The organism is Streptomyces sp. NPDC003016, assembly GCF_053591455.1.
Window position 1 is genome coordinate 1 of the sequence record NZ_JBSFTV010000032.1, and the last position, 99014, is coordinate 99014.

Consider the following 99014-nt stretch of genomic DNA (forward strand, 5'->3'; position numbering starts at 1 on the left):
TCGACGACTTCAACTACACCTCCCACACCGACCCGGCGATCGGTGCCCACGGCTGGAACGTGCGCTCCAACAGCGGAGGCCCCGGGGTTCCCGGCACCCGCCGACCGGGCCGGCGTACCGCCCGGCATCCGGACCGGCCGCCGGCCTCCCGACGCACGGACCGTACCCGCCTGCTGCGGCTCTTCTCGGTGATCGTGGCACTGATCGCGGTGGCGCTGGCCGGCCGCGCCCAGGACAGCGCCGGCTCACCGGCCGGCGACGGACAGGTGCCCGGGACGAACGCCACGGCGACGCAGGCCGCCCGCTCGGCCGCACAGACCCACCTCGGACTGCTCTCGGGCGGTGACTGGTCCACGGCCTGGGACGGATGGAGCAGCGGCGCCCAGCGTGACGTGCCACGGGACACCTACGTCCGTACGCACCGGATCTGCCGTCCCCTGCTCGCCGTCCCGCTGGAGACGGTACGGGCGGTCCCGCTGGACCGGCGCACCGTCGAGGTCGACTGGCGGGGCGGAGGCACCTCGGGCACCCTGCGCATGGTGTCCGAGGGCGGCGGATGGCGCGTCGCACCGACCCGCGCGCAGCTGAGCCCCTACGCGGACGGACCCGGCGAAGCGGTCGCCGCACTGCGCCGCCGAGGCGAATGCCCACGCCAGGAGGCGGCCGGCCGGGCGCCGGGCCCCTCCTCAGCCGGTGCGTAGGCCGAGCCCGTAGAACTTCACCTCGTACGGGTCCGGTCCACTCGCCCTCACCGCCGAGGACCAGGGAAAGGGGGGCGCCGAGGCCCGCCGCCCGAGCCGTCCTCACGAGCAGCTCCGCGGCGGCGGACGCGTCGGCCTCTCCGGGGCCGCCGGCATCGATGTGCCACGGTGGGGCACCGCCGTCCGGCAGGAAGCCGTGCGTGTGCGGCAGCGCGGCGGCGGGCTGCCGGCCGAGCGCGGCGGCGTCCACGCTGTCCGGTGCGTAACACCTGATGTACAGCCGCCCGTCACACTCCACGTCGAACAGCATGGGGTGACCGGTGGTGCCCTTCACCGGCCCGTACAGGGGCATCGAGAAGCGCAGGCCGAGCGCGGCCGATTCGGCGGCCGGCGTGCCCGGGAAACCGGCCGGCACATCGCTGAGCGCCTCCCAGGACCACACCACCCAGGTCTCGGGGAGGTCCTCCTGGTCCACGTCCGCGAGGCGGTCCCGGACGCCGAAGAAGCCGGGGGATCCCCGGTCGCGGTAGGTCAGCCATGCGAACCGGGAAGTGACAAGGGTGATGCGCCCGAGCACCCATTCCGGTCCGGCCGCGCCGGCGCGCAGCTCGAGTGCGGCCGGACCGTTCTGCCGGCGGAGGTACGGCGTCCCCCAGGACTGCTCCACCACGTCGGTGAACGGAAGCAGCCCGCCGTAGGAGCCCGCGACGGTCGCGGCGCCGAGCACTTCGGTGACCGCGTCGGCCACCCGCCGGAACGCTGTCGCCTGGGCGAGCGCGTCGGGGGCGGCGCGGGCCACGGGCACCGCGAGTCCGGCGTACTCCTGCCCCCGCTTCTCGTCCGGCTCCCTGTCGGCCGGGACCGCGCGGGCGTCCCCGGCCCGCAGTCCGGTGAGCGCGCGGGGCCCCTCGGCCGTGTTCAGCCACGTCCACCCGGGCTCCCTCGGCCAGAGCCCGGAGGTCGCTCTCGTAGCAGCGCCCGCCCCACTCCACGCCCTCACCCGGGGCGAGGAGGCGCCGGGCCAGTGCCCCGGTCCCGGTAGCGCTCATGTGCGCGTCGAGCCCGGCAGTCACGACGTCTCCCCACTGATCATCACTGATCGTCCCCCGGCCGGACATCGTGCCCCACGGCTCTGACATCGCCGCGGACTCCCGCTCAGGCCGATGCGCGCCGCACCAGCTTGGTGCGCAGGATGACGTGGCGCCAGGCCGCGCTCGGCGCCTCGATGTCCTCCAGCAGCACCCGTGCCATGGCGCGGCCCATCTCCTCCACCGGCTGGCGCACGGTGGTCAGTTGCGGATCGGTGTGCTGGGCGAGGGGGGAGTCGTCGAACCCCACGACGGCCACGTCCTCGGGCACCCGGCGGCCCGCCGCGCGCAGGGTGTGCAGGGCGCCCGCGGCCATGATGTCGGAGGCGGCGAACACCGCGTCGAGATCCGGATGGCGGTGCAGGAGCTCGGCCATCGCCCGGCGTCCGCTCTCCTCGGTGAAGTCGCCCTGCGCGATCCACGACGGGTCCGCCTCCCCGAAGGACTGGCGCATCGCCTCCTGATAGCCGCGGAGCCGGCACTGCGCGACGTACATGTCCGGCGGGCCGGTGACCGTGGCGATGGCGCGCCGTCCCGAGTCCGCCAGGTAGCGCACCGCCGACCGGGCGCCGCCGACGTTGTCGGAGTCGACGTACGACACCGACTCGTCGCCGGAGCGCCGGCCGCTGAGCACGGTCGGCAGTTCCAGTTCGGCGAGCATGTCGGGGAGCGGGTCGCTGCCGTGCACGGACACCAGCAGCACCCCGTCCACCCGGCCGGCCCGCGCGTACTGCACGAATCGCTGCCGTTCCTTCTCGGTGCGCACCAGCGTGAGGAGCAACTGGATCTCGGTGTCGGCCAGCCCGGCGCCGACCGCGTGGACGATCTCGGAGAAGAACGGCTCCGCGAAGAAGCGCCGCTCTGTCTCCGTGATCACCAGCGCCACCGCGTCCGTACGGCTGCCGGCCAGCGCACGGGCGGCGTGGTTGGGGACGTAGCCCAGCTCGGCTATCGCCTGCTCGACCATCAGCCGTGTCTCGGTCCTCACGCCGGGCGCGTTGTTGATGACACGGGACACCGTGCCCCGCCCGACGCCCGCGAACGCGGCCACTTCCTCGAGCGTGGGCGGACCCGTGCGTCCTTTCGCCACCATCGCGTGCGACCTCCAGGAGCGATATTCCGGTCCCCGGATCACCTGTTGGCAGGGGGACAGTCACATCGAATCACCGGAAGCGCTCCCTCCCCAACCCGTTGATCGCATTCGTCGGCGCGTTCCTCGCGCTGTGGCGGGTTTCTGCCCCGATCTCGGGGCAGGGCCCTGTCGAGAGGGGGGCGGTCAGGAGATATCTTGATGTCAAGCAATGTTGCAGACGTGGAGCGGAGCACCCGGTGACTGACTCGACCATCATCTACACCCACACCGACGAGGCCCCGGCCCTGGCGACGTATTCGTTCTTGCCTGTGGTCGAGGCCTACGCCTCGACGGCCGGGGTCACGGTGGAGAGCCGCGACATCTCGCTGGCGGGGCGCATCATCGCCAGTTTCCCCGAGCACCTCAAGGAGAGCCAGCGCATCGAGGACGCGCTCGCCGAGCTCGGTGAACTGGCCAGGACGCCCGGCGCGAACATCATCAAGCTTCCGAACATCTCGGCCTCGATCCCGCAGCTGAAGGCCGCTGTCGCCGAGCTCCAGGAGCAGGGCTACGCGCTGCCGGACTACCCGGACGACCCGAAGACCGACGAGGACAGGGACGTCCGCGCGCGTTACGACAAGGTCAAGGGCAGCGCCGTCAACCCCGTGCTGCGCGAGGGAAACTCCGACCGCCGCGCCCCCGCTTCGGTCAAGAACTACGCCAGGAAGCACCCGCACCGCATGGGCGCCTGGACCGCCGACTCGAAGACGAACGTCGCGCACATGGACGCCGACGACTTCCGCTCCACCGAGAAGTCCGCCGTCATCTCCGAGGAGGGCTCCCTGCGCATCGAGCTCGTGGGTGACGACGGCGCCACGACCGTCCTGCGCGAGTCGGTGCCCGTCCAGGCCGGCGAGGTCGTCGACGCTGCCGTCATGCGCGTCGCGGCCCTGCGCGAGTTCTTCACGGCGCAGGTCGCCCGCGCCAAGGCCGAGGGCATCCTGTTCTCCGTGCACCTGAAGGCCACGATGATGAAGGTCTCCGACCCGATCATCTTCGGCCACGTGGTGCGCGCCTTCTTCCCGAAGACCTTCGCGAAGTACGGCGAGGCGCTCGTCGCCGCCGGTCTGTCGCCCAACGACGGCCTCGGCGGCATCCTCAAGGGCCTGGACTCGGTGCCGCACATCGGTGCCGAGATCAAGGCGTCCTTCGAGGCCGAGCTCGCCGAGGGCCCGGCCCTCGCCATGGTCGACTCCGACAAGGGCATCACCAACCTGCACGTACCGAGCGATGTCATCGTCGACGCCTCCATGCCGGCGATGATCCGCACCTCCGGCCACATGTGGGGCCCGGACGGCCAGGAGGCCGACACCCTCGCGGTCCTCCCGGACAGCAGCTACGCCGGCATCTACCAGGTCGTCATCGACGACTGCCGCGCGAACGGCGCGTTCGACCCGGCCACGATGGGCTCGGTGCCGAACGTCGGCCTGATGGCCCAGAAGGCCGAGGAGTACGGCAGCCACGACAAGACCTTCGAGATCCCGGCCACGGGCACCGTCCGGGTCGTCGACGCGGCCGGCAACGCCGTGCTGGAGCAGGCCGTCGGCGCGGGCGACATCTTCCGCATGTGCCAGACCAAGGACCTGCCGATCCAGGACTGGGTCAAGCTGGCCGTCACCCGCGCCCGCGCGACCGGCGTCCCGGCCGTCTTCTGGCTCGACGAGACCCGCGCGCACGACGCGCAGCTGATCGCCAAGGTCAGGACGTACCTCGCCGAGCACGACACCGAGGGCCTCCGGATCGAGATCATGTCGCCGGTCGAGGCGACCGCCTTCTCGCTGGAGCGCATCCGCCGCGGCGAGGACACGATCTCGGTCACCGGCAACGTCCTGCGTGACTACCTCACCGACCTGTTCCCGATCCTCGAGCTCGGCACGAGCGCGAAGATGCTGTCGGTCGTCCCGCTCATGAACGGCGGCGGCCTGTTCGAGACCGGCGCCGGCGGCTCCGCGCCCAAGCACGTCCAGCAGCTCGTCAAGGAGAACTACCTGCGCTGGGACAGCCTGGGCGAGTTCCTCGCGCTCGCGGTCAGCTTCGAGCACCTCGCGCAGACCACGGGCAACGCGCGCGCCCAGGTGCTCGCCGACACCCTCGACCGCGCGACGGCGACCTTCCTGGAGGAGGACAAGTCGCCGAGCCGCCGCCTCGGTGGCATCGACAACCGCGGCAGCCACTTCTACCTGTCGCTGTACTGGGCGCAGGAGCTGGCGAAGCAGACCGAGGACGCGCAGCTCGCCGAGGCGTTCGCCGCTCTCGCCGCGACGCTGGCCGAGCAGGAGCGGACCATCGTCGACGAGCTGATCGCGGTGCAGGGCTCGCCGGCCGACATCGGCGGCTACTACCGGCCCGACGCGGCCAAGGCCGAGGCCGTGATGCGCCCGTCGAAGACCTTCAACCAGGCCATCGCGACCCTCGCCTGACGCGACGGCGCCGCTTCGGACCGTTCTTGGTCCTGTTCCGCCCCGGCCGACGTCCCACGTCGGCCGGGGCGGTCTTGTCCTCAGAGGACTCAGAGGACTCAGAGGACTCAGAGGACTCAGGGGCCTCGGGCGGACTCGGGCGGGCTCAGGCAGGTGAGCCGCCGGGCCCGAGCTGCTGGATACGGCTGCCGAGTTCGCGCTGGTAGAAGTCGATGAAGCCGTCGGGGTCGGGCCCGGCGTTCTGCATGACCAGCCGGTCGAAGCCCGCGTCGACGAACTGCTGCGCCACCTCGACGTACCGGGCGGGGTCCGTACCGCACGCGAACTTCCCGAGGATGTCCTCCTCGCGCACGGTCGTGGTCGCCGCGTCGAAGTTGACCGGGTTGGGCAGTTCGCTCATGACCTTCCACCCGGTCACGGCCCAGCGCGACGTCTCCAGGGCGGCCTTCGCCGCGGTGCGCTCGTCGGGTGCCCAGGCCATCGGGACCTCCGCGTAGCGCGGGCCGCTGCCGCCCGCCTCCCGGTACTGCCGGACGATCTCGGGTTTGTCCTCGGTGGCGAACAGGCCGTCGCCCAGCTCCGCGGCGATCCGCGTCGACTCCCGCCCGCTCGCGGCGACCGCGATCAGCGGCAGTTCCTCCGGCAGGTCGAACACCCGGGCGTCCTCGAGCCGCAGGTGCTTTCCGTCGTACGACCGGTAACCGCCGCGCCACAGCAGCCGGATGATCTCCAGGGCCTCCCTGAGCATCTCGTGCCGCGTGCTGACGGCGTCCGGGAAGCCCCGGCCGACGACGTGCTCGTTCAGCCGCTCGCCCGAGCCGACGCCGAGAACGAAGCGGCCGTCCGACACCAGGGCGAGGGTCGCGGCGGCCTGGGCGATGATCGCCGGGTGGTAGCGCACGGTCGGGCACGTCACGCCGGTCGCCAGCCCGATCCGCGACGTCTTCGCCGCGATGCTGCCCAGTACGGTCCAGGCGAACGGCGAGTGGCCCTGGTTGTCGAGCCAGGGGTGGTAGTGGTCGCTGATCTCGACGAAGTCGAAGCCCGCCTGCTCCGCCAGCACGGCCTGCCGCACCAGTTCCGCCGGGCCGAACGCCTCGGCGGCGAGCTTGTAGCCAACTTTCATGTACTCCCTCATTTCCGCACGTAACCAACCCTTTGTCCGCGCAGAGGTACCCCCTCGGTCGGCGGCGGTAACGGTTCCGGTGTTTTGAGAGGGCCCTCCGGGTGTTACGCGTAACAGGGCGACGAAAACGACGAAGGCGACGGCGAACCGGCCAAGTGCGTCCGCACCGAGCTGGACTGTGCCGTCATCTGCCAGACCGCCGGCCGCGTGCTCTCCCGCCACACCGGCATGCGCGAGCACTGCCGCGTGGCCGGCGCCAGGAACCGGGCAATCGGATGATGCCGGTGCGGCGACGCCGTGGCGCTTTGGCGGCCGCCCGGGGCGGGCGTAGGAAGGGTGAGGGAGCCGGCCCGGGGTGGCGAAGCCCCGGGCGGCCCCCTTCGCGACGAGGACAGGAAGACGACACGTGACCACTGCCAGAGACATCATGACCGCCGGTACCGAGTGCATCGGCGCGGACGAGACGGTGCTGACCGCGGCCCGGAAGATGACCGAGCTGGGCGTGGGCGCCCTGCCGATCTGCGGGACCGACAACAAGCTCAAGGGCATGCTGACCGACCGCGACATCGTGGTGAAGGTCCTGGGGGCCGGCAAGGACCCCGCCAGGACCAACGCGGGGGAACTCGCGCAGGGGGAGGCGGTGACGATCGGCGCCGACGACGACGCCGGTGAGATCCTGCGCACGATGACCTCGCACAAGGTCCGGCGGCTGCCCGTGATCGACGGCCACGACCTCGTCGGCATCGTCGCCCAGGCCGATGTCGCCCGTGCCCTGCCCGACCCGCAGGTCGGCGACCTCCTCGAAGCCCTCTCCACGGACTGACCCCGACGGCCGCCGAAAGAGTCCACTTGTGCAAGATTGGACTTGGTGGGGCTTCGATTGGCCTCGCCACGGTTCGGGCATGCGCATTTGCGTCGTCGACGCCTTCACCGCTCGTCCGTTCGCCGGGAACCCGGCGGGTGTGTGTCTCCTGCCCGCCGGGGAGTGGCCCGAGGACGCGTGGATGCAGCAGGTCGCAGCCGAACTGAACCACTCGGAGACCGCCTTCGCCCTCCCGCTGCCCGACGGGGCCGAGACCGGCTGGGCGATCCGCTGGTCCGCCCCGCTCGTCGAGACCAACCTGTGCGGGCATGCCACACCGGCCACCGCACACGTGCTGCGCACCCGGCGGGGACTGACCGGTACCGTGCGCTTCAGCAGCCGCGAGAGCGGTGTCCTCCTCGCGCACACCGCCGCGGAAGGCGGCATCACGCTGGACTTCCCGGCCGCGCCGGGCTCCGAAGTGCCCGTACCCCGAGGACTGGCGCAGGCGCTCGGGGCCGAGCCCGAGGCCGCTTTCCGTACGGGCGCGCAGAGCGACCTGCTGACGGTCCTGCCCGACGAGGCCGCTGTCCGGGCCGTGGCCCCCGGCCTGGACGCGGTGGCCGCCCTGACGTGCCGCGAGGGCCTGCGGGGCGCCGCCGTCACCGTACCCCCGGCCGGGACCGGCCGGGGGTACGACTTCGTCTCCCGCTTCTTCTCGCCGGCGGAGGGCATCCTGGAGGATCCCGTCACGGGCAGCGCCCACACCGCGCTCGCCCCGTACTGGTCCGCGCGTCTCGGCCGCGACGGGCTCACCGGCCCGCAGGTCTCTGCGCGCGGCGGCCTGGTCCGTACGTCCGTGCGCGGGAACCGTGTTCATCTCAGCGGGAACGCCGCCACGGTGCTGGACGGCACGCTGCACGCCTGGGCCGGACGCCTCGTCCGCCGGCGTCCGGCCCGGGTGCGGGTGCAGGCGCTTCGGCGAAAGCGCCGGGTGCGGTCTTCAGGACTCCTTGCCCCGGCCGGACAGCGCGTCGCGCATCCGGTCCACGAGACCGACTCCGGGGGCGAGCAGCTTGTTCGCCGGCGGCTTGTCGGGAGCGGAGGGGTGCGGACGGGTCGGCGCCGACTTCTTGGCCTGCCGGACCTTGTCGCCCAGGTCGTTCAGCGCCTCGGCGGAGCAGGCTTCGCGCAGCCGGGGGAAGAGGTTGTTCTCCTCGTCCATGATGTGCGTTCTGATCTCCGTCATCAGCTTGCCGACCAGAATGTCGAACTGCGGGTCTTCCGCCTCGCAGCTCTCCAGGTCCTTCATGGTGCGCTCCGCGGCGGCGTGGTCCTCCAGCTCCCGGTCCGCGAGTGCGTCACCGTTCGGAACGTGCTTGCGGACCGCCGGGTAGAGGTACGCCTCCTCCGCGACCGAGTGCCGGACCAGTTCCATGGTGGCCTGGTCGGCGTACGTCTTCCGCCGGCTGTCGCCGGACGGCAGTTCCTCGATATTGGCGAACAGCTCCTCCACTTCCTGATGGTCGGTCATCAATTCCGCGATGACGTCTCCGCCGTGTCCCATGCTGTTGCTCCTCTGTGCGGTTTCGGTGGTTTCCCGGTCTTCCGGAATCCCGTGGTGATGTGACCCAGGCCACTGCCTCGTCGTGACCCGCATCATTTCCCCGGGGAAATTCGGCCGGTAGCGTTCCGGACTTCTCCCCCTCGCGAATTCGGACGGCCCGGCAGTGCCCGCAGATCTCTCCCCGCTGATAGCGGCGACCGCTCAGTGGCTGACCCGTGCCTATCCGCCGGGCGGCGGAGTGATGGACTCCGCTCTCTGCGAGGTGCAGGCGCGGCAGGCCGTGACGGTCGCGGCCTGGCTCCGCTACCCGACGCCGATGGACGCCGCGCTGGTCTCGGTCGCGGGGCCCGGAGGCTCTGCCCGGCTCGACTGGGTCACGGGTGCGGACGGCGCCGCGGCCGACGATCCGGACGGCTACGCGTGGCGTACGTGGGTCGACGAGGTCGTGGCGAGCTGGGCGGCCTGCCTGCTCAGCGCCCCGGGACTGGCCGGGGCCGCGGTGACCGCGCTTGCCGGGTCCCGGTACACGGAGGGCTCGCCCGTCGAGTTCCGGCGCCTGGTCGCGCCCGACGTACGGGACCGGCGGGCCGCCGCGCTCCTGCGCCACCCGGATCTCCTCGCGCCCGTGGCCGGGCTCCACCACGGCCTGCTCCTCGACCGTCTGAAGCCGGGACCGGCCCTGACGGTCTGAAGCCGGCGGGGCCGATGCCGGCGGCCTGAAGCCGGGACCGGCCCCTGATGGTCCGAGGCCCGGGCCGGCGCCACCGCCTGAGGCCCGGGCCGCATGGGCCGGCCGAAACGTCCGGACACCCGGTCCGGCGAGGTCAGGATTTCTTGCCGACTTCCCTGTTGACGGCCGCGGGGGAGTCGTACTCCTTCTCCGGCAGGGCGTCGAGCGCTTTCTCGATCTCCTCGCCGGCGCCGCTCTTCTTCGCCGTTTCGACGATGTCCTTCTTGGAGGCGGGATAACTCACGCCACCGAGGGACTTCTGCATTTCGATCGGGTTCACCTTCATGGGCCGATACATGCCCCGGCCCCCGGGTGTGAATACTCCGTGCCGAAGCTGTCACCGCGATGGAGCACAGCGCGCGGTCTTCGCTAGGCCTCGCGCCGGAGAGGGCCCCAGACGCCCTCCTGCCGGGCGACTTCCGCGGCGGCCTCCTCGATCACGCGTGTGTCGATCCAGCCGACCGGCTCGACGTCCCGGACCAGCGGCTCGTTGTCCGGCCCCCGGCCCGTCTCCTTCCCGCGCAGCGCCCAGGGACGTACGCCCGGCCCCTTCTCGCGGGGCAGGTGCGAGTAGTCGAACAGCCGGCGGGCCACCCACACCCGCACCGGCCGGTCCCCCCACCACGGCTCGACGCCCAGGGAGTTCGCGGACAGTCCCGGCATGGGAACGCCCGTGAGGTCGTCCCGGCTCGACGCCGACTTCAGGTCGGTCGCGGGGCCGCGTGACCAGCGTACGTACAGCCGGTCGTGCCGCCCGACGAGATCGGTCAGGTCATCGAGCGTGCGCAGAACGGGCAGCTCATCCGGGGTATCCATGCCAGCACTCACTCCTCGGCGCGTGTCTTTTGTCATCCATTGAGAACCGTAGGCATTCATGTGCTCAAAGGGGTAACCGGTAATCCATGGCAGCAAGCACGCGATACGCAGTTGCGGCTTCCGGGCAGTGGGTGGACGAGGAGGACGGCCGCAGGCTGCCCGCCGGTGAGGTGCACGCCTGGGAGCACGGCATGAACCAGACCGTGTGCGGCTTGTCCCTCAGCCGCTCGCAGCTGGGGCGCTTCGCACATGTCGTCTGGTCCGACATCCTCCCCGAATCCGGGGGCGCCGCGGACCGCGTCCAGCGGGTGTGTCCGCGCTGCGCGTCCGTCGCCGGGCGGCGGGGGAGCGACGCCCGCCCCACATGGCACCGGACCAACCCGCGGCCCTGAAGAACCGCCGGCCGCGGCCCCTCACTGTCCGTACATCACCCGAATGCCCTACATCACCGTGCCGCTCGCTCCGCCGGGACCGACTCTGATCGGAGGCCCGATCGCTCAGTCCGGAGGAGATGGACATGAACACCGCTTTCTCGCGCCGCTGGGAACACGCCGTCGTCACCGGCGGCGCGGGTTTCGTCGGCTCGCACCTGTGCACCGCGCTTCTGGACGCGGGCACCGCCGTCACCTGCGTGGACGACTTCAGTACCGGCCGGCCCGAGAACATAGCCGCGCTGCGCGACCGCCCCGGATTCACGCTGGTGCGGGCCAACGTCTCGGACCCGTTCACCGTCGACCGGCCGCCCGACCTCGTACTGCACTTCGCGTCCCCGGCGTCCCCGGCCGACTACCTGCGGCTGCCCCTGCACACGTTGGAGGCCGGCAGCCTCGGTACGCGCAACGCCCTGGCACTCGCCCACGGCGCCGGAGCCCGCTTCCTGCTCGCCTCCACCTCCGAGGTCTACGGCGACCCGCAGCAGCACCCGCAGAACGAGCGGTACTGGGGCAACGTGAACCCGGTCGGGCCGCGCAGCGTGTACGACGAGGCGAAGCGCTTCGGCGAGGCGCTGACCACCGCCCAGGCCGACGCCCACGGCACCGACACCGGCATCGTGCGGCTGTTCAACACCTACGGTCCCCGGATGCGCGGCTACGACGGCCGCGCCGTGCCGACCTTCATCCGCCAGGCCCTGGCCGGCGAGCCGCTCACCGTCACCGGTGACGGACTCCAGACGCGGTCGCTGTGCTACGTCGACGACACCGTGCGCGGCATCCTCGCGGCGGCGGCCCACGGGATGCGCGGCCCGGTCAACATCGGCAACCCCGCCGAGCTCACCATGCTCGAACTGGCACGGCTCGTCATCGGGTTCACCGGTTCCGCCTCCGAGATCCGCTTCATCGAACGGCCGACGGACGACCCCGCCGTGCGCTGCCCCGACATCACGCTGGCCCAGGACAAGCTCGAATGGGAACCGCGCGTGACCGCCGAAGAGGGCCTGCGGCGCACCATCGCCTGGTATCGCGCCCACACGGACAGCTGATCCGGCCGAACGCCCTCCCGGCCGCGCCCTCCCGCGGCCCGGCTTCGCCCCGATTCGCCGAAAGGCCTGGGACCCCATGCGCATCCTCGGAATCAACGCCCTCTTCCACGACCCCGCCGCCGCCCTCGTCGTCGACGGCCGGACCGTCGCCGCGGCGGAGGAGGAGCGGTTCTCCCGTCGCAAGCACGGAAAGCGGCCGGTGCCCTTCTCCGCCTGGGAACTGCCCGAGCAGGCCGCCGCCTGGTGCCTGAAGCGGGCGAACCTGCGCCCGCAGGACCTCGACGCGGTGGCGTACTCCTTCGACCCGGAGCTCGCCAGGCCCGCCGAGGAGATGGGCCTGGACGACCCCTGGGACCACCTGCGGCTGACGTACGCCCGCGAGGTTCCCGGCTTCCTCACGACCGCCCTGCCGGGCCTGGATCCGGGCATCGTCCGCTTCGTACCGCACCACATGGCACACGCCGCTTCGAGCGCGTTCGCCGCGTCCGGCGCGGAGACGTCGTCGGTACTGGTCCTCGACGGCCGCGGCGAACGCGCCTCGCACCTGGCCGCGCGCCGGATCCAGGGCAGGCTGGAGGCGCTGTACGCACAGGACCTGCCGCACTCGCTGGGCCTGGTCTACGAGGAGCTCACCGAGCACCTCGGATTCCTGCGCTCCAGCGACGAGTTCAAGGTCATGGCCCTCGCCTCGCACGGCACCCCGCGCATGCTCCCCGAACTGCGCCGCCACGTGTACCCCACCGGTGACGGCGGCTTCCGTGCCACGGCGGTGCCCTGGCACGAACTCTGCGCGCCCCGGGGCCCCGACGAGGCGTGGACCCAGGACCACGCGGACGTGGCGGCCAGCGCCCAGGCCGCCCTGGAGGAGACCCTGCTGGACCTCGCGCGCTGGCTGCACGGGCAGACGCACGACAGCGTCCTCACCCTCGCCGGCGGCGTCGCGCTCAACTGCGTCGCCAACTCCCGCATCGCCCGCGAAGGCCCCTTCTCGCGCGTGTGGGTGCAGCCCGCCGCCGGCGACGCGGGCACCGCGCTGGGCAGCGCCCTGCTGCTCGCCGCGGGCGGCGGGGACGAGCCGGAGCCCATGGCCGGCGCGGACCTCGGCCGGGACTGGTCGGAGGCCGAGCTCGGGGCCTGGCTGAAGACGGCGGCCGTGCCGTTCGACCGGCCGGCGGACATCGCCGCGACCGTGGCCCGGGCCCTGGCGGACAACCAGATCGTGGCCTGGTTCCAGGGGCGCTCGGAGTACGGACCCAGGGCGCTCGGCCACCGCTCGCTGCTGGCCCACCCCGGTCACGCGGGCAACCTGGAACGGCTCAACGACGTCAAGGGCCGCGAGCAGTTCCGGCCGGTCGCGCCCATGGTGCTGGCCGACCGCGCCCCGGAGATCTTCGACGGTCCGATGCCCAGCCCGTACATGCTGTTCGTCCACGACGTCGCCGAGGCGTGGCGCGGCCGCATCCCGGCCGTCGTCCACGTCGACGGGACCGCCCGCATCCAGACCGTGGACCCGGCGCGCGAACCGCTGGTCGCCCGGATGCTCGGCGAGTTCGAGCGGCTCACCGGCCTGCCCGTGGTCGTCAACACCAGCCTCAACACGGCGGGCCGGCCCATGGTGGACGACCCGCGCGACGCGCTGGAGTGCTTCGGGTCCTCGCCCGTCGACCTGCTGGCCATCGGCCCGTACGCGATCCGGCGCGGTGCTTTCTTCCACTCGTCGGACACCTACGACGACGGGGCGGCGCGATGACACCCCACGGACAGGAGACAGCGGCCGGACAGCAGGGCGCGGCGCCCGAGTACGCCGTGGTGATCCCGACGCTCGGACGCCCCAGCCTGAGCGTGTGCCTGCGGGCACTGGCCGACGCCGCCGGCCCCCGGCCGACGCGGGTGGTACTCGTCGACGACCGTCCCGAGCCCGGCGGCACCCCCCTGCCGGCCGACATCCCGGAGGCCCTGCGGCCCGTGACCACCGTGGTGGCCGGCCGCGCGCGGGGACCGGCCGCGGCGCGCAACCGGGGCTGGCGCGAAGCCGGCCCGGTGCCGTGGGCGGTCTTCCTCGACGACGACGTCGTGCCGGGGCCCACCTGGGCCGACGACCTCGCCATGGACCTCGCCGCGGCGACGTACCGGACCGCCGCCGTCACCGCCCGCATCGTGGTGCCGCTCCCCGTGGACCGCCGGCCCACGGACTGGGAGCGCAACACCGCCGGACTGGCCACCGCCCGGTGGATCACCGCGGACATGGCGTACCGCCGGGAGGCGCTCGAAGCCGTCGGCGGGTTCGACGAGCGGTTCCGCCGCGCCTTCCGGGAGGACGCCGACCTCGCCCTGCGGGTACTGGCGGCGGGCTGGGCGGTGAGCGCCGGAAGCCGTGTCACCACGCACCCGGTACGGCCGGCCGGCCGCTGGATCTCCGTACGCCTCCAGGCGGGCAACGCCGACGACGTGCTGATGACCCGGCGGCACGGCCGGGACTGGTGGAACCGGGCGGACGCGCCACGGGGGCGCCTGCCCCGCCACCTCGTGGTGACCGCGGCCGCGGCGGCGGCCCTGGCCTGTGCCGCTCTGGGACGGCGCGGGGCGGCCTCGGCCTGCGCCGCCGGGTGGCTGGCGGGCACCGCCGAATTCGCCCGGGCGAGGATCGCGCCGGGACCCCGGACCCGGGACGAGATCGTCTCCATGGCGCTGACCAGCGTGCTCATTCCACCCGCCGCCACCTGGCACTGGCTGCGCGGCCGGGTCGTCCACCGCCGGGTGCCGCCGTTCGGCCCGTACGAGGCCGCGGCGCCGCCCGGCGCACCGCGCGAGCCGGTCCGGGAGCGGGTGCGGCCATGACCCGCCATCCCGCGGCCCGGCCCGTGACGGGCCCTTCGGACCCCGCGACCGGCCCCTGGCTGTTCGAGGGGCCCGCGGAGGACAGCCGGGACGCGCCGTCGGCACGGAAGGACGCGGGCGGCGCCCTCCCGGAGGCCGTCCTCTTCGACCGCGACGGCACGCTCGTGGCCGACGTGCCCTACAACGGCGACCCGGCCCGGGTCGAGCTCATGCCGTCGGCACGGGAAGCCGTCGCCGCCGTACGCTCCCTGGGGATCCCGGTGGGCGTGGTCAGCAACCAGTCGGGTGTGGCACGCGGCCTGCTGACGCGTCGTCAGGTCGAGGCCGTGCGGCAGAGGATGGAGGACCTGCTCGGCCCGTTCGCGCTCTGGGCGGTCTGCCCGCACGGGCCGGACGACGGCTGCGGCTGCCGCAAACCCGCGCCGGGTCTGGTGCTGGCCGCCTGCGAACGGCTCCGGGTCCGCGCCGCGCGCACCGTCGTCATCGGGGACATCGGGGCCGATGTGGAAGCCGCCCGCGCGGCCGGCGCGCGCGGGGTGCTGGTGCCGACCCCGGTCACCCGGCCGGAGGAGACCGGGGCGGCCGGCGAGACGGCCGCCGACCTGCTCCAGGCGGTACGGCTGGTGCTGTGCGACGAAGCCGCCGACCGGACGCCGGGAGGCCCGCGATGACTTCTTCCGCTCCCCGCACGCTCGTCGTCCGCCTGGACAGCGCCGGCGACGTCCTGCTGGCCGGGCCCGCCGTCCGGGCCGTGGCGGCCGGCTCCTCGCACACCGCCCTGCTGTGCGGACCGCTGGGCGTCCGGGCGGCGGGTCTCCTCCCCGGGGTGGACGAGGTGCTGGTGTACGACGCCCCCTGGGTGGGGCTGGAACCGGCACCGGTGACGCGCGGGGCGACCCGCGCACTGCTGAACACCCTGTCCGCCGGCCGGTTCGACCGCGCCCTGGTGCTCGTCTCGTACCACCAGAGCCCCCTCCCGGCCGCGCTGCTGCTGAAACTCGCCGGCGTCGGCTGGACGGCGGCCGACAGCGAGGACTACCCGGGGGCCCTCCTCGACCTGCGCCACCACCGGCTGCCCCACCGTCACGAGGCCCAGGCCGCGCTCGACCTGGCGCGAGACGCCGGCTTCGCGCTGCCGCCCGGCGACGACGGGTCGCTGCGCATCTCCCCGCCGCCCGACACCACGCACCTCACCGGCCCCGGGCCGTACGTCGTGCTCCACCCCGGCGCCGCCGTACCGGCCCGTGCCTGGAGCCCGGCACGGGCGGCGCGGGCCGCCGCCGCGCTCTGTGCCGAGGGGTACCGGGTCGTGGTGACCGGCGGCCGGGCGGAGCGGGACCTGACCGCCGAAGTCGCCGGAAACCACGCCCTCGACCTCGGCGGGGCCACCGACCTGCGCCAGCTGGCCGGTGTCCTGGCCGGGGCGCGGGTCGCGGTGGTCGGCAACACCGGGCCCGCGCACCTCGCCGCCGCGGTGGGGACGCCGGTCGTCTCGCTGTTCGCCCCGGTGGTGCCGGCCGAACGCTGGGGCCCGTACGGCGTACCGCACGTACTGCTCGGCGACCAGCGCGCGCCCTGCGCCGGAAGCAGGGCCCGGCGCTGCCCGTCCCCGGGGCACCCCTGCCTCGACGGGGTCGGCGACGCCGAGGTGATCGCCGCCGTGGCCGCGCTCGGTGACCGTACGGGGGCCGGCACGGGAGCAGGAGCGGGGGCCGGCGCGGAACGCCCGGCCGTACCGGGCGGCGGATCCGAAACGGAACGAGGAGCGAGGGCATGAACATCCTGCTGTGGCACGTACACGGCTCCTGGACCACGGCGTTCGTCCAGGGACCCCACACCTATCTCGTTCCGGTGACACCCGGCCGCGGTCCCGACGGGCTCGGCCGGGCCCGTACGTTCTCCTGGCCCGACTCGGTGCGGGAGACGACGCCCGAGGAGCTGCGCGAGACGCAGGTCGACCTCGTCGTCCTCCAGCGGCCGCACGAACTCGAACTCGCCGAACGCTGGCTGGGCGGACGCCGGCCCGGCCGGGACGTGCCCGCCGTCTACCTGGAGCACAACGCGCCGGACGGCGACGTCCCGGACACCCGGCACCCGTTCGCGGACCGCGACGACCTGACGCTCGTCCACGTCACCCACTTCAACCGGCTGTTCTGGGACAACGGCTCCACCCGCACCGAGGTGATCGAGCACGGCATCGTCGACCCGGGGCACCAGTACACCGGCTGGCTCCCGCGCGCGGCCGTCGTGGTCAACGACCCGGTCCGGCGCGGCCGTCACACCGGTACGGACCTGCTGCCCGCCCTGTCCGAGGCGGCGCCGCTGGACGTCTTCGGGATGCGCACCGAGGGACTGGCGGAGCACCTCGGCATACCCGACGACCGGTGCCACACCGCCGACCTGCCCCAGAGCGAACTGCACGCCGCCCTGGCCGAGCGCCGGATGTACCTGCACCCGGTGCGCTGGACGTCGCTGGGCCTGTCCCTGCTGGAGGCCATGCACCTGGGCATGCCGGTGGTGGCGCTCGCCACCACCGAAGCGGTCGAGGCGGTCCCGCCCGGCTCCGGAACACTGTCCACCCGGCCCGACGTACTGGCGCGGGCCGCCCGGCGCTACCTGGAGGAGCCCGAGGCCGCCGCCGAGGACGGCGCGCGCGGCCGCCAGGCGGCCCTCGAACGGTACGGGCTCAAGCGCTTCCTCAACGACTGGGAGCGCGTGATGACGGAGGTGCGCTCATGACATCCCTCGGTCCCCTCGGCATCGGCGCCGGCGACCCCGCCGCCCTGTCGATCGCCCTCGTGTCGGAGCACGCGAGCCCGCTCGCCGCTCTGGGCGGGGTGGACGCGGGCGGGCAGAACGTCCATGTCGCGCGCCTTGCGGGCGCACTCGCCGACCGCGGTCACAGCGTCACCGTCTACACCCGGCGGGACGCGCGCGACCTGCCGGACCGGGTGCCGCTGCGAGCGGGCGTCGAGGTGCACCACGTGCCCGCGGGCCCGCCCGAGCAACTCCCCAAGGACGAACTCCTCCCGCACATGCTGGCGTTCGGCCGCTACCTGGCCAGGGAGTGGCAGATACGGCCGCCCGACCTCGTCCACTCGCACTTCTGGATGTCGGGACTGGCCTCGCTCCACGCGACGCGCGAACTGCGACTGCCGCTCCTGCACACGTACCACGCGCTCGGAACGGTGAAGCGACGCCATCAGAAGAGTGCCGACACCAGCCCGCCGGCGCGGATCGGCTGCGAGCGGGAGGTGGGCCTGGGCTGCGACCGGATCGTCGCCACCTGCCGTGACGAGGTCCTCGAACTGACCAGGATGGGGATCCCCGTCGGCAAGGTCGGTGTCGTGCCGTGCGGCGTCGACACCGACCGGTTCACCCCGTACGGACCGGCCGCCGACCGGGACGGTGCCTACCGGCACCGGCTGATCCAGGTGGGCCGCCTGGTTCCCCGCAAGGGCGCCGCGGTCTCCGTCACCGCGCTGACCGCGCTGCCCGGCACGGAACTCCTGGTGGTCGGCGGCCCGGCGGCGGCCCGGATCGACGACGACCCCGAGGTGCGCCGGCTGCGCGGCATCGCACGCGAGGCCGGGGTGGCCGACCGGGTCCGCTTCACGGGCGGCGTCCCCGGCGAGGACGTGGCGCCGCTGTTGCGAAGCGCCGACGTGGTGCTGTGCCCGGCGGACTACGAGCCGTTCGGCATCGCGCCGCTGGAGGCGATGGCCTGCGGCAGACCGGTCGTCGCCAGCGCGGTGGGCGGACAGCTGGACACCGTCGCCGACCCGGCCACCGGACGGCTGGTGCCGCCCGGCGACCCCGGGGCCCTCGCCCGCGCCGTCGGCGAGCTCCTCGCCGACCCCGCGACGCGCCGGGCGTGCGGGGAGGCCGGGCGCCGCCGTGTCCTGAGCCGTTACGGCTGGCCGCGAGTCGCGGCGGCCACCGAGTCCGTGTACGCCGAGGTGCTCGCCCCGCAGCCCGCCGTGACGGGGGTGATCTGACGCACCCGCACCACAGCATTCCCGACCGTCAACCGCGCAGCACCGATGTCCGAAGGAGGTGCGGGTCCGGCCGTCGTCCCCCGGACGCGGTACGCCCGGCCAGCATGAACGAATCCCAGGTACTCGACGCCGCGCACCGGCACTGCCAGTCGCTGCAGGACGCCCTCGGCCGGTTCCGCCGGCAGAGCCTCGACCGGCTCGCCGCATGGGGAGGCGAGCTCGCCGCCGTCCTCCCCGTCGGCGGCCGCCTGCTGGCCGCGGGCAACGGCGGCAGCGCCGCCCAGGCCCAGCACCTGACCGCGGAGCTGGTGGGCCGGTACCGGAAGGAGCGGCCCGCCTACTCGGCCATCGCCCTGCACGCGGAGACCTCCAGCGTGACCGCCATCGGCAACGACTACGGGTTCGACCAGGTGTACGCCCGGCAGGTGTCCGCCCACGGCCGTCCCGGGGACGTCCTCGTCCTCCTGTCCACCTCCGGCCGCAGCGCCAACCTCATCACGGCGGCGGTGACGGGCCGGGCGGCCGGACTGCGCGTATGGGCGCTGACGGGCCCGGGGCCCAACCCGCTGGCCGAGGCGGCCGACGAGGCGCTGTGCGTCGACGCCGCCACCACGGCGACCGTGCAGGAGGCCCACCTCGTCGCCGTGCACCTGCTGTGCGCGTGCTTCGACGCGGCGGGCGGGGCGCCTGCTCCTGCTCCCGCCAAGACCGGGACCCGGCCCGTCGCGGCCCGCCGGAGGATGTCATGAGCGCGCGCAAGCCGCTGGTGGTCGTCGGAGACGTCCTGCTGGACGAGGACATCGAAGGCGTCTCCACCCGGCTGGCCCCGGACGCACCGGCCCCCGTCGTCGACGTCACCGGCGACCAGAGCCGTCCCGGCGGCGCCGGACTGGCCGCCGTACTGGCGGCCCGGTGCGGGCGCGACGTGACCCTGGTGACCGCGCTCGGCGACGACCCGGCCAGCGAAGCCGTGCGCCGCGCCCTGCGGGACCGGGTCCGGCTGGTGGAGATCCCGCTGGACGGCACCCTGCCGGTGAAGACGCGGGTGCTGGCCGGTGGCCGTCCGCTGGTGCGCATCGACCGCGGCGGCGGCACGCCCGGTGAGCCGGACGAGGCGGTGCGCGAGGCGCTGGCGCAGGCCCACGCCGTGCTCGTCGCCGACTACGGGCGGCACACGGTGAGCGCCGTACGGCCGCACCTGGCGGCCGTGGCCCGCCGCACGCCCCTGGTGTGGGACCCCCACCTCAAGGGCGACGATCCGGTGCCGGGAGCCAGGATCGTCACTCCGAACGGGGCGGAGGCCTGCGCCCTCAGTCCCGCCGACGGCCACTCCCTGCGCGCGTACGCACGGCGCGGGGCCGACCTGGCGGAGCGCTGGCGGGCGGCGGCCGTCGCCGTGACGCTCGGGGAGCGCGGCGTCCTGCTGACCCGCCCGGGCGCCGGTACGCCGATGCTCGTCCCGGCGCCGTACCGCGCCCAGGGCGACCCGTGCGGCGCGGGCGACTGCTTCGCGGCCGCGACGGCGGCGGCGCTGGCGGACGGCGCCCTGCCGGAGGAGGCCGTGCAGCGGGCCGTCGCGGAGGCCGCCGCGTTCGTGGGCGCCGGCGGTGCGGGCAACCCGGAGCTGTGGCGGACGCAGACCGCGTCCGGCCCCGAGGAGGAGGCCCCCGAGACGGACCCGTTCGCCCTCGCCGAGCGGGTCAGGGCGCGCGGCGGCACGGTGGTCGCGACCGGCGGCTGCTTCGACCTGCTGCACGCCGGTCACGTCGGGCTGCTGGAGAGCGCCCGGCGGATCGGCGACTGCCTCATCGTGTGCGTCAACTCCGACGCGTCGCTCACCCGCCGCAAGGGCCCGGGGCGCCCGCTCAACCCGGTGGCGGACCGGCTCCGGGTCCTCGCGGCGCTCGGCAGCGTCGACGCCGTCGCGGTCTTCGAGGAGGACACACCGGCGGCGCTGCTCAGCCGGCTGCGGCCCGACGTCTGGGTGAAGGGCGGCGACTACTCCGTCGAGGACCTTCCCGAGGCGGAGGTCCTGCGCGCGTGGGGCGGCCAGGCGGTCGTACTCCCTTACCTGGTCGGCCGTTCCACCACGGAGCTGGCCCACCGGGCGGCGCGGGCCGCCGTACGGCTGCGGCCGTCGTCGCCCTGACGGGACGGAGCCGGCCGAAGGACCGAAGGACCGAAGCGTCGTGAACCGCGAACGAGGAGAGGCGTCCCCGGAGATGAGTGGTGAGAAGGGAAAACGGCCCGCCGCCCGCGTCCGCCGGGCCGGCCCGGAGTCCGGGCCCCGGGTGCTGGTGCTGCGGGCCCTCGGGCTGGGTGATCTGCTGACCGCGGTGCCCGCCCTGCGGGCGCTGCGGCGCGAGCTGCCCGGACACGAACTGGTCCTGGCGGCGCCCGGGCGGCTGGCCGCCGCGGCTACCGCGACCGGACTGGTCGACCGTCTGCTGCCCGCGTACGCCCCCGGACGCGCGGTCCCCGCCGAACTGGCCTGGGACGGGCCGCCGCCCGACCTCGCCGTGGACCTGCACGGAAACGGCCCGCCGAGCCATCTGCTGCTCCAGCGGCTGGACCCCGGGCGGCTCTTCGCGTACGCCCACCCCGACACGCCCGGCATCCCCGGCCCCCAGTGGCGGGCCGACGAACACGAGCGGGACCGGTGGTGCCGGCTGGTCGGCTGGTACGGCGTCGCGGCGGACCCCGAGGACCTGCGGATCCCGCCGCCCGCGGCCCCCTCCCCGGCGCCGGGCGCGGTCGTGGTGCACCCCGGCGCGGACGCGGCGGCCCGCCGCTGGCCCGCGGAGAGGTTCGCGGCCGTGGCGGGCGCGCTGCGCCGCGCGGGCCACGAGGTCGTGATCACCGCGGGTGCGGGGGAGGGGGCCCTGGCCCGCCACGTGGCGGCGGGGGCGGGGCTGGCGCCGGACGCGGTACTGGGCGGCGCGGGCGACGTGCCGTTCGACCGGCTCGCCGCGCTCGTCGCGCACGCCCGCTGCGTGGTGGTGGGCGACACCGGGCTCGGCCACCTGGCGACGGCGCTCGGCACACCGTCCGTCGTCCTCTTCGGTCCGGTCGCCCCGCGCCTGTGGGGACCGCCGGCCCGCGCACGGCACCGGGTGCTGTGGCACCCCGGCGCCGACGGCTCGCCGCGCCCCGGCGACGCCCACGGGCACCTGCCGGACGAACGGCTGCTCCGCATCACCGTCGACGAGGTCGTCGACGCGGTACGCGCACTGCCGGAGCCGGACCGTGGCACGGGGACGGACCGGTCGCTGGTCCCGGAGGGGTCGCGGTGAGCGGCAGGGGGCGCAGCGGACGCAGAGGGCGGACCACCCGCGCACCGGCGCCGTCGTGATCAGGGGAGGCGCCGGTACTCAGGCGGCGGTGCCCAGGCGCGGCTGCGCGGCCGCCACGCCTTCCTCCGTACGCAGGACCACGGCCGGCGCGGACCGGCGGTCGCGGAGTACGAAGCCCGCCCCCACCGCACCGGCGATGATCAGGCCACCGGCCACGAGGGCGCCCCGCGCTCCGGCCAGCTCCATCAGCAGGCCCAGCGCCGGTGGTCCCGCGAGGCTCCACACGGTACGGATGGTGCCCCAGACGCCGAGGACGCGGCCCCGCATGTGGGCGGGCGGGTCGGTCTGGAGAACGGTCGTCCCGGCGGTGTCGGAGACCGACTCCACCACGGCCATGGGCAGGACGAGCACCAGCAGCACGGCGAGCGACGGCGAGAACCCCGCCACCACCTGCAGCAGGGCCCCGGCGGCCGCGAGCGTGCCCACGAGCCGTACGGAGGGCCTGCGCAGCCGGGCCCCGAGAACCGCCCCGATGATGCCTCCGACGGCGAGCACGGTGGAGACGGTGCCGAACGCTCCGGCGCCGCCGGCCAGCGGGCCGGTGACGAGTACGGCCAGGGTGAGCCCGTAGTTCCGTCCGAAGACCGCGCTGAGGCCGGTGATGCCGGCGAGCGCGACGAGCCGGGGCCGGCGCATGAAGTAGGCGATGCCCTGGCGCACGGTCATGCCGTCGTCCGCGTGGTCCGTGCGGTCGGCGGGGTCGGCGTTCCGCCTGCCGTTCCCGGCGCGCCGGACCACCTTGTGCACCGGACGGAGGAAGGGGACGACCGAGGCGACGAAGAGGAAGGACAGACCGTTGGCGGCGTATGCGGCGGCCGTGCCGAGGAAGCCCACCGTCACTCCCGCCAGAGCGGCGCCGGCGAGGCGGCCCGCGTTGTGCACGAGTGAACCCACGCCGATGGCGGAGGGAACGTCCTCCGTACGGACGAGGTCGTTGCCCAGCAGCGAACAGGCCGGTCCGTCGACGGTGGCGATGAGGCCGGTGACGGCGGCCAGCGCCATCAGGACCCCGAGACCGAGCTGATCCGTCGCCACCAGGACGGCCGTCAGGAAGGCGACGGCACCGAGGAGCGCCTGACTGACCGCGGCGGTCAGCTTGCGCGGCCAGCGGTCGACGACGGCGCCGCCCGCGAGGCTCATGAGGAGGCCGGGCGCCGCCTGGACCGACATGGACAGCCCGGTCGCGGCGGCCGACCCGGTGATCTGGAGCACCAGCAGGTTCTGGACCGTGAGCTGCATCCAGGTTCCGGCGTTGGAGACGAAGTTCGCGACGGACCACCAGCGCATGCTGCGGTACTTCAGGGACCGCCACGGCGAGTGGTCGCCGCCGCCGGGTTTCGCGGTACGGCCGAAGCGCCGCCGGCCGGCGGGCGGCGCGGAAGCGGGGCCCGTAACCGTGCCCGTCATGACGGGCACGGGCACGGGGGCGGCGGGGACAGGGACAGGGGCGGGCACGGAGCCGGCGGGAGAAGAAGACACAGTGAGGTATTCGCAGACGAGCCGGGGCTCAGGTGGCGGAACGGCGGAAGCTCGGGCACCGGCTGCGCTGCGCGGCCGCTCCACCGGATCTGTCTGGTGCTGTGCCGTTCGTGGGGGCGGACCCGACGCCTCCTGGGGCGGGGTCCTTCCGGGGCACGGCCCGGACCATGGTGGCAGACGGGGCCGGCCGCCGGGGGCGGGAGCGTTGGGCAACAGGGGTCCCCGGGGCGGGAATTCCTTGTGCCGTCAGGGATGCGGTGCCGCTGGTGTGCTTGCTCACAGGGCGTCGAGGACCGGGGAGCGGCGCGGCCCCGGGCTCCGGGAGCGTGACCGCGGCCACACGGGAGGTGGGGGCGGCGGCGTAGTCCGGCGTGCCGGAGGCGTCCGTGGAGCTCACAGTGGGATACGGGGCGGTTGCCGAGCGCAGACCGGGCCGCCCGGCACGACGAAGGTGTAGGGCGACGGAGAGGCAGAAGCATGGACAGCGGAGTGCGGGTCGACCTTCACGGCAAGCGGGCACTGGTGACCGGCGGGGCACGGGGCCTGGGGGCCTCGATCTCCCGGCGGCTGGCCGGGGCCGGCGCGTCCGTACTGGTGGCGGACCTGCGCAAGGACCTGGCGCGGGACCTCTGCAACGAGCTGGGCGAAAGGGGGGGCGACGCGCGCTTCGTGGAGATGGACGTCCGCGACTCCGAGGCGGTCGCGGAGGTCTTCAGGGACCTGGACGGAGAAGGGCAGTCGGTGGACATCCTGGTCAACAACGCGGCCGTGGACGTCTCCAAGCCCATCGAGCACCTGACGGCCGACGAGGTGACGCGGGTCGTCACGACCAACCTGCTGGGGCCGGTGTACCTGTGCCTGGAGACCTACCGCCGCATGGTCGCGCGCGGCGGCGGCCACATCGTCAACATCCTCTCCACGGCGGCGAACCGCACCTGGACCGAGGCCGGCCCGTACGCGGCGGGCAAGTCGGGCCTGCGCGCGTTCACCCACACCCTGTTCAAGGAGGCCCAGCGGGACTGTCCGGGGATCGGCATCACCGGGATCATCGCGGGCGGCATGGAGACGCCGTTCATCCTCGAACGGTTTCCGGACGCCGACGTGTCCATGCTGCAGAGCCCGGACATCGTGGCCGACACGGTGCTGTACGCCCTGTCGGTCCCGGTCGGCAGCGCGGTGTCCGAGCTGGTCGTCGTACCGCGCAGGGAGCCGTCCTGGCCCTGACCCGCCCCCACCCCCGCTTCCGCCCCCGCCCCGCCCCCGTCTTTGCCCGCACTTCCGTCCGACCGTCCGTCCGGCACACGAGAAGGACCTCCATGCGCAGCTCCCAGAACGCACACCCGCCCGTCGCCGTCGTCACCGGCGCGGACTCCGGTATCGGGCGCGCCACGGCCGTCCGCCTCGCCGCACAGGGGATGGATGTCGGCATCACCTTCCACAGCGACCGGGAAGGCGCCGAAGCCACGGCGGAAGAGGTGCGCGGCCACGGCCGCCGCGCGGCCGTCGCGGCCATGGACCTCACCCGGCTGCCCGACGCCGCCGACGTGGTCGACCAGCTGGCCCAGGACCTGGGCCGTATCGACGTTCTGGTCAACAACGCGGGGACCGGCACGGCGACCCCGTTCCTCGAACTCGATCTCGCCACGGTCCGCCAGGTCGTCGACGTCGACATGATCGGCCCGTTCCTGTGCAGCCAGCGGGCCGCGCGCCGCATGATCCGGCAGGGCGGCGGTGGCCGGATCGTCAACGTCACCTCGGTCCACGAGACCCAGCCCCGCGTCGGCGCCGCGCCGTACTGCGCGGCCAAAGGCGGTCTCGGCCTGCTGACGCAGGTGATGGCCCTCGAACTCGCCGAGTACGGCATCACCGTCAACGCCGTCGCTCCCGGCGAGATCGCCACGCCCATGACCGGCCAGGAGGACCAGGACGTACGGACCGAGGTACGCCGTGGCATTCCCCTGGGGCGTCCCGGCGACGCGCGGGAAGTCGCCTCCGTCATCGCCTTCCTGGCCGGCCCGGACGCGTCCTACGTCACCGGAGCGTCATGGCCGGTCGACGGAGGAATGCTGCGCATGGGCCCCATGGCGGGCTCCCACCTCGACGACGACTCCTGGCGCCGTCCGTGAGACGCCGTCCGTGAGGCACCGTCCATGAGGCACCGCCCGGCCGGGTGCCGGGCCGGCTGGAGCCCGGCTAGATGAGCACCGCGTACACCAGGAAGAAGGCTGCGAAAAGCAGCACGACCACTCCGATGGCGATCAGCGGGCCCTTGGCCCAGCCACGTGGAGGTTCGACGCGCGGGCCGGTCTCCGAACCGGTACTCGACTCACCGGGAGGGGTTTCGCCGGGAGGCACCGAGCCGCCCGGTTCGAGGCCGGTGGTCCGGTCCGGCTCGGGATCGGGGTTGTGTGGTGTGTTCATGCGGAGCGGGTGCCCGAAATGACCCGGATTAACTACGACCGGGCTTCACGGGTCTTCGCGCGGTTCGCCTTGCGGACGGCCTCCAGCAGATCCGACCCGCTCATCCGCGAGTGCCCCTCGGCGCCGAGCCGCTCGGCCAGGTCGTACAGATGCTGTTTCGACGCCTGCTCGTCGACCCCCTCGCCACTGCGTCCGCCCTGCTGCCGCGGTCCCGCCGCCTTCGGATCGGACGGGCCCTTGCGCTGGTTCTCCTTGCGTTCCCAGTGGTCACCGGCCTTCTCGTGCGTGTGCTTGAGAGCGCTGTACGCCACCCGGTGCGCCCGCCCTCCATTCCGGGGGAACGGCAGCGTGCACTCGGTGCACTCGGTGCACTGGAAGCAGACCTTCCGATTACGTCGCTCCCGTCGGGGCACCCAGGAACCGGGAGGGACACGAGGGCGCGTGTACCCCCGAGGGAGACTTGAACGGAGACGTGAACGCCGACCGGAGGCGGCCCGGCACCTGGCCGTGGCCTCTGTCCGGCCGTCCGCGGGAAGGCGCTGCGGACGCTGCGGGGGAACGACGCGCCGGACCGCACCGCCGACACGGTGGCGAAGCCGCCGGCCGATGGGCAGTACGAGAACGCCCAGGACATCCTCCGCGCGCTTGGGCGCGGTGCCGACACCGGGTGAAACGGAACGGGGCGGCCACGCTCGCGCCGCCCGGTCATGGGAGGCATGGGAGAGATCGATGGCTCAGCAAGTACGTGAAATCATGACAAGCGACCTCGTTGCCGTCGGCGCGCTCACCGCGGTCAGCGAGGTCGCGCACCGGATGCGCGAGGAGAACATCGGCGCCGTTCTGGTCACCGAGGGAGACCGGCTGCGCGGGCTGGTCACGGACCGGGACCTCGTGGTGCGCGTGCTCGCCGAAGGCAAGGACCCCGGCGACACGACCGTGCAGGAGGCATGCAGTCCCGACCTCGTCACCGTCACACCCGACGACGAAGTCGACCGCGCCATTCAACTGATGCGGGAACATTCCCTGCGGAGGCTGCCCGTGGTCGAAGGCGCCACCGCGGTGGGCATCGTCTCCCTGGGCGACCTGGCGATCGAACGTGACCCCGATTCGGCCCTGGGCGACGTGAGCGCCGCCCAGCCCAACCAGTAACCCGCCTCAGTGACCCGCCCGGCGAAGGCAGGGTGGGCCTGTCAACCCCAAGCGCCCCCGAAGCGGAGTCGCTGAGCCAGAGCCTCCGGTCACCACCGGAGGCTCTGGCTTGTCCGCGGCCCGCAGTCCGCAGCCCGCAGTCCGCAGCCCGCGGCTCCCGGCCCGCCGGGCGCCGGTACCGGTCCGGGCGCGGGCCCTGGAGCCGGCCCGGGACCCGGCGCGGGTCAGGTGGCGGAGGCGGAGCCGGGCGGCAGGTGGACGGTCATGATCAGGTGGCAGGTGGCAGGTGCCGGTGCCGGTGCCGCGGTAGGTGTGGGGGGCGTCGCCGTCGAAGGTGGCGGTCTGTCCGGCTTCGACGGGGTGCTCGGTGCCGTCGACGACCAGGGTCATCCGTCCGGCGGTGACGCTGACGGTTTCGACGACTCCGGCCTGGTGGGGGTGGCTGGGGTACTCCTCGCCCGGTACGAGTTCCCAGCGCCAGACCTCGACCGGGGCCGGGCCCGAGGTCGTCAGCATGAGCCGGGCCTCGCTGCCCCGCTCCCCGGCCCACAGCGGCATCACGGCGTCGGCGGCCACGACTACCCGGTGTCGGCCGCCGCGGGCGTCCTGGACTCGGTCGTCGACGACCCGGAGGGCAGGGCCGAGCTGCTGCGCCGCCGGCTCGCCCCCTTCCGGCCCGCGGCGACCACGCGCCCCCGTCACCGTCGGCCAGCCGCCCTACGGCCGGATGCTGCCCGGCATCCGCGGTCTGCGCCTTCAGGTCACCGAGGTGCGGGCGAAGTTCAGGTACGACGACCACAAGCCCGTCGAACAGCGCGCCGACATCGCCGGCCGCCCCACCGGACGCGGCCAGGGCCTCGATGTGCCCACCGCACGGCAGCAACGCCGCCGCCTGGACCGCATCGGCCCCTGGAAACCCCGACCCCCATCACCCGGTACGCGCCAAGGAGCGGATTCTGATCCGTTGACAGGTGCTGGTCGACTTGGTCATGATCCTGGGAGAGCGCTCTCCCAACGGGCGTCGAGGAGGCGGACAGGTGAAAGAGGAAGAGCTCGCCCGGCTGCTGGACAAGCTGGATCTCCGGCAGAAGGTGCGCATGCTCACCGGTGCCACCACGTGGCGCACGCGCCCCGAACCGGCGGTCGGTCTGGGGCCGATGACGACATCCGACGGGCCCGCCGGTGTGCGGGGCGAAGCCTGGGACGAGCGGGACACCTCCGTGCTGATCCCCTCCGCCTCCGCGCTCGGCGCGATGTGGGACGAGGGGCTCGTCGAGCGGCTCGGCGGCCTGCTCGCTGCCGAGGCCCGCCGCAAGGGAGTCGACGTGGTGCTCGCGCCCACGCTCAACCTGCACCGCTCACCCCTGGGCGGCCGGCACTTCGAGTGCTTCTCCGAGGATCCGGAACTCACCGGCCGCACCGGAGCCGCGCTGATCCGGGGCATCCAGGCGCACGGCGTCGCCGCCACGGCCAAGCACTACGTGGCGAACGACGCGGAGACCGAACGGCTGACCGTCGACGTCCGGGTCGGCGAACGTGTCCTGCGGGAGGTCTACCTCGCCCCCTTCGAGGCCGCGGTGGAGGCGGGCGTCCGGCTCGTCATGGCCGGGTACAACGGGGTCAACGGCGCCACCATGACGGAGAGCCCGCTCCTGACCGAGCCGCTGAAGGGGGAGTGGGGCTTCGACGGTGTGGTCATCTCCGACTGGGGCGCGGTGCGGTCCACCGGGGCGTCCGCCCTGTCCGGCCTGGACCTGGTCATGCCGGGGCCCGGGAGCACGTGGGCGGACGCCCTGGTCGCGGCGGTGCGCGCGGGCGCGGTCCCGGTGGAAGCCGTGGACGACAAGGTCCGGCGCCTGCTGCGGCTCGCCGCCCGGGTCGGTGCGCTCGATCCGCTCGGCGCACCCCTGCCGCAACCCGCACCCCTGCCGCAACCCGCACCCCTGCCGCAACCCGCACCCCTGCCGCAACCCGCACCCCTGCCGCAACCCGCACCCCCGCCGCACCCCGGCGGCGTACGTCCGCTGCTGCGGCGTACGGTCGCCGCGAGCGCGGTCCTGCTCCGCAACGACAGCCTGCTGCCGCTGGACCCCGACGCCGTGCGCACCGTCGCGGTGATCGGCGCACACGCCGCCGGACCGAGGACGCAGGGCGGCGGCAGCGCCGGTGTCTTCCCCGACACCGTCACAACGCCCCTGGAGGGCATCCGGGCGGCCCTCGCCGGCCGCGCGCACGTCGTCCACGCACCCGGCCCCGCCCTCGGGGAGCCGCCGCCGCTCGGGACCGCCGCGGAATGCCGCGACCCCCGCAGCGGGCTGCCCGGGGTGCTGCTGCGTACGCTCGACGCGCAGGGACGCGAGCTGTACGCCGAACACCGCTTCTCGGGACGGCAGTTGGAGCCGCCCGTGGACGCGGGCGCGCACACCGTCGAGATCAGCGCCCTGCTGCTGCCCGCCGCCGGGGGCGAATGGACGCTCGGTGTCGGCGGATTCGGCCGCATGACCCTGACCGTGGACGACCGGGTCCTGGTGGACGGCGTGTTCCCGCGCGAGAGCGACGATCCGGCCGTCGTCCACGTCAACCCGCCGTGCCACTACGGGAGCGTGCGGATGACGGCCGGGCGCGCGGTGCGCGTCGTGGCGCGGCGCGAACTCGTGCCCGGCAGCGGCCGCGCCACCCTGGTGACCGCGGGGCCGCCCGTGCCGGACCCCGCCTCGGCCGTCGCCGAAGCGGCACGGGTGGCGCGTGGCGCGGACACGGCTGTCGTGTTCGTCGGCACCACCGAGGACAGCGAGTCCGAAGGACAGGACCGCACCGGCCTCGCGCTGCCCGGCCACCAGGACGACCTGGTGCGGGCGGTGGCGGCGGCCAACCCGCGCACCGTGGTCGTCGTCAACGCCGGAGGACCGGTGGAGATGGAGTGGCGGGAGGAGGTCGCGGCGGTGCTCCTGACGTGGTTCCCCGGGCAGGAAGGGGGCACGGGCATCGCGGACGTGCTGCTCGGGCGTGCCGAGCCCGGCGGGCGGCTGCCGACCACCTGGGGGGCGGTGCTCGACGACGTACCCGTCACCGGGACACGGCCCGAGAACGGCGTGCTCGGCTACACCGAGGGGCTCCACATCGGCTACCGCGCCTGGTTGCGCGAGGGGCGCGAGCCCGCGTACTGGTTCGGGCACGGCCTGGGCTACACGACCTGGGCGTACGAGGAGATGACCGTCTCCGGCGCAGGGCCCGGCGAGGTCTCCGGCACGGTGTCCGGCGCGGTGCCCGGCGACGGATCCGACGGCTCCTTCACGGTCGCCGTCCGGGTCCGCAACACGGGAGGGCGGCGCGGCCGCGAGGTGGTCCAGGTGTATCTCGCGCGCCCCGGCTCGTCGGTGGAGCGTCCGCACCGGTGGTTCGCCGGGTACGCCGCGGTCGAAGCGGGCCCGGGGGAGCCGGTCACCGCGCGGGTACGGGTGCCGGGGCGGGCGCTGCGGCACTGGTCCGCCGCGGACCACGGCTGGCGGGTGGAGCCGGGAGCGTACCGGGTGCTCGTGGGACCGTCGGCGGGAGAACTGCCGCTGGCCGCCGCCGTCGAGGCCGGGCGGCCCCGTACCGTACGCCTCTGACCTGGGAGACCGGCTCCGGAGAGCGCTCCCGCAGGGGCGCGGCCCGGCGGTAGGGTGCGGGCATGACCAGAAAGGCGCCCACTCTTGAGGACGTGGCCCGGGAAGCGGGGGTCTCCCGCGCGACCGTCTCCCGGGTCGTCAACGGCATCCGCAACGTGGACCCCGCCATCCGCGAAGCGGTGCGGGAGGCGATCGCGCGGACCGGGTACGCCCCGAACCGCGCCGCCCGGTCGTTGGTGACCCGGCGCGCGGAGACCATCGCCCTGGTGGTCTCCGGCGCGGGCGACGACTCGGAGAGCGAACAGAACGCGTTCGCGGCCCGGGCGCTCGCGGACCCCTTCTTCGGGCGGGTGGTCAGCGGCGTCGTCGGTTTCCTGCGCCCGCGCTCCATGTACCCGGTGCTGATGTTCGCCGAGACCGAGGCGGCCAGGCAGCAGGTACTGGCGTACCTGCGGCAGGGCAGCGCGGACGGCGCGCTGGTCTTCTCCACCCACGCCGAGGACCCGCTGCCGGCGCTGCTCGCGGCCGAGAGCCTGCCCTGCGTCCTGTTCGCCCGTCCGGCGCTGCCCGCCCCCCTCACGTACGTCGACGTCGATCACCGGCAGGGCGGACGGCTGGCCGCCGAGCATCTGCTGGCGCGCGGCTGCCGGCGGGCCGCCACGGTGACGGGCCCGCTGGACCTGCCCGCGGCCCAGGACCGCCTCTCCGGTTTCCAGGACGCGATGGCCCGCCACGGCCACCCCTACGTCCCGATAGCCGAGGGAGGCTTCACCTTCGACAGCGGGGCGTCGGCCATGACCCGGCTGCTGGCCGAGCACCCCGGGATCGACGGGGTGTTCGCGGCCAACGACCTGATGGCGCAAGGTGTCTGCCAGGCGCTGCGCGAAGGTGGGAAACGCGTACCGGAGGACGTGGCGGTGGTCGGCTTCGACGACTCCAGCGCGGCCGTCGCCTGCCGGCCACCGCTGACCACCGTCCGGCAGCCGGTGGAGGAGATGGCGGCCACGATGGCGCGCCTCCTCCAGGAACAGATCGAGGGAACGCTGACCGAACCCACCTCGGTGATCTTCGAACCGGAGCTCGTGCGCCGCGCGTCGGCCTAGCGGCGGTCCGGCGCGGACGGACGCCCGGCCCGTGCCGTCGGGGAGGACGGTACGGGCCGGGCGCGGTGAACGGGGAAGCAGGGGCGGGGAAGGCGGTACGGGTCAGGGCAGCTGGTGGTCCGCGTTCAGCACCGCGCCGCGTTCGGGGCGGTACAGGTCAAAGCCCCGTGTGTCGCACTGCAGGCCGCCGACGATGCAGTGGTCGACCATGGCCTTGAGGGTGCGCTCCTCCCACGCGTTGAAGAAGTCGTAGTGGAAGGAGTAGCCGCGGCCGCTGGCCAGGCGGACCTGGCTCATGTCGCCGTTGACCGGCCATGCCATCTTGAACTCGATCATCGGCAGGGCGACCGGGTGGGAGGCCGGGCACATGTTGTCGTTGGTGCCGGGCTTGACGACCGGGTAGGCCATGTGGCTCTGGTGGTTCGGGGTGTCGAGGTACTTTCCGTCCCAGCAACTGGGGGCCTGCATGCGCAGGTTGAGCTGTACGTCGGGCCGGTTCGGACAGCTCGTCGGGATGTCGGTGTTGAAGAAGCTGTCACCGCATTCCCAGCCCTCGACGAAGCCCTTGTGGTTGCGGAACTCCTGAGCGGTCTGCATCGGGTTGCCGACGACGAACCGCAGTCCCTTGGGGAAGGGCCGCACGCTCCGGTAGTCGGTGACACCCGCCTTGTAGTAGATGACCTGCGGGCCGACGGGCAGGATCTTCTGGTCGCCCTTGTACAGCGAGGGCATCCAGTAGGCGGAGGCGTCCGCGGGCGCCTTGCAGGTGGTGTTGCCTCCGTAGAGCGAGCCGGTGGTGCTGGCGGCGTTGGTGGAGGTGTTGCCCATGAACGTGTGGTCGTGGGACTTGCCGAACTGGCCCGGGTAGACGATCGGGTCGTCCGGGGCGGTGTGGGTTACGGAGCAGCCGGCCTGGAACTCGTGATGGTAGGCCGGGGGCGGGGTGGCCGTGGACGGGGTGACGCCGGTGACCTGCGGGACGGCGGGGATGTAGCCGTCGCCATCGGCGTCGTCGCCCGACGCCTGGGTGGAGGCGGCCATGGTGTGCCCGGTGTGGTCGACGACCGCAGCGGTGGCGAGCGGGGCGTCACCGCCCGTGTCCGCGGCGGAGGCGAAGGTGCCGATCCCGAGAACGCCGGCGATGAGGGCCGTACCGAGGAGGAGTGCGGAGAGTCGCTTCGGACTCGATCTCATGGGGATCTCCTGCCCATGGGGGTGGTTTCGCGTGTCCGTGAAGGCGCCACGCGACTGGTGGGGTGGACCTGTGCGGTGATGCCGGGGTGGCGGAGCCCTTGCGGCGGGCCCCGCCACCCGTCATGGGGTTCGGCGTGGTCAGCTGTAGACGCCGAACTCGTGGAGGGAATAGCCCCACCCGGTGCCCCTGGCCGTCAGCTGGAGGCGGACGTGGCGGGCGGTGGCGGAGACGTCGAGGGTGTCGATGTCTCCGTTGGCCGTGGTCGTGGAGTAGACCGAGCGCCAGTTGGTGCCGTCGTCGGACACCTGGACCTCGTAGGACTTGGCGTAGGCCGGGTCCCAGACGAGCTGGAGCTGACGGATGGGGGTGGGGGCGCCGAGGTCGACGCGGATCCACTGCGGGTCGCTCCAGTCGCTGGCCCAGCGGGTGTCGGTCTTCCCGTCGGTGGCGTTCGAGGCGGGGCACGGGCAGTCGCCGTAGGACGCCTGCGCGCTGGACGCGGTGGTCGGCTTGTTCAGCGCCACGTTGGTCCCGGAGACCGGCGGGGCGACGACCTTGACCGACTTGGTCTCGATGCCGGCGTTCCCACGCCCGTCCTCAGCCTGGATGTAGACCTTCCACACGCCGAGCTTCTCGGGTGCGGTGACCGCGAAGGTGCCCGCGCCGGTCGACCTGAACTGCGCCGGGACGAGCCGCTTGTCGCCGTTGGCGTAGTTGCCGCTGAGGAAGATCTTGTTCGTCACCGCGTCGCCCTCGGGGTCGCGGATGTCGGCGCGGACGGTGAATTCCTTGCCCGCCGCGGCGGACCCGGCGGGCGTGACGGTCATGCCGCTGATGACCGGCGGCAGGTTGTCACCGGCGTTGGAGCCGGTGAACGCCTTCTTGACCGAGTAGTACGACAGCCGCTTGAGGCCGTCGGGGATCAGGTTGAACCAGACGCCGCCGAAGTCGTGCTCCAGGCCGTAGTGGAAGAGGGTCGCACCCAACGCCACGCCGCGGTGGCCGGTCGTGCACTCCCATGCCTTGGTGTAGCCGTCGCGCTTCTGCACGTCGGTGGGCTCGTCCGGGACGCCGTTGGCGTCGTCCGGGACCTCCCACTCGCCGGCCGGTCCGGTCTCGGTGATGATGTAGGGCTTGGTGTAGCCGCCCTCCACCCAGTCCTGCTGGACGCCGCAGATGTCGCCGTAGGCGTTCATCGAGTACAGGTCGAGGTCGGGGGCGTTGCGCTTGTAGTACGGCCAGGCGCCCGTCCAGGCGTCGGTCGAGGTGACGGGGTGATCGGCGTCGATCGAGTGGATCTTCTTCGCGACGTCATTGACGAAGGTGGTGTACGCGTTGCGCTGGGCCTCCAGTTCCGTGCCGCTGTAGCAGTTCTGGAGTCCGAGCACCGATTCGTTGCCGACGTTCCACATGAGGGTCGCGGGGTGGCTCTTGTAGGTCTCGACCCATGTGGCGATCTCGGTGAGCATGGTGTTCTTGTACGTGGTGTCGGTGACGTAGTCGGCGCAGCCGCCGCTGCCGGGGCCGCCGCCGGGCTGGAGCCAGAAGCCGTTCATGACGCGCAGGCCGTTCGCGGCGGCCGCGTCGAGGAGGGGTTTGGAGCTCGCGTCCGTGCCCCAGGTGCGGACGGTGTTGACGCCCATCGACTTCAGGTCGGGCATGTACTTCGGGGCGTCCGCCATGGAGGGGCCCCAGGTCAGTCCCTTGACGGTGTAGGGCTGTCCGCCGACGGTGAGCTGCCACGCGCCCTGCGTGCCGGTCACCTTGACCGCGCCGCCGGGCGGGGGCTGCGTCGTGCCGTCGGAGCCGTAGACCTGGAACTCCCACAGGGAGTAGCCGTAGCCGCCGGGGCGGGCGGTGCCGAGCATCCGGACGTAGCGGCCGGCGCCGGTGAGGGCGAGGTCGTCGGTGCCGCCGTCGCCGTCGGTCACCTTCTTCAGGGTGGTCCAGTCGGTGCCGTTGTCCGACGCCTGGATCTCGTACCCCTTGCCGTAGGCGCCCTCCCAGGTGAGCACGGCCCGGCTGAGGTTCGCCCTCTTGCCCAGGTCGACCTGGATCCACTGCGGGTCGGACCACTGGCTGGCCCAGCGGGTGCCGGTGAGGTCGCCGTCGAAGGCCTGTCCGGCGGAGAGCCCGTCGCCTTCCTTGGAGGAGGCGGTGGCGGGCTTGCCCTGGGAGAGCAGGGTGTCGGCGGCCGCGGCCGCTTCGGCGGCTGTGGCGGCCGGCGCTGTCGCGACCGCGAGCGACGGAGCGAGCAGGGCGCCGAGGGTGAGGAGCAGGGTCGCGGCCCGGGGGCGGCCCGGCATGAGTGCGGGGGGTCTGAACACGTGGGCTCCTGGCGGAGTTGGGGGCGGGGTGGCACCGGCATCCCGTGGCCAGTACCGGGAGAACTCTCTCGGAGAGCGCTCTCCGAGCGTGTCGCGCGGACGTGTTCCTGTCAACGTTCGCGATACATTCCTTACTGAGCGCCCGCGTTGTGCTACGTGGCGCATGCGTGAGGCCCGCCCGGGGCCCGGCCTCCACGAGGGAGAGCCGGGCCCCGGACGGGTGGGTGGGGCGGGCCGGCCGTCACGCGGGCCGGTCCGTCAGGGTCCGCAAGTGGCCGTGAGGAGCCGCAAGCGGCCGCCGGTCAGGGGAAGGAGACCACCGTGGAGGGGACGGTCGAGCTGCCGGAGGGGGCGGTGGACGCTCCGGTGTTGTTGATCACGTGGTTGTAGTGCCCCATGCCGCCGAGCGAGACCACCAGCAGGCTGTGGAACTTCACGCCCGGCTTGACCGGTGCCTTGAAGCCGTGGTCCTGGACGATCGTCGGATCGACGTTGTAGTTGCAGTAGCTGCCCAGGCCCCATGCCTCGTGGGTGTTCACCGAGTCGTCCACCCGGTAGGCGGCGTAGCCCTTGGTGGTGCCGTTCTGGATGGCGGCCTGGTTGGGGGCGTCGTACGCCTTCTCGTTCTGGTAGAAGATGGTCTTCCCCCGCTCGCCGTACCACTCCACGTCGTACTTGTTGAAGTGCTCGACGAAGAGTCCGGTGGCCAGCACGTCGTCACCGTTGACGCGGACGCCGTAGTCGGCCCGGTTGGTCTCCCAGCCCACGCCGTCGCCGTGGTCGGCGCGCCAGACCCAGGTGTGGTCGATGATCGCGTCGTCGCTGTTGACGACCATGCTGGTGGTGGCCTTGCCGGGGCCGGCCCCACCGATCCGGATGTAGACGTCCTGGACGGTCGTGGGGTTGGCGGAGTGGTCGGCGGACGCGCCCTGCGGGCCGATCTCCAGCAGTGTCGGGGAGTTGACGGGGCCGGCGTCGATGAGGAACCCGGCGAGCTTCACGCCGTCGACGTCGGCGACCTTCATCGCGGTCACGCCGTTGTCGGGAATGATCGTGGCGAGCCCGAGGCCCAGCACGACCGTGTCCGCCCGGTTCACGTTGACGGTCTGGTCGACGTGGTAGATGCCCGGCGTGAAGAGCAGGTGCAGGCCCTGGGCGAGGGCGGCGTTGATGGTGGCGGCGGTGGCGCCCGGCTTGACGACGTAGAACTTGCTCAGCGGCAGCGAACTGCCCTGTGGGGTGCCGTTCGCCCAGGTGGTGCCGCGCGCGTTGGTGCGCTTGGCCGGGACGAACACCTTGTACTCGCTGCCGTCGAGGTAGAGGAAGGGCTTCTCGCGGGAGATCGGGGTGGTGTTCAGGGTGGTGTAGCGGGGCTCGGGGAAGCTGTTCGCCGGGGCGCCCTCCACACCGGAGAAGGTCTGGTTCCACACGGAGTTGGACCAGCCGCCGATCGAGCTGTCCCGGGTGTACCACTGCTGCTGCGAGTAGTTGCCGATCTGGCCGTCGACCTTGGTGTCGGCGATATAGCCGCCACTGGCCCAGCCGTACCCGTTCGGTGCGAGATTCAGTCCGCCCTTGACGTGCATACGGCGGAAGGAGGCAGCCTGGGAGACCGCCCAGCGGTTGGTGCCGCTGGCCGGGTTCAGTGCCAGGTTCTCGGCCGAGCGCCAGAAGTTCTGCGTCGCGTTGCCGTTGAACCAGCCGGCGTCCACCGTCACGTCGCCGTTGAACGTCGTGTCGTCGGGCGACAGGCCCAGACCCGCGATCGAGGTGTAGAAGCCGATCTGCGCGTTGATGTTGTTGTACGTGCCGGGCTTGAACAGGAAGGCGTGGCGGTCGGTGCCGAACTGCGCCGACTCCTGCTTCTTGAACACCTCGTCCAGCTTGCCCTGGATGTCGGGCGTCGACGGGTCGAAGACGTGCACGTTGGGACCGAGGTCACCGCCGCCGGGGAGCTGCGGGCCGCCCCCGCCGTCACCGGTGGTGCCGTACACCTGGAACTCCCAGAGCGAGTAGCCGTAGCCGGTGGCGCGGGCCGTGCCGTACATGCGGACGTAGCGCGCGGTGCCGGAGACGCTCAGCGTCTCGGTGCCACCGGGGCCCGTGGTGGTCGAGTGCGCCGTCGACCAGGTCTTGGCGTCGGTGGAGAACTCGATGCGGTACGCCTTCGCGTACGCGCCCTCCCAGCGCAGGACGACCTGGCTCACGCTCGCCGGGGCGCCCAGGTCGACCTGGATCCACTGAGGGTCGGCGGCGGCGCTCGACCAGCGGGTGCCGTTGTCGCCGTCGACCGCCGCGGTCGCCGGAGTGCCGTAGTGCTCCTGGCTCGAAGCCGTCACCGGCTTGCCCTGCGAGAGCAGTGCGGGCGCGGCCTGGGCGGTGGTCTGGGGGACGAACAGCAGGAGGGTGGCGACGAGCGCGGTGACCACGGCACCGGCGACGCCCTGACGTGCGGAAACAGGGGATCTGAGGGGCGGCGGGGCCGCGTAGGCGGGGACAGGGTGCATGAGCTGTGCTCCTAGGTCGGAGGGGGAGGCAACTTGGAGAGCGCTCTCCAAGCAGGAGATGCTTGCCCGCTCACGCTGCTGTGGTCAAGAGGTGTGCACTGGCTATTTCTGTACCGCCTCCTTCGGTGCGGCGGTCAGCCTGCGCGTCTCCATCGTGGCTCGCCACCCCGCCTGCTCGACGGGGGCGTCCCCTTCCGCCGCCTGCTCGTGAAGGCGGCCGCCGCGCGAGAAGAAGTCGGCGAGGGGCAGGGTCGCCGCACCGACGGTGACGGCGTCGGGCCCGAGTTGCCCCAGGCCGATGGTGACCCGCCCGGCCGGATGCCGCAGTGCGTACGCCTTCGCGTGACGGCGTACGTCGTCCAGGATGTACGGCGCCAGCTGGAGCCCCGCCCAGCCGCACAGGAGTACGCGCTCGGGGCCGTAGAGGTTGATCAGATCGGAGATCCCGGCGCCCAGGTACTCCGCCGTCTCGGCCAGCACACCCAGGGCCACGGGGTCGGCCGGGCCCTCCTCGGGGTAGGCGGCGGCGAGCATGGCGGTGACCGCCGTCTCCTCGTCGGTGTCGGCGGGCAGCGTCGCGCCCGCCTCCTGCCAGCGCTCGATCAGCGCTTCGGCGCCGGCGTACGCCTCCAGGCAGCCGAGCGCCCCGCAGCGGCACCGCCGGCCGCGTACCTGCAAGGTGGTGTGGCCCCACTCGGCGGCGCTGCCGCGCGCTCCGCCGAAGACGGCGCCGTCGGTGACGAGGCACGCACCGACACCGGAGCCGAACAGCACGATCGCCGCGTCCCGTACGCCGCGGCCGCCGCCGAACCACATCTCGGCCTGGCCGAGGGTCTTGGCGCCGTTCTCGATGAAGAAGCGCGTACCGGGCGGCAGAACGGCGCAGTCGCGCAGCAGGGATTCCAGCGGCACCGCGTCCCAGCCGATGGTCTGGCCGTGCACCACGGCGTCGGCGTCGGCGTCGTCGGGGCCGTGGTCGACGATGCCGGGGATGCCGACACCGACGCCGAGCAGCAGGTCGGCCGTGATGCCCGCCTCGCTCATCACCTCCCTCACGCCTTCGCTGATGTGCCGGACGACCGATGTGACGTCATAGCCGTTGCGCCGCAACGGCCGCTCCCACCGCGCCAGTTCGCTCAGCACGAGGTCGAACAGCTCGACGCGCACCCGTGTTTCGCCCACATCGACCCCTATCAGGCAGGCGCCGGAGGGGGCCACCCGCAGAAGGGTGCGCGGGCGGCCGCCGTCGGAGTCGACCGTGCCCGCCTCCTCGACGAGCCCCTCGCCGACGAGCTCCGCGACGATGGTGCTGATGGAACCTGAACTGAGTGACGTGGCGCCGCCGAGAGCCTGACGGCTCATCGGGCCGTCGAAATACAGTCGTTGCAATACCGCTTTGCGGCTACTTCGCCGCAGGTCACGGACGGTTCGTCTGCTCCGCATGGCCATATGGCTCCTTCCCTCCGTGCAACATACCGTCGCTTCATCTCTTGACGCGACCCTCTCTTGGGTCTTAACTCACGTTCTAAATTAAGTCATGAGGTTGTTCAGGGACTGAACGCGACCCAGGCACCCACACCTTCGAAGGGCCGACTCCGCCATGCGCAGAATCCGAGCCGCGGCAGCCATAGCCGTCGTCACCTCCCTCGCGACCGTCGCCACCGGGTGCGGTGGCGGGGAGAGCGGGACGGGCGGCAACTCCTCGCCCAGGACGCTGACCTACTGGGCGACGAACCAGGGCGCCAACATCGAGGCCGACAAGAAGATCCTCACTCCCGAGCTGGAGAAGTTCGAGAAGGAGACCGGCATCAAGGTCAAGCTGGAGGTGGTCCCCTGGGCCAGCCTGCTCGACCGCATCCTGGCCGCCACCACCTCGGGCCAGGGCCCGGACGTGCTGAACATCGGCAACACCTGGACCGCCTCCCTCCAGTCCACCGGCGCGCTGATGCCGTGGGACGAGGCCGCCTTCGACAGGATCGGCGGACGGGACCGCTTCACCGAGGCCGCGGTCGCCTCGGCGGGCGCCGAGGGCCAGGACCCGGCGGCCGTACCGCTGTACTCGATGTCGTACGCCCTCTACTACAACAAGAAGATGTTCGAGGACGCCGGTGTCGAGAAGCCGCCGGCCACCTGGGACGAGATGGTCGCGACGGGCAAGAAGCTGTCCAAGGACGGCAAGTGGGCGCTCGGCGCCGAGGGCTCGAACCTGTCCAACAACATCCACCAGGTCTTCGCGCTCAGCCAGCAGCACGGCGGGAACTTCTTCGACGCCTCCGGCAAGCCGGACTTCACCTCGGACGCCAACGTCGCGGCCGTGAAGCAGTACGTCGACCTCATGGGCAAGAACAAGATCATCGCTCCGGGCAACGCCGAGTACGCCCAGAACCAGTCCCTCCAGGACTTCGCCAGGGGCAAGACGGCCATGGTGCTGTGGCAGTCCGCCGCCAGCACGTTCAAGGCCCACGGCATGAAGAACGAGGACTGGGGCGTCGCCCCGGCGCCCGTCCAGTCCGGCACCCCGGGCCAGGGCCGCCAGGTCAACTCCATGGTCTCCGGCATCAACATCGCCGTCTTCAAGAACACCAAGAACCTCGACGGCGCCACGGAGTTCGTGAAGTTCATGACCAGCCACGAGGAGCAGAAGATCCTCAACGGGACGTACGGGTCCATTCCGTCGGTCAAGTCCGCCCAGCAGGACGGCACCTTCGACACCCCCGACGGCACCGTGCTGCGCGAGACGCTCACCAGGAGCGCCGCCCCGCTGCCGCAGGTCGCCAACGAGTCCCAGTTCGAGACCGCGGTCGGTACGGCCGTCAAGGGCCTCTTCGCCGACGCCGCCAACGGGCGTCCGGTGACCACCGAGTCCGTCGAGGCCGCCCTGTCCAAGGCCCAGCAGCAGATGCCGAAGTAGGTCCCACTGTGACACCCGCCGCCACCGCCGCTCACCGGCAGGCACAGGCGCCGACGGGCCGCTCGACCGAGCGGCCCGCCACCGGGAAGGGACGGCCGCGCCGGCCGCGCCTCCCCGGGCGGCTCCGCCGCGTCGGCCTGCCCTACCTGCTCCTCCTGCCCGCCGTGCTCGTGGAGCTCCTCGTCCACCTGCTGCCCATGGTCATGGGCATCATGATGAGCTTCAAGGAACTCACCCAGTTCACCATCCGGGACTGGTCCGTCGCGCCGTGGAACGGGCTCGCCAACTTCTCCGCGACCGTCGACTTCGACGCACCCGTGGGCGAGGCCCTGCTCGACTCGTTCCTGGTGACCTGCGCGTTCACCGTGCTCTCCGTCGGCCTGTGCTGGCTGATCGGCACCGCCGCCGCGATCTTCCTCCAGGACACCTTCCGCGGCCGCGGCCTGCTGCGCACCCTCTTCCTGGTGCCGTACGCGCTGCCGGCCTACGCCGCCGTCATCACCTGGGCGTTCATGTTCCAGCGGGACAACGGTCTGGTGAACCACGTCCTGCACGACCAGCTCGGCCTCACCGACGGCTCCTCCTTCTGGCTGATCGGCGACAACAGCTTCGTCGCGCTGCTCGTCGTCTCCGTCTGGAAGGGCTGGCCGTTCGCCTTCCTGATCATCATGGCCGGCCTGCAGAACATCCCCAGGGAGCTGTACGAGGCCGCCGCCCTGGACGGCGCGGGCGTCTGGCAGCAGATCCGCAAGATCACGCTGCCCTCGCTCCGGCCGGTCAACCAGGTCCTCGTGCTCGTCCTGTTCCTGTGGACGTTCAACGACTTCAACACGCCGTTCGTGCTGTTCGGCAAGTCGGCCCCCGAAGCCGCCAACCTCATCTCCCTCCACATCTACCAGTCGTCGTTCGTCACCTGGAACTTCGGCACCGGATCGGCCATGTCCGCCCTGCTGCTGCTGTTCCTGCTGGCGGTGACCGGCGTCTACCTCCTGGTCACCTCGCGCGGAAGGAAGCCGGCCGATGTCTAGCGCGACGACGGGGGCCCCCGCGGCGGCGCCCCGCCGCTCACCGACCGCGCCCCCGCGGTCCTTCCTGTGGACCCGCAGGATCTTCCTCACCGTGCTGACCGCCTTCGTGGCGGTGCCCGTCTACGTCATGGTCAGCAGCTCGCTGAAGCCGCTCCAGGACGTCTCGGGCGAGTTCCGCTGGCTGCCCAGCGAGCTCACCGTCCGCCCGTACATCGACATCTGGTCCACCGTCCCGCTGGCGGACTACTTCGTGAACTCGCTGATCGTGGCCAGTGCGGCGACCGTCTGCTCGGTGATCATCGCGATCTTCGCGGCGTACGCCGTCAGCCGCTACCGCTTCCGCGGCAAGCGGCTGTTCACCGTCACGGTGCTGTCGACGCAGATGCTTCCCGGCATCCTCTTCCTGCTGCCCCTGTTCCTCATCTACGTCAACATCGGCAACGCCACCGGGATCGCCCTCTTCGGCTCGCGCGGCGGCCTCGTCCTCACCTACCTCACCTTCTCCCTGCCGTTCTCCATCTGGATGCTGATCGGCTACCTGGACTCGGTCCCCCGCGACCTCGACGAGGCCGCGATGGTAGACGGCTGCGGCCCCCTGGGCGCGCTGTTCCGGGTGATCGTGCCCGCGGCCGTCCCGGGCATCGTCGCCGTGGCGGTCTACTCCTTCATGACCGCCTGGAGCGAGGTGCTGTTCGCCTCCGTCATGACCAACGAGACGACCCGCACCCTCTCCATCGGCCTCCAGGGCTACGCCACCCAGAACGACGTCTACTGGAACCAGGTCATGGCGGCCTCCCTCGTCGTCAGCGCCCCCGTCGTCGCCGGCTTCCTCTTCCTCCAGCGCTACCTGGTCTCCGGGCTCACCGCCGGAGCCGTCAAGTGACCCGCCCCGAAAGGACTCCCGTGACCCAGCTCAACGACCCCGCGGCCCGCGCCGCCCTCCCCGGGGACTTCGCGTGGGGGGTGGCCACCTCGGCGTACCAGATCGAGGGAGCCGTGGCGGAGGGAGGCCGCGCCCCGTCGATCTGGGACACCTTCTCGCACACCCCGGGCAGGATCGACAACAACGACCACGGTGACGTCGCCTGCGACCACTACCACCGCTGGCGCGAGGACATCGCGCTCATGAAGGAGCTGGGCGTCGACTCCTACCGGCTCTCGGTCGCCTGGCCGCGGATCGTGCCCGGCGGCGACGGGGCGGTCAACCAGGAGGGCCTCGACTTCTACTCCCGGCTCGTCGACGCCCTGCTGGAAGCGGGCATCACCCCGAACGTCACGCTCTACCACTGGGACCTGCCGCAGGCCCTCCAGGACCGCGGCGGCTGGCCCGACCGCCGGACCGCCGAGCACTTCGCCGCGTACGCCTCCGTGGTCGCGGGCGCCCTCGGCGACCGCGTGAAGCTGTGGGCCACCCTCAACGAGCCGCTCTGCTCGGCCTGGATCGGCCACCTCGAAGGCAGGATGGCTCCGGGAGCCACCGACATCACCGCCGCCGTCCGTGCCTCGTACCACCTGCTGCTGGGCCACGGCCTCGCCACCCAGGCGGTACGCGCCGCCGCGCCCGGCGCCGAGATCGGCATCGTCAACAACCTCTCCACCGTCGAACCCGCCTCGCGGTCCGAGGCCGACCTCGCCGCCGCCCGCCGCATGGACGGCCACACCAACCGCTGGTGGCTCGACCCGGTCCACGGCCGGGGCTTCCCCGCCGACATGACCGAGGTGTACGGCGTGGACCTCCCCGAGCGCGCCGGCGACCTCGCCACCATCGCGCAGCCGCTGGACTGGCTGGGCCTGAACTACTACTTCCCGGCCGTGGTGACCGACGACCCGCACGGTCCGTACCCTTTCGCACGCCAGATCCGCCGTCCCGGCGTACCGCGCACGGGCATGGACTGGGAGATCGACGCGAGCGGCATCGAGACCCTGCTGATGCGTCTCACCGACGACTACGGTGCACGCAAGCTCTACGTCACGGAGAACGGCTCCGCCTACCCCGACGCGGTCCTCGCCGACGGCACGGTCGACGACCGCGAGCGCGCCCAGTACCTCCAGGAACACCTGGCCGCCTGCGCCCGCGCCGCGCGGCGGGGCGCGCCGCTGGCCGGCTACTACGCCTGGTCGCTGCTGGACAACTTCGAGTGGGCGTACGGCTACGACAAGCGCTTCGGCCTCGTCCACGTCGACTACAAGACCCAGCGCCGCACCATCAAGGGCAGCGGTCACCACTACGCCGGCATCATCCGCGAGCACCGCGCGCGCGGCGCCCGCGCGGCCTGACGGACCGGGACCGGGAACCGCCCGGGGCGGGGCCGGGGCCCCGCTCCGGGCGGTCGTGAACCGACTCCCTCCCTGTCAGCGCCGAGCACCCCGGCCGGACCACCCGGAGCCCACACCGGCCACATGCAGGGCGAGGAGGGCGAGTCCGAGGAGCATGAGGCTCGTCGGACCGAAGACCGCGGCTGTCGACGCCTCGGTCGCGTGAATGATGAAGGCGATGACGAACACCACCGCCGCCGCGAATGCCAGCATGTTCTTCTCCCACCAGTGGACGGCGAACCACGCGTCATCCCGGTGGCTGCGCCGTTGTCAGCCCTATTCCCTGTCACACGCCGGTCATTCCTTGCCGGCGCCGCGGCGGGCGCGGCGCCCCGGCGGCGACGAGCACGGTGCTCGCGAGGCCGAGGCTGCTGCGGGAGACGTGGAGGTCCACCTCGATCGACGGGGCGAGCGCTCCGACGGTGAAGCCGGGCATCACCGTCACGGTCGCGGTGAGCGCGACCGCGAGGATGCCCGGCCCGTGCCCGGTGGACCCGGCGTGCCCGGCGGATGCTCGCGCGGGCGTCTTCGCGGAGGCCACAGGCGTGAGGACCGTAGCCGCGGTCATGCCCTCCCGGCCGCTCACGCCGAGACGGGGTGCCGGGCGGCGGGCCCGTCCGCGCCTTGGCGGCGTACCTCTGCGAACACCACGTCGGCGAAGTGACCGCCGAAGCCTGGGATGCCGGGCTCCGTCAGCTCGGCGACGAGACGGCGGCGGAAGGCGGTCGACTGCCGCGTGTCGTGGTCGGGAGCGGCCCACCATTGCGGGTGGGCGATCCGGACCGGCGAGTGCGGGGCGTCGCCGAAGGCGATCAGGCGCCGGCCGCCCCCCCGGTGATGACGTACGACGTGTGCCCGGCGGTGTGGCCGGGGGTGAGCAGCACCCGTACGCCGGGAGATGTCTCCTCCCCGCCGGCCACGGTGCGCACCTGGGGCTCCAGGGCCGCGAGGATCTCCTTGCTCGTACCGTGCGCTTCCGCGAGGTGGCGCTGCGACCACTCGGGCTCGGCCGGCAGACAGCCGCCGCCGGTGAACGCGGGCCGGTCGCTGCCCGGGGCGGGGTGCCACGCCCACCCGAGGTGGTCGATGCGCAGGTGCGTGATGGCCACCGCCTCGATCTCCCCGGATGCGCGGCCGAGCGTCCTCAGGCTGTCCAGCAGGGCGCCGCCGTGGATGGCGCCGTGCGCGTTGCCCGGCTCGGCCGGAAGGGACCGGGGGCCGAAGCCCGCGTGGATCAGGAGGGCGGGGACGTCCCGCCGACCCCGCCGACCCCGCCGAGCGACGCGCCGGCCGCGCCGCCGGCCGGCGCTCGCCTCACCTCATCGGATTCAGATGCGGCAGCACCTTGTCCGGCGTCAGGGGCAGCTCCCGCAGCCGCGCCCCCGTGGCGTGGTGGACGGCGTTGGCGAGGGCCGCCGCCGTGCCGACCACACCGATCTCACCGATGCCCTTGCCGCCCACCGGGTTGAGGTGCGGATCGTCCTCGTCGATCCAGTGCGCCTCGATCGCCGGCACGTCCGCGCAGGCGGGCACGTGGTACGAGGCCAGGTCCTTCTCCGTGTACTCCCCGAAGGCGGCGTCCATGGTGCTTCCCTCCGTCAGCGCCATGCCCAGACCCATGGTCATGCCGCCGATGAACTGGGAGCGCGCGGTAAGGGGGTTGAGGATGCGGCCGGCGGCGTAGACGCCGAGGAGGCGGCGTACGCGGATCTCCCCCGTCACGGTGTCGGCCTGCACCTCGGCGAAGTGGGCGCCGAACGCGTGCCGCGCGTACGGCGATTCCTTCCCCACTTCCTCCTCGGTGTCCGCGGCGGTGATCACGCCCTCGGCCGGCAGGCCGCCGGAGTGATCGCCGAGGCGCTCGGCCAGAGCCGTGCATGCCTTGTGCACGGCCCAGCCCCACGACGCCGTGCCCGACGAGCCTCCCGCGAGCGGCGCCGCCGGCAGATCGCTGCTGCCGATGTCGACGCGCACCGACTCCAGGGGCGCGGCCAGCACATCGGCGGCGATCTGCGCGAGCACGGTGCGGGCCCCGGTGCCGATGTCCGTGGCGTTGACCCGGATCAGATACGTGCCGTCGGGGGCGGCGTGCGCGGTGGCGGAGGACGGACTGACCATGACCGGGTAGGTGCTCGCGGCCACCCCGGTGCCCAGCAGCAGGTCCCCTTCGCGGCGGACGCCCGGACGCGGATCGCGCCGCTCCCAGCCGAAGCGCCGGGCCCCCTCCCGCAGGCACTCGGCCAGGTGCCGGCTGCTGAAGGGTCTGCCGCTGTCGGGTTCGGTGTCCGGCTCGTTGCGCAGCCGCAGCTCCACCGGGTCCACCCCGGCGGCGACGGCGAGCTCGTCCATCGCCGACTCCAGGGCGTACATCCCGGACGCCTCACCCGGAGCGCGCATCCACGAGGGGGTCGGCACGTCCAGCTCGGCGACCCGGTGGCTGGTGCGGCTGTGGGGCGAGGTGTACATGGTGCGGGCCGGAACGGCCGCCTGCTCCACGAACTCGTTGACCGTGGAGGTGTGCGTGACCACTTCGTGGGCGAGCGCGGTGATCACGCCGTCGGCGCCGGCGCCCAGCCGGACGCGCTGCACGGTCGGCGCGCGGTGGCCGACGACCGCGGCGAGCTGGCGGCGGGGGAGCGCCAGCTTGACGGGGCGCCCGGTGTGGAGCGCGGCCATGGCGGCCAGCACCGGCTGGGGGCGGGGGGTGCCCTTGGAGCCGAACCCGCCGCCCACGTGCTCGGAAACGACCGTGACGTCGGTCTTCTCCAGTCCGAAGACCCGGGCCAGAGCGTCCTGCACCGCTCTGGAGCCCTGGGCCGAGTCGTACACGGTCAGGTGCCCGTCGTCCCACCGGGCGGTGGCCGCGTGCGGTTCCATGGGGTGGTTGTGCAGCGCGGTCAGGGTGTAGGTGGCGTCGGTCCGCACCGCCGCGGCGGCGAACGCCGTGTCGAAGTCGCCGCGTTCCCGGACGGCCGGGTGACCGCCGTTCGCCTGCTCCGGCGTGTAGAGGCCCGGGTGGTCCGCGGTCAGCCGTACGTCGTGCTCCTCGCGCGCGTACTCGATCCGCAGCGCGTCGGCGGCGGCCCTGGCGTTCTCCGGGGTGTCGGCGACCACCAGGGCGACGTACCAGCCGCGGTGCGGGACGCGGGCGCTCTGCAGGAGCGCCAGGGTGGGGTCGTCCGGTTCTCCGAGGCGGGGCGCGTTCTCGTGGGTGAGGACGGCGAGCACCCCGGGCAGGGCCAGCACCGCGTCGGCGTGCACGGCGGTGACCCGGCCGCGGGCGACGGTGGCGGGCACCGGCCAGGCGTGGGCGCAGCCCGGCGGGGTGTGCTCGGCCGCGTAGCGGGCGGCGCCGGTGACCTTGTCCCGGGCCTCCCGGCGGACGGCGGGGGTGCCCAGGGGGGACGGTGGGTGCGTCATGACGGGTCCTCACGTCCTCGGGTACGGGAGGCAAGCTCGGTCAGCACGCTGATGGTGAGGTTGCGGGCGAGCGGCACCTTGAAGCCGTTGTCGCGCAGCGGCTCGGCCGCGGCGAGTTCGGCGTCGGCCGCCCGGGCGTACGTGTCCTCGGTGGCGGGCGCTCCCCGCAGCACCTCTTCGGCCGCACGGGCCCGCCAGGGCCGGTGGGCGAGCCCGCCGAAGGCCAGGGCGGCGTCGCGGACGACGCCGCCCTCGACGCGCAGCACGGCGGCGACGGAGGCGAGGGCGAAGGCGAAGGAGGCGCGGTCGCGGGCCTTGCGGTAGCCGCAGCGGGACCCGGGCAGGGCCGGCGGCAGGGTCACGCCGGTGATCAGTTCGCCCGTACGGATGACGGTGTCCTGATCGGGGCGGTCGCCCGGCAGGCGGTGGAAGTCGACGACGGCCAGGGTGCGTACGCCCTGCGGGCCGCGCAGATGGACGGTGGCGTCGAGGGCGGCCAGCGCGACCGCCATGTCCGAGGGGTGCGTGGCGATGCAGTGCTCGGAGTGGCCGAGGACCGCGAGGTCGCGGTGGAGCCCTTCGCGGGCCGAGCACCCGGTGCCCGGGACGCGCTTGTTGCAGGGGGTCGAGATGTCCTGGAAGTACGGGCAGCGGGTGCGCTGGAGCAGGTTTCCGCCGGTGGTCGCGGTGTTGCGCAGCTGCCCCGAGGCACCGGAGAGCAGGGCCTGCGACAGGACGGGGTAGCGCGTACGCACGGTGGGGTGGGCGGCCAGATCGCTGTTGCGTACGGTCGCGCCGATGTGCAGGGAACCGTCGGGCGTCTCGTCGATCCCGTCCAGCGGCAGACGGCTGACGTCGATGAGGAGTTCCGGGGTCGCGACCCCGAGTTTCATCAGGTCGACGAGGTTGGTGCCGCCGCCGAGGTACTGCGCCTCCGGATGGGCGGCGAAGGCGTCGACCGCGTCGTCGGCGGTCTCGGCGCGGAAGTACGCGAACGGCTTCACGGCGCCACCTCCCCGATCGCGTCCACGATGTTCGGGTAGGCGCCGCAGCGGCAGATGTTGCCGCTCATGCGTTCCCGGATCTCGTGCGGGGTGAGGACGGCGGGACCGTCCGGAGCGGGCCCGGGGGCAGTGACGTACGAGGGATGTCCCTCGGCGGCTTCGGCCAGGACCCCGACGGCCGAACAGATCTGGCCCGGGGTGCAGTAGCCGCACTGCAGGGCGTCCCGCGCGACGAACGCCTCCTGGACCGGATGGAGCCGGTCGCCGTCGGCGAGTCCTTCCACGGTGGTGAGGTGCGCGCCGTTGTGGGCGGCGGCGAGCAGCAGACAGCTGTTGGCGCGCCGGCCGTCGACGATCACGGTGCACGCACCGCACTGGCCGTGGTCGCACCCCTTCTTCGCCCCGGTGAGGTCCAGGTGCTCGCGGAGGGCGTCCAGGACGGTGGTCCTGTGGTCGAGCGACAGGGTGTGCGGGGTCCCGTTGACGTGAAGGGTGAGGACAGAGCTGTGCGCGTTCTCCTGCTGGCTGGTGGGCTCCACTCCGTCGCGCCTCTCAGGTCCGAGGGTGTTATTCATCCCCTTCCTATCAAAAGATGGCGGTTTGCGCGGTTCGGTTCAGCCGGCCCAGGACGGGTACCGGGGTGGGACGCGAACCCGAGCAAGGAGGCCGGTGTGGCCATTGCGCAGTACTCTCTCGTGGCCGTGGACTGTCCCGATCCCGGGGCGCTGGCAGGCTTCTACGCCGCGGTGCTCGGTGGTGAGGTGAAGCGGGACGACGAGGACTGGTGCGTCCTGCACGTGCCCGGCGGGAACCGTATCGCCTTCCAGCGCGCGCCGGGTTTCCGGCCGCCGAACTGGCCGCGGGCGGACGACAACTCGCAGCAGATGCACTTCGACTTCGACGTACCGGACATCGAGGCGGCGCAGGAACAGGTGCTCGCCCTCGGTGCCACCCCGCTCGACCTGGACGACGACGGCGGGAAGCGGGGATTCCGGGTGTACGCCGATCCGGCGGGCCACCCGTTCTGCCTCTGCCGCGCGTGAGGCATCCGGTGGCCGCGACGCCGCCCGACGTGAGGAGGACCCCATGAGTGACCGGAAGGCGCAGGACCAGGAAGAGACCGGTACGCCCGTGCCGAGAGATCTGCCCGATCAGCAGGCGCAGGACGGTGAGGGGCCGCCGGAGGAAGCCGGCGAGGGCGCGCAGGAAGAGGGCGCCCCCGACGCCGGACAGGATTCCGCCCCGGCCGAGCCGACGGGCTGAACGGGCGCGAACGAGCGGGTGTACCGGGACATTCCTGGACGTCCCGGATTGCAGGTACGGAGGGACCGGCGCAAGGTGGGAGCCAGTTCAGTCACCTCTGACCCCTGTGGAAGGAACACTGCCGTGAGCAAGGCGAAGGCGAAGGCGAAGCAGCTCAAGGGCAAGATGAAGGCAACCGTCGGCAAGGCCTCCGACGACCAGCACATGGAGGCGGAAGGCCGCGGCGAACAGCTGAGGGGCAAGGCCCAGGAAACGGTCGAGAGGACCGGAGACCGGGTCAAGAGGTCCACCCAGAAGTAATCCGGTGCCGGAAACGGGCCGCGCGGTCTCGGCCGCGCGGCCCGTCGGCCTGTTCCGGGAAATGCCGAGAAGTTCCGAGAAGGAGGAACGGCGACATGGAGTGCGCGGCCGTCTTCGACGTCGACGGGACGCTCGTCGACACCAACCATCTGCATGTGACGTCCTGGTGGGAGGCGTTCCGCCAGGCCGGGCACGACGTCGTGATGCACGACATCCACCGGGCCGTCGGCCTGGCGGGCCACGACCTCGTCGCCCATCTGCTCGGAGCCGGACGCGACACGAGCCAGGACGCCGCCATCAGCGCCGCCCACAAGACGCTGTACGCGACGTACGCCGACCGGCTGCCCGCCCTGCCGCAGGCCGGCCGGCTGTTGCGGACCCTCGCCGGGCAGGGCTGGAGCGTCGTCCTCGCCACGTCGGCGCAGGGCGCGGAACTCGACGCCCTGCGCCGTGCCATCGACGCCGACGACGCCATCACCGCCACCGCGAGCGCCGACGACGTCGACGCGGGCAAGCCGGCCCCCGACCCGGTCGAGCGGGCCCTGGAACTGGCCGGGGTGCCCGCGGACCGTGCGGTCTTCGTCGGTGACACGGTGTGGGACATGGAGGCCGCCACCCGGGCGGGCGTGCTCGCTGTGGGGCTGCGGTGCGGGGGCATCCCGCAGGCGGACCTCGAGGGCGCCGGCGCCGCGGCCGTCTACCAGGACCCCGCGGACCTGCTGGCCGGCCTCGGCGACAGCCCGGTCGGCCGGCTGAAGGAGCGGTTCGGCGACGCTCGTCCGGGAACGCGTGCCGTGACGTAGGCGCGGATTCCGGAGGTGGCAGTGGCAGAGAGTGATCACCGATCGCACACCGGTGGTGTCGCGCTCGGCCGTACGTGGCGGTGGCCGGCCCGGGAGGCATCGACGATCTGGCGTTCGGCCCGCCGGGCCCGGGCGGGTCCCGGCCCGGAGCGCGACGTGGTCACCCAGTCCCTGAAGGCCGCGGGCGCCGCGGCCCTGGCCTGGGCGCTGACGGGCTGGTGGTGGAACGCCCCGATGGCGCTGATGGCTCCGTGGACGGCGGTCGTACTGGTGCAGAGCACCGTCTACCGTTCCCTGCGCTCCGGAGTGCAGCAGCTCGTCGTGATCGCCCTGGGCACCGTACTGGCGGCGGGAGCCGCCAACCTGACAGGGGACACCATGGCCGCCATGGTCCTGGTCCTGCCGGTCGCGGTGCTGCTCGGCAACTACGGGCGCTTCGGCGAGCAGGGCCTGTACGCACCGACGACGGCGGTGTTCGTACTGGCCTACGGGTCCTACTCGGGCCTCGACATCCTGCACCGGCTCTTCGAGTCGGCCGTCGGCGCGGTCATCGGCATCGCGGTGAACGCGCTGATCCTTCCCCCCGTACACCTGCGCAGCGTCCGGGACTCCCTGCGCAGGCTCCCTTCGGAGAGCTCCGAGCTGCTGCACACCGTCGCCGACGGCCTGCGGGAGGGGTACGGCCGGCAGGAGGCCGAATCCTGGCACGACCGCGCGCGCCGCGTGACCGCGATCCTGGCGGAGCTGCACGACGCGCGCCGGTGGACCCGCGAGAGCTACCGCCTCAACCCGGGCAGCCGGCTGCGGCGCACCGGCCCGGCCCTGCCCCCGCCCGAGTGGGACTACGCCTGGAAACGGATCGCCGACCCGCTGGTGGCGCTCACGCGCAGCCTCGTCAGTACGGTCAGCGACGAGCCCATGCTGAGGCCGCCGCCCGATTCCGTCCTGGCGCACCTGTCGGATCTGCTGCGGGCGGCGGGTGACGTGTGCGCGGCCGACCGGGAGGTGTTCGAAGGGCGGGGCCGGGACGCGGGGGAGGAACGCGCGCTCGCGCTCGAATCGGCCTGGGCCGCGCACGGGCGGCTGAAGCAGCAGCTGCTGGACCAGGACAGCGAGACGGCCACGTCGGTCGGTGGCCTGGTCGCGGAGTCCCAGCAGCTTCTTTACGAGCTCGCTCCGCTGGAGCGGAACGTGCGCGCACAGCCTGCGCGGGGCGGCCGGGGCAAAGGATGAAACGCAAAGGGTAAAACGCCGCGTTCCGGGCACCCGATGGCCAAAGCCCTCATCCCAAGCCCTCAACCCAGACCAGGGGGTGCGTCGTGGTACTGAGTGACGTCCTCCAGTCGCGGGGGCAGACCCGTCGGCTGACCCTGTGCGGCGCCGAGGACATCGTGGGTCGCTGCCGCGACTTCAGCCGGGAGGCCCTGTCCGACTGGCAGTGGATTCCCGCCGGGGACGAAGAGGAGCAGGCGGTCGTCGACGACGTCCTTCTGCTCGTGTCCGAGGTGGTCACCAACGCCTGCCTGCACGCCGGCGGGCCCAGGGAGTTCGTACTGCACTGCACGGCCGACCGGCTGCGCATCGAGGTCACCGACGGCAGCCCCGTCCATCCGAGGCCCCGGCCGCCGGGCGTGGCCGCGCCCGGCGGGCACGGTCTGACCGTGCTGCGGCGTCTCGCCCGGAGCTGGGGCTCTCTCCCCCGGGGAAGCGGCAAGACGGTGTGGGCGGAGGTGGCGGCGCCGGGTGGCGCCCGGCGGCCGGGTCCTTAGCGGGCCGCCCGTCCGAGGTCTTGAGGGGCCGTCCGTCCGGGACCTTGGCGGGCCGCCCGTCCGAAGTCTTGGCGGGCCGCCCGTCCGGGACCTTCGCGGGCCGCCCGTCGTCCTCCGCGAGGAGAGCCTCGCGCAGGGTGCTCAGGATGCGTGTCAGCAGCCGGGACACCTGCATCTGGGAGATGCCCATCCGTTCGCCGATCTCCCGCTGTGTCAGTTCCTCGACGAACCGCATGGTGAGGATCGTCCGGTCCCGCTCGGCGAGGGTGGCCACCAGTGGTTTCAGGGCCACCATGCACTCGACGGTGTCGTACGCCCGGACTTCCTCGCCCAGGCAGCACTGCGCGAAACTCGTGGGCGCCTCGTCGTCGAACGCCACGTCGAGGGAACGGGCGTTGTAGCCGTTCGCCGCCCGCCGGCCCTCCTGCACCTGCTCCTGGCTCACGCCCAGGTGGTCGGCGAGCTCGGCGGCTGTGGGCTCGCGGCCCAGGTCCTGCTCCAGGATGTCGCAGGCCCGGGCGATGTCGATGCGGAGCTCCTGCAGCCGGCGCGGCACCCGGACGTCCCAGCTGTTGTCCCGGAAGAAACGCTTGATCTCGCCCTCGATCGTCGGCAGCGCGAAAGAGGGGAACTCCACCTCGCGCCCGACGTCGAAACGGTTGATGGCCTTGATCAGACCGATGGTGCCCACCTGGACGACGTCTTCCATGGGCTGGTTCCGGTTGCGAAACCGCGACGCGGCGTACTTCACCAGGCTGAGGTTGATCTCGACCAGGGTGTTGCGGACGTACGCGTACTCCGGTGTCCCCTCCTTCAGCGACGCCAGCCGCCCGAACAGGGAGTCGGACAGGGTGCGTGCGTCCGGTGTGCGGAGGGTGCGTGGGTCCGGGATGTCGGGGAAGTCGGCCAGTCCCGGTGGACGGGACCCGGGCGCGGCGGGGGCGGTGTCTCGAGTGCGCAGGCGGCTGGACATGAGGCTCCTTCGACGCGCTGGGGGAACCGTCGTACGAGCTTCCTGCCCGATATCTTACCCAAGCGGGCGTTTTGTCGCCTTGTTGCACGAATCGCCGGTACCGGTGGCAGTACCGGTACCGGCGACGTGGGGCTAGCTCGCCCTGCGGCCCGCGAGCGGTGGTGTCCGCTCGCCGCTTCCCTTGCGCACGCCGTCCAGGAACTCCCGGATCGCGTCGACGGACGTCCGCGACGGCTGCCAGCCGAGTTCCCGGCGCGCCCTGGACGCGTCGAGCACCGGCAGCCGGAGCACCGCGTCGAACAGGTGGGGTGACGCCGGGGCGAGGTGCGCGCTCCAGGCCGCCGCGAGCGCGGTGCGCACCACGCGCACGGGCACCCGCACCACGCGCGCCTCCAGCAGTTCGCCCAGCACCCGCGCGTCGATGACCGGGTCGGCGGCCAGATTGAAGGCTCCGTCCACTTCGCGCACCACGGCCTGCCGGTACGCCTGTGCGGCGTCGTCGGTGTGCAGTGCCTGCAGGACGAGCCCCTCCAGATCGGGGACCCAGGGGAGCAGTTCCGGCCGTACCAGGGGACCGGGGAGGAAGCGGCCCGCGAAGATGCGCCGCTGTTCGCTCGCCGACGCCTCCTTGAAAAGGAACGCGGGACGCATGCGTACGACGCGGACGTGCGGATGCTCGTGCTCGAAGGTGTCCAGCACCCGCTCGAGATAGGACTTCTCGCGGCAGTACGCGGCGTCCGGCCAGCCGTGGGTCGGCCAGGACTCGTCGACTCCCGGAGCCTCCTTCGGGCCGGGCGCGTACGCGCCGACCGACGAGGCGTGCACGAGCGCGGGCACTCCGGCGGTCACCACCGCGTCGAAGACCCTGAGCGAGCCGAGGACATTGGTCTGCCAGGTGAGCACCGGGTCGTGGGTGGGCTGGAAGCGCCAGGCGAGGTGGACGACGGCGTCGGCGCCGGCGAAGTGCCCGACGAGCCGGTCGCCGGCCTCTTTCTGCCCCAGGTCCACAGCGGCCCATTCCGTACGGGGGACCGTCAGCTCGGGAACCCTCCGTGCGATGCCCAGGACGGAGGCGACCTGCGGATCCTCCGCGAGTGCCCGCACCACGCTGGTGCCGACATTGCCGGTGGCGCCCGTGACGACCACCCGTAGCCCTGTTCTCACACTCATGAGGCACCCCGTGACTTCACTCGTTGCGTTGTTCCGAAACCGGGCGGACGCCCTTCGGGTCCCCAGAACGGAACAGGTGAAACGGGCGCCGCGCGGCCGGGCGCGGTGTCACCGGACGGGTGTCGTCGGGCGCGGTGTCATCGAACGGGTGTCGTCGGGGGAGTGTCGCCGGACGGCTGTCACCGGACGAGGAAGGTGACCGCCGCGCACGCCCCGCTCGCCGCGCCGGCGGCCAGGACGGCCGCTGCCACGCAACGCGTCCTGAGCCGGCAGTAGCGCTCGGTGTACTCGCCGCGCAGCGCGGTGGCCCGGTCCGCGATCCGCACCAGCATGGCCCGGGAAGCGGCCAGCCGCTCGGCCGTGTAGACGCGTTCCACGTCCTCGCGCTGTGCGGTGGTCAGCCACGGCAGCTGCTCGGTGAAGAGGCCCGCCTGGCGGCGCGCTTCCGCCACCTCGGCGCTCCACAGGAGATAGCCCTCCAGCTGGGCCAGACCGCGGTCGCTGTCCCCCTCGGGTTCCATGCGCCCCTCCTTCCTTCCTGGCCTTCTCGCTCCCGGGCGGCGTGCTCACCCCCGCCGGACTCCCGGCGGCACCGGCACCGGAACTCCGGCCTGCGGCGGCTCGCCGTACGCCTGCCCGGCAGCAAACCAGTGGCCCGGCGCACGGGGCGAGCCAGGAGGCGGGTACGCCCTCAAATTCACTCGGTAGGCCCCTCGGCGGCCGGCGGGCCGGAACCCGCCGAGGGCGGCGGAGTCTCCTCGTCGCCGTCGCCCGTGTCGCCCGCTTCACGGCGGAACCAGCCCTTGCTCTCCGGGTCGAACAGGACGAACGCGTCCACCGGCCGGGCCGCGGGCCTCACCGTCACCACGTTCGCGGGCCGGAACCCGGGCCACGGGTCCCCCCTCCGCTTGACGGCGCCCTGCAGGGCGACCGGCGGGAGCAGCGGGTTGCCGCACGCGCAGCGCACCCGCGGCACGCCGCGGTCGTCGACGAGGACGGCCGTGCCGGCCTGCAGTACGGCCTGGTACCTGGTGGAGGCGCCGCTGCGGTAGCCGTGGTCGGTGACCCGGGTGTCCACCCGCAGCCGTACGGGCGTCAGCGACCGCAGATACTCCGGTACGCCGGTGCGTCCGATGCCCAGGACGGTGGCGAACACCTTGTTCTTGTTCTGTTCGGCCGTGAGCGTGGTGATCTGCTTCTCCACGTCGCAGCTGGAGACCTTCCGGGCCCCGCCGTAGAGGCCGGGGGCCGACCCCTCCCTGACGGGGATGGCGTCGGAGTGGGTCGCCGCCACGCTCGCCGCCACGTTCGGCGGCACGTTCGGTGACGTCGCCCCGGGGTCCCGGCGTGCCGCCGACTCGGTGTACGGATCCGGCCCGGGTGCGTCCGCGCTCTCCAGGAAGACCTCGCCGCCCGTGACCGGTCCGCCGTCCGGGCGGGTGAGGACGACGGTCACCACCACCGCGGCCACCAGGACGCCGGCGAGGGCCGAGACCCGGGGCGCGGACCGCCACCAGGGACGCCCGGATTCACGTGACCCGTCCGTACCGCCACCGCCCGGGGGGCCGGAGGGAGGTCCTGTGGGGCGGCCTGACGGCGGCGGTTGAGCATTCACGGGCTGCTCTTCCCAACGTATGGATCAGTCCGAGTTCTTGGCTTTCCTCTGCCTTTGTGCCCTTATTCTGTGCCCCGTGTCCGTACGGCCCGCAAGCTGACGCGGTCGGCCCTCCCCGGCGGCGGACCGCCGGACCCGTGGATAGCGTGACAGCGTGAGCCAGCAGGAGTTCAGCGACCGAGCCCGTGCGCCGCGCGCCGCACACATCTGGGGTGACGCCCTCGTGGCGGTGCTCGCCGGCCTGGCGGCCATGGCCGCCGCTGCGGCTCTCGGACTGTGGGCCGCGGGCGCGGCCGACCTGCCCGGAGGCGCGTTCCCGCGCGTCGTCGCGGCCGTCGTGGTGATGGCGGCCGGCGGCTCCGTCGGGATCTCCGGAGGCGCGGGTGCGATCGCCGAGACGAGGGCGGACCTGTCGGTGCTGCCCCTTTCGGTGACCCTCGCCGGGGCGCTGGTGATCGCCGTCGGCTTCCTGCGGCCGCTGCGGCACCGGGCCGTCGCCGGTGTCCGCGAACTCGCCGGACGGGCCGCCTGCCTGGCGGCCCTGTGGGCGCTTGTGCTCATCGTCCTCTCGCTCCTCGCGCGGCACACGTTCCGCATCCCGCTGGAGGACCCGACGGGCGGTCTCTTCGACGGGCTGCTGGAAGAGGCGTCGCCCGAGGTCGGGTTCCGGGCCGACCTCCCCGTCACCCTCCTCTTCGGACTGCTGTGGCTGGCGGGCCTCCTCGCCGTGGCTCTCCTGGTGTCCCGCGGGGCTCCGCTCCCCGCCCGCCTGCTGCGGTTCCAGGAACCGGTGCGCCCGGCGGCCTTCGCCATGGTGGCGCTGCTGCTTTCCTGCGCCGTACTGGGGCTGGTCGTCGCACTCGTCGTCGCGGTGACGCGCGATCACCCCGCCGAGACGTTCGCCGTGATCCTGCTCGGGCTGCCGAACCTCGCCTGGATCGCCTTCACGGTGGGACTCGGCGCGTCCTGGGAGGGGAAGGTGGACGGTCCCTTCGGGCTGCCGATGCCGCAGGTGCTGGACAAGGTGCTCCGTACGCCGGAGATCTCCGCCCTCGGTCTCCGTGCGCTCACCGAGCAGGGCGGGCGGGCCTGGTGGCTGCTGGTCGTCGCCGCCGTGGTTCTGGTGGTGGCCGCCGCGTTCCTCATGGCGGTCCGCTCACCCGCCCGGACGCGGCTGTGGCAGCACGCCGTCCATATGGCCGTCGCGCTCACCCTCACCGTGCTGGCGGTCTGCCTGACCGCCGGGATCTCCGCCCATTACGGTCTGTCGCTGCTGGGAATCGGAGACCTCTTCTCGGAGATCGGCGGCGACCTCGGTCTCGGCCTCGACGGAGAGGTCTCGCTGCGGCCGCGGCTGTGGACGGCGCTCGGCCTTGCCGTGCTCTGGGGGCTGGCGGCGGGTTTCCTCGGCGGCCTGCTCGCCGCACGGGTGCACCGGCGGGGCGAGGTGCCGCCGCCGGCCTCCTGAGACCCGCCGGCCGGCGGGCGTGCCCCAGGACGGCCCCCTGGCCGGGCATGCTTTCGTCCGGGCACCCTCGGCCCCCGGCCGTGTGCGGCCGGGGGCCGAGGACGGGGCCGCGGAGTGCCGACCCGTCGTGCCGGCGCCGGGGCTCAGTGGCCGCGGCCGCGGGCGCGGCCGGTCGAGCCGCGGTTCATGGCCGTCATGGCCAGACCGAGCAGCAGTGCCACGCAGCCGACGATCACGTTGCTGACGACGCTGCGCGTGGTGTCGACGTTGCCTGCCACGACCCATGGAGAGACGATCGTCCATACGCCGATGGCGCAGGCGGCCCAGGCCATGGCGTGGGTCCGCTCGTACGCCGAGCCGAACCCGCCCAGACATACGGCGTAGGCGACACCGGTGATCAGGTTGCACACGGCCAGTGTGGTGAGGCCGTTGAATCCGGCTATCCACGGCGAGGCGGCGAGGTACAGACCCGTGAGCAGGGCCAGCGTCTCTATCGCCTGGGCGCGGGGGGTACTGGTCGCGCGCTCGAACCGGGAGCGCATTTCGGCCAGGTCGGGGTGTTGCTCGATGCTGGTGTGAGTGGTCATGACAGGCTGCCTCCGGTAGAAGCCTTATCTGCCCTTTACGTCATATATAACGCTCAATAGACCATTTTGGTCAACGGGTCGGCGGAACGGGAATCGCGACGGCGCTCCGGACGCCACGGCTACCCTGGCGTCCGTGTTCACCTCCCAGGGCCCCACCTTCCGCGAGCTGGCCGTGCAGGCCCTCTCCTCCGTCGAGCGCGGCTACGACCTCCTGGCCCCGAAGTTCGACCACACCCCCTTCCGCACCCCCGACCGGTTCCTGGAGGCCGTCGCCGGGTCCCTGGGCGCACTCGGCCCGTTCGACGCGGGACTCGATGTCTGCTGCGGCACCGGCGCGGGCGTCCGCGTGCTGCGGCCGCTGTGCCGCGAGCGGGTCACCGGAACCGACTTCAGCGCCGGGATGCTGGCCGCCGCCGGGGCGGCGTCCGGCGATGGGGGGACGCCCGCGGTCGACTGGGTGCGGGCCGACGCCCGCGCCCTGCCGTTCAGCCGGGAATTCGATCTGGCGGTGAGCTTCGGGGCGTTCGGCCACTTCCTGCCCGCCGAGCGGCCCGCGCTGTTCGCCGGGGTCCACCGGGCGCTGCGGCCCGGCGGACTCTTCGTCTTTCCCATCGGCGCGCCCCCGCCCGTCCGTTCGCCGCTGTACTGGGCGCTGCTCGGCTTCGACTCCGTGATGCGGGTGCGCAACGCCCTGTGGCGGCCGCGGTTCGTCATGTACTACCGGACCTTCCCGCTGCGTGACGTGCGGGACGACCTGGCCGGGGCCGGGTTCACGGTGCGGCTCCAGCCCCTGGAGGAGTTCGGCCGCCGCGCCGACGGGAGCCCCGACTGGCGGCTGGTGGTGGCCCGCAAGGGGTGAGGGGGCGGTGGTGCGGCAGGCCGGGCGCGGGAGGCCGGTTCAGTAACCCTTGGGCGGCCGGCCGGGATCCGCCTGCTGGACCCGTTCGGCGAAGTCGGACCCGGACCGGTCCACGCCGTACCTGGCGCGCACGTAGTTGATGGTGGCGCACATGCAGGCCACCACGTCGTAGGGGGTCGTCGCGGTGCCCTCCTGGTGGTACGCCGCGAAGGTCGGGGGGATGCACTGGGTGGCGCCGCGTGAGCAGTTCTGCGGGTGCCCGTCGGCCATGACCGGGCCGTGCGCGTTGGAGTCGGTGGTGTTCACCCGCCAGCGCGGGTGGTTGCAGGCGGACTCGCGCAGCGCGATCGTGACCAGCGCGGGCACGCCGTACTCCGGGTCCATGCCGGTCAGTTCGCAGGCCCGCCGGGCGTACGCGCGCATGGCGGACTCGCCGGAGTCGTCGTCGGGGTCCTGGTAGGTGACCTCGGACAGGGGCAGCCCGCCCGCGTCCGTCTCCGCGCTGCCGGCCGGTTCCATGTGTGCCCCCTTCTGCCGCCGTTCGCGGCGGACGTCAGCTCTTGCACCGTTTTCCTACCCATGTCGCCGATGATCTGAACGACCCCCTTCCGGCGGGAAGTTGCTCGCTTTCTTTCCGTACGCCGGAGTGGCGTTCCGTAATTGCCTTGTCACACCAGTGAATCTGCACATCCCATGCTCAGTCGGCACACGGTCTCCCCATGGCTTCACCTGTTGTGACCTGCGGGTAAGCCCCTCTGGGAGGGAATGTCCAATGGGGCCTCGCGGGAACGCCCCGCGCTCGGAATTCGCGTCGGGTGATTCCGTGAAGGAGGTGTCACCGAGTGATGAACGGACGTGCACGTCGCGGTAATTGTGCGCAGGGATGTGCCCGGTCCGGCAATCGTTCGATTGGCTGCCCGTCACGCATACGTGCTTTGATCCTCCGCACCGAGGCCCGCTCGTCAGGGCCGGTCACGGTATTTCGAAATATCCACGCGAAGGGAAACTCGCATCATGAACTTCTCCCAGGTTGCGACCCAGGAAATCTCCGACAACGACCTGGACAACGTGTCCGGCGGCCTCCTCGGCACCCCCGTGCTCGCCAACGCCACGGGCCTCGTCGACTCCGTCTTCCCGGTCTCGGCCACCGTGGGCTCGGTCGTCGGCACCGTCGAGGGCGTCACCGGCCTCAACACCGCCCCGGCCACGGGCATCGCCACCGCCACGATCGCCGGCGTCTGATCCTGCCGTGTGCCGCTGAGCGGCGCGGCCGCGAGCGGTGAACACGGCCCGTCGGCGCCCCCTCCTTGCCGACAGGCCGGGCCGTACGCCCCGGACCCACCCAGGGTCCGGGGCGTACGGCCGCCTTTCCGGGCCCGCCCCGCTTTCACCGCGCGAGCGGCCCCGCATACCCGACAGACCATTGCAGTCGAGGGAAGAGTGTCGTGCAGTTTCGCCAACAGGCGCTTTCCAAGCTGCAATCGCCCGAAGAAATTGATCTGCCGGTGCGATTCGCCCGTCCCCAGGGCCGGCTTGTTCTGATCGTCACGGTCGTCGTCATGATCGCCGCTTCCGTCTGGGCGGTGAACGGCACCGTCTCCTCCACACTCGGCGCCCCCGGGATCCTCACCCACGCCCAGGGCAGCTACGTCCTGCAGAGCCCCGTCGCCGGCCAGGTCACCGGCGTACTCGCCGAAGAGGGCGAGCGGGTCTCCGCCGACGCCCCGCTGCTGAAGGTCCGTACCGCGCAGGGCGACACCGTCGTGCGCACCATCGCCGCGGGCCGGCTGACGACGCTCGTCGCCGCGATCGGCTCCGTGGTCACCACGGGGGCGGACGTGGCGGCAGTGGAGCGGGCGAAGAACGCGGACGACCCGCTCATGGCCGTGCTCTACGTACCGGCCGACAGCGGACCGACCGTGCCCGTCGGCGCCTCCGTGGACCTGACCGTCCAGTCGGTCCCGGCCCAGCAGTACGGCGTACTGCGCGGCAGGGTCGCCTCGGTCGGCAGGACCGCCCAGAGCCGCCAGCGGATCACCGGCTTCCTCGGCAGCGGCCAGCTGGGCGAGGAGTTCTCGACCCACGGCCAGCCCGTGTCCGTGCTCGTCCGGCTGGACCGGTCGGCCTCCTCCACGTCCGGCTACTCCTGGTCGGCCTCGCAAGGGCCGCCGTACGCCGTCGCATCCATGACCCTCGCCACCGGCGCCATCCACCTCGCCGAGCAGCATCCGATCGATTGGCTGCTTCCGTGACCGCACCGAACCCTTCCACTGCGCCGCCGCAGCAGCAGTTGCCGCCGCCGGGCCGCGGCCGGCACCGCCCGGAGGCGGCGACCGGCGGCCGCCGCCGTGCGCGGCCCGCCCGGACCGGGAAGCGCAAGGCCGTCCGCACGCCCACCGTCCTCCAGATGGAGGCGGTGGAGTGCGGCGCCGCCGCGCTGGCCATGGTGCTGGCCCACTACGGGCGGCACGTTCCGCTCGAAGAGCTCCGCATCGCGTGCGGGGTCTCGCGCGACGGCTCGCGCGCCAGCAACCTGCTGAAGGCCGCGCGCAGTTACGGCTTGCAGGCCAAGGGCATGCAGATGGAGTCGGCGGCGCTCGCCGAGGTGGTCCAGGCACCGGCCGTCCTGTTCTGGGAGTTCAACCACTACGTCGTCTACGACGGCACGGGGCGCAGGTTCGGCCGCCGGGGCGTCCACATCAACGACCCCGACAAGGGCCGCCGCTTCGTACCGGCGGAGGACTTCGACACCAGCTTCACCGGGGTCGTCCTCGTCTTCGAGCCCACCGGGTCCTTCCGCCGCGGCGGCCGCAGGCCGGGCGTCATGAGCGCCGTCCCCGCGCGCATGCGCGGGACCACGGGCACCCTGCTGGCCGCGCTCCTCGCCAGCCTGCTGCTCGTCGCCGTCGGCGCGGCGGTGCCCGCCCTGAGCCGTACGTACATCGACATGTTCCTGATCGGCGACCAGACGTCGGTGCTGGGACCGCTCTTCGCGTCGATGGCGACGATGGTGGCGCTCACCGCCGTACTGACCGGCCTGCAACAGGCGAACCTGCTGCGCGGCCGCATCATCTCCTCCACGCTGAGCAGCGCCCGGTTCCTGCGCCACCTGCTGAGGCTGCCCGTCACCTTCTTCGCGCAGCGCAGCCCGGCCGACCTCGTCCAGCGCCTCCAGTCCAACGACGCGGTCGCCGAGACGCTGGCGCGCGACCTCGCCGCCGCGGGCGTGGACGGGGTGGTGGTGATCCTCTACGCCTTCCTGATGTGGACGTACGATCCCCAGCTGACGTTCGTCGGCGTGATCGTCGCGCTGCTCAACGTGGTCGCGATGCGGATCGTGATCCGGCTGCGGGCCACGCACACCCAGAAGCTGCGCGCGGACAGCGCCCGGCTGACCAACACCTCGTACACCGGCCTCCAGCTGATCGAGACCATGAAGGCCACCGGCGGCGAGAACGGCTTCTTCCGCCGCTGGGCGGGCCAGCACGCGACCACGCTGGAGGTGCAGCAGCGCCTCGGCGTACCGAGCGCGTACCTGGCCGTCGTCGCACCCACCCTCGCAACCCTCAACAGCGCGCTGATCCTGTGGATCGGCGGCCTGCGGGCCGTGGAGGGGCACATCTCGATCGGGCTGCTCGTCGCCTTCCAGGCGCTGGTGGCGCGCTTCACCGCGCCGATCAGCCGGCTCAACGCAGTGGCGGGCCGGATCCAGGACTTCGCCGCCGACGTGGCCCGGCTGAAGGACGTCGAGAGCTTCCCGGCCGACGTGCTGTACGCGCGCCGCGAGCCGGACGGGCCCACTCGCCGGCTCAAGGGCCACGTGACGCTCGAAGACATCACCTTCGGCTACAGCCCGCTGGACAGACCGCTGCTCACCGGCTTCTCGCTGGCGGTCGGCCCCGGACAGCAGGTCGCCCTCGTCGGCGGATCGGGCAGCGGCAAGTCGACCGTCTCCCGGCTGATCTCGGGCCTCTACACCCCCTGGGAGGGGACGATCCGGATCGACGGACAGCGCCTGGAGGACATCTCCCGCAGCGCGCTGGCCGCCTCCGTCTCCTTCGTCGACCAGGACATCTTCCTCTTCGAGGGCACGGTCCGGGACAACGTGGCGCTGTGGGACCCCTCGATACCGGACGAGGCCGTCGTAGCCGCCCTCCAGGACGCCGCGCTGTACGACGTGATCGCGCGGCGCCCCGACACCATCCACAGCCGGGTCGAGCAGGACGGGCGCAACTTCTCCGGCGGGCAGCGCCAGCGCCTGGAGATCGCCCGCGCGCTGGTCAGGCGGCCGAGCATCCTCGTGCTCGACGAGGTGACGAGCGCCCTCGACGCGGAGACCGAGCGCGTCATCATCGACAACCTGCGGCGGCGCGGCTGCGCGTGCGTCGTGATCGCCCACCGGCTGAGCACGGTGCGCGACAGCGACGAGATCGTCGTACTCGACCACGGCTCGGTCGTCGAACGCGGCCGGCACGAGGACCTGGTCGCAGCCCGGGGACCGTACGCCGAGCTGGTCAAGGAGCACTGACATGTCGTTCGTACACCCGGCCGCCGTCGAGGGCTCCGCCGAGACCGACGCGGTGACCTACGCGCTCGGCGGCCTCGGCGTGCTCGTCGACTGCTCCGGACTGCGCAGCCTGTCGCTGGAGGGGCCGCAGGTGGTGTGGCTCGTGGTGGGCGGCGCCCTGGACCTGTTCGCGGTCGACGCCGTCCAGCAGGGGCACTGGCACTTCCTCGGCCGCCTCGAAACGGGGGCGCTGCTGCTCGGCCCGGTCGAAGGACCCCAGCACACCCTGCTCGGCCGGCCGTCGCAGGACTGCCTGCTGCGCCGCATCCCGCTGCGGGAGCTGTACCGGCCCGAGTACGCCGATCCCTACACCCAGGCCGGCCCTTACGCTCACGCGGCGTACGAAAGCCCGCTCGACCACGCCTTCGCACTCGGCATCGGACGCGCCCTGGGCGTGCTGTTCGAGGCCCCGCTGGACGGCCGCCCGGGCATCGAGGCGGGTGTCGCGGACGCCGACGTCCTGTGGATGCCGGTCGCGCCCGGCAGCGTGCAGTACGGCGCCTCCTACAGCGCGGAGGCCGCGGGCGATCTGTTGATCGACACCGCGATGTGGCAGCAGATGGTGAACCAGCAGTACCGCCTGCTGACCGCCGTGGACCACTGGATCGAGGAGCTGGAGCGCGCCCACGAGGACCGCACCGCGGCCGGCATCAAGGCGGGCGCGGCCGTCCGCGCGCGGGCGGACCAGGCACTGGTGGCCTCCATCGGCCGGCCCGACCGCTCCGGCCGGCCCGACCGCTTCGACCGCTCCGGGCGGGGAGCGGCGGGCGCGGACCGCGCCACCGACGACGCGACGTTCGCCGTCTGCCGCCGGGTCGCCGAAGCCGCCGGGATCACCCTCTCGGAGCCCTCCAAGGGCGGCGCGGCCGACGACCGGGTGACCCCCGTCGAGCGGATCGCGCTGGCCTCCCGCATCCGTACCCGCACGGTCCGGCTCGACGGGAGCTGGTGGCGGGCGGACTCCGGCCCCCTGGTGGGCCACCGGGCCAAGTCCGGCGCCCCCGTCGCGCTGCTGTGGCGCCGCGGCCGGTACGAGGCGGTGAACCCGGCCTCGGGGGTGCGGACGCGTCTCGGCAAGGACAACGCGGACGACTTCGAGCCACGCGCGGTCATGTTCTACCGCCCGCTGCCCGAACAGCCCATGACCCTGTGGCGCCTGTTCCGCTTCAGCCTTCGCGACACCCGCCCGGACCTGCGGAACCTGCTGCTCAGCGGGCTGGTGACGGTCGGCCTCGGCGGTCTGGTGCCGATCGCGACCGGGCAGGTGCTCGGCGTGTACGTACCCGACGCCGAGAGCGGCCTCATCGCCCAGGTCTCCCTGGCCGTCATGATCACCAGCATCGTCGCCGCGTCCTTCATGCTGCTCCAGAACCTCACCCTCCTCCGGATGGAAGGCCGTATCGAAGCCACCCTCCAGCCCGCCGTCTGGGACCGGCTGCTGCGACTGCCGACGAGGTTCTTCGCCGCCCGGTCCACCGGAGAACTGGCCAGTGCGGCCATGGGCATCAGCTCCATCCGCAGGGTGCTGTCCGGGCTCGGCCCGGTGGCCGTGCAGGCGAGCACGGTCGGCGCGATGAACATCGCTCTGCTGTTCTGGTTCAGCGTGCCGCTGGCCCTGGCGGCGCTCGCGATGCTCGTCGTCATCGGCGCCGTGTTCCTCGGCATGGGCCTGTGGCAGGTGCGCTGGCAGCGGCGGCTGGTCGAGCTCGGCAACAAGCTCAACAACCAGGCGTTCCAGACCGTGCGGGGACTGCCCAAACTGCGGGTCGCGGCGGCCGAGAGCTTCGCGTACGCCGCCTGGGCACGCGAGTTCGCCCGTACCCGCGAAATGCAGCAGCGCGCGGGCCGCATCAAGAACCTGACCACGGTCCTCGACGCGATCTACCTGCCGCTGTGCTCCCTCATCATGTTCATGCTGCTGGCGGGACCCGCCCGCGGCAGCATGTCGGCCGGAGCGTTCCTGACCTTCAGCACGGCCGTGACCATGCTGCTGACGTCGGTCACCCAGCTCAGCGGCGCGCTCATCTCGGTCGCCGCCGCACTGCCCATGTTCGAGCAGATCAAGCCGGTCCTGGACGAGGCGCCGGAGGTACGCGGCGCCGGCACGCAGCCCGGCACCCTGTCCGGCTCCGTCGAGGCCAGGAAACTTTCGTTCCGCTACACCGACGACGGCCCGCTGGTCCTCGACGACGTGTCGTTCGGCGTGCGGCCGGGCGAGTTCGTGGCGGTCGTCGGGCCCAGCGGCTGCGGCAAGTCGACCCTGCTGCGGCTGCTCATCGGATTCGACGAGCCGGCCTCGGGCAGCGTGCTCTACGACGGCCAGGACCTGGCGGCGCTCGACCAGGCGGCCGTACGACGTCAGTGCGGCGTCGTCCTGCAGAACGCGCAGCCGCTCACCGGATCGATCCTGGACTGCATCTGCGGCGCCGAGACCTTCTCCCAGGAGGAGGTGTGGGAGGCCGCCGAGATGGCGGGTCTGGCCGAGGACATCAGGCGCATGCCGATGGGGCTGCACACGATGATCTCCGGCGGCGGCGCGATCTCGGGCGGACAGCGGCAGCGCCTGATGATCGCTCAGGCACTGGTACGCCGGCCGCGCATCCTCTTCTTCGACGAGGCCACCAGCGCGCTGGACAACGAGACCCAGCGCATCGTCATGGAGAGCACGCGCAGGCTGAACGCCGGCCGCCTCGTGATCGCCCACCGGCTCTCCACGGTCATGGACGCCGACCGCGTGATCGTCATGGCGGAGGGCAGGATCGTCGAACAGGGGCCGCCCTCCCAGCTGCTGGCCGACGCCGGCGGCCGGCTGCGCGAACTGGTACGGCGCCAGCTGACGTGACCGGCTGCTCCCGGCGCGCTGCGTCTCCGCGCACCGCCTTCAGCGCTCTGCCTCTTGGCGCAGCGCCTCTGAGCGCAGCGCCTTGAGCATCTCCTCCGCCAGCGGACCGGCCGACGCCGGGTTCTGACCGGTGTACAGATTGCGGTCGACGACCGTGTGCGGCGCCCAGGGCCCGCCCTCCCGGAAGTCGGCGCCGAGCTCCACGAGACGGTCCTGGAGCAGCCACTTCGCCTTGTCCGCGAGGCCCGTCCGAGTCTCCTCGGCGTTGGTGAACCCGGTCAGCCGGTAGCCCGCGAACGGCGAGCCGCCGTCGGCGCCCTCCGTGGCCAGCAGCGCGGCCGGGGCGTGGCACACCACTCCGAGCGGCTTGCCCGAGGCGAGGGCGTCCCTCAGTACCCGGCCGGATTCGGCGCTGACCGCGAGGTCCTCCATCGGGCCGTGGCCGCCGGGGTAGAAGACGGCGTCGTAGTCGGCCGGATCCACTTCCTCCAGCTTCAGCGGCTGTTGCAGCGCGGTGAAGGACGCGAGGGCCCTCACCACCCGGTCGGCGCCCTCGTGGCCGCCGTTGACCGCCGGGTCGAGACTGGCCCGGTCCACGACGGGTACGACGCCGCCCGGGGTGGCGACCACGACGTCGTGGCCCGCCCCCGTGAACGCCTCGTGGGGGGCGACGACCTCCTCGGCCCAGAAGCCGGTGGGGTGGTGGGTACCGTCGGCCAGGGTCCAGTGGTCGGCGCCGGTGACGACGAAGAGGATTTTCGACACGTTGCTCTCCAAGCTCCCCACCTGCTAGTCGATCTTGAGTTCGCCCATCGCGCTCCACCCGTCCGCGCCTTCGACGGTCGTGCTCACGATCTCGGGCGTACGGCGCACCAGGGGACGCATCGTCTCCAACGCGGCCTTGAAGTGGTCGGAGTTGACATGGGCCGCGGCGGCGTCGTCCTGGAACGCCTCGACCAGCACGTACGTGGTCGGGTCCTCGACGCTGCGCGACCATTCGAACCACAGGTTGCCCGGCTCGTCCCTGGTGGCCCGGGTGAAGGCCTCGACGTGCTGCGGCCACGCTTCGGCGTACTCGGGCTTCACGGGAAACTTGACAACAATGAAGATCATTCGGTCATTCTATGGCGCAACGCTTCACGCTGCGCCAGTCGACCGGTTGTGCGGTGTTCACGTGACCAGCCCCGCGCCCAGCGCGGCCGGGCGGCGTCGGAAGACCAGCCCGTGCTTCGCGACGAGTGCCATGGCCGCTTCCATGTCCGCCGGGCAGCCGTACGGCCCCACCTTCTGCTCGGACTCCTCCGGACCCAGTTCCCCGGTCGGCTGGTCGAGCCGTCGGAACAGCTCCTCCAGTCCTCCCGGCGAGATGATCTCCAGCAGCCGGGCCGGCGTCTGCCCGGCGTTTTGGAACGTGTGCCACTCGTCGCGCGGCTTGAACACGGGATCGCCGGGCCCGGCCACGGCTTCCTCGGCACCGAACCTCGCACCGACCGACCCCTCGATGACGAAACTGAACTCATCCTCAAGCCTCAAGGGTGTGCTTGTGCGCCGGGGCCGCGAGCACCTTCGGGGCAGGCGGTGCTCGACCAGCGCGAAGTGGCCGCCCCACTCACGGCTGTTGATCAGGAACCGGTCCCCGCACGCCCGCTCCGGCCGGTAGGGCTCGCCGTCCTCGGGGCCCAGTATCCGATGCCCGGCCACCGCGCACACCGCCCTCCGTGAGGACTTCGCGGACATTCCGATTCAACGATATGCGCGTGTCCGGAACCGTGCCGACGGCAAGGGGCCGGCATCGCGCATGGATCACCCGCCGACCCGTGGAGCCGGGCCGCGGACGGGCCCGGTGCGCCCGTGACGGCGGATCTCCGGGTGGCCGGGGCGGGAGCGGGGGCGGAGGCGGCGCGGCGGGGGCGTCCGGGAATGGATGTGCGGATTGCGGTCTTATTTGAGACACTGGTGTCTCAAGCGAGACCGGACGGTGTCATCATGCGCCGTCCGGCACGACCCGAACAGGACCGCAATGCACCCCGCCCCCGTCCGGCCAGACCCCCGGGCCCAGCTCGACCCCCGGCGCTGGGCCGTCCTCACGATCCTCTCCGGCAGCCTGTTGCTGATCGCGATGGACACCACGATCCTCAACGTCGCCTTCCCCTCCCTCGTCGACGACCTCCGGCCCAGCTCCGTGCAGCAGCTGTGGATCATCGACGTGTACGCGCTGGCGCTCTCCGGGGTGCTGGTCACCGCGGGCGCGCTCGGTGACCGCTGGGGGCGCAAGCGCCTGCTGCTCATCGGCTTCGGAGTCTTCGCGCTCGCCTCGCTGCTCGCCGTGTTCGCCACCGAGCCGTGGCAGGTCATCGCCGCCCGCGCGCTGCTCGGCGTCGGCGGCGCGGCCATCATGCCGTCGACCCTGTCGATCCTGCGGCACGTCTTCACCGAGGCCCGCGAGCGCGCCTTCGCGTACGCCGTCTGGGCGGCGGTCTTCGGCGGCGGCATGGCGCTCGGCCCGGTCGTGGGCGGCCTGCTCGTCGAGAAGAACGGCTGGCAGTCCGCGTTCCTGCTCAACGTGCCGGTCGCGCTGGCCGTCATCGCGTTCGGGCTGTGGCTGCTGCCCGAGTCGCGTCAGCCGCGCGAGGGCCGCTGGGACTGGTGGGGCGTCGGCCAGTCGGTCGTCGGCATGCTCGCCCTCGCGGGCGGCATCAAGCAGCTCGGCAAGGGCGGCCCCGCCGACCCGGTCGCGTGGGCGCTGCTGGCCGTGGCCGCGATCGCGCTGACCTTGTTCGTACGCCGCCAGCTGAGGCTTCCGCAGCCGCTGCTGCAGGTGCGGCTCTTCGCGAGCCGGCCGTTCAGCATCGCCGCCGCCGCGATCTTCCTCGGGATGATCGCGCTCGGTTCGGCACTGTTCCTGATCACCCAGTGGTTCCAGTACGGCGAGGGCTACAGCCCGCTCCAGGCCGGCATCCGGCTGCTCCCCGCGCCCCTCGGACTGGTCGTCACCTCACTGGTGACGCCCGCCCTGATGCACCGCCTCCCGATCCGTCACGTCCTCGGCGGCGGACTGCTGATGATGACGGCCGGCCTCGCGCTGCCCTGGGTCTTCCAGCGGACCGGCACCCTCGGCTACCCGTCCGTCGCCTTCGCACTGGGCGTGCTCGGCTGCGGCGTCGGCATCGCCACCACGGTCGCCTCCGTCACCCTGATGGCCTCGGCCCCGGCGCGCGACGTCAGCGGCGCCGCCGCCATCGAGGAGACCTGCTACGAACTCGGCGCCGCGATGGGCGTCGCCATCCTCGGCAGCGTGGCGTCCGCCCTGTACCGGGCGCACCTGCCGGCGCTCGGCCTGGACGGCGCGGCGACGGCGGCCGTGCGCGACTCCGTGGGCGAGGCCGCGCACCTGGCCGCGCAGACCGGCGGCCCGGCCGGGGCCGCACTGCTCGAAAAGGTCTCCGCGGCCTTCACCGCGGGCATGACCCCGACCTTCCTGCTCGCCGCGGCACTGCCGCTCGCGGCGGCGGTCCTGGCCTGGGCGAAGATCCCCAAGGACCTCCGCCCGACCGAGAACGCGCACTGAGCCGGCCGGACGGCCCCGGCCCCCACCTGTCGTACTTCCGGTACTTCAGAGCCGCCCCAAGGGTGACTCACTGGCGGGACACCGACCACGAGGCGTGATCCATGCCTTCCGTACCGGAACCACGACAGGCATCCGGTACGGAAGGACCGTCCCATGGCGTCCCGCCCGCGCGGCAGCCGCCCGCGCCGCGCCCTGCCCGCCGCACTCGTCACCGCAGCGGTGGCCGTACCGGTGTCGGGCGCGGCCCGCCCCGCGCCCGCCCCGCGCCCGTCCCGGCCCCGCTGCGCGCCGCGACCCCCGCCCTGGTGGCGTCCGCCGGCTACCCGGCGTCCATGGTCGGGGTCCCCGGCGCCGCGGTCTCCCACCTCGACCCGCCCACGCTCGCCGCCGTCACCTTCGGCCTCGCCCGGTGCGGGGCGGCGTCGCTGCTGCTGGGCCCGCTGCGGCGGGTGCTCGTCCGGCCCGCCGCCCGGGCGGCGGTGGCGCTGGTCAACCTCTCCGCGATGACGGTGTCCCTCCGGCACCGGACCGCGATGGTGGCGGTCACCGCCACCGGCCCGCTCGCGGGCGGAGCCCTGCCCGGGTCACTGAGCCGGTCCGGCCGGAATCAGGCGGTGCGCGGCCGACCTCGCCGCCGCCAGCGCCCGGCCGCGGTCGCCGGCGCGCTGGCCCAGCACCACCCGGGTGCTCAACCCGTCCAACAGCGCCAGCAGTTCGGACGCGTGCGCCGGGATGTCCATCGGCGCGAAGCGCCGCCGCGTCACGCCCTTGGTGAGCAGCGCCTCCAGATCCTCCTGCCAGGCCCGGTCCATGGCCTCCTGGGCCTGGCGCAGGTCCTCGTTCGCCGGCGTACGGGCCCACAGCTCGATCCACAGCATCCAGCGCGGGTCGCGCGGCCCGCGCGGCAGGTACAGCTCCAGGAACCGGTCGAGCTTGCGCTCCGCCGTCGTCGGGCGGCCCAGCAGCACCCGGCGCTGCCCGGTGAGTTCGGTCTCGCTCCAGCGCAGCGCCTCCAGCAGCAGCCGGTCCTTGCTGCCGAAGTAGTACAGGATGTGGCCGCCGCTGGTGTCCAGCCGCTCCGCCAGTGCGGACATGGTGAGCGCGGCCAGGCCGTGCTCGGCGATGAGCGCCGTGGCCTCTTCGAGCATCCGCTCCTGAGCGATGTGCCCGTCACGCCGTCGCGCCGCTCCTGCCACCGGTTTCGCCTCCGCCGTCCGTACCCGATGGCCACGACCTTAGCCGCGGAGCGCACGGATGTGTGCCGGGGTCTTGACGGACGGGGGAGCGGCACCGCATCTTGAATGCCGTTCTAACTTCTAGAACGGCATTCAAAGTCACCAGGTCCAGGGCGGGGAGTGGCATGGCCATACGCGAGGCGGAGCAACAGCGGCAGGGCGGCGACGAGGTGTTCCGGGTCGAGACCCACGGCATCGACCCCATTCCCGACGAGGAGCGGCACGGCAGCGCCAAGGACCTCTTCTGGCTCTGGTTCGGCTCCAACCTGACCTTCACCTACGTCATCAACGGCGCCCTCGCCGTCGCCTTCGGCCTGTCCTTCTGGCAGGCGACCGCCGTCGTCGTCATCGGCGGTCTGCCGTTCTTCGCCATCAGCGCGGCGGGACTGAGCGGCATCCGTACCGGCACGGCCACCCTCGTGATCTCCCGCGCCGCCTTCGGCACGCGCGGCAACTGGCCCGCCGGAATGCTCAACTGGGTCGTCAGCATCGGCTACACCATCGTCAACACGGTGGTCGGCACCCTCGCCCTGGAAGTCCTCCTCGCCGAACTCGGCTGGAGCGGCGGCGACACCGCCCGCGCCCTGGCCCTCCTGACCACCCTCGCCCTGACCTTCGCGGTCGCCCTGTGGGGCCACGCCACCGTGCAGTTCGCCGAACGCCGGCTGGCGTACGCCCTGGCGGCCGGGTTCGCCGCGCTGCTCGTCTTCGTCCTGCCCGGCGCCGACACCACCGCCCCCGCCGCCGGCCCCGGCGCCGCCGGCTGGAGCCTGGCCTTCGTCGTCATGCTGGCCGGCCCCTTCTCGTACCTGCCGATGCCCGCCGACTACACCCGCTACCTCCCCGCTTCCACCTCGCTGCGCTCCCTCACCTGGAGCGGTGCGCTCGGCGGCTTCGTCTCCTCGGTCGCGCTCGGCGTCGCGGGTGTCGCCGCCGCCACCCAGACCGACATGACCGACGCGGTGGCAGGCGCGGAGAAGCTGCTGCCCGGCTGGTTCCAGCCGGTCTTCCTGGCCCTGGTGCTCCTCGGCTCCGTCACCAACTCGATCATCACGCTCTACTCCTCGAGCCTGAACCTCCAGGTGCTCGGCATCCCCTGGAGCCGGTCGCGGACCATCCTCGTCAGCGCCGCCGTCACCGCCGCCGGCTCGCTCTGGGCCCTCTTCTTCGCCGACTTCACCGAATCGCTGCTGTCCTTCCTCTCCCTCCTGATCATCGTCTTCGCCCCCTGGGGCGGCGTCTTCCTCGCCGACATGCTGCTGCGCCGCTGCCGTTACGACGCCGAGGCCCTGCACGCCGGAGCGGGCGGCGCGTACTGGTACCGGGCCGGCTACCACCCGGCGGGCATGACCGCCCTCCTCGCCGGCATGGCCTTCGCCGCCCTCACCTGCGACTCCGAACTGTGGACCGGCCCCCTGGTCGTACCGCTCGGCGGCGCCGACCTGACCCTCCTCGGTTCGGTCGTCTCCGCACTCACCTACTGGGCGCTGGCTCCACGTCCGCCCGCCCGGCCCGTCCGCTGAATCACCCGTACTTCCCGTACCACCCCAGGAGTTCACCCCCATGACCCGCACCACCCCGGCCGACCTGGTCCTCGTCAACGCCCACATCCACACCGTCGACCCGCGGCTGCCCCGGGCACAGGCCCTCGCCGTACGCGACGGGCGCATCGCCTGGCTCGGCGCGGACCCCGAAGCCGCGCAGTGGACCGGACCGGACACCCGGATCGTCGACGCGGGCGGCCGGCTGGTGCTGCCCGGCTTCATCGACGCCCACAACCACGTCCGGCTCGGCTCCGACGACGCCTGCGTCCAGCTCGCCGGAGTCCGTACGCTCACCGGCATCCACGAGCGCATCCGCGCCTGGCACGCCCTCCACCCCGACGCGGACTGGATCGAGGCCGAAGCCTTCGACTACTCCGCGATCCCCGGCGGCCGGATGCCGCGCGCCGAAGACCTCGACCCCGCCACCGGCGACACCCCCGCCTTCGTCCTCAGCTACGACGTCCACACCGCCTGGCTGAACACGGCGGCCCTGCGCCGCCTCGGCGTCGAAAAGGGCCGTACGAGCCTGCCCTTCGGCGAGGCCGAGACCGATCCCGGGACCGGCGAACCCACCGGATTCATCAAGGACTTCGCCGTCAAGGGCCTCTCCCGCGACGGCCACCGCGCCCTGCGCGGCCTCGGTGTGCCCTGGGCCTCGCCCGACCGGCAGTACGGGCGCCTCGCCCAGAGCCTCGACGACGCGATCGGGTACGGCATCACCACCGTCGTCGAGCCGCAGAACTCCCTCGACGACCTCGCCCTCTACGAGCGGGCCCGCACCGAGGGCCGGCTCCGCTCCCGGATCGTCGCGGCCCTCTTCCACCCGCGCGGCACCACCGACGCCGACCTCGACGACTTCGCCGCCGCCGCCCGCCGCTTCGACGACGACCGGCTGAGCGTCGGCCCGCTCAAGCTCTACATCGACGACGTCGTCGAACCCCGCACCGCCGCCCTCCTCGAGCCCTACAGCGGCTGCGGCCACCACCGGGGCGACACCTTCTACCCGCCCGAGGAGTTCGCCGAGCTGCTGACCCGGCTGGACGCGCGCGGCTTCCAGTGCTTCGTCCACGCCACCGGCGACCGCGGCATCCGTACCGTCCTCGACGCCGTCGAGCGCGCCCGCGCAGCCAACGGCCCGCGCGACGCCCGCCACCAGGTGGTCCACGTCGAGTGCCTCGACTCCGAGGACACCCCGCGCTTCGAGGAGCTGGGCGTGGTCGCCTGCATGCAGCCGCGCCACTGCGCCCCGGAGATCGCCGGGCCCGGCAAGGACTGGGCCGAGAACGTCGGCGAGGGCCGCTGGCACAAGGCGTGGCCGATGCGCAGCCTCCACGCGGCGGGCGCGGTGCTCGCCTTCTCCAGCGACTGGAACGTCGCCGAGATGGACCCGATGGTGGGCATCTACACCGCCGTGACCCGGCGCCCCCTCGGTGGCGGCGAACCCTGGATGCCCGGCGAGACGGTCGACGTGGAAACCGCCGTGCACGGCTACACCATGGGTTCGGCGTACGCCAACTTCCTCGAGCACCAGCGGGGTTCGCTGGCCGTCGGCAAGCTCGCCGACTTCGTCGTCCTCTCCCGCGACATCCTGGCCGTCGCACCCGAGGACATCCCCGGCACGGTCGCCGAGACCGTCGTCGTGGGCGGCGAAGTGGTGGTCACGGCGTCATAGCCAGCCGTTGCGGCGGAACGCCCGGTGGATCGTGAAGCAGGCGGCGGCCATGACGGCGAGGGCGAGCGGGTAGCCGTACGTCCAGCGCAGTTCGGGCATGTGGTCGAAGTTCATGCCGTAGACGCCGCAGATCATGGTCGGTACGGCGATGATCGCCGCCCATGAGGTGATCTTGCGCATGTCCTCGTTCTGGACGATCGTCACCTGTGCCAGATGGGCCTGGAGGATCGAGTCGAGCAGCCCTTCGAAGGCGGTGATCTGCTCGGAGGTCCGGGACAGGTGGCCGGCGACGTCACGGAAGTACGCCCGGATCTCCGGTTCCACGGCCGGCATGGGCTCGGTGGCCAGCAGGTGCAGCGGACGGGCCAGCGGCGCCACGGCCCGCTTCAGTTCCAGGAGTTCGCGCTTGAGCTGGTAGATCCGGCCGGCGTCGCCGCGCCCCGCCGACTCGCTGAACACCGCGGTCTCGACCGCGTCGATGTCGTGCTGCACGGCCTCGGCCACCACGAGGTAGTCGTCCACCACGTGGTCGGCCACCGCGTGCAGCACGGCGGCGGGGCCCAGGGCCAGCCGCTCGGGCACCGACTCCAGCACCTCCCGCAGCGGACCCAGCGAACCGCGGCCGCCGTGCCGGACGGTGATGACGAAATCAGGGCCCGTGAACACCATGAGGTCGCCGGTGTCCACGATCTCACTGGTGGCGGTGAGTTCGGCGTGCTCGACGTAGTGGACGGTCTTGAAGACGGCGAACAGCACGTCGTCGTACTGCTCGACCTTCGGCCGCTGATGCGCCTGCACGGCGTCCTCGACGGCCAGTGGATGCAGCTCGAACAGCTCGGCGAGACCGGCGAACTCCTCCTCGGACGGTTCGTGCAGCCCGATCCAGACGAATCCCTGGCCGGCCTTGCGGACCCGCCGCAGAGCCTCCTCGGCCGGACAGTCGCCCGGCCGGCGTGCGCCGTCCTCGTAGACCACGCAGTTGACGACCGCGCTGCCGAGCGGGGACCGGGTGGGGTGGCTCAGGTCCACGCCCGGGCGGTAGGCACGGCGAACCGCCCGGCTGAGAGTGCGGATCAACGGCATGGGGTGCTCCTTCGGCGAATCGGCGGCCAGTGTGCCACCGGGGGCCCCGGCCCACTCCACAGGGGTGCTGCGGGCCGCTCCCGGGGCCGTACACTCCTGAGCATGGGTCGCACATGTGGAGCTGAGGAGTGCCTGAGCCGGGCTCCTCATGCCCTGTGCCGGGCCCTGCACGGCCACGGCTAACGATCCCCCGCCCCGGCGGAGCCCGGGCCCTGTCCGCCGGTTCCTGATCCGGCCTGTTCCACCACTGCTTCACGCAGTGCGCGCAGCCTTCCCCCTTTTCCTTTTCTTCTTCTTACGGCCCGCCGCTGGCACAACCTCCGCGCGCGGGCCGGCCGCCGCCGTACCCCCCGAGAGGACCCCTGTGAAGTTGAGCGAGTTGCTGGCCGGCCATGACCACGAGGTCCTCGAAGGGGATCCGGAGACGGTGATCACCGCGGGCACCTGCTTCGACGCTCACCGGGCCACGCCGGGCACCCTGTTCATCGCCGTGCCCGGGCACGACGGCGGCGGCCCCGAGGCGGTCGGCCCCGCGCTCGCGCGCGGCGCGGTGGCGGTGCTCGTCGACGGTACGGACCAGGGCTCCGAGGCATCGGTGGCCGCTGCCGCGGCCGCTGTCGCCGCGGGAGTCTGCGTCGTACGCGTGCCGGACGTCAGGAAGGCCGCCGCGGCCGTCGCCTCCCGCTACTACAGCGAGCCCGGACGGGCCATGGACATGGTGGCCGTCACCGGCACCAACGGGAAGACCTCCGTCTCGTACATGGTCGAGTCCCTGCTGCGGATCGCCGAGGGCGCCGAAGTGGGGGTCATCGGGACGGGCGGCAGCCGGATCGGGGACGAGGTGATTCCCATGCCGAGGTCGGTGCTGACCACGCCGGAGTCGCCCGACTTCCAGTACCTGCTGGGGCGCATGCGGGACCGCCGGGTGTCCACCGTGGTCCTGGAGGCGACCTCGATGGGGCTGCTGACGCACCGGGTGGACGACTCGTTCATCGACGTGGGGATCTTCACCAACCTCACCCAGGACCACCTGGACGACCACGGCACCATGGAGAACTACCGGGACGCCAAACTGCGCCTCTTCCAAGGGCTGTGCCGGCGCGCGGTCGTCAACGTCGACGACGCGGTGGGCGCCGGGATCGTGGCGATGATGCCGGGCGCGGTGACGACGTACGCCCTCGACACGGAAGCCGACTACCGGGCGACCGACCTCGTCACGGACGGTCACGGCACGCGGTTCACCCTCCATCACGACGGCCGCGCGTACCCGGCGGCGATCCCCGTCCCCGGCCGGTTCTCGGTCGCCAACGCGCTGGCCACCGTCGCCGCCTGCCATGTGCTGGGGCACGATCTGGCGGGCCTGGTCGCCGCGCTGGACCGGATGCCGACGGCCCCCGGCCGCTTCGAACGCTTCGAGACACCGGGCGGCACGTCCGTGATCGTGGACTACGCGCACTCCCCGGACTCGCTGGAGAAGGTCCTGACCACCATCCGGGGCTTCGCCAAGGGGCGGGTCGTCACCGTCTTCGGCTGTGGCGGGGACCGCGACACCACCAAGCGCGCCGAGATGGGCGAGATCGCCGGGACCCACTCCGACCTGTGCGTCCTGACCTCGGACAACCCCAGGAACGAGGATCCCGAGGACATCCTGGACCAGATCACCCCCGGTCTCCTGGCGACCGGCACGCCGTTCGAACGGTACGCCGACCGCCGCAGCGCCATCGCCCACGCGCTGTCCGTGACCGGGCCGGACGACATCGTGCTGATCGCGGGGAAGGGCAGCGAGCCGTACCAGATCGTCGGGGAGCGGCTGATTCCGTTCAGCGACATGGCCACGGTGCGCGAGCTCACCGGGGCGTAGCCGGACGCGGGCGGCGCGGCACCGCCGACGGGGCACCCCGCCCGCGGGCTCAGCCGCCCTCCGGCCCGTCCTCCGGCCCGTCCTCCGGCCCGTCCTCCCGCCCGTCCTCGTGCGCGGCGCCCTCGCCCTCGTACGCGTAACCGGCGACCCAGGTGATGTCGAGCTGCGCCGACGAGCCGGGGGCGGCGGGCGGCCCGTACAGCGCGCTCTCGTTCTGCAGGACCCAGGACAGCGGCCCGGACGGCACGCCCCGTGTGCTCGACCCGACGGGCACACCGTCCAGGTAGTAGCGGATCTCGTCCGGCGTCCACTCGACGGACGTCGTGTGCCAGTCCGTCCAGCGGGCTCCGGTGGCGAACATGTCCTGCCGGCCGCCGTCGCACGGGTGCGTGAACGCCGTGATCGTGTCGGTCCAGTTCTGCTCCGGATAGTCGATCTCGCACCCGTTTCCGTACCAGAGGTGCGCCGACTTGTAGCCGGGCGCGGCCTTCACCACCCGGAACCGCTCGCTGAACTTCCCGTACGTCTGCTCCATCAGCTTCTTCGGCACGACCGCGGCGGCATGGACGGGCCCGCCGTCCTCGGGCCGCCACATCCGGATGCTCATCCGGCCGTCGCCGTTGCCGACGGGGCCGACGCTGACGGTGTCCTCCGGGTGGTAGGCGCCGCCCACGGACCGGACGGAGTTGCCGTCGGCGCCGGACGTCGCGGTGTCCTGCCAGCCGCTCGGGTACGCCCACCACTCGTCCCGGTAGGTGCCCTCCAGGCCGGCGCAGTACGCGTCCTTCGTGTCCGCGTGGTGGTCGCAGCCGCTGAACGATCCGAGCGGCACCGTGTCCCCGTTGAAGTTCTCGGCGAAGACCTGCCGGAACGGCCCGCAGTCACCGCGCGGCATGCTGTCGCCGACGGTGCGGCAGGCGTCCTGCGAGGACGTGACCGCGTCCGACGCGGGCATCAGCCACGGGAGCAGGAAGGACACCGAGGCCAGCGCCAGTGCGGCGGGCAGGAGACGGCGCCGTGGCCACCGGTGCGTGGGTACGGTCATGGGCCCGGTCCTCCAGATGCGTGTTCTGGACGGTGCGCCCCATACCGTACGGGGGCGGCGTCCCGCCGTACACCGCGCGCACGTATGGCGGGCGCCACCGTGCGCCGAAGGGGCCGGGGGCGGAGGGTGGGAGACATGTCTCATCACCTCAGTGGGCCGAACCTGCGGTCGCCCATGGACGATCCGCGGCTGGACCTGACGGATCTGTTCGTGTTCACGGTGCCGGGTGAGCGCACCGCTCTGATCATGAACGTGCATCCGCTGGCCCCGGCCGCGGGCGCGGTGTTCCATCCGGACGCGGTCTACCGCATCAATGTCGACGTGGACGGCGACGCCCTGGCCGATGCGGCGTTCAGCTTCGTCTTCTCCCCGCCCCGCGACGGGCAGCAGACCGCGACCGCGTACTGGGCGACGGGGGCGCAGGCCCGCACCCCCGAACCCGGCGGGCAGCAGATCTTCACCGACGTGCCGGTCGCCTCCGGGGCGGAGCCCCGCGTGGCCGAGTCCGGGCCCTACCTGTTCTTCGCCGGTCTGCGCAGCGATCCGTTCTTCGCCGACCTCGACGGCATCCTCAAGGACTTCCAGTGGACCGGGGTGGACTGGGGGGCCGACAAGAACGTCCTCTCCATCGTGCTGGAGGTCCCGAGCGACGAACTGTGCCCCGACCCCCTCATCGGGGTGTGGGCACGGGTGAGCCTGTGGCAGGACGGCCGGCTCAGGTCCGTCGACCGCGGCGCCCACCCCTCCCTGACGGCGTACTTCAACGCGGACGAGGTGAAGGAGGCGTACAACGAGGGGGAGCCCGTCCACGACTGGGACACGTACCACGACGCGTGGCGGGAGGTGCTCCGGCACACCGGCGGCTACGACGCCCAGGCCGCCGAGGAGGTCCTGCTCACGGTGTTGCCGGACATCCTGCGCTTCGACCGCGACCTCGGCGCCGCCTACCCCAACGGCCGGACGCCCACCGACGACGTCACCTCCGCCCGGCTGGCCATGGTCTCGGGCGGGAAGATCGCCGGTGACCACATCGGCCCGCACACCGACCTGCTCCTCGACTTCCCCTATCTGGGCACGCCGCACCCGGACCCGGCGACGGTGCCCGGCTGACCAACCTTCACGCGGCCGGCCGCGGACCCGGGTGGCGCGCCCCTTCGGTGAGGTACGCCGCGACCGTGTCGCCGAGCATGCGGCGGTGGCGGGCGCGGTGCTCCGCGGCGGTGAGGGCGTGGCCGAACAGGGCCTCGAAGGTGTGCTGGTCGGCGATCCGCACGACACGGAACGCGCTGATCACCATGTGTACGTCGATGGCGTCGGCCGAGGCGACGAAGTCGCCGCTCGTGCGCCCCGCCTCCCCGATCCGGCTGATCGCGCCGAGCGCGGGCGTACCGAGGTTCGCCGGCGCCGGCGACTTGCGGACGTGCTCGGCCCGGTGGGTGTTCTCGGTGCCCACCAGGCGGATGGAGTCGGGGTGCGCGTCGTGGTGGTCGAAGGTCGGCTCGGCGAGCGTGCGGACCGCCTCGACAGGACCGAGCCGGTCGACGTCGAGGGCGTTCTTCGCGCCGCGTACTTCGGCGTAGGCATGCTCCAGGACAGCCGTGCAGAGCTGCTCCTCGCTGTCGAAGCAGTAGCCGAAGCAGTAATAGATCATGCGCTTGGTGGTGCGCATGAGCGACGCGATCTCGTCCACCCCGGCGCCGGTGCAGCCCTGCCGCGCGAATTCCCGCGTGGCGGCCTCGAGGTCACGGAGCTCCACGGGTCGACGCGTTGAGGCCCCCGTCCCAGGGCGCGGGCCGGTCACCGTCCACAGCGGGGGGCGGGCGCGGGAGCGTGCTGGGCGGCGAGCCGTACGGGGGTGTTGGACAGGCCGAAACCGCGGTAGCAGCCGATGCGCTGCACGACCTCGAAGAAGACCCGGCCGACGGTGACGGTGTAGAAGTGCAGGAACTCGCCGCCGCCGTCGGCCTCGCCGGCCCTGTCGTACAGCAGCCCGAGCTCGCGCAGTTCCCGGTGGCGCGCCTCGCCCAGGTCGTAGCGGGCCCGCAGGTCGTCGTAGTAGTTGTCGGGAATGGGCAGCAGTACGTCGTCGGGCAGGGCCCGGAGCCGGCGCGCGGTCGCGACGATGTCGTCGTCGGCCAGCGCGATGTGCTGCCCGGGCAGCTCCCGCGCCGCTCCGACGTGCGCGACGGTGAGCGCGAGGCGGACCGTGCCGGTGGCGTTGGACATGGCACGGCTGCGCAGCAGACCGTACGGATCGGCCGCTTCGACGCTCTCGTGCGGCCGCAGCCCGAGGACCGAACGGTAGAACAGGGCCGCCTCGTCGAACTGGTCCCAGGGATGGCTCAGCGCCACGTGGTCGATGCGGCTGATGTGGCCCGCGGGCGGCGTCGCCGGATCGAAGTCCTCGCGCCAGACCGGCTGCCCGGCGCCGCAGAAGAACAGTTCGGTGCCGTCCGGCGCCGCGACGGCGTCGAGCGGCGCCTCGTCGGGGGCGCGGTGGCGGGGGAGCACGGGCGAGAGCAGGGACGTGGCGCGCGCGACGCAGAGCGCGGGGTCCGGGGCCTCCAGGCCGACGGCCACCAGGGAGGTGTCGACGGGGCTGTCGGGATGGGTGCGGCTGAGCAGGATCCTGGCCCGGCCCTGCTCCCACAGCTCGACCGGCTTGGTCTCGTGCTGTCCCGTACGGGCGAACCCCAGCGCACCGAGCAGCCCGCCGAGGCGGTGGTGGTCACGGGTGGCCAGCTCGGCGAAGGCGAAGCCGTCGGACTGCGCGGGGCGGGGGAGGGGCGAGCCGGTGCCGAGCACCTGCGCGACGGACTCCTCCAGGGCGATCAGGGACCGCATCGCGTCGACGGCCGTCCGCCCGGTGTCGGCCTGCCGGAAGCTGTCGTTGAAGACCTCCAGCGACAGCGGGCCCGTGTAACCGGTGCGCAGGACATGGGCGAGCAGCCCGGTGAGGTCGAAACCGCCCTGGCCGGGGAAGCAGCGGTAGTGGCGGCTCCACTGGAGTACGTCCATGGCGAGCAGCGGGGCGTCGGCGAGCTGGAGGAAGAAGATCTTGTCGCCGGGGATGGCCTCGATGCCGCCGGGGTCCGAACCGCGCGACAGGATGTGGAAGCTGTCCAGACAGGTGCCCAGGTTCGGGTGGCCGGCCATCCGTACGATCCGCCAGGCGTGCAGGTACGTGCCGACGTGCAGGCCCCACGCCAGGGCCTCGTACGCGATCCTGATGCCGTGCTCGGCCGCCCGCCCGGCGAGCAGGCGCAGCTGCTCCGCGGCGAGCGCGTCGTCGTCGACGGCGCCGGGGGAGGCGTTCGAGCAGACCAGCAGCGTGTCGGCGCCGAGCCGCTCCATCACCCGGAACTTGTGCTCGGCCCGCCGCAGATTGTCCGCGAGCCGGTCGGGGGCGACCGCCTCGAAGTCGCGGAAGGGCTGGTAGAGGTCGATCCCCAGCCCCAGTCCTTCGGCTCGCTCGCGGATCCGCTCGGGCGGCAGCGGGCAGCCCAGCAGGTCGTTCTCGAAGATTTCCACGCCGTCGAACCCGGCCCGGGCGACGGCCTCCAGCTTCTCGGTCAGGCAGCCGCTGACGGAGACGGTGGCGATGGACTTGCGCATGAGGGGCTCCTGCCTGGGAGGCGACGGGGGCGGCCATGTGGGCGAGCGTCCTGACCGGGTCGGGCTCGCGTCCGGTGAACAGCCGGAAGGCGTGTGCGGCCTGGAAGACGGCCATGCCGCCACCGTCCAGGATGCGGCAGCCCAGGGCGGGCGCCGCGCGCAGCAGCTCGGTGTCGAGCGGCCGGTCGACCACGTCGGCGACTCAGAGCCCCGGGTGCAGCGGTTCGGCGGGGAAGGGGGGAGACCCGGGGGGTGCGCCATGCCGGTGGGCGTGGCTGCACCAGCCCGTCGGCCCCGGCGAACAGCGTGGCGAGCCGGTCCTGCGGGGCGGCGTACGCCCGCCCGGCGCCGAAGCGTCCGGTCAGTTCGGCGGCGAGGGCCGTGGCGCGGTCCCGGCCGGCGTCGACGAGGGTGACGTGGCCGGCGCCGAGGGTGAGCAGGGCGTGTGCCACGGCGGCTCAGGGGCCGCCCGCGCAGAGCTGTACGACCCGGCGGGCAGGAGCGTCCTCCAGACCCCCGGCGAAGGACTGGGCGAAGCCGCTCCAGCCGGTGTGGTGCCCGCAGGTGTCCGGGGCGAAGCACCGGCCCGTCTACCGTTTGACGCGGCCGCGGACGGCGAGGACGGCCAGACCGAGCAGGACCGGCTCGGTGATACGGGAGGCCATCTCGGCGTAGGTGCCGGCGGTGGTGAGGTTCTGGCCGCTGCTGCGGAAGACCACGGAGTTGATCACCACCCGCAGGGACTTCTCGAACCGCTCCGTCGTCACGCGCCCGGCCAGGGGCCCGTCGGGGTTGACCGGCTCGGGCGTGTCCGTCGTCAGTGAGATGCGCGAACCGGTGACGGTGCCGGTGCTGCCGGGTTTCGGGTCGTCCTCCGGCAGGCCCCACAGCGTCATCACCGCCACGGTGACGACCGTGGCGAGCAGCAGCCAGCCGAGCGTACGGGAGGCCCGCAGCCCGTACCCGGACAGGCTCCAGTACAGGCCGAGCAGAACCCGCTCGCCCCGGGGCCGCTTGCGGTCCTTGCGGCGCATCTCCATCTCGCCGTAGTAGAAATCCGCGGCGTCCGGCTCGTTCTTGCCGTCCTCGAACGCTTTGCGCAACTGCCGGTACACCGGTCCCAGCGCGGCCGGCCCCGGCACGTGCGGCTGCCCGCCCGGTGACGGCGTCCAGCCGCTGTACCCGCCGGCCGCACGCCAGTGGTGCTCCTCCGCCAGGGCGTGACGCGGTGTCCACCGCACCGGCCGCCAGCCGCGCCGCCAAAACCCCGCGGGAGCAGGGGCCATCGGGCATTCGCCTTCCATCCTCAACTGGTCCAGGTGGACGGTTCCGGCGAACAGGCACCGCGTCAGGTCGACATCGGTCAGGACCAGGTGCGCGGCGTCGGTGCCGCGCAGCGTCGCCAGCCGCACGCCGGCCGGCGCCCCGCCCAGGGCGGCTTCGTCCAGCGGCCGGCGGTCGGCCTGGGTGAAGGGGCCGGGCCGGGCGGTGACGCTCAGTGGATACTCGAGCACCGCGTCGCTCAGGTCCACCGTGGCGTAGCGCAGCCGCAGCGCCGCGGTGGAGGCCCACCGGGTCCGCCGGCACAGCAGGCGGGGCGTTGCCGCCTCGACGGTCACCGGGTGAGCGAACACCGCGCCCGACAGTTCCAGGACGCCCCCGCAGACCAGCGGCCCGAGCTCGGAGGCCGTCTCGAACGTCGCGCCGCGGAACCCGGCGTCACCGGTGAACGTCGTACCGTCGAACCCGGCGTCACCGCTGAACGTCGCGTCGTCGAACCTGGCGTCGCGGGTGAACGTCGCGTCGTGGTACCAGGCGTGGCCGGCGAACGTCGCGCCGAGGAAGCCCGCGTCACCGGTGAACGTCGCGCCGTGGTACCAGGTGGTGCCGGTGAACGTCGCACTGTGGAACCAGGCGGTGCCGGTGAACGTCGCGTCGTGGAACCTGGCGTTGCCGGTGAAGGCCGCGCCGTCGAACCTGGCGGTGTCGGCGAAGGCCGCGCTGTCGAACCAGGCGTCGCCGGTGAAGGCGGCGCTGCTGAACCAGGCGTTGCCGGTGAAGGCCGTCCGACGGAACCAGGCGTTGCTGGTGAACGCCGCGTCGTCGAACCTGGCGTTGCCGGCGAAGTCCGCGCCGTCGAACCCCGCGTTGCCGGTGAAGGCCGCGCCGTCGAACCTGGCGTCGCCGGTGAAGTCCGCGTTGTCGAATCTGGCGTCGCCGGTGAACGCGACGCGGCGGAACCCCGCGTCGCCGCCGAAGGCCGCGCGGCGGAATCCCGCGTTGCCGGTGAACACCGCGTCGCGGAACCCCGCGTTGCCGGTGAAGACCGCGCGGCGGAACCCCGCGTCGCCGGCGAAGACCGCGCGGCGGAACCCGGCGTCACCGGCGAAGGTCACGCCGTCGAACCCCGCGCCGCCGGTGAACGTCGCGTCGTCGAACCCCGCGTCGCCGGTGAACGTCGCGTCGTCGAACAGCGCGTCGCCGAAGTGGGGCCGACCGGTCACCGGGTCCCGGACCGCGCTCAGCAGAGCGCCGAGGAGGTGCTCGGTGAAGGGGGTGCCCCGGTGGTCGATGTCGGCGCCGGGGACCAGACGGGCCAGATAGGCGGTGCGGTCGCCGGCCTCCAGGTGGGCCGGACACACCGGGTACGGGTCCACCGCGCGGCCTCGGCAGCCGACCGGGTCGCCGGCGGCCGGTTCGGCGCCGTGCCCGCAGTACGGCCAGGAGGGCGGTTCGGGGGAAGGGCCGGCGCCGTCAGGATTCGGATCGGTCATGCCTGGTGAGTCTGCCCGGCCGCGTCACCCCGCGCCCAGGACTTCCCCGTCCCAGGACTTCTTCCGTTCCAGGACGCACCGCCCGGCGGCCGTCCGTGACCCAGCCCTCTGACCCAGCCCTGCGACCCGGCCCCGCGACCCGGCTCCGGAAGCCGAGCGCACGCGGATCGCCCCGGAGGTGTACGCACGGCCGGTGGTGCGGACCCGGTCCGTCGTCACCCCGTCGGTACCGCATGTTCTCCCCGAGGTTTCCACCAACCCCTGGTACGCCGGTGTACGCGCGGCAATGCTGTGGCGGCAGCGTGCAGCGCCCGTCCAACCGGCTATTCCTCAGGAGGATTTATGGGCCTCGGCACATTCGGCACCCTCGGACGGCCCGTCGTGCTCCTCGCGACGGTGACCGCGCTCACAGCCGGGGCGATCGCCCCCGCGGCCGCCGACACGACCCCCGACCCCCGGCCCCGCAACTCCGCGGAAGTCCTCCGGCCCGTCGCCCCACCCCCCGCGAGCACCCCGGCCGGCAGCCCGCGATCCGTCGTCGACGGCGACGGCATCGAGACCGCCCGCAGCGCCCGCCCCCTCGCCCCGGGCGTCCGCCTCCACTCGTACGACCGCCTCGAATCCGACACATGGCTCCGCGTCGACACGCTCTCCGTCGACCTCGACGGCAGCGGCGTACGCGCCGGCTACCTCCACTCCGGCAAGGTCTCCGACCGCCGTTCGGTCTCCGAACTCGCCGCCGCGCACGACCCGGGCGCGGGCCGCCGTACCGTCGCCGCCATCAACGCGGACTTCTTCGACATCAACCAGACCGGCGCCCCGCAGGGCCCCGGCATCAAGGACGGCGAGACGGTCCACTCCCCGGCCCCGGGCAACAACCGGGCCGTCGGCATCGGCCCCGGGAGCGCGGGCCGCGTCCTCCGGCTGTACTTCGAGGGAACCCTCGCCCTGCCCGCCGGGACGCACCCCCTGGCGTCGTACAACGCGGCCGATGTGCCGGCCGGGGGAGTGGGGGCGTACAACTCGGGCTGGGGCACGGCCGACCGCGCCCTGACGGTGGACGCCGCGACCCCCGTCGCCGAAGCGGTCGTACGGGACGGAAAGGTCGTCGAGGTGACGGACGGACCCGGCACCGGGCCCGTCCCCGAGGGCACCACGGTCCTCGTCGGCCGTGAGGCCGGGGCGGCCGTCCTCGAGGCGCTCGAACCGGGTGACCCGGTGCGGATGGAGTACCGGGCGCGCACCGACAGCGGGCCCGTACCGCGCACCGCCGTCGGCGGCCGCGAACTGCTCGTCGTGGACGGCGTACCGCAGAACCACGACGGCCAGGGCAACAACACCGCCGCGCCCCGTACCGCCGTCGGATTCTCCGAGGACGGCAGTGAGATGCAGGTGGTCACCGTCGACGGCCGCCAGGCCGACAGCGGTGGCGTCACCCTCACCGAACTCGCCCTGATGATGAAGCGCGCCGGATCGCACAGCGCGCTGAACCTCGACGGCGGCGGCTCGTCGACGCTGATCGCGCGCGAACCCGGCAGCGACGCGCTCCAGGTGGAGAACAGCCCGTCCGACGGCAGCGAACGCACCGTACCCAACGGCCTCGCCCTCACCGCCCCCGACGGCAGCGGACACCTGCGCGGCTACTGGGTCGAGACGCGTACGCCGGCCGGCAGCGCACCCACCGCGGACCCCGTCAGGGGCGGCCACCCCGAACGGGTCTTCCCCGGCCTGACCCGCCGGCTCACCGCCGCCGGTTACGACGAGACGTACGGCCCGGCGGCCGGAGAACCGCGCTGGCACAGCGCCCGCGCGTCCGTGGGTCAGGTCGACGACGACGGGCTGTTCACGGCGCGCCGCGGCGGCACCACACAGGTGCGGGCGCACCGGGGCCCCGCCGAAGGCGACATGCGGCTGACCGTCCTCGACGACCTCGCCCGCATCGAGCCGACCACGCGGCGGGTGGGGCTGGCGGACGCGGAGGCGAGCGGCACGTTCGGCATCGTCGGGTACGACGCCCACGGCACCAGCGCCCCGGTGGAACCGCGTGACGTCACACTCGACTACGACCGTTCGCTCTTCGACGTCCGTGACGACGGCCGGGGCAACTTCACCGTCACGTCGCGCACGGGCAGCGGCGCCGCGGGCCGGATCGAGGCCACCGCAGGAGGCGTCGTCACCGCACTCGCCGTCAGCGTCGGCCTGGCCGAGCAGGCGGTGTCCGCGTTCGACGACGCCGCGTCCTGGACCTTCGGCCAGGCCCGCGCGAGCGGCTCGGTCGCGGCGGCCCCCGAAGGCCACACCGGTACCGGGCTGAAGCTCACGTACGACTTCACGCAGTCGACGGCGACCCGCGCCGCCTACGCCAACCCGCCGCGGCCGGTCGCCGTGGCGGGCCGGCCCCAGTCCTTCAGGATGTGGATCAAGGGAGACGACAGGGGTGCCTGGCCGACGCTGCACCTGAAGGACGCGGCGGGCTCCGACCAGTTGCTGCGCGGTCCGTTCCTCACCTGGACCGGCTGGCGGCAGGTGACCTTCGCCGTACCGCCGGGGGCGGCGACGCCGCTGAAGGTGCACCGGTTCTACCTGGCCGAGACGGCGGCAGCCAAGCAGTACGCGGGCGAGATCGTCATCGACACGCTGACGGCGCAGGTGCCGCCCACGGTCGACCTGCCCGAGCAGCCCGTCCCGGCCGACCCGCTCATCGATCCCGAGGCCGGGACGGAGGGCAGGGACTGGCAGTTCGCGGTGGTGTCCGACGCCCAGTTCGTCGCCCGCGACCCGGACAGCGCCATCGTGGCGCAGGCGCGCCGTACGCTGCGTGAGATCAAGGCGGCGAAGCCGGACTTCCTGGTCGTCAACGGCGACCTCGTCGACGAGGGCTCACCGGCCGACCTCGCCTTCGCCCGCCGCGTCCTGACGGAGGAACTGGGCGACGCCCTGCCCTGGTACTACGTCCCCGGAAACCACGAGGTGATGGGCGGGAAGATCGACAACTTCGTCGCCGAATTCGGCCCGGCCCACCGGACGTTCGACCACGAAGGCACCCGCTTCGTCACCCTCGACACGTCGAGCCTGAGCCTGCGGGGCGGCGGCTTCGCACAGATCAAGAACCTGCGCGCGCAGCTCGAAGCGGCGGCGAAGGACGAGCGGATCGGCTCGGTCGTCCTGGTGGAACACGTCCCGCCGCGCGACCCGACCGCACAGAAGGGCAGCCAGCTGGGCGACCGCAAGGAGGCGGCGCTGATCGAGGGGTGGCTGTCCGCGTTCCGGCGTACGACCGGGAAGGGCGCGAGCCTCATCGGCAGCCACGTGGGGGTCTTCCACGCCGCGCGCGTGGACGGCGTCCCGTACCTGGTCAACGGCAACTCCGGCAAGGCGCCTGCGGGACCGCCGGACGAGGGCGGCTTCACCGGCTGGTCGCTGGTGGGCGTCGACCGGGTCTCACGCGCCGAACAGGCGGCGGCCCGGCAGCGCCCCTGGGCGGGCGGACCCGACTGGATGTCGGTCCAGACCCGCGCCCACGTGGACGCCCTGGCACTCGACGCGCCCTCCGTACTGGCCCCCGGTCGCAGCGCGGCCGTGACGGCGACCGTCACCCAGGGCTCGCGCCGGGTCCCGGTCGCCTTCCCGCTGAGCGCGGACTGGACGGGCTCCCCGGACCTCCACATCGGCCCCGCGGAGGACGCCCGCCCCCGCCACCGGGCGGCCTTCGACCCGGCCACGGGAACCCTGACGGCGCTGCGGCCGGGCGCGGTCGTCCTCGCGGCAACGGTCAACGGCACGACACAGCGCACCGAGATCCGCATCGTGGCATCGGCCGCACCCAGCGCATGACCCACGCCCCACCACCCACGCCCCCTGCCCATGACCTGTGACACAGGACGGCGGTTCCGCGCGACCGGCGGCGCCCGGGGCAAGGTTTTCCTGCCTCGGGCGCCGCCCCCTCCCGCACCTCGCTCACACCTTGCGGTAGTCGTACGCCTCCTTGGCCGCAGCCTCCACCGCGTCCAGGTCCGCGCCCGCCGACGCGGTGACCACCGCGGCCACCGCGCCCTCCACGAACGGCGCGTCCACCAGCCGTGCCCCGTCCGGCAGTTCGTCGCCCTCGGCCAGCAGCGCCTTCACGGTGAGCACCGCGCTGCCCAGGTCGACCAGCACGGCGACGCCCGCGCCGCCGTCGACCGACCCGGCCGCCTCCGCGATCAGCTCCGCACTGGTGCCGAGCCCCCCGTCGGGCGTACCGCCCGCGGCGGCCACCGGCGCGGTGTCCTTGCCGCCCGCGAGCCCCTTCGCCAGCTCGGCGACGGACGCCGCGACCGACGCGCTGTGCGAGACGAGCACGATCCCGACCGCCTTCCCCCCGCTCTCGCCCCTGCCGCTCTTCCCGTCCCCCCCGCTCACGCGTGCTCCTCCGTGGAATCAGCCGTGTCGGCGAGCGCGCCGATCAGCAGCGCCGACGAGGTCGCGCCCGGATCCTGGTGCCCGATGCTCCGTTCCCCCAGATAACTCGCCCTGCCCTTGCGCGCCCGCAGCGGTACGGTCGCGAGCGCCCCCTCGTCCGCCGCGGCCCGCGCCGCGCCGAACGACAGCGACTCCCTGAGCGCACCGACCGCCGGAATCAGCGCGTCCAGCATCGTTTTGTCCCCGGCCTTCGCCCCGCCCAGCTGCGCCACCGCGTCGGCCCCCGCCCGCAGCGCCTCGGCGAGCTGCTCGGGCGTCACCTCGCCCCCGTCGCCGAGCGCCTTGCCCGTACGCCGCAACAGCGTTCCGTACAACGGCCCGGAGGCCCCGCCGACGGTCGAGATCAACTGCCGCCCCGCGAGCGCCAGTACGGCGCCGGGCGTGCCGGGGGGTTCCTCGTCCAGCGCGGCGGCGACGGCCGCGAAGCCGCGTTGCAGGTTGCTGCCGTGATCGGCGTCGCCGATGGCCGAGTCCAGCTCGGTGAGGCGGCCGGCCTCGCGGTCCACGGCGGCCGCCGTGGCGGACATCCAGCGACGGAAGAATTCGGTGTCGAGCACCAGCACAAGGTCTCCTTCACGCGATCGTTCGACGGTGACGCGTTCGGTTACGCGTTCCATGCGTACGGGTCAACGCCCCCAGCGCAGCGCGGCGGTCTCGACCGGCGCGTCCCACAGGCGCAGCAGTTCCTCGTCGACCTGGCAGAGCGTCACCGAGCAGCCCGCCATGTCCAGCGAGGTGACGTAGTTCCCGACGAGCGTACGGGCCACGGCGACACCCCGCTCGGACAGCACGCGCTGCACCTCGGCGTTGAATCCGTACAGCTCCAGCAGCGGAGTGGCGCCCATCCCGTTGACGAGTACGAGCACGGGCCGTGTCGGCCGCAGATCCTCCAGCACCGTGTCGACCACGAAGTCCGCGATCTCGCCCGAGGTCATCATCGGCCGCCGCTCCCGGCCCGGCTCGCCATGGATGCCGATGCCCAACTCGAGTTCGCCGGGCGGCAGATCGAAGGTCGGGGAACCCTTCGCGGGCGTGGTGACGGAGCTGAGCGCGACCCCGAAACTCCGGGAGGACTCGTTGACCTGCCGCGCGACGGCCGCCACCCGGTCCAGCGGTGCGCCCTCCTCGGCGGCGGCGCCCGCGATCTTCTCGACGAAGAGCGTCGCGCCCGTACCGCGCCGGCCCGCCGTGAAGAGACTGTCGGTCACGGCGACGTCGTCATTGACGACGACCTTGGCGACCCGGACGCCCTCGTCCTCCGCCAGCTCGGCGGCCATGTCGAAGTTGAGTACGTCGCCGGTGTAGTTCTTGACGACGAACAGCACCCCCTGCCCGCTGTCGACCGCGGCCGCGGCCCGCACCATCTGGTCGGGAACGGGCGACGTGAACACCTCGCCGGGACAGGCGGCGGACAGCATCCCGGGTCCGACGAACCCGCCGTGCAGCGGTTCGTGCCCGCTGCCCCCACCCGACACGAGGCCCACGGTGTCCGCGACGGGTGCGTCGCGCCGTACGACGACGCGGTTCTCCACATCGACCGCGAGCTGGGGATGCGCGGCGGCCATTCCGCGCAGCGCATCCGCGACGACCGTCTCTGCCACGTTGATGAGCATCTTCAACGGTTCCTCCCGGGAAGTCTGTCAACCAGTCTCCTGGACTGGGTTTTGCCTGGTCAGAGCTGGTATTCGGGGTAGTGCCCTTTGGTGGTCCGTAGCGGCCTCAGGCGGTCTCTGGCGGTACTGATGCTGACTTGAGCTGAGTTTCCTGTCTGCCCATCAGGTCTTTCTGGAGTGCCGCTGACCGGTTGGGCGACGTTCAGTATCGAGGAGGCGGAAGCCATCCGGCCCCACGAGCAGGACAGCCGCGTTGATCGTTGTCACAACGGCGGCGTAATCGTTGTTCATCGCCCAACCCATGCGCGTCCCCCCAAGGCCTTGCGGCGAGCCGCGCCACATCAGCACCCGACACGTTCCATCCCTGCACAGTGCTACGTGACGCCAAACAGGAACGCGGGGCCCGAGACGCAACGGGCACGCGGTCCGCAGGCCGCCGGGACGGAGGCCGCGCGCGGGAGCGGCCGGGGACAGAGCTGGAGACGCGGACGGCAGAAAGCCGCAAGGGGCCGCGGTCGCGGCGGAAGCCCGGTGGACGGACGCGGAGGCCGCACGGCGGGCGCCGGGCGGCCAAGAGGCGCTGTGGGCTGGGAGCGGTCGGGGCACGGCGGCCGGACAGCGGGGTGCCGACCGGCGGGAACGGCGGCGGGCCGGGGGCCGGCCGGTCGGTCGGCCAAGGCCGCAGGCACCAGCGCTCGCGTCGGCGGGTGGCGGCCGCGGCACGGCGGCACTCGGCAGTGGGACCGGGACGGGACGGGACCAGGATGAGCAGGAGCTCGCCGGTGGTGGCCGCGGCGGAGCGGAAGGCGCGGAAACGGCGGGGCATGGCAGCACTGCCAGCTGGCGGCGGAGGCGGTCGGCGGTCGGCAGGGTGAGGTACGGCGCCGCGACGGTCGTAGGTGAGACGGTGACTGTCCCTCCCTCGTAGCCTGAAGACTGGCCACATCCCCCTGAACACGCCACGCCGCTGACCGCCCTGACCGCCGCTGCCCCCGTCAGCCGCACAGCCAGAGGAAACGAGTGCCACTATCTGTGCAACCGTTTTTTGGTTGCTGAATTGGTGGCATGACTGTGATGACTCTGCGCATTCCCGATGATCTCGATCCGTCGATCCGCGCCGGCGCGGAGGCGGCGGGGCTCTCCCTCAACGCGTACATCGTCCGCGCCGCACGCCGCCAGGCCGTCCTCGACGCTGCCCAGCATCTCGCCCAGCTCGGTCTCGGCGACGAGCTGGGCGGCGAGGGCGACACCCTGTGAAGCGTGGGGAAATCTGGACGCTCACTGACGGCCGGAGTGTCCTCGTCGTCTCGCTCGACGGCCTGGAACAGGCGTATGGCGCGGTGCTCGCGATCGTGCTGCACCCCTTCGGCCGCTTCCCGGACACCCTGATGTCCGTAGCCCTCGAAGAGCCGATGGCATGCACCGCGGTCGCCGTCGACATCCAGCAGCTACGCACCACCCGTTTCGAGGGCGCAAAGCTGATCGGGACGGTCGGCACGGACGCGATGAGGCGGGTCAGCCAGTCCCTCCAGGCAGTGCTGGACCTGTAGGTGATTCCTCCCTCCGGATAAGTCCGAAGGGCTTCTCCTGTCAGTGGCTGGACCACCTCGACGAGGCCGACCGCGCCGCCTACCTCGCGGCGCTGTCACCCGGCGCCGACATCGACCACCGCGCCACCCCCTTCACCCCTGAACTGCTGGGTCAGTTACTCGTCGCCCTACGCGACCCCACCACCGGCAAGCCCCATATCGGCACCGCCCAGTTCGGTGCGGCATCCTTCTCCGACGATGCCTGGTTCAGCAGGACCTCCACCTCGACCAGCTGAAGGTCGACGGCTGGTGCACCTTCGCCACCACCCCCACCGGTTGGGACCGGCGCTTCCCCTGGCGGTGGAGCCGTCGCAACCCCTGACCGAGGAGCACTACTGGTGGGTGCGCACCGCCCGCCACCCCGGCCGGGCCACCGCCCTGGGCTGGAGCAGCCCGCCGCAGGACGCCTCCGAGCTGAGGCCGACGGCGGTGGCGGCGCTGTACCGGCAGTTGTGCAAGTCGCTGGGGGACGGCAAGAACGAGCCGGACGCCGCCGACTTTTACGAGGTGGTGCGCGATTGGGGTCGCGGCGGAATCGAGCGGTGCGGGTTGGGGGCGGTGTCCCTGTATACCTGCTCACAGCGGGCCGGCTGAGATACTCCGGCCATGGATGCTGGGGCGATAGGGAGCGGGGCACGGTCGGACGTGGTGCTGCCCGCACGGATTGAGCCGGCGCATGGCTCGGGGTGGATGCTGCGTTCTGCGCAGGCAGCGGATGTCGAGATGATCGCGGAGCTGCGGGCCGTGGTCATGCGTGCAGATTTGGAGCGGCTCGGGCGCTACGACGAGCACCGGGTGCGGCAGCGGCTGCGGGATTCCTTCTCTACACAGCACACATCCGTCATCATGATCGACCGCGAACTCACAGGATGCGTCACGGTCCGGCCTGTCGACGGTGGGCAGTTGCTGGAGCATTTCTACCTTGCTCCGCAGCATCAGGGCCGAGGGCTCGGATCAGCGGTGTTGTGCACGCTGCTGGAGCGCACCGACGCGCGGGGGATGACCGTCCGTTTGAATGTCTTGCGGGGCAGTTCGGCCCAGCGGCTCTACGAGCGCCACGGATTCGTAGTGGAAGTCCAAGATCCGATCGACGTCTTCATGGTGCGCGCGGCGGGCGCGGGCACCGTCTCCAAAGCCTGACCGGCGACAGAGAAACGGCTTGCGGGCGCGCGGGAGCCGTAACGTCTGCGGTACCAACTTCCGCCAACGGCCCTGCACACGGGACGAGTGGCTGGATCAGCTACCCACCCAGGGCGCCTTCACCCGGCTCCCGCAGACCAGGCTGGAGGACGTGCTGGCCGGCGTCGGCGCCGCCATCGACGCGGCAGGAGGCAGCTTCACGATGCACTACGCCACTATGGCAGTCACCACGATGCGAACCGGTACCCCACCCAACAACACACCAGGCCAGCCACCACCCGGCACACCAACAAGCCCCCCTCCGAGCATCAGGCGTTCCGTCTCGTCGAACGACAGCCCACCACGCACGGCAGCGGCTGGCGTCGGTGGTGTACGAAGTCCTTTGTGAACGAACAGATCCAGGCCACGGCCGTCCGCGTCTTCATAGCCCTTGCTCCGCCCGACGACGCCAAGGAGGAGCTGGCGCAGGCGCTGCGGCCCGCCTATGACGCCTACCCGCGCATGCGGTGGAACCGCATCGAAGACTGGCACATTACTCTGGCGTTCCTCGGTGAGCTGCCGAGGTCAGCCGTTTCGCTCTTGCGGCCGCCGCTCGCGGAATTCACAGCGAGGCGCCACCCTCTGCACCTGACTTTGTGCGGCAGCGGGCACTTCGACGAGCGTGTGCTGTGGAGCGGGATCGGCGGGGACCTCGAAGGACTGCGGCTGCTCGCCGGGGAGGTGCGGGCGCTGGTCAAGGAACATGGCGTCAGCTTCATGGACCGGCCGCTGAACCCCCACCTGACGCTCGCCCGTTCGCGCCGCGGCGATGCTTCCAGCGCGGTACAGGCCGCCGCAGGGCTTTCCGCGTTCACCGGCCGCACATGGCAGGCCGAGCGTCTGCACCTGGTCGGCAGCAACTTCGGCCGCGGCCCCGGGCCGATCCACTACCGCGACATCGAGGCCTGGTCCTTCAGCAGCGCGAAATGAACCGTCCTTGTGGGCGGGGCAAGGGTGGAGGCCACGCCGTGGGGATACGGGCGGGTTTGAGCGCACGCATCAGGGCGCTGGTGCACCGTGACTTCCCTGATCCCCAGGGAACGGTGGTCTCCGCGACCGGTGCCGGAAAGAGATCCCCGCGGCACGACGGGCAGGTGGAGACACGCCGCGATGGTGAGGGCGGGACGGCCGTCGGCGGCGATGTGGAAGCTGATGTGCGAGGTGAGCCCGCAGGACGGGCCGACGTGCCCGGTGGAGCAGACGCGGGGCAGGGAGCGGATTAGCTCTTCGGCGTCGAGGTCATACTGGTCCAGGGTGGCGACCGTGAACTGCCAGACGGGCCACACCCCCTCCATGGGGTACTGGTGCGCCATGGCCGTCAAAAGCGCCGTCTGCTCCCGGGAGAGCTCCGCCGCCAGGTCGTTCGAGGCATCCGTCTTTTCGTCAGGGCGCGATCAGCAGCACTTTCGAGCGTCTGCGTCACGCGCCTGCCCTGGGGCTGGCGAACGAGCGGCACGGCCGGGAGCTGGCACAGGCCCGGGAGGAGCATCTGCGCTCCCCGCTCATCCGCCAGCAGACCTGACCGGCGCCGCCCGCACATGCTGGTGCAGGAGACGGCGCCGCTGAGAGCCAGCTTGGTGGGGGACCAACCGTCATGCCTCGTCGTCGTGGTTGTACAGGCGCTGCTCCAAGTCGCTCACCCAAAGCTGGGCCCACGCGCGCAGCTCGGCCGTCTCCTCTTCGGTGAGACCGTACGCCGCGAACTCGTCGTCGTCGGCCCACTCCGCACCGATCAGCCGGTCGCGGAGGTCGTGAAGGCGAAACTCCTCGCGGCCGTGCCGCCTGCCGAGCCGTTCCAGCTCATTGCTGGTGCGGTGGCGGGAGGCTGCGTGCACATCGATCAAGTCGCGGACGGCGCCGCGGTCGGCCAGGGCGCGGACCTTGGTGCCGATGACGGAGTCGAAGGCGAGGACCGGCCCGTACTCGGTCTGGGCCGGGGGCGTCCAGAAGTGTTCTTTGAGGACATCGACCTCGCACTCGTCGCCGGTGTCCGGGTCCGCGGCGATCAGACGGGCCGACAGTGCGTCTACATCGATCACGCGCACACCCCAGCCCCGCGAGACCAGACCCTGCTCCAGGCTGGCGATGATCTCCGCCATCGGAGCCGGGTTCTCGGTGGCGACGTCGAGATCCTGGCTCAGACGCTCGACGAGACCGTGAGCCTGCACGGCATACCCGCCGGTAAGGACGAGAGGGAAAGGGGAGCCGATGTCGATGACCGCGGCCAGGAGCCGACGGTGCAGGTCGCTCAGTTTCACGCGGCGGCTGATCCCACGGTCGTCAGCTCGGGAAAAGCTTCCTCCCAGACCTGCCGCAGGTGCCTGCTGACCAGGGTACGCAGGACGGGCCACTGGACCAGGAGGAGATCGCGGTTCAGCAGGGACACGATGTCCTCGTGCTGCCCCTCGGCCAGGACGGTGCGGTACAGACCCATGCGAAGACGTGGGCGGTCCAGGTCGTAGGCGCGCAGTCCAGACCAGGCGACGTGCAGCGGCAGCTCGACCACGCCGTGCTGCGGACCTGCGAGCTTGTCCAGTGAGGCAGGCAGCCGGCCCGCGTACCGGGCGTGCAGCACCTCGGCGGCCGAGGACGCCGCACCTGTGGAGGAGAGCATGACCATGGACCCGATTATCCCCCCTCCCGACCGTCTGCGGAACCGCACAGGAGCGCAACCGTCCCGATAGGCGTTTCGCGACCCGCCCCGGGGGGCCGGGGCAGCAGTCCTGCCGCGCGGGGGCACCGACGATATGTGCCCCCGCCGGCACCTGACCAACGCCCCGCCAACGACCCGCCCCGGACTGTGTACGCCTTCTCGAACCGCTCGGTGGTGACGCATCTTGTCCACGGTTACGTCGGTCGGGGGCGTTGGTGGTGTTGGGTCTGGGCAGGCGCCTGCATCGGCGCTGTCACGTTGTTAGGTGTGTGAGTGCCCCACCACGCCCCGACGCGCCGTCAGGCACTCACACACCTAACAACGTGACAGCGCCCGTCACCGGGGTAGCGACCGAAACGCCGACCGACCGCCGCGCGCCATACACGTTCAACACGGCGGAAGAGCACGTCGACATGGTCATGATTGCTCATCACCTGGCAAAGGAGCAGCCGGAAGACGTAAATCTAGAGCCCACCGACTACTGAGAGAACCGCAGCAAGGGGACATGTCCGATCACGGCCTCCGGCCCCATCCGCCCAGACCTGCCTGAAGACTGCGGGCCGATGCGCTCCAGCTCAGTCTGAAAAGGAGCAGGCGCGGCGGCTACAACCACCCCCATTCCACCGCCGACGGATTCCGCCCGCTCCGCCCGATGATCGAAACGGCCTAGTACTCCAGCCGTAGCTCGTGATCTCGATGGTGAGGGACGCCGAGGCGACAGGTGGCCAGCGTCGATCATCTCGCCCGAGATCGCCCACGCCGTCGCGGCCGTCGGCTCCTTCTCCGTCTACCCGAGTTCACCGAGACGGAGGGCGTCCCTTATCTCGCTGAGCTTCGCGGTTGTTGCCGGGGTCCGCTCCTGCGCTTGTTCAGCGAGTTGCAGGGCATCGTCAATCTCGCTGAGCTTCACGCAGGACAGGACGGCCGCCCGCTCTATCAGGTCGTCCCGGGACACAGTGGTCAGCCACGTGCAAGGGGTGAAGCCTGGACGCGGGAACGCGAGCCGCAGCACGCCTTCGAACGGCAGACCTTCACTGGCGCCGACCATCACTTCGATGCCCAGACCGCTGATGTCGACGCCCGCCGGAGTGACGACCTGCATCATCCGGATACCGGCCGTGTCGTCTCCCGACAGCAGTACGACCAGCCTCCGCTCGTCGAACTGGACCCACCAGACTTCGCCACGTTGCACAAGTCCTCCAGACACAGGATGGCAGGCAGACGCTGCGCGCGCCTGACGCGCTGTGGAGACGGGTGCGGCCACCGTTGATCATCGGTGTGTGAAGACTGAAGATCATGCGGTGGCCACAGGTCACAGCGTAAACCCTGCCCGCTGGCAGGAGGCGTTCGAGGGCCTGATGAGTCGGATAGCGGGACGGTTCACGCGGTTCGAATCCCGGCGCTGGGCCCGGAAGTTGGTACTCGGCCTGCTGTCGGACCTGCCGCGCAAGAACTGCTGGACCATCGCCAAGTGGGACGCCGACCAGGTCCGCGACGACGTAAGTGACTACGTGGTGGAGCATCTGCACGACGACGAGGCGGTGCTGGTGGCCGACGAGACCGGCGACGTGAAGAAAGGCACCGACACCGTCGGTGTCCAGCGCCAGTACACCAGCACCGCAGGCAGGATCGAGAACACCCAGGTCGCCGTCTACCTGGTCTACGCCGGCCGCCGGGATACGACTACTGCGGCCGTCTTCTCCAGGCGTGCCCTGGCAGGGCGGTAAGCCGCGTGGAGTCGGCGGACACGCCGTGGTACCGCACCGGCAACCGGATGATGCGGGCGCGCTGGGCGCCGTGACGAGTCGGTGGTGGGGGCGTACGAAGACCTGGTGAGTCGGCCCGGGCAGGCGAAGAACCCGGGCCGGCCGCATCGTCAGAACTGATGCTCGGCCTGCGTGCTGCTTGTTAACGGCTGCGTTTCAGTGAGGTCGTGCTACTGCTGACTGGCGTTCCTGTCGCGGGTCCGGGTGTTGGCCGGCCATGCAAGGTTCCCGGCGTGAGATCGCTCGGGGGTTGCGACGGGTGCGTACTGGCTGGACTCGCCGGTGCACGGCGGCTGGGTGTGGAGGTCTGCGGCGGGGACATATGTGGCTGTGACGTCCATCGCGGGCTCCTCGTTCTGTCCGCCGGCCCTGCGACAGCCTCTCGGGGTGGTGGAGCCGGCGGGCGGATGCGGGCGGCCCCTGTCTGACAGGTCGACTCCTATGGCTTCGCTCGAGGACTCCGCCCGCATGCTTCACGCCTTGTTGCGCGCCAGTCATCTGTCCGCGTTCGAGGAGCTGCCGACCCTGGTAGACCGGCACGCCGGTGACGCCGGGCTGCAACGGGCGCGTATCTACGTCGCCGACATCCAGGAACTGGTGTTGCGGGAGGCCACCGGG

General features: G+C 72.4%; 86 protein-coding genes and 7 pseudogenes. 51 read left to right on the forward strand and 42 right to left on the reverse strand.

Going from position 1 to position 99014, the window contains the following annotated elements; all coding sequences use genetic code 11:
- On the forward strand, nucleotides 1–701 hold a 701-nt coding region (locus ACWDZ4_RS25320; RefSeq protein WP_451510764.1), incomplete at its 5' end, for a hypothetical protein.
- Between the two features lie 1155 nt (nucleotides 702–1856).
- Here the strand turns inward: ACWDZ4_RS25320 and ACWDZ4_RS25325 are convergent.
- Nucleotides 1857–2882, reverse strand: a complete 1026-nt coding sequence (locus tag ACWDZ4_RS25325) for a LacI family DNA-binding transcriptional regulator (RefSeq protein WP_451510680.1) — start codon at nucleotides 2880–2882, stop codon at nucleotides 1857–1859.
- A 236-nt stretch (nucleotides 2883–3118) separates the two neighbouring features.
- On the opposite strand from ACWDZ4_RS25325, the gene ACWDZ4_RS25330 reads away from it, so the two are divergent.
- Complete coding sequence (locus tag ACWDZ4_RS25330; protein ID WP_451510681.1) at nucleotides 3119–5341, forward strand: NADP-dependent isocitrate dehydrogenase; 2223 nt, start codon at nucleotides 3119–3121, stop codon at nucleotides 5339–5341.
- 145 nt (nucleotides 5342–5486) lie between these two features.
- Here the strand turns inward: ACWDZ4_RS25330 and ACWDZ4_RS25335 are convergent, their stop codons facing one another.
- Complete coding sequence (locus tag ACWDZ4_RS25335) at nucleotides 5487–6467, reverse strand: TIGR03557 family F420-dependent LLM class oxidoreductase (RefSeq protein WP_451510682.1); 981 nt, start codon at nucleotides 6465–6467, stop codon at nucleotides 5487–5489.
- 406 nt (nucleotides 6468–6873) lie between these two features.
- Between ACWDZ4_RS25335 and ACWDZ4_RS25340 the strand changes: the two genes are divergently transcribed.
- Complete coding sequence (locus ACWDZ4_RS25340; protein ID WP_451510683.1) at nucleotides 6874–7290, forward strand: CBS domain-containing protein; 417 nt, start codon at nucleotides 6874–6876, stop codon at nucleotides 7288–7290.
- A gap of 79 nt (nucleotides 7291–7369) precedes the next feature.
- Nucleotides 7370–8188 (forward strand): annotated as a pseudogene (locus ACWDZ4_RS25345) (PhzF family phenazine biosynthesis protein); the annotation flags it as partial.
- 84 nt (nucleotides 8189–8272) lie between these two features.
- On the opposite strand, the gene ACWDZ4_RS25350 reads toward ACWDZ4_RS25345, so the two are convergent.
- Nucleotides 8273–8836 carry a hemerythrin domain-containing protein gene (locus ACWDZ4_RS25350; protein ID WP_451510684.1) on the reverse strand — a complete coding sequence of 188 codons (564 nt, stop codon included), beginning with the start codon at nucleotides 8834–8836 and terminating at the stop codon, nucleotides 8273–8275.
- 163 nt (nucleotides 8837–8999) lie between these two features.
- Between ACWDZ4_RS25350 and ACWDZ4_RS25355 the strand changes: the two genes are divergently transcribed.
- Nucleotides 9000–9527 carry a hypothetical protein gene (locus tag ACWDZ4_RS25355; protein WP_451510685.1) on the forward strand — a complete coding sequence of 176 codons (528 nt, stop codon included), beginning with the start codon at nucleotides 9000–9002 and terminating at the stop codon, nucleotides 9525–9527.
- Nucleotides 9528–9660: 133 nt separating this feature from the next.
- Here ACWDZ4_RS25355 and ACWDZ4_RS25360 read toward each other — a convergent pair whose 3' ends face one another.
- Nucleotides 9661–9852: a DUF2795 domain-containing protein gene (locus ACWDZ4_RS25360; protein ID WP_451510686.1), complete on the reverse strand. Its 192-nt coding sequence runs from the start codon at nucleotides 9850–9852 to the stop codon at nucleotides 9661–9663.
- 83 nt (nucleotides 9853–9935) lie between these two features.
- Nucleotides 9936–10382 carry a DUF6098 family protein gene (locus tag ACWDZ4_RS25365; RefSeq protein ID WP_451510687.1) on the reverse strand — a complete coding sequence of 149 codons (447 nt, stop codon included), beginning with the start codon at nucleotides 10380–10382 and terminating at the stop codon, nucleotides 9936–9938.
- A gap of 86 nt (nucleotides 10383–10468) precedes the next feature.
- Here ACWDZ4_RS25365 and ACWDZ4_RS25370 point away from each other — a divergent pair, with 86 nt between their 5' ends.
- The 11 genes from ACWDZ4_RS25370 (at nucleotide 10469) to ACWDZ4_RS25420 (ending at nucleotide 21991) form a co-directional block, all read left to right on the forward strand.
- A complete protein-coding gene (locus tag ACWDZ4_RS25370) occupies nucleotides 10469–10774 on the forward strand; it encodes a hypothetical protein (protein ID WP_451510688.1) in 306 nt (101 codons plus the stop codon).
- A gap of 125 nt (nucleotides 10775–10899) precedes the next feature.
- Entirely contained in the window at nucleotides 10900–11862 is a 963-nt protein-coding gene (locus tag ACWDZ4_RS25375) for an NAD-dependent epimerase/dehydratase family protein (protein ID WP_451510689.1), read from the forward strand.
- 76 nt (nucleotides 11863–11938) lie between these two features.
- A complete protein-coding gene (locus ACWDZ4_RS25380) occupies nucleotides 11939–13612 on the forward strand; it encodes a carbamoyltransferase family protein (protein WP_451510690.1) in 1674 nt (557 codons plus the stop codon).
- Nucleotides 13609–14700 (forward strand): glycosyltransferase family 2 protein, encoded by a 1092-nt coding sequence (locus ACWDZ4_RS25385; RefSeq protein ID WP_451510691.1) that lies wholly within the window; start codon nucleotides 13609–13611, stop codon nucleotides 14698–14700. The genes ACWDZ4_RS25380 and ACWDZ4_RS25385 overlap by 4 nt, the downstream gene beginning before the upstream one ends.
- On the forward strand, nucleotides 14697–15371 hold the full coding sequence (locus ACWDZ4_RS25390) for a D-glycero-alpha-D-manno-heptose-1,7-bisphosphate 7-phosphatase (protein WP_451510692.1): 675 nt from the start codon (nucleotides 14697–14699) through the stop codon (nucleotides 15369–15371). The genes ACWDZ4_RS25385 and ACWDZ4_RS25390 overlap by 4 nt, the downstream gene beginning before the upstream one ends.
- Nucleotides 15368–16477 carry a glycosyltransferase family 9 protein gene (locus tag ACWDZ4_RS25395; RefSeq protein WP_451510693.1) on the forward strand — a complete coding sequence of 370 codons (1110 nt, stop codon included), beginning with the start codon at nucleotides 15368–15370 and terminating at the stop codon, nucleotides 16475–16477. The genes ACWDZ4_RS25390 and ACWDZ4_RS25395 overlap by 4 nt, the downstream gene beginning before the upstream one ends.
- Nucleotides 16474–17439 (forward strand): glycosyltransferase, encoded by a 966-nt coding sequence (locus ACWDZ4_RS25400; protein WP_451510694.1) that lies wholly within the window; start codon nucleotides 16474–16476, stop codon nucleotides 17437–17439. The genes ACWDZ4_RS25395 and ACWDZ4_RS25400 overlap by 4 nt, the downstream gene beginning before the upstream one ends.
- Nucleotides 17436–18698, forward strand: a complete 1263-nt coding sequence (locus tag ACWDZ4_RS25405) for a glycosyltransferase (RefSeq protein WP_451510695.1) — start codon at nucleotides 17436–17438, stop codon at nucleotides 18696–18698. The genes ACWDZ4_RS25400 and ACWDZ4_RS25405 overlap by 4 nt, the downstream gene beginning before the upstream one ends.
- A 104-nt stretch (nucleotides 18699–18802) precedes the next feature.
- A complete protein-coding gene (locus ACWDZ4_RS25410; RefSeq protein ID WP_451510696.1) occupies nucleotides 18803–19447 on the forward strand; it encodes a D-sedoheptulose-7-phosphate isomerase in 645 nt (214 codons plus the stop codon).
- Nucleotides 19444–20847, forward strand: coding sequence for a D-glycero-beta-D-manno-heptose 1-phosphate adenylyltransferase (gene rfaE2 / locus ACWDZ4_RS25415; RefSeq protein ID WP_451510697.1), 1404 nt, complete (start codon nucleotides 19444–19446; stop codon nucleotides 20845–20847). The genes ACWDZ4_RS25410 and rfaE2 overlap by 4 nt, the downstream gene beginning before the upstream one ends.
- Nucleotides 20848–20920: 73 nt before the next feature.
- Nucleotides 20921–21991 carry a glycosyltransferase family 9 protein gene (locus ACWDZ4_RS25420; protein WP_451510698.1) on the forward strand — a complete coding sequence of 357 codons (1071 nt, stop codon included), beginning with the start codon at nucleotides 20921–20923 and terminating at the stop codon, nucleotides 21989–21991.
- A 78-nt stretch (nucleotides 21992–22069) separates the two neighbouring features.
- Here the strand turns inward: ACWDZ4_RS25420 and ACWDZ4_RS25425 are convergent, their stop codons facing one another.
- Entirely contained in the window at nucleotides 22070–23338 is a 1269-nt protein-coding gene (locus ACWDZ4_RS25425; protein ID WP_451510759.1) for an MFS transporter, read from the reverse strand.
- Nucleotides 23339–24007: 669 nt separating this feature from the next.
- Between ACWDZ4_RS25425 and ACWDZ4_RS25430 the strand changes: the two genes are divergently transcribed.
- Together ACWDZ4_RS25430 and ACWDZ4_RS25435 are read left to right on the forward strand one after the other, a co-directional pair.
- On the forward strand, nucleotides 24008–24754 hold the full coding sequence (locus tag ACWDZ4_RS25430) for an SDR family oxidoreductase (protein ID WP_451510699.1): 747 nt from the start codon (nucleotides 24008–24010) through the stop codon (nucleotides 24752–24754).
- Nucleotides 24755–24846: 92 nt separating this feature from the next.
- Nucleotides 24847–25656 (forward strand): SDR family oxidoreductase, encoded by an 810-nt coding sequence (locus ACWDZ4_RS25435; RefSeq protein ID WP_451510700.1) that lies wholly within the window; start codon nucleotides 24847–24849, stop codon nucleotides 25654–25656.
- 67 nt (nucleotides 25657–25723) lie between these two features.
- On the opposite strand, the gene ACWDZ4_RS25440 is transcribed toward ACWDZ4_RS25435, so the two are convergent.
- Nucleotides 25724–25951 carry a DUF6480 family protein gene (locus ACWDZ4_RS25440; RefSeq protein ID WP_451510701.1) on the reverse strand — a complete coding sequence of 76 codons (228 nt, stop codon included), beginning with the start codon at nucleotides 25949–25951 and terminating at the stop codon, nucleotides 25724–25726.
- 32 nt (nucleotides 25952–25983) lie between these two features.
- A pseudogene (locus tag ACWDZ4_RS25445) lies at nucleotides 25984–26280 on the reverse strand (ChaB family protein); the annotation flags it as partial.
- A gap of 400 nt (nucleotides 26281–26680) precedes the next feature.
- On the opposite strand from ACWDZ4_RS25445, the gene ACWDZ4_RS25450 reads away from it, so the two are divergent.
- Nucleotides 26681–27100: a CBS domain-containing protein gene (locus ACWDZ4_RS25450; protein ID WP_451510702.1), complete on the forward strand. Its 420-nt coding sequence runs from the start codon at nucleotides 26681–26683 to the stop codon at nucleotides 27098–27100.
- Between the two features lie 224 nt (nucleotides 27101–27324).
- On the opposite strand, the pseudogene ACWDZ4_RS25455 reads toward ACWDZ4_RS25450, so the two are convergent.
- Nucleotides 27325–27694 (reverse strand): annotated as a pseudogene (locus tag ACWDZ4_RS25455) (cupin domain-containing protein); the annotation flags it as partial.
- Between the two features lie 395 nt (nucleotides 27695–28089).
- Between ACWDZ4_RS25455 and ACWDZ4_RS25460 the strand changes: the two are divergent.
- Both ACWDZ4_RS25460 and ACWDZ4_RS25465 read left to right on the forward strand, forming a co-directional pair.
- Nucleotides 28090–30711, forward strand: a complete 2622-nt coding sequence (locus tag ACWDZ4_RS25460) for a glycoside hydrolase family 3 C-terminal domain-containing protein (RefSeq protein ID WP_451510760.1) — start codon at nucleotides 28090–28092, stop codon at nucleotides 30709–30711.
- Nucleotides 30712–30773: 62 nt separating this feature from the next.
- A complete protein-coding gene (locus ACWDZ4_RS25465) occupies nucleotides 30774–31814 on the forward strand; it encodes a LacI family DNA-binding transcriptional regulator (protein WP_451510703.1) in 1041 nt (346 codons plus the stop codon).
- Nucleotides 31815–31916: 102 nt separating this feature from the next.
- Here the strand turns inward: ACWDZ4_RS25465 and ACWDZ4_RS25470 are convergent, their stop codons facing one another.
- From ACWDZ4_RS25470 to ACWDZ4_RS25485, 4 genes are all read right to left on the reverse strand, one after another.
- Complete coding sequence (locus ACWDZ4_RS25470; RefSeq protein WP_451510704.1) at nucleotides 31917–33008, reverse strand: DUF1996 domain-containing protein; 1092 nt, start codon at nucleotides 33006–33008, stop codon at nucleotides 31917–31919.
- Between the two features lie 138 nt (nucleotides 33009–33146).
- Nucleotides 33147–35315, reverse strand: a complete 2169-nt coding sequence (locus ACWDZ4_RS25475) for a discoidin domain-containing protein (RefSeq protein WP_451510761.1) — start codon at nucleotides 35313–35315, stop codon at nucleotides 33147–33149.
- Nucleotides 35316–35638: 323 nt separating this feature from the next.
- Complete coding sequence (locus ACWDZ4_RS25480; RefSeq protein ID WP_451510705.1) at nucleotides 35639–37843, reverse strand: discoidin domain-containing protein; 2205 nt, start codon at nucleotides 37841–37843, stop codon at nucleotides 35639–35641.
- Nucleotides 37844–37945: 102 nt separating this feature from the next.
- Nucleotides 37946–39292 carry an ROK family protein gene (locus ACWDZ4_RS25485; RefSeq protein WP_451510706.1) on the reverse strand — a complete coding sequence of 449 codons (1347 nt, stop codon included), beginning with the start codon at nucleotides 39290–39292 and terminating at the stop codon, nucleotides 37946–37948.
- A 151-nt stretch (nucleotides 39293–39443) separates the two neighbouring features.
- Here ACWDZ4_RS25485 and ACWDZ4_RS25490 point away from each other — a divergent pair, with 151 nt between their 5' ends.
- The 4 genes from ACWDZ4_RS25490 to ACWDZ4_RS25505 are packed head-to-tail and all read left to right on the forward strand — an operon-like array spanning nucleotide 39444 to nucleotide 44059.
- Nucleotides 39444–40754, forward strand: coding sequence for an ABC transporter substrate-binding protein (locus tag ACWDZ4_RS25490; protein WP_451510707.1), 1311 nt, complete (start codon nucleotides 39444–39446; stop codon nucleotides 40752–40754).
- A gap of 8 nt (nucleotides 40755–40762) precedes the next feature.
- Complete coding sequence (locus ACWDZ4_RS25495; RefSeq protein ID WP_451510708.1) at nucleotides 40763–41782, forward strand: carbohydrate ABC transporter permease; 1020 nt, start codon at nucleotides 40763–40765, stop codon at nucleotides 41780–41782.
- On the forward strand, nucleotides 41775–42665 hold the full coding sequence (locus ACWDZ4_RS25500) for a carbohydrate ABC transporter permease (RefSeq protein WP_451510709.1): 891 nt from the start codon (nucleotides 41775–41777) through the stop codon (nucleotides 42663–42665). The genes ACWDZ4_RS25495 and ACWDZ4_RS25500 overlap by 8 nt, the downstream gene beginning before the upstream one ends.
- A 20-nt stretch (nucleotides 42666–42685) precedes the next feature.
- Nucleotides 42686–44059: a GH1 family beta-glucosidase gene (locus ACWDZ4_RS25505; protein WP_451510710.1), complete on the forward strand. Its 1374-nt coding sequence runs from the start codon at nucleotides 42686–42688 to the stop codon at nucleotides 44057–44059.
- Nucleotides 44060–44134: 75 nt separating this feature from the next.
- Here the strand turns inward: ACWDZ4_RS25505 and ACWDZ4_RS25510 are convergent, their stop codons facing one another.
- The 6 genes from ACWDZ4_RS25510 to ACWDZ4_RS25535 form a co-directional block, all read right to left on the reverse strand.
- Nucleotides 44135–44311 (reverse strand): hypothetical protein, encoded by a 177-nt coding sequence (locus tag ACWDZ4_RS25510; RefSeq protein ID WP_451510711.1) that lies wholly within the window; start codon nucleotides 44309–44311, stop codon nucleotides 44135–44137.
- A 73-nt stretch (nucleotides 44312–44384) separates the two neighbouring features.
- Complete coding sequence (locus ACWDZ4_RS25515) at nucleotides 44385–44666, reverse strand: hypothetical protein (protein WP_451510712.1); 282 nt, start codon at nucleotides 44664–44666, stop codon at nucleotides 44385–44387.
- Between the two features lie 244 nt (nucleotides 44667–44910).
- The gene (locus ACWDZ4_RS25520) at nucleotides 44911–45207 is read right to left on the reverse strand and encodes a hypothetical protein (protein ID WP_451510713.1); all 297 of its coding nucleotides are present in this window, start codon (nucleotides 45205–45207) and stop codon (nucleotides 44911–44913) included.
- A gap of 205 nt (nucleotides 45208–45412) precedes the next feature.
- On the reverse strand, nucleotides 45413–47518 hold the full coding sequence (locus ACWDZ4_RS25525; protein WP_451510714.1) for a xanthine dehydrogenase family protein molybdopterin-binding subunit: 2106 nt from the start codon (nucleotides 47516–47518) through the stop codon (nucleotides 45413–45415).
- Nucleotides 47515–48522: an FAD binding domain-containing protein gene (locus tag ACWDZ4_RS25530; protein WP_451510715.1), complete on the reverse strand. Its 1008-nt coding sequence runs from the start codon at nucleotides 48520–48522 to the stop codon at nucleotides 47515–47517. The genes ACWDZ4_RS25525 and ACWDZ4_RS25530 overlap by 4 nt, the downstream gene beginning before the upstream one ends.
- A complete protein-coding gene (locus ACWDZ4_RS25535) occupies nucleotides 48519–49097 on the reverse strand; it encodes a 2Fe-2S iron-sulfur cluster-binding protein (RefSeq protein WP_451510716.1) in 579 nt (192 codons plus the stop codon). Before ACWDZ4_RS25535 ends, ACWDZ4_RS25530 begins: the two co-directional genes overlap by 4 nt.
- A gap of 96 nt (nucleotides 49098–49193) precedes the next feature.
- Between ACWDZ4_RS25535 and ACWDZ4_RS25540 the strand changes: the two genes are divergently transcribed.
- The 6 genes from ACWDZ4_RS25540 to ACWDZ4_RS25565 all read left to right on the forward strand — a co-directional run bounded on the left by ACWDZ4_RS25540 (nucleotide 49194) and on the right by ACWDZ4_RS25565 (nucleotide 52657).
- Complete coding sequence (locus tag ACWDZ4_RS25540) at nucleotides 49194–49565, forward strand: VOC family protein (RefSeq protein ID WP_451510717.1); 372 nt, start codon at nucleotides 49194–49196, stop codon at nucleotides 49563–49565.
- A gap of 43 nt (nucleotides 49566–49608) precedes the next feature.
- Entirely contained in the window at nucleotides 49609–49785 is a 177-nt protein-coding gene (locus ACWDZ4_RS25545; RefSeq protein ID WP_451510718.1) for a hypothetical protein, read from the forward strand.
- Nucleotides 49786–49908: 123 nt separating this feature from the next.
- Nucleotides 49909–50085: a CsbD family protein gene (locus tag ACWDZ4_RS25550; protein WP_451510719.1), complete on the forward strand. Its 177-nt coding sequence runs from the start codon at nucleotides 49909–49911 to the stop codon at nucleotides 50083–50085.
- Nucleotides 50086–50180: 95 nt separating this feature from the next.
- The gene (locus tag ACWDZ4_RS25555; RefSeq protein WP_451510720.1) at nucleotides 50181–50888 is read left to right on the forward strand and encodes an HAD family hydrolase; all 708 of its coding nucleotides are present in this window, start codon (nucleotides 50181–50183) and stop codon (nucleotides 50886–50888) included.
- Between the two features lie 21 nt (nucleotides 50889–50909).
- Nucleotides 50910–52121: an FUSC family protein gene (locus ACWDZ4_RS25560; protein WP_451510721.1), complete on the forward strand. Its 1212-nt coding sequence runs from the start codon at nucleotides 50910–50912 to the stop codon at nucleotides 52119–52121.
- A 272-nt stretch (nucleotides 52122–52393) separates the two neighbouring features.
- Nucleotides 52394–52657, forward strand: a complete 264-nt coding sequence (locus tag ACWDZ4_RS25565; RefSeq protein WP_451510762.1) for an ATP-binding protein — start codon at nucleotides 52394–52396, stop codon at nucleotides 52655–52657.
- Nucleotides 52658–52766: 109 nt separating this feature from the next.
- On the opposite strand, the pseudogene ACWDZ4_RS25570 reads toward ACWDZ4_RS25565, so the two are convergent.
- The 4 genes and pseudogenes from ACWDZ4_RS25570 to ACWDZ4_RS25585 form a co-directional block, all read right to left on the reverse strand.
- Nucleotides 52767–53630, reverse strand: a pseudogene (locus tag ACWDZ4_RS25570) (SigB/SigF/SigG family RNA polymerase sigma factor); the annotation flags it as partial.
- A 132-nt stretch (nucleotides 53631–53762) separates the two neighbouring features.
- The gene (locus ACWDZ4_RS25575) at nucleotides 53763–54800 is read right to left on the reverse strand and encodes an NAD-dependent epimerase/dehydratase family protein (protein ID WP_451510722.1); all 1038 of its coding nucleotides are present in this window, start codon (nucleotides 54798–54800) and stop codon (nucleotides 53763–53765) included.
- 179 nt (nucleotides 54801–54979) lie between these two features.
- Nucleotides 54980–55321 (reverse strand): hypothetical protein, encoded by a 342-nt coding sequence (locus ACWDZ4_RS25580; RefSeq protein WP_451510723.1) that lies wholly within the window; start codon nucleotides 55319–55321, stop codon nucleotides 54980–54982.
- A 176-nt stretch (nucleotides 55322–55497) separates the two neighbouring features.
- Nucleotides 55498–56262 carry a DUF6777 domain-containing protein gene (locus ACWDZ4_RS25585; protein WP_451510724.1) on the reverse strand — a complete coding sequence of 255 codons (765 nt, stop codon included), beginning with the start codon at nucleotides 56260–56262 and terminating at the stop codon, nucleotides 55498–55500.
- A 307-nt stretch (nucleotides 56263–56569) separates the two neighbouring features.
- On the opposite strand from ACWDZ4_RS25585, the gene ACWDZ4_RS25590 reads away from it, so the two are divergent.
- Nucleotides 56570–57883, forward strand: a complete 1314-nt coding sequence (locus tag ACWDZ4_RS25590) for a streptophobe family protein (protein WP_451510725.1) — start codon at nucleotides 56570–56572, stop codon at nucleotides 57881–57883.
- Nucleotides 57884–58026: 143 nt separating this feature from the next.
- On the opposite strand, the gene ACWDZ4_RS25595 is transcribed toward ACWDZ4_RS25590, so the two are convergent.
- The gene (locus tag ACWDZ4_RS25595; RefSeq protein WP_451510726.1) at nucleotides 58027–58470 is read right to left on the reverse strand and encodes an SPW repeat protein; all 444 of its coding nucleotides are present in this window, start codon (nucleotides 58468–58470) and stop codon (nucleotides 58027–58029) included.
- A gap of 133 nt (nucleotides 58471–58603) precedes the next feature.
- Between ACWDZ4_RS25595 and ACWDZ4_RS25600 the strand changes: the two genes are divergently transcribed.
- Entirely contained in the window at nucleotides 58604–59329 is a 726-nt protein-coding gene (locus tag ACWDZ4_RS25600; RefSeq protein WP_451510727.1) for a class I SAM-dependent methyltransferase, read from the forward strand.
- A gap of 39 nt (nucleotides 59330–59368) precedes the next feature.
- On the opposite strand, the gene ACWDZ4_RS25605 is transcribed toward ACWDZ4_RS25600, so the two are convergent.
- Entirely contained in the window at nucleotides 59369–59848 is a 480-nt protein-coding gene (locus tag ACWDZ4_RS25605) for a hypothetical protein (RefSeq protein ID WP_451510728.1), read from the reverse strand.
- Nucleotides 59849–60343: 495 nt separating this feature from the next.
- Here ACWDZ4_RS25605 and ACWDZ4_RS25610 point away from each other — a divergent pair, with 495 nt between their 5' ends.
- From ACWDZ4_RS25610 to ACWDZ4_RS25625, 4 genes are all read left to right on the forward strand, one after another.
- The gene (locus tag ACWDZ4_RS25610; RefSeq protein WP_451510729.1) at nucleotides 60344–60571 is read left to right on the forward strand and encodes a type A2 lantipeptide; all 228 of its coding nucleotides are present in this window, start codon (nucleotides 60344–60346) and stop codon (nucleotides 60569–60571) included.
- Between the two features lie 203 nt (nucleotides 60572–60774).
- Nucleotides 60775–61581, forward strand: a complete 807-nt coding sequence (locus ACWDZ4_RS25615; protein ID WP_451510730.1) for an HlyD family efflux transporter periplasmic adaptor subunit — start codon at nucleotides 60775–60777, stop codon at nucleotides 61579–61581.
- Complete coding sequence (locus ACWDZ4_RS25620; protein WP_451510731.1) at nucleotides 61578–63857, forward strand: NHLP family bacteriocin export ABC transporter peptidase/permease/ATPase subunit; 2280 nt, start codon at nucleotides 61578–61580, stop codon at nucleotides 63855–63857. The genes ACWDZ4_RS25615 and ACWDZ4_RS25620 overlap by 4 nt, the downstream gene beginning before the upstream one ends.
- Nucleotide 63858: 1 nt before the next feature.
- Nucleotides 63859–66738: an NHLP bacteriocin export ABC transporter permease/ATPase subunit gene (locus ACWDZ4_RS25625; RefSeq protein WP_451510732.1), complete on the forward strand. Its 2880-nt coding sequence runs from the start codon at nucleotides 63859–63861 to the stop codon at nucleotides 66736–66738.
- A 39-nt stretch (nucleotides 66739–66777) separates the two neighbouring features.
- Here ACWDZ4_RS25625 and ACWDZ4_RS25630 read toward each other — a convergent pair whose 3' ends face one another.
- From ACWDZ4_RS25630 to ACWDZ4_RS25640, 3 genes are read right to left on the reverse strand one after another with little or no spacing between them, the layout of a single operon-like run.
- Nucleotides 66778–67503, reverse strand: a complete 726-nt coding sequence (locus ACWDZ4_RS25630) for a type 1 glutamine amidotransferase domain-containing protein (RefSeq protein ID WP_451510763.1) — start codon at nucleotides 67501–67503, stop codon at nucleotides 66778–66780.
- Nucleotides 67504–67527: 24 nt separating this feature from the next.
- Nucleotides 67528–67851, reverse strand: coding sequence for a putative quinol monooxygenase (locus ACWDZ4_RS25635; protein ID WP_451510733.1), 324 nt, complete (start codon nucleotides 67849–67851; stop codon nucleotides 67528–67530).
- A 57-nt stretch (nucleotides 67852–67908) separates the two neighbouring features.
- A complete protein-coding gene (locus ACWDZ4_RS25640; protein WP_451510734.1) occupies nucleotides 67909–68271 on the reverse strand; it encodes a cupin domain-containing protein in 363 nt (120 codons plus the stop codon).
- Between the two features lie 487 nt (nucleotides 68272–68758).
- On the opposite strand from ACWDZ4_RS25640, the gene ACWDZ4_RS25645 reads away from it, so the two are divergent.
- Nucleotides 68759–70306: an MFS transporter gene (locus ACWDZ4_RS25645; protein WP_451510735.1), complete on the forward strand. Its 1548-nt coding sequence runs from the start codon at nucleotides 68759–68761 to the stop codon at nucleotides 70304–70306.
- A 287-nt stretch (nucleotides 70307–70593) separates the two neighbouring features.
- A pseudogene (locus ACWDZ4_RS25650) lies at nucleotides 70594–70890 on the forward strand (acyltransferase family protein); the annotation flags it as partial.
- Here the strand turns inward: ACWDZ4_RS25650 and ACWDZ4_RS25655 are convergent.
- Complete coding sequence (locus ACWDZ4_RS25655; RefSeq protein WP_451510736.1) at nucleotides 70891–71502, reverse strand: TetR/AcrR family transcriptional regulator; 612 nt, start codon at nucleotides 71500–71502, stop codon at nucleotides 70891–70893. It abuts the pseudogene before it with no gap.
- A 164-nt stretch (nucleotides 71503–71666) separates the two neighbouring features.
- Between ACWDZ4_RS25655 and ACWDZ4_RS25660 the strand changes: the two genes are divergently transcribed.
- Together ACWDZ4_RS25660 and ACWDZ4_RS25665 are read left to right on the forward strand one after the other, a co-directional pair.
- Entirely contained in the window at nucleotides 71667–73064 is a 1398-nt protein-coding gene (locus tag ACWDZ4_RS25660; protein WP_451510737.1) for a purine-cytosine permease family protein, read from the forward strand.
- A 40-nt stretch (nucleotides 73065–73104) separates the two neighbouring features.
- Nucleotides 73105–74757: an amidohydrolase gene (locus ACWDZ4_RS25665; protein ID WP_451510738.1), complete on the forward strand. Its 1653-nt coding sequence runs from the start codon at nucleotides 73105–73107 to the stop codon at nucleotides 74755–74757.
- On the opposite strand, the gene ACWDZ4_RS25670 is transcribed toward ACWDZ4_RS25665, so the two are convergent.
- Nucleotides 74752–75840, reverse strand: coding sequence for a magnesium and cobalt transport protein CorA (locus ACWDZ4_RS25670; protein WP_451510739.1), 1089 nt, complete (start codon nucleotides 75838–75840; stop codon nucleotides 74752–74754). The genes ACWDZ4_RS25665 and ACWDZ4_RS25670 overlap by 6 nt on opposite strands.
- A gap of 364 nt (nucleotides 75841–76204) precedes the next feature.
- On the opposite strand from ACWDZ4_RS25670, the gene ACWDZ4_RS25675 reads away from it, so the two are divergent.
- Nucleotides 76205–77701, forward strand: coding sequence for a UDP-N-acetylmuramoyl-L-alanyl-D-glutamate--2,6-diaminopimelate ligase (locus ACWDZ4_RS25675; RefSeq protein WP_451510740.1), 1497 nt, complete (start codon nucleotides 76205–76207; stop codon nucleotides 77699–77701).
- A gap of 49 nt (nucleotides 77702–77750) precedes the next feature.
- On the opposite strand, the gene ACWDZ4_RS25680 is transcribed toward ACWDZ4_RS25675, so the two are convergent.
- On the reverse strand, nucleotides 77751–78746 hold the full coding sequence (locus tag ACWDZ4_RS25680) for a glycoside hydrolase family 16 protein (protein WP_451510741.1): 996 nt from the start codon (nucleotides 78744–78746) through the stop codon (nucleotides 77751–77753).
- A gap of 135 nt (nucleotides 78747–78881) precedes the next feature.
- Here ACWDZ4_RS25680 and ACWDZ4_RS25685 point away from each other — a divergent pair, with 135 nt between their 5' ends.
- Entirely contained in the window at nucleotides 78882–79856 is a 975-nt protein-coding gene (locus tag ACWDZ4_RS25685; protein WP_451510742.1) for a DUF4331 family protein, read from the forward strand.
- Nucleotides 79857–79863: 7 nt separating this feature from the next.
- On the opposite strand, the gene ACWDZ4_RS25690 is transcribed toward ACWDZ4_RS25685, so the two are convergent.
- The 4 genes and pseudogenes from ACWDZ4_RS25690 to ACWDZ4_RS25705 form a co-directional block, all read right to left on the reverse strand.
- Nucleotides 79864–80502, reverse strand: a complete 639-nt coding sequence (locus ACWDZ4_RS25690) for a TetR/AcrR family transcriptional regulator (protein WP_451510743.1) — start codon at nucleotides 80500–80502, stop codon at nucleotides 79864–79866.
- Nucleotides 80503–80543: 41 nt separating this feature from the next.
- Nucleotides 80544–82361, reverse strand: coding sequence for a bifunctional sugar phosphate isomerase/epimerase/4-hydroxyphenylpyruvate dioxygenase family protein (locus ACWDZ4_RS25695; protein WP_451510744.1), 1818 nt, complete (start codon nucleotides 82359–82361; stop codon nucleotides 80544–80546).
- Nucleotides 82362–82365: 4 nt separating this feature from the next.
- Nucleotides 82366–82921, reverse strand: a pseudogene (locus ACWDZ4_RS25700) (shikimate dehydrogenase); the annotation flags it as partial.
- Between the two features lie 30 nt (nucleotides 82922–82951).
- Nucleotides 82952–85135 (reverse strand): pentapeptide repeat-containing protein, encoded by a 2184-nt coding sequence (locus tag ACWDZ4_RS25705; RefSeq protein WP_451510745.1) that lies wholly within the window; start codon nucleotides 85133–85135, stop codon nucleotides 82952–82954.
- Nucleotides 85136–85477: 342 nt separating this feature from the next.
- On the opposite strand from ACWDZ4_RS25705, the gene ACWDZ4_RS25710 reads away from it, so the two are divergent.
- Nucleotides 85478–88969 carry a phosphodiester glycosidase family protein gene (locus ACWDZ4_RS25710; RefSeq protein ID WP_451510746.1) on the forward strand — a complete coding sequence of 1164 codons (3492 nt, stop codon included), beginning with the start codon at nucleotides 85478–85480 and terminating at the stop codon, nucleotides 88967–88969.
- A 123-nt stretch (nucleotides 88970–89092) separates the two neighbouring features.
- Here the strand turns inward: ACWDZ4_RS25710 and ACWDZ4_RS25715 are convergent, their stop codons facing one another.
- From ACWDZ4_RS25715 to dhaK, 3 genes are all read right to left on the reverse strand, one after another.
- Nucleotides 89093–89536 carry a PTS-dependent dihydroxyacetone kinase phosphotransferase subunit DhaM gene (locus tag ACWDZ4_RS25715; protein ID WP_451510747.1) on the reverse strand — a complete coding sequence of 148 codons (444 nt, stop codon included), beginning with the start codon at nucleotides 89534–89536 and terminating at the stop codon, nucleotides 89093–89095.
- A complete protein-coding gene (gene dhaL, locus ACWDZ4_RS25720) occupies nucleotides 89533–90153 on the reverse strand; it encodes a dihydroxyacetone kinase subunit DhaL (RefSeq protein ID WP_451510748.1) in 621 nt (206 codons plus the stop codon). Before dhaL ends, ACWDZ4_RS25715 begins: the two co-directional genes overlap by 4 nt.
- A 69-nt stretch (nucleotides 90154–90222) precedes the next feature.
- Nucleotides 90223–91215: a dihydroxyacetone kinase subunit DhaK gene (dhaK, locus tag ACWDZ4_RS25725; RefSeq protein ID WP_451510749.1), complete on the reverse strand. Its 993-nt coding sequence runs from the start codon at nucleotides 91213–91215 to the stop codon at nucleotides 90223–90225.
- Between the two features lie 1059 nt (nucleotides 91216–92274).
- Here dhaK and ACWDZ4_RS25730 point away from each other — a divergent pair.
- From ACWDZ4_RS25730 to thpR, 5 genes are all read left to right on the forward strand, one after another.
- The gene (locus tag ACWDZ4_RS25730) at nucleotides 92275–92466 is read left to right on the forward strand and encodes a toxin-antitoxin system HicB family antitoxin (protein WP_255305801.1); all 192 of its coding nucleotides are present in this window, start codon (nucleotides 92275–92277) and stop codon (nucleotides 92464–92466) included.
- A complete protein-coding gene (locus ACWDZ4_RS25735; RefSeq protein ID WP_451510750.1) occupies nucleotides 92463–92759 on the forward strand; it encodes a hypothetical protein in 297 nt (98 codons plus the stop codon). Before ACWDZ4_RS25730 ends, ACWDZ4_RS25735 begins: the two co-directional genes overlap by 4 nt.
- 288 nt (nucleotides 92760–93047) lie before the next feature.
- On the forward strand, nucleotides 93048–93392 hold the full coding sequence (locus ACWDZ4_RS25740; RefSeq protein ID WP_451510751.1) for a hypothetical protein: 345 nt from the start codon (nucleotides 93048–93050) through the stop codon (nucleotides 93390–93392).
- A 51-nt stretch (nucleotides 93393–93443) separates the two neighbouring features.
- Complete coding sequence (locus ACWDZ4_RS25745) at nucleotides 93444–93938, forward strand: GNAT family N-acetyltransferase (protein WP_451510752.1); 495 nt, start codon at nucleotides 93444–93446, stop codon at nucleotides 93936–93938.
- Nucleotides 93939–94322: 384 nt separating this feature from the next.
- Nucleotides 94323–94907, forward strand: coding sequence for an RNA 2',3'-cyclic phosphodiesterase (gene thpR / locus ACWDZ4_RS25750; RefSeq protein ID WP_451510753.1), 585 nt, complete (start codon nucleotides 94323–94325; stop codon nucleotides 94905–94907).
- On the opposite strand, the gene ACWDZ4_RS25755 is transcribed toward thpR, so the two are convergent.
- The 3 genes from ACWDZ4_RS25755 to ACWDZ4_RS25765 form a co-directional block, all read right to left on the reverse strand.
- Nucleotides 94865–95290, reverse strand: coding sequence for a hypothetical protein (locus ACWDZ4_RS25755; RefSeq protein WP_451510754.1), 426 nt, complete (start codon nucleotides 95288–95290; stop codon nucleotides 94865–94867). The genes thpR and ACWDZ4_RS25755 overlap by 43 nt on opposite strands.
- 279 nt (nucleotides 95291–95569) lie before the next feature.
- Nucleotides 95570–96235 (reverse strand): nucleotidyl transferase AbiEii/AbiGii toxin family protein, encoded by a 666-nt coding sequence (locus ACWDZ4_RS25760; RefSeq protein ID WP_451510755.1) that lies wholly within the window; start codon nucleotides 96233–96235, stop codon nucleotides 95570–95572.
- The gene (locus tag ACWDZ4_RS25765; protein WP_451510756.1) at nucleotides 96232–96597 is read right to left on the reverse strand and encodes a hypothetical protein; all 366 of its coding nucleotides are present in this window, start codon (nucleotides 96595–96597) and stop codon (nucleotides 96232–96234) included. Before ACWDZ4_RS25765 ends, ACWDZ4_RS25760 begins: the two co-directional genes overlap by 4 nt.
- 356 nt (nucleotides 96598–96953) lie before the next feature.
- Here ACWDZ4_RS25765 and ACWDZ4_RS25770 point away from each other — a divergent pair, with 356 nt between their 5' ends.
- Complete coding sequence (locus ACWDZ4_RS25770; RefSeq protein ID WP_451510757.1) at nucleotides 96954–97115, forward strand: hypothetical protein; 162 nt, start codon at nucleotides 96954–96956, stop codon at nucleotides 97113–97115.
- 302 nt (nucleotides 97116–97417) lie between these two features.
- On the opposite strand, the gene ACWDZ4_RS25775 is transcribed toward ACWDZ4_RS25770, so the two are convergent.
- Nucleotides 97418–97822, reverse strand: coding sequence for a type II toxin-antitoxin system PemK/MazF family toxin (locus ACWDZ4_RS25775; RefSeq protein WP_451510758.1), 405 nt, complete (start codon nucleotides 97820–97822; stop codon nucleotides 97418–97420).
- A gap of 166 nt (nucleotides 97823–97988) precedes the next feature.
- Here ACWDZ4_RS25775 and ACWDZ4_RS25780 point away from each other — a divergent pair.
- Nucleotides 97989–98306 (forward strand): annotated as a pseudogene (locus ACWDZ4_RS25780) (transposase); the annotation flags it as partial.
- Between the last annotated feature and the right edge of the window lie 708 nt (nucleotides 98307–99014).

Coding starts and splice junctions, on each gene's coding strand:
- ACWDZ4_RS25325 (WP_451510680.1), bottom strand. CDS start 2,882: ATGGTGGCGAAAGGACGCACGGGTCCGCCCACGCTCGAGGAAGTGGCC.
- ACWDZ4_RS25335 (WP_451510682.1), bottom strand. CDS start 6,467: ATGAAAGTTGGCTACAAGCTCGCCGCCGAGGCGTTCGGCCCGGCGGAA.
- ACWDZ4_RS25350 (WP_451510684.1), bottom strand. CDS start 8,836: ATGGGACACGGCGGAGACGTCATCGCGGAATTGATGACCGACCATCAG.
- ACWDZ4_RS25360 (WP_451510686.1), bottom strand. CDS start 9,852: ATGAAGGTGAACCCGATCGAAATGCAGAAGTCCCTCGGTGGCGTGAGT.
- ACWDZ4_RS25365 (WP_451510687.1), bottom strand. CDS start 10,382: ATGGATACCCCGGATGAGCTGCCCGTTCTGCGCACGCTCGATGACCTG.
- ACWDZ4_RS25370 (WP_451510688.1), top strand. CDS start 10,469: ATGGCAGCAAGCACGCGATACGCAGTTGCGGCTTCCGGGCAGTGGGTG.
- ACWDZ4_RS25375 (WP_451510689.1), top strand. CDS start 10,900: ATGAACACCGCTTTCTCGCGCCGCTGGGAACACGCCGTCGTCACCGGC.
- ACWDZ4_RS25380 (WP_451510690.1), top strand. CDS start 11,939: ATGCGCATCCTCGGAATCAACGCCCTCTTCCACGACCCCGCCGCCGCC.
- ACWDZ4_RS25385 (WP_451510691.1), top strand. CDS start 13,609: ATGACACCCCACGGACAGGAGACAGCGGCCGGACAGCAGGGCGCGGCG.
- ACWDZ4_RS25390 (WP_451510692.1), top strand. CDS start 14,697: ATGACCCGCCATCCCGCGGCCCGGCCCGTGACGGGCCCTTCGGACCCC.
- ACWDZ4_RS25395 (WP_451510693.1), top strand. CDS start 15,368: ATGACTTCTTCCGCTCCCCGCACGCTCGTCGTCCGCCTGGACAGCGCC.
- ACWDZ4_RS25400 (WP_451510694.1), top strand. CDS start 16,474: ATGAACATCCTGCTGTGGCACGTACACGGCTCCTGGACCACGGCGTTC.
- ACWDZ4_RS25405 (WP_451510695.1), top strand. CDS start 17,436: ATGACATCCCTCGGTCCCCTCGGCATCGGCGCCGGCGACCCCGCCGCC.
- ACWDZ4_RS25410 (WP_451510696.1), top strand. CDS start 18,803: ATGAACGAATCCCAGGTACTCGACGCCGCGCACCGGCACTGCCAGTCG.
- rfaE2 (WP_451510697.1), top strand. CDS start 19,444: ATGAGCGCGCGCAAGCCGCTGGTGGTCGTCGGAGACGTCCTGCTGGAC.
- ACWDZ4_RS25420 (WP_451510698.1), top strand. CDS start 20,921: ATGAGTGGTGAGAAGGGAAAACGGCCCGCCGCCCGCGTCCGCCGGGCC.
- ACWDZ4_RS25425 (WP_451510759.1), bottom strand. CDS start 23,338: ATGCGCTGGTGGTCCGTCGCGAACTTCGTCTCCAACGCCGGAACCTGG.
- ACWDZ4_RS25430 (WP_451510699.1), top strand. CDS start 24,008: ATGGACAGCGGAGTGCGGGTCGACCTTCACGGCAAGCGGGCACTGGTG.
- ACWDZ4_RS25435 (WP_451510700.1), top strand. CDS start 24,847: ATGCGCAGCTCCCAGAACGCACACCCGCCCGTCGCCGTCGTCACCGGC.
- ACWDZ4_RS25440 (WP_451510701.1), bottom strand. CDS start 25,951: ATGAACACACCACACAACCCCGATCCCGAGCCGGACCGGACCACCGGC.
- ACWDZ4_RS25450 (WP_451510702.1), top strand. CDS start 26,681: ATGGCTCAGCAAGTACGTGAAATCATGACAAGCGACCTCGTTGCCGTC.
- ACWDZ4_RS25460 (WP_451510760.1), top strand. CDS start 28,090: ATGATCCTGGGAGAGCGCTCTCCCAACGGGCGTCGAGGAGGCGGACAG.
- ACWDZ4_RS25465 (WP_451510703.1), top strand. CDS start 30,774: ATGACCAGAAAGGCGCCCACTCTTGAGGACGTGGCCCGGGAAGCGGGG.
- ACWDZ4_RS25470 (WP_451510704.1), bottom strand. CDS start 33,008: ATGAGATCGAGTCCGAAGCGACTCTCCGCACTCCTCCTCGGTACGGCC.
- ACWDZ4_RS25475 (WP_451510761.1), bottom strand. CDS start 35,315: ATGCCGGGCCGCCCCCGGGCCGCGACCCTGCTCCTCACCCTCGGCGCC.
- ACWDZ4_RS25480 (WP_451510705.1), bottom strand. CDS start 37,843: ATGCACCCTGTCCCCGCCTACGCGGCCCCGCCGCCCCTCAGATCCCCT.
- ACWDZ4_RS25485 (WP_451510706.1), bottom strand. CDS start 39,292: ATGGCCATGCGGAGCAGACGAACCGTCCGTGACCTGCGGCGAAGTAGC.
- ACWDZ4_RS25490 (WP_451510707.1), top strand. CDS start 39,444: ATGCGCAGAATCCGAGCCGCGGCAGCCATAGCCGTCGTCACCTCCCTC.
- ACWDZ4_RS25500 (WP_451510709.1), top strand. CDS start 41,775: ATGTCTAGCGCGACGACGGGGGCCCCCGCGGCGGCGCCCCGCCGCTCA.
- ACWDZ4_RS25510 (WP_451510711.1), bottom strand. CDS start 44,311: ATGCTGGCATTCGCGGCGGCGGTGGTGTTCGTCATCGCCTTCATCATT.
- ACWDZ4_RS25515 (WP_451510712.1), bottom strand. CDS start 44,666: ATGACCGCGGCTACGGTCCTCACGCCTGTGGCCTCCGCGAAGACGCCC.
- ACWDZ4_RS25525 (WP_451510714.1), bottom strand. CDS start 47,518: ATGACGCACCCACCGTCCCCCCTGGGCACCCCCGCCGTCCGCCGGGAG.
- ACWDZ4_RS25535 (WP_451510716.1), bottom strand. CDS start 49,097: ATGAATAACACCCTCGGACCTGAGAGGCGCGACGGAGTGGAGCCCACC.
- ACWDZ4_RS25545 (WP_451510718.1), top strand. CDS start 49,609: ATGAGTGACCGGAAGGCGCAGGACCAGGAAGAGACCGGTACGCCCGTG.
- ACWDZ4_RS25555 (WP_451510720.1), top strand. CDS start 50,181: ATGGAGTGCGCGGCCGTCTTCGACGTCGACGGGACGCTCGTCGACACC.
- ACWDZ4_RS25575 (WP_451510722.1), bottom strand. CDS start 54,800: ATGAGTGTGAGAACAGGGCTACGGGTGGTCGTCACGGGCGCCACCGGC.
- ACWDZ4_RS25580 (WP_451510723.1), bottom strand. CDS start 55,321: ATGGAACCCGAGGGGGACAGCGACCGCGGTCTGGCCCAGCTGGAGGGC.
- ACWDZ4_RS25595 (WP_451510726.1), bottom strand. CDS start 58,470: ATGACCACTCACACCAGCATCGAGCAACACCCCGACCTGGCCGAAATG.
- ACWDZ4_RS25605 (WP_451510728.1), bottom strand. CDS start 59,848: ATGGAACCGGCCGGCAGCGCGGAGACGGACGCGGGCGGGCTGCCCCTG.
- ACWDZ4_RS25610 (WP_451510729.1), top strand. CDS start 60,344: ATGAACTTCTCCCAGGTTGCGACCCAGGAAATCTCCGACAACGACCTG.
- ACWDZ4_RS25625 (WP_451510732.1), top strand. CDS start 63,859: ATGTCGTTCGTACACCCGGCCGCCGTCGAGGGCTCCGCCGAGACCGAC.
- ACWDZ4_RS25635 (WP_451510733.1), bottom strand. CDS start 67,851: ATGATCTTCATTGTTGTCAAGTTTCCCGTGAAGCCCGAGTACGCCGAA.
- ACWDZ4_RS25645 (WP_451510735.1), top strand. CDS start 68,759: ATGCACCCCGCCCCCGTCCGGCCAGACCCCCGGGCCCAGCTCGACCCC.
- ACWDZ4_RS25660 (WP_451510737.1), top strand. CDS start 71,667: ATGGCCATACGCGAGGCGGAGCAACAGCGGCAGGGCGGCGACGAGGTG.
- ACWDZ4_RS25665 (WP_451510738.1), top strand. CDS start 73,105: ATGACCCGCACCACCCCGGCCGACCTGGTCCTCGTCAACGCCCACATC.
- ACWDZ4_RS25670 (WP_451510739.1), bottom strand. CDS start 75,840: ATGCCGTTGATCCGCACTCTCAGCCGGGCGGTTCGCCGTGCCTACCGC.
- ACWDZ4_RS25680 (WP_451510741.1), bottom strand. CDS start 78,746: ATGACCGTACCCACGCACCGGTGGCCACGGCGCCGTCTCCTGCCCGCC.
- ACWDZ4_RS25685 (WP_451510742.1), top strand. CDS start 78,882: ATGTCTCATCACCTCAGTGGGCCGAACCTGCGGTCGCCCATGGACGAT.
- ACWDZ4_RS25695 (WP_451510744.1), bottom strand. CDS start 82,361: ATGCGCAAGTCCATCGCCACCGTCTCCGTCAGCGGCTGCCTGACCGAG.
- ACWDZ4_RS25705 (WP_451510745.1), bottom strand. CDS start 85,135: ATGACCGATCCGAATCCTGACGGCGCCGGCCCTTCCCCCGAACCGCCC.
- ACWDZ4_RS25710 (WP_451510746.1), top strand. CDS start 85,478: ATGGGCCTCGGCACATTCGGCACCCTCGGACGGCCCGTCGTGCTCCTC.
- ACWDZ4_RS25730 (WP_255305801.1), top strand. CDS start 92,275: ATGACTGTGATGACTCTGCGCATTCCCGATGATCTCGATCCGTCGATC.
- ACWDZ4_RS25755 (WP_451510754.1), bottom strand. CDS start 95,290: ATGGCGCACCAGTACCCCATGGAGGGGGTGTGGCCCGTCTGGCAGTTC.
- ACWDZ4_RS25765 (WP_451510756.1), bottom strand. CDS start 96,597: ATGGTCATGCTCTCCTCCACAGGTGCGGCGTCCTCGGCCGCCGAGGTG.